Source organism: Streptomyces sp. NPDC048442 (genome assembly GCF_040651475.1).
Lineage (GTDB): Bacteria > Actinomycetota > Actinomycetes > Streptomycetales > Streptomycetaceae > Streptomyces.
In genome coordinates this window covers 57,250-153,137 of sequence record NZ_JBEZKB010000026.1, presented here as the reverse complement: position 1 = coordinate 153,137, position 95,888 = coordinate 57,250, and the positions used below count along the sequence as shown (strand labels likewise).

The following is a 95,888-nucleotide window of genomic DNA, read 5'->3' as shown; positions in this document are numbered from 1 at the left end:
CGCCACCATGCACAACCTCGCCCTCACCGGATGAAACCGCAGGCCAGAACCACCCACCCGCCTGCCCGCACCCACCCTTGTGCAACAACTTTTAGGGCACGTAGCGTGCGGTGCCGGTCACGCCGCTCATGGCCATCATGCTTCCGGGCCGCCCACCATCTATGGTCCCCGCTCTGGAGCTGGTGGAGTGTGTGGTGCTGGTCGGTGCGTTGCCGTTCGCATCGGTGGTGTGGGACGGGCGTGCTGGCCCTGCGGGGCGATGATCCATGGGGTGCGGCGGGTTGGGGGCCGGCCCGCCCGACTCCCGCTAGCGGACCGGAGTGCGCATCGCCTTGCGGAACTTCGCGGTGAGCGCCGCGGTTTCCTCCAGGGTGTGTGCGTTGCCGTCCGCCACCCGGTCGTTCTTGCCGGTGACGGCACTGCCGACGGTGCTGCTGTCGGCCCACTGGCAGCGCGGCATCCGGTAGGTGCGGGGTGCGCCCATCTCCTCGGGGAGCCCGGGGTTCCGGGGAATGTGCATGATGACGAACCGGCACTTCATGACGGCGTCCTCGATCCCTTCGGGCGTCATCTCGCGCACGGGTGTCAGCTCGATACGGAAGGGGCCCTTGAAGTTCTTGGCGCTCTCCTTTTCGGTGTTGCGCTGTACGGCCTCGTGCTGTGCCATCAGCGCGTCGAGGGTGGCTCGAGGGTCCTTCACCTCACCCCAGGAACCGCTGACGGTCACCGTCTCGCTGTCCTTCTCCGGGGTTTCCGAGTCGGGGTCGGACGCCGTGGAGTAGGTGGACTGCGGTCCGCTCACCGCGTCCTCCACACCTGCCGCGATCAGCTTCTCGGTTTCCTCCCGGTCCGGTGGGGTGAACTTCTCACCGGTCGCCCGCTTGAACCCGTCCACCTGCGCCGGATGCACCAGTTGGTACCTCTCGTCACCCAGCAACAGCCACGCACCGCAGCCCGCCGCCAGGACGGCGGCCCCCACGACCGCCGCCACCCACACCGGCCGCCGCCCCTTCTTCGGCGCACGCCGACGACCGGATGCACCGGATATCTGGTCCTGTGGTGGCCCGTACGGACCGGGATGCTGGTCGTGCGGCCCGTACGTGTCCGGCTGCTGGTGACTCATGGACGAAAACCCCCACCTGCGTCTGCGTGCAAGTTGCACACATGATCTACGCGCGTTTCACGTGAAGCACACATCGTCGCAAACGCGGGAGACTCGCAGGTCAGCGGGTCAGCGGGTCAGCGGGTCAGCAGGTCAGCAGGACACGTAAGAGGCTCTCGTTCCAGCGCCGGCCGACGCCTGGTGACCCTCCACTCCACCGACGGGGCGAAGCCCTCGTGAACCACTTCTTCGACCCTCTCGCCATGCGCATGTCGGCTCTCGCCGATACCTACCTGAGCCGGAGGCGCCTCGGCTCCCCCTGGTCCGTTCCCGCGAGCGACCGAGGAAGCAGTTCTGCGCGGACGTCCGAGGGCTGCTCGCCCGAGTCACGGGTAGACCGCACGAGGCCGGCGGCCCCCGCGTCGAGGCGCTGTACGTCAAACCCCCAAGGTTGCCGTCCCCTTCACTCCCCTCGGTCACTTCCCGGGCGGCGGGCTGTTCGCTACGGTGAGTTGGCCACGTACAAACTCCACGTACGACACTCCCGGGACCGTCATCCGGGCGGGAGTACCGTTCGCTGCCGATCCGTGCGGGTTGTGGACCGATGGGCACATGAGGCTCAAGGGGGCTTGCGGTGAGCAGGTTCGACGGGATCAGAAGGCGCGGCCTGTCCGTCGCGACGGTCTGCGGACTGGTGGCCGGCTTTGTGCTGGGCGTGCCGGGCGCCGCGTCGGCGACCGACCCGGACGACGCCCCGCCCGGATACGCGGGGCCGTTCGCGACGTGCAAAGGCGTCGCGCTCCCCCGTATGCCTCTGTCGGACAGGGTGGGGTACATCCAGGTCTGGCAGGACTTCGCGGGCAGCGGCACCTACTGCGCGAAGACGTACGACAACCGTGCCGGTGCGCACGCCATGGAAATCCGCGTCCGCCGTTACGTCTGGCAGACCTCCTGGTACGACAGGGGCTCCTATGCGACGTACGCCGGAGGCGTCTACGTCTCAGGCTCCAACATCTACTGCGCCGAGATCACCGGGTGGGTGGAGGTCAACGGAACCAGGTATGCCGGGGGCGGCCGGGTCGGCTGCGACGGCTAGGGGCGGCGGAGCTCCGGCCGCACGAGCGTCGTGAGCCCGCGACCCTGTCCTGCTCAGTGACACCCTGTCCTGCTCGGTGACACCTTGCCAAGCCGGAATCAGCTGAGGGGAGCGCGTTGATGAAGAAAGTTGCCGCTGTGGGCGCGGCCGTCGTACTGGGGTGGGGACTCAATACCGCGCCGGCACACGCGGCTTCGGCCTACTACCACCTGCAGAACAACGCCACGCTCAACTGCCTGGACTATCGGGCCGACTACGGGCCCCTGCCCTACGCGACAAGGTGCAACGAAGGCGGGTACCAGACCTGGCTGATGAACGACGCCATCGGCCAGCTCTCGGCAATGCGGCAGAACGCGGGCAGCAGGCTGTGTCTGGTCGCCCGCGGCGGTCAGGCAGCGATGAAGCCCTGTTCGTCCAGCGACCCGGCAGCCCTGTGGAATGTGAACTTCACCGGCACTGGATTCCAGCTGATCAACAACGTGACCAAGACTTGCCTCGGCGAGCAGCCCCCGGACACCAACGGCATCCGCCACGTCAACCTCACCAGGTGCACCGGCGGCCCCTCCCAGCAGTGGACGCTCTACCGCTGACCGTTCGAGGCCCCTCGTGAGTGGTGAAGGCGGGCAGAACGTCCTGGAAGGTCAGTTCGGCGACGTCTGGCGGCACGGTGATCGTCATGCCGTGCGCTGGCCATGCGTACCGAGGTCCACACCCTGGTACAGCAAGCTCACCAGTTGCTGTCCGCCCGGACGGAACTCGATCTGGCGACTCTGGAGCGGGTGTTCACCGTCCGATGGCACGACGCCCTCACCACCGCCTGCGGCGCCGCCCTGATCGCCGCAGTGCATCGCCGCGCCCCCGGGGTGCAACTGCGTCTCACGGCCGAGCCCGGTGACGACACCCCCGAGCTGCGCCGCGGCGAGGTCGACCTGGCCTCCAGCGCCGGCCCGCCGGCCCTGCCTGACATCCGCCACCGCCTCATCGGCCGTGACCGGCTCGTACTCGCCGTCCGCCCAGGCCATCGGCTGACCGAACGCCACGTCTCCCACCACGGCCATCGCGCTGCAACTCACCCGCGACACCGACCTCGTGGTCACCCTGCCCGAGTTGGTCACACTGCCGCTGCCGCTCGAACTGCCCAAAGTGCCCCTCCACCTGCTCTGGCACCAACGCCACGACAACGACCCCGCGCACAGCTGGCTGCGCGAAACAGCCACCCGAACCCTCCAGGCCCTGTTTACCCCCGCCGCTCGCCCCTGACGGTGCAGTACCTCATCCGGGTGAACACGTGCTCAGCACAGGTCCGTTCCGGTCGTCGCGCTGTCGCGAACGGCACCGACAAGCAACGGCAGCGTCGCCACGCCCAGGCCGGCGAATGCCGTGGTCGCGCGCGCCGCGGTCATCATGTGCTGTCACACGGTGAAGCCCCGGGCAAGGGGACGGACAAGTCCACTCGTGCCCGGGGCCGGCGCCAACGAATGCCCCCGTGGGCCCCCGTGGCAGGCGACGACTGTTCACACGCGCCGATACGGGCCGATACGAGCTGATACGCGCCGATACGGCTGGAGGCGCCGTGTGGGCACCGATCCGTCGGGGGCGGCGGTCGGGGTTCACAGAAACCAGCGCCACCACGTCGCGTGCCCAGTCTCCGGTCAGTCGTCGATCGTGTCGGTGACCTTGCCGAGGTCCACGAACTTGAAGTTCGTGGAGGGGCGGTCACCGTCGCCGGGCGCGTCGTGGCCGTCCTGCACGACGAGGAGTCCGTGCGGGTAGCGGCGGCCCAGCGGCTCGTTCAGCGCGGCGGCGCCGTCGCACTCCTCGGAACCGTCGAGCGTCGCGGAGGCCGCGGCGACACGGAAGCCGCCCTCGTACTCGTTGGCGTCGGAGATCTCGCGGTCGTAGGCGGCGAACGTGTTGTCGCCCTGGCTGGAGGCGAGCAGCAGGCCGTCCCCGTCCTTCTCCTTCACCAGGGTCAGGCCCTCGACGTCCGCGGTGAGCTTCGTGCCGCCGAAGCCGGGGTCGGCGCCTGCGGCGCATTCCTCGGTCGCCTCGTCGTAGGTGCCGGGGACGCCGTATTCGCGGACCTTGTCGATCAGCTTCGGGGTCCCGGTCAGGTCGGCTTTCAGGCGCCAGATGCCGACGTCCTCCTGGCCCGCGTACAGCATGCCGTTGGCCGGGTCGACCACCATGCCCTCCACCTGCGGGAGTTCACCCGGCTCGCCGCACGGCGACCACGAGGTCCCGTTCGGCAGACGGAAGCTCTTCGGCAGGTCGAGGGTGCGGACCAAGCGGTAGCCCACGGAGCCGTCCGCGCGGGCGGTCAGCTCCAGCAGGGCGAGGCGGGTGCGCTCGCGCTGGCTGACGAGCGCGAAGGAACGGCCCGTCGCCGGGTCGGTCCAGGTGGCCAGACCGTAGGCGGTGCGCTGTTCGTTGATCTCGCCCTGCGACGCGGAGAACACCGCGGGCGCCGTACGGTCGGTCACGTCGGCCAGCGGGCCGCCGGCACGGTCACGGTCGATGCGGTAGATACGCAGCCGGTCGTTTCCCCTGTCCGTGGTGACGGCCAGGTCCCCCAGGCGCTTGCTGTGCACGAGGTCCACGTTGTTGAAACGGCCGGGTGCGTCGTCCGCGCCGGGCCCCGCAGGCGCCGGGATCGACTGCACCTCGCGGGCGTCCAGGTCGTACACGCGCAACCCGCCCTGCTTCGCCGTCGCGACGACGAGACTGCGGTCCGGGTCGGCGGCGTTGCGCCAGATCGCCGGGTCATCGGCGTCCGCGTCGCCGCCCGCCTCATCATCGTGCAGGGCGACGGTCTCGGCGCGCGCGGTGACGGCCGGCAGAGACCCGGCGGCCAACGCGGGCCCCGTCACCGTCACAGCGAGGGCGGCGACAGCGGTGGCGAGGACCACCAGGGACTTGCGAGGGGTGACCACGTAAGAGCTCCATGATGTCGGGAACATGACGAAAGCATCGTGTGATCTTGGCGTAAGGAGAAGGGGGGTGCTACGTGGAGCGGGATCGTACGGGAGGTGAACTCCCAGCGCGGTCGCGAGAGCGGATGTCGGGGCTCCGGTGGCCTGCTGCCGCCCCGGGAGTGGGGGGTGGCACGCCACGACGGGTGAGCCGGTCCAGACTGACGGGAGCCGGGCCGAGCGCACCTTCACCCGACTCCCGGGCCGCCTACGGGACAACTCAGGCTTCAGGCTGACGGCTTGGGCGAGCCGGGCGGTAGGTTGCCCGCCATGACTGGAGACTCGGGACACACTGGACCCGCTGGACCCATGGGGCCCGCTGGACCCGCTGGACCCATGGGACCCGCCGGCCGGATCGGTCCCACCGGTGACGGCCCCTTCGCCTGGCCGCCCGCCCCGATCAGGACCGAACGGCTCGTGCTCCGCGAGTCCGAGGCCCGGGACCGTGCCGCCTTCGTCGAGCTGAACTCCTCTCCCCTGGTGGGCACTTACCTCGGCGGCCCTCAACCGCGTTCCGAGCTCGAACGCACTGTGCCCGAGGTACCCGGGCGCCGCCCCGGCTTCTTCGTGGTGGAGCTCGACGGAGCGATGATCGGCACGATCCAGCTCGACGCGCGCGATCCGGAGCGTCCCGGGTACCGCCGCCCGGAGGCGGGGGAGCGAGAGCTCGGCTATCTGTTCCTGCCACAGGCGTGGGGCCACGGGTACGCGGTCGAAGCCTGCACAGCGGCACTCGGCTGGTTCGCCGAAGTGCTGCCGGGCGAGCCGGTGGTGCTCTGCACCCAGACCGCCAACGACCGCTCGATGCGCCTCGCGGCGAAACTGGGGTTCACCGAGGTGGAGCGGTACGAGGAGTGGGGTGCCGAGCAGTGGTTCGGCGTACGGTCCGCGTGCCCGGCGGGCACGCGTCCTGCCCGGCCATGACCGATTCGGCGACCGATGCCGTACGAGAGCCGGACGGCGGGCCCGTACTGCCCGTGTCGTGGCGCCGGCCGGTCCGTGACAGTGGCCCGCCCGCGCCCCCGCCCCCTCCTTGCGCGGAAGGCGGGGGCGGGGGCGGGGCGGGGCAAGGGTCGGCTGAGGGCGGGTCAGGCCGGAGTGATCGGTTCCTGGAGTTCCGTCACCCAGTCGTCCTGGTCGGGCGGGCATTCCAGGTTGATCTCCCGGGGGTAGCCGGTCGAGCGGTAGCCGTTGGTGTCGATCCACCGGCCCAGGGTCTGGACCGTCGGCAGGATCGTCTCCATCGAGCCGCGGTGCACGATCGTCGCCGCCGAATCGACCGGCGGCAGGTCGAGAATGCGCAGCGTGCCGTCGTCCCGTACCGGAGCGGCGACTTCCACCCCGGCGTGAACGAGGATTCCGCCCCCGGGGGCGTCCTCGTAGTGGGCAACGCCTGGACCGCTCGGCACGATGCCCGCCCTTTCGAGGCGCTTGAACAGTTCGGCGTACAGGGGCTGGATGGTCGGGCCGATGCTGTTGAAGTCCGGTGCCACTCCGGTGAGTTCGGCGATCCGGATGCTCGGCAGGCTCTTCTTGACGACGTCGTGGGTGGGCATATGACCCTCGCTCTCGATCGATTGGAGTCTCGCCTCGACCTGGACCAGCCGGACCGCGGCCGCGGTCATCGCTGTTTCCAGTTCGGCCCGGCGCAGTCGCAGCATGGCGCGCAGTTCGTCGGTGCCGACCTTCTCGTCCAGGATCTGCTGGACCTGCGAGAGGGTGAAGCCGAGGTCCTTGAGTGCGATGACGCGGTTGAGGCGGGCCAGCTGGGCGGCGGTGTAGTGGCGGTAGCCGGTGGCGGGGTCGACCCGGGCGGGGCGCAGCAGTCCGGTGGCGTCGTAGTGACGCAGCATGCGGACCGATACGCGGCCGAGGCGGGCGAAGTCTCCGATGGTGAACATGATGGCTCCGAGTTGAGGGCCTCACACGGTGTCAGGGTCAAGCCCCGATTTCACCACCGGCCCCGCGGAACCTCTCCTCGCCCCTGCCCCTGGCTGCCGTAAATTGTTCCGATGACCGAATCCCTGCCGCCCGGCGGCGCTGTGCTCGACGCGGACGAAGTGGATGCCCGGTGGGCGGACGCCTGGCGACCGGAACAGGTCGCGGCGCGGCTGGACGGAGTCGGCACGCCCTGGTGCGTCGCGGCAGGATGGGCGCTCGATCTGTTCCGCGGGAAGCAGTCGCGGCCGCACGGCGATCTGGAGATCGCGGTGCCCGAGGCGGGATTCCCGGAGATCCGGGACCGCTTTCCCGAGTACGTGTGGGACGCGGTGGGTTCGGGACGGGTCTGGGCGGGAGCGGGAGCCGGAGCGGGAGCCGGAGCCGGAGCGGGAGCCGGAGCGGGAGCCGAGGTGCTGGCGGCCACGCACCAGACCTGGCTCCGGGACCGGACCAGCGGCCGGTTCCTGCTCGACGCCTTCCGCGAGCCGCACGACGGCGGGACATGGATCTGCCGAAGGGACCCGGCTCTTCGGCTTCCGTACGACGCGATCATCGAGCGGACGGCGGACGGAATCCCCTACCTGGTACCGGAGTTGGTGCTGCTGTTCAAAGCGAAGGCGGTACGGCCCAAGGACCGGACGGACTTCGAGGAGACGCTGCCGCTACTGGGCCGGGCGCGGCGGGACCTCCTCGGAGAGTGGCTGGAACTTGTGCACCCGGGGCATCCGTGGCTGGCGGAACTGGTGGGGTGAACGGCGCGGGCCGCGCGGAGACCTCGCGTACCCCTCACCGCCGGGTTGCCACAGCAACCCGGCGGTGAAGGTCTCCCACGATCACCCCGAGGTGCAGCCCCTAGCTCAGGGTCTTCAGCGCCGCCGCGTCGTACGGCTTCAGCTCCTCGAACCGGTTGCCCAGCACCTTCGCCGCCCACTGCGGGTCCTGAAGCAGGGCGCGGCCGATGGCGACCATGTCGAACTCGTCGCGCTCCATGCGGTCGAGGAGGTTGTCGATGCTGCCGATCTCGGCGCCCTTGCCCGCGAACGCGTGGATGAAGTCGCCGTCGAGGCCGACCGAGCCGACGGTGATGGTGGGCCTGCCGGTGAGCTTCTTGGTCCAGCCCGCCAGGTTGAGGTCCGAGTCCTCGAACTCCGGGAGCCAGTAGCGGCGGGTGGAGGCGTGGAAGGCGTCGACGCCGGCCGCAGCGAGCGGGTTCAGGATCGCTTCCAACTCCTCCGGGGTCTGCGCGAGCCTGGCGTCGTAGGCCTCCTGCTTCCACTGCGAGTAGCGGAAGATCACCGGGAAGTCGGGCGAGACGGTCTCGCGGACCGCGGCCACTATCTCGGCCGCGAACTTCGTACGGGTCACCGGGTCGCCGCCGTACGCGTCCGAGCGGCGGTTCGTGGTCGCCCACAGGAACTGGTCGAGGAGGTAGCCGTGCGCGCCGTGCAGTTCGACGCCGTCGAAGCCGATGCGTTCGGCGGCCGCCGCGGCCTCGGCGAAGGCGCCGATGACGTCGTCCAGGTCGCTCCGGGTCATCGCCTTGCCGGCGTTCTCGGTGCCGTCGACGCGGATGCCGGAGGGGCCGACGGCGGGGGCGTCGGGGTAGGGCGCTTCGCCCTGCTTGCGCACCATGCCGATGTGCCACAGCTGCGGCACGATCGTGCCGCCCGCCGCGTGTACGTCCTCGGCGACCTTCGCCCACCCCGCCAGCTCTTCCTCACCGTGGAACTGCGGCACGCGGTCGCTCTGTCCGGCCGACTCGTGACCGACGTAGGTCCCCTCGGTGATGATCAGGCCGACGCCCGCGGCGGCGCGACGGGCGTAGTACGACCGCACGTCCTCGCCCGGAACGCCGCCCGGGGAGAACATGCGCGTCATCGGCGCCATCGCGATGCGGTTCGGGACGGTCAGGCCGTTCAGCGTGACGGGCCGGGCAAGGATCTCGGCCGCGCGGGAAGCGGAGGACGTGGCGGTGGCGAGGGTCATGGGGGTGCTCCTTGTCGGTGGTGGAGGGGAGTCTTGTCGGTGGTGGAGGGGAGTCTTGTCGGTAGTGGAAGAAGGAGGCGTGGCTACTGCGCCACGGGGTGTGCCCGCGGCACGTCGAGGCCGTCGAGCCTGTCGAGGTCGAGGCTGGCGGAGCTAGCAGGGCTGGCGGGGCCGTCGAGGTCGGGGCTGTCCGTGCTGCGGCTCTCGACGACCCGCGGGCCGTGCTGTCCGCGCAGGCCGAGCAGGCTGATCACGGCGACCAGCGCGAAGGCGAGGGACCCGATGCCGAAGGTGAGGGTGAACGCCGATTCGGTGGGCAGCGCCGGCACGCCCGCGGGCAGGTGCTCGATGGTCTGGGAGGCCAGGATGGTGGTGATGACGGCGCTGCCGATCGCGCTGCCGGTGGAGCGGGAGATCGAGTTGATGCCGTTGGCGATGCCGCTCTGGTGGTGCGGGACGCTCGCCATGATGACGGCGGGCATGGCGGCGTAGCCGAAGCTGACGGCCGCGCCGACGATGATGCCGGCGCCGATCACCGAGGAGGTGTGGGCGTGGTCGGCGGCAAGCCAGCCGAAGCCGACGGCTCCGAAGACCGCGGCCATGCCGAGTACGAACCGGGGGCCGCGGTGCCGGACCAGCTGGCCGCCGACCGGTGAGGCGAGCAGGGAGACGATGGCGCCGGGCAGCAGGAACTGGACGGACGCGAGCAGGATGGAGGCGTCGAAGCCGTAGCCGGTGAGCGCCTTGGGCATCTGGACGAAGTAGGAGACGCCGAGGAAATTCGCGAACATGCCGAAGCCGACGAGGATGCCGGCCAGGTTGGCCATGAGGACCGGGCGGTGGACGAACATCTTCATGTCGACGAGCGGCTCGCGCACCTTGCGCTCGACCAGTACCCAGAGGACGGCCATGACGGCCGCGCCGGCGAAGCTGCCCAGCGTACGGCCGGAGGTCCAGCCCCATCCGTGGCCCTGGGAGATCGGCAGCAGGAGCAGCAGCAGGGCGATGCCGAGGGTCAGCGCGCCCAGGAAGTCGGTGCGGCCACCGGTCTTCTGCCGGGTCGCCGGGACCAGGAAGACGACGGCGAGCAGGGCGAGGACCGCGAAGCCGGTCGCCATCCAGAAGGCGTTGCGGTAGTCGGCGCCTTCGCCGGAGGTCAGCAGTCCGGTGGCGACGAGCGCGATCCCGCTGCCGAACGCGAGCGTGCCGCTGACCAGTGCCATCGCGCCGGGCAGCTTCTGCGGCCTGACCTCTTCCCGCAGGACGGAGAGGGCCAGCGGGAAGATCGCGGTCGCGGCGCCCTGGAGCACCCGGCCCAGGATCAGCAGCGGCAGCGAGCTCGCGAGGGCGGCGATGACGGAGCCCGCGACCATGACGCCGAGGACGGCCACGAGAGTGGGCTTCTTGCCGTGCTGGTCGCCGAAGCGGCCGAGCAGCGGGGTGAAGACGGCGGCGGACAGCAGCGTGGCCGTGGTCACCCAGCTGACGTTGGCGGTCGTGGTGCCGAGGTCCCCCTGGATCAGGCCCAGGATCGGGACGGGCAGGGTCTGCATCATCGACACGACCATGGCAGCGAGGCTCAGGGCGAAGACGATGACCGTCTCGTTCCTGTGCCCGGGGGCGGAGGCGGGTGCGGCGTGGCTCATGGCGGTCGGAACCTTCTCAGTGCTTCAGAACGTAGATGTTTGAGGACGTCAAGTACTTCGACAGACGGTAGACGTCGATAGTTGAGTACGTCAAGTTATTGCTTGAGGACCTCAAGCATCTGCGAGTACACTCCAGGGCATGAGCGCCACCGCCCCGCACTCCCCCACCAAGCTCCAGATCCTGGAGCTGCTCGCCGACATCGGCACCGCTCAGTGGCGCGATTTCGCGGCCGCCGCCGCCCGCCACGGGCTCACCTCCACCCAGGCCAAGGTCCTCGCCCAGCTCGACGGCCCGCTGCCGATGCGCCGCCTCGCCACGCTGCTGGTGTGTGACGCGTCGAACGTCACGGGGATCGTGGACCGCCTGGAGGCCCGCGAGCTGGTCCGCCGCGAAGCCGACCCCGCGGACCGCCGCGTCAAGAACGTCGTCGCCACCGACGCGGGCCGCGAGACCGTCCGGCGCGTACGCGAGGAGATGCAGGAGACCCACGGCGCCCTCGACTCACTCGACGAAGCCGAGCGCGCAACGCTCTACGCCCTGCTGGAACGGCTGGTTGGCGAGATGTGACGCCTGGCAGGCTCGTCGCGGTGAACCCTGTGTTCGCCGCCACCGCGACCGCGACCGCGACATCGGTCGTGGCGAGCCCCTCTTGCGATCAAGTCGGGCCCGGGAGCGGCCTTTTCCGGCCGCTTCCGGGGTCGGCCGCGGTGTTTCCCGGCCGGCCGGGGCGGCAGTCGCGCAGAGTGGTCCGTATGACGACACCCGCAGAGCTGCTCCGCTCCTTCGCCCGTACCCGGGCCTCGCTCGACGGCGAGGAGGTCACGTACTGGTGGTCAGGAAACGTGTACTCCTGGGCTCCCGACGAGCCCTACCAGCGCCTCTTCGGCTTCGAGGGGCTCAACGTCTCCCGCCTCGTACAAGATGCGGAGAACGGGCCGGATGCCTGTCAACTGCTCACCCGGGAGGCCGCGTTCTACCTGGACCCCGTCTCCCGCGAGATCCTGGAGACCTGGCAGGAGCTGCCGGTGGTGCACGTCTGGAACGACCCGGCGAACCAGAAGTGGCGCCCCTTCCCGGTCCCGACGACCGATCTCGGCGGACAGGTCTGCTTCAGCCTGGAGATCCCGCTCGCCTACCCCTCGCCGCTGCCGGTGGCCGAGTACCCCGTCCACTCGGCCGGCGACACGTACAAGGCCCTGGAACTCTTCCAGTTCTTCGCCGACCGCGCCGATCTGGACGGTCCGGCGCCCAGCGTCCCGGCCACCATGTCGTGGACCCGGATGTCGCCGTGGCTTCCGTGGATGGCCCGCGGCCGGCGACCCGGCGGGCTCACCTACCACTGCCGGGGCCGCAAGCTCGGCTCGTACGCCGAGGCCCCCGAACGCACTCGCGCCTACATCGCCGACCACCACCCGGAGTTCGCCCACGCCCCGGAGAAGTGGAGCGAGCCGAACGAGACCAGCTGGACCTACTTCCGCAAGCTCCACCCGCCGAAGTAGCAGGAGGAGCCACCCCGTTGAGCCGCCCCGTTGCGCCACTGCGCTACAGCGATCCCTGGCGCAGGGGGCGGCCGGCCTGGTGCAGGCTTCTGAGTGCCTGGCCGTAGGAGGCGACGAGCGACGTCTGGAGGTAGGCCACGTCCAGGGCCTCGCAGTAATGACGGACGAGGAGTTGGGCCTTGCGCAGATTCGGCGACGGCATGCTGGGGAACAAGTGGTGCTCGATCTGGTAGTTCAGTCCGCCCAGCACCACGTCCATGAACCAGTTTCCGCTCACGTTGCGCGAGGTGAGGACCTGACGGCGCAAGAAGTCGGGCCGGTCGGTGCCGGTGAGCGTCGGCATGCCCTTGTGGTTCGGGGCGAAGATGGCACCCAGGTAGACCCCGAACAGGCACTGGTGCACGACGAGGAACACGACCGCCTTCCCCGGTGAGAGCACGAGGAACAGCGCGGCGAGGTAGAGGGCGAAGTGCGCGATCAGCAGCGTGCCCTCGATCCTGCGCTGCTTCAGGGAGCGGTCCGCCAGCGCCCGCACCCCGGAGACGTGCAGGTTGAAGCCCTCCAGGGTCAGCAGGGGGAAGAACAGATACGCCTGCACCCTCCCGAGCATCCGGGGCAGGCGGCCGGTGGCCGTCCTCGCCTGCGCCTGGCTCCAGACGAGGATGTCGGGGGCCACATCGGGGTCCAGCTCCTCGTGGTTGGGGTTCGCGTGGTGGCGGGAGTGCTTGTCCTGCCACCAGCCGTACCCCATGCCGATCCCCAGGTTGGCGGTGAGCCGCCCCATCAGCGCGCTCGCACGGCGGCGCCTGAACACCTGGCGGTGGCCCACGTCGTGCGCGACGAGCGCGACCTGCCCGAAGACCACCGCGAGGAACGCTCCGACGGCGAGCGTCCACCAGCTGTCGCCGACGGCCACGAAGGCGAACCAGCCGACGGCGAACGCCATGGCCACCAGAGCCATCCGTACGCAGTAGTAGAAGGGGCGGCGCCGCATCAGCCCGGCGTCCTTGATCTGCTCCGAGAGACGCGCGAAGTCACTGCGCCGCGTGGCGGGTTGGGCCGTCGGGTCGGTGCTGGGATCCGTGAGGGGATCAGTAGTGTCAATGGTGCTGGTGGGCATAAAGCCTCGTTTTCCGGCACCGGCCCGGTCCACGTACTCGCCGCAACTGCACGCGTACGCCGAATCGAGCCGGAGCGGTAGGGGATGGAGCCTGTCACGCCGCCTTGGCTGCAGCCAAGGGCTGAGGCATCCTGCGTCAAGGGTACAGGCGGCCGGGTAAACACCGCGTTCCCCGGATCAGGCCCCCGCATTCCGGCCCGGGGCGTCTCGCCGGTGGTACGCGCCGGGCGTGTAGCCGTACGCACGCCGGAAGACGTCGATGAACGCGCTTGCCGACGCCCACCCGCAGCGATGTGCGACGGCGGTGACCGGTGTGTCGTCGGCCAGCATCCGCAGGGCGTGGAAGAGCCGGAGCTGGGTGCGCCACTGCGGGAACGTCATGCCCAGTTCGCTGCGGAAGAGCCGGCTGAGGGTGCGCTCGCCGGTGTGGGTGCGGGCACCGAGACCGGCGAGGGTGCCGGGATTCGCCGGGTCGGCGTGCAGGAGGTCGCAGACGGCGACGAGGCGGGGATCGGTGGGGGTGGGGAGGTGGACGGGGCGCTGGGGCGAAGCGCGGAGCTGGTCGAGGAGTACGGCGCGCAGCCGGAGGATCTCGGGGGTGGGTTCCCGGCCATGCCGGGGCGTGCGCGTGTACTCCAGGATCAGTTCGCGCAGCAGGGGGCTGACGGTCAGGACGGTGGGGGCGGTCAGCCCAAGGGGGTTCTCGTCGACGGGCAGGCCGAGGGTGTGCATGTCGAGGTGGCCGTGGGCGCGGTGGGAGTGGACCGTTCCGGCCGGTACCCACAGGGCTCGGGTGCCGGGTGCGAACCACGTACCGGCGTCGGTGGTGACGGCCAGGAATCCGGAGCCCGCGTAGACGATCTGATGGTCGTCGTGCCGGTGCGGATCGACGCGCTCGCCCGAGGCGAGGGGGCGGGTGTGGGTGGGGGCCACGGGCATGTGGTCGGCCTGCTCCACTCGGCACTTCTCGTCTTCTCGCCGTGCTCCCCATCTTCTCGTCGGCACTTCTCGCCTTCTCGTCGGCACTTCTCGCCTTCTCGCCGCTGGCGGGTTTCCGGTATCAGATGGCATTTTATCGGAAGCGCGACAGCGGGGGCGTGGCAGAGGATCGAAAAGTGTCCACGAAATCTGCTGACAGGCCGTCAACTCCCTTGTCCCGCAAGCATTCCCGTACGCCCCTCACCCTCCTCGCCCTCTCTCACGCCTGCGTCGACGTCTATCAGGGCGCGGTCGCCGCACTCGTGCCGTTCTTCATCGCCGAGCACGCGTACAGCTACGCCGCCGCCTCCGGCATCGTTCTCGCCGCTTCGCTGCTGTCGTCCGTCGCGCAGCCGCTGTTCGGTGCGCTGACCGACAGGTGGGCGTTGCCGTGGCTGCTTCCGGTGAGCACCCTGGCCGGCGGTGCGGGCGTCGCGCTCAGCGGGGTCGGCGGCATCGGCGGTTCGTACCCGCTGACCCTCGTCGTGATCGCGCTCTCCGGGGTGGGGGTGGCGGCGTACCACCCGGAGTCCGCGCGGATCGCCCGGCTCGCGAGCCGGGGCAGTCACACCGCGATGGGCTGGTTCTCGCTCGGCGGCAACCTCGGTTTCGCGACCGCCCCGCTGCTGGTGTCCGCCGTCGTCGCCACGGGCGGACTGCGCGCCTCGCCGTTGCTGGTGGTGCCGGCGCTGGCGGGGGCCGCGCTGTGCCTGGCTGCCGTGCGCTCGCTGCGTACCGCTGCGGCCGCGGACGGCACAGCCGCCGCGTACCGCCCCGTCGGCGAGGACGACTGGCCCGCGTTCCTGAGGATGTCCGCGGCCGTGATCTGCCGGTCGGTGGTCTTCGTCGGGCTGAGCAGCTTCATCGCGCTGTACGCCCGCGAACATGTCGGCGGCGGTGAACTCGCGGGCACCGCGGCCCTGTTCACCCTGTACCTGGGCGGCGCGTTCGGCACTGTCGCCGGGGGCAGGCTGGCCACCCGGTACGGGCGGGTGAAGGTCGTGCGGTGGTCGTACGCGCTGACGGTGCCCGCGGTCGCCGGCACGGTCCTGGTGCCGGGCCCGCTGCTGTACGTCTTCGTGGCGCTGACCTCGGCCGGGCTGTACGTGCCTTTCTCGCTGCACGTCACGCTCGGCCAGGACTACCTGCCTCGCCGTGTCGGCACGGCGAGCGGGGTGACGCTGGGCCTGACGGTGAGCGTGGGCGGGCTCGCGAGCCCGCTGATCGGGGCGGTGGCCGACGCGGTGTCGCTGCAGGCCGCGCTGGCACCGCTGATCGTGCTGCCGGGGGTGGGGTGGCTGCTGATGCGGAAGCTGTACGAGCCGAGGGGGTAGACCGGCGCTTGAGGGGGACGTGGCCCGGCCCGAGCGCTCGGTCCTGGCCGGGCCATGCCCCCTCCGGGTCAGTGGGACGCGGTGTCGAACATGCCGGGCTCGTACGAGCCGCCCGGCTTGTGCACGATCACGTTCATCCGGGTGGCCGCGTTGATCAGGGAGACCACCATGACCAGCGCGCCGACCTGGTCGTCGTCGTAGTGCTTGCGCACCTGCGCCCAGGTCTCGTCGGACACCCCGTGGTCGCCGAGCCGGGTACCCTCCTCGGCCAGTGCGAGGGCGGCCCGTTCGGCATCGGTGAACACGGTGCTGTGCCGCCACGCGGCGACCAGGCCCAGCCGGACCGGGGTCTCACCGGCGGCCGCGGCCTCCTTCACATGGGCATCCACGCAGAATCCGCAGTTGTTGAGCTGCCCGACCCTCAACTGCACCAGTTCCCTGAGGGGCTTGGGAAGGGCCGACTCCTCCAGGACCAGCGCGGCGGCGTAGAAGCGCTTGGCGACCTTCGCGGCGGTCGGGCTGTCGAACAGATCGAAACGGGGTTCCATGATGTCGTCGTCCTCACGTGTGGAGCAGCGCGCTGTTGCGCTGAACGAACACAAGATGCCGAAGAACCGGTTTCTGTGACGGCACGTCAATGTGACCTGAGCCACCCGCGGTTGGTGTCACAGAACGGCTGCGAGCGGCGTCTCGTGTACGACGCAGCCGCAAGCGAACGAGCAGGAGCCGGCCATGGACGACCGAACGGGCAACACCCCCGAGCCACTCACCGACAGCGTCACCCACACCTTCGTCACGCACCGGAACCTGCTGTTCACCGTCGCCTACGAGATGCTCGGCTCGGCCGCCGACGCCGAGGACGTACTCCAGGAGACCTGGCTGCGGTGGGTGGGCGTCGACCTCGACACGGTGCGGGACCGGCGCGCGTACCTGGTGCGCATCACCACCCGCCAGGCGCTGACCCAGCTGCGTACGCTCGGCCGCCGCAAGGAGTCCTACCTGGGCCCCTGGCTGCCCGAACCGCTGCTGACCGCACCGGACGTGGCCGACGACGTCGAACTGGCCGACAGCGTCTCGATGGCGATGCTGCTGGTCCTTGAGACCCTCGCACCGACCGAGCGGGCGGTGTTCGTACTGCGCGAGGTCTTCGACCTGGGTTACGAGGAGATCGCCGAAGCGGTCGACAAGAGCCCGGCCGCGGTCCGTCAGATCGCCCACCGGGCCCGTGCCCACGTCGCCGCGCGACGACCGCGCGAAGCCGTCTCGGCGACCGAGACCCGCCGCACGGTCGACGCCTTCCAACGGGCCGTCGAAACAGGAGACTTGCAGCGCCTGCTCGACATCCTCGCACCGGACGTCGTCCTGCTGACCGACGGCGGTGGAGTCGTACGGGCCGCGCTGGAGCCCATCGTCGGGGCCGACCAGGTGGCCCGCGTGCTGGGCAGGGTCGCCGCGATCCCGCTGGAGCCGACACATGTCAACGGCGACCCGGCGCTGATCGTCCGGCGGGACGGCGAGGTCGACACCGTCATCGCGATGCGCGTCGACAACGGCCTCATCACCGGCCTCTACGCCGTGCGCAATCCCGAGAAGCTGACGCGCGTGGACCGGGCGACGGCAGTGAGCCGCTGACCGCGACCCGACCGTCGGTCCGGGGCTCTAGCTGGGCGCTTCCGCGCCCTTGCGGGCGTAGAACCACCACGTCACCACGGTGCAGCTCGCGTAGAAGCCGACGAAGCCCCACATCGCGCTCGTCACCGCGACCGACGCGAAGAGGGCCGGGATGAAGAAGAAGCCGTACGCCGCGATGCCCGCCGTGAAGCCGGTGACCGCGCCGGACTCCATCTCGGCCTGCTTCAGGGCCTGGTCGTAGGCGGGGGTGCCCTCGGAGAGGCCCTTGAGGTGGGTGGTGCGGAAGATGACCGGGATCTGGCGGAAGGTCGAGCCGTTGCCGATGCCGGAGAACAGGAAGGCGAAGAGGAAGCAGATGAAGAAACCCCAGAAGGAGCCCTGGCTCCCGCCCTCCCCGCCGCCGCCGGAGGGAAGGAAGTTGATGACGCCGACCAGTGCGGCGCCCATGCCGACGAAGGACAGGATGGTGACGCGGGCGCCGCCGAGCTTGTCCGCAATCCAGCCGCCGGCCCAGCGGGCGAGTGCGCCGATGGCCGGGCCCATCCAGGCGTACGTGGCGGCCGAGTAGGCCGCGTCGATGGGCGTGAAGGTGGTCTTGATGAGCAGCGGCAGGGCGGCGGCGAAACCGATGAAGGAGCCGAAGGTGCCGACGTACAGCCAGGTCATCACCCAGTTGTGCTTGCGCTTGAAGATGACCTTCTGGCGGGAGAAGGGGGTGGAGGCGACCTTGAGGTTGTTCTGCCCGAACCAGGCGACGGCGGCCAGGACCACCAGGACCGGAACCCACAGGAACGCGGCGTTCTGGAGGTGGACCGGGGTGCCGTCCGCCTTGTGCTGGGCGCTGCCGAGGGCGATCGTCGACCAGGTGATCACGATCGGGGTGAGCAGCTGGACGGCGGAGACGCCGAGGTTGCCGAGGCCGCCGTTGATGCCGGTGGCGTTGCCCTTCTCGCTCTTGGGGAAGAAGAAGCCGATGTTGGCGAGCGAGGAGGAGAAGTTCGCGCCGCCGATGCCGCAGAGCGCGGCGATGGAGATCAGGACCGCGTACGGGGTGGTCGGGTCCTGGATGGCGATGCCGAGCCAGATCAGCGGGATCACCAGGACCACGGTGGAGAGCGCCGTGAAGGTGCGCTGGCCGACCATCGGGCCGAGGAAGGTGTACAGGATGCGGGCGGTGCCGCCGGTGATGCCGGGGATGGCGGTGAGCCAGAACAACTGGCTCTGGCTGAGCCCGAATCCGACGTCGGTGAGGTTGGTCGCGGTGATCGACCAGACCTGCCAGACCACGAACGCGACGAGGAGCGCGGGGACCGCGATCCACAGGTTGCGGCGGGCCACCTTGCGCCCCGTGGAGCGCCAGAAGGCGGGATCCTCGGGACGCCAGTCGGTGATGGTACGGCCGGGGCGGTACTGGGCGGGATCGGTGGCCTGCGCCGTGTCGTCGTCAGTCCGGGGGGCCTGTGCGAGGGAACTCATGACTGCTTCCTGTGCGTCGGGGGCGTCACCACCGCCCGGTACCGTGCCGGGCAATTCCGACGCTAGACCTGTGCGGAGGGTGTGATAGTCAGCGAAAGTCCCAGGTGGGAGGGCCGGTTGACCCTTCTCCTCCGGGACGTTCGACGGCGGCGCGGGCGAGGCACGCTCGCCGTCGTGGGCCACCTCCGTCGGCTCCGGGACGTGCCCGTGGCCCCGGCCTACTGCTCGGCGGCCGAACCGACGGCTCCGGACGCGGTACGGCGGCTGCGCGCAGGGCCACCACAGGATCGCGATCGCCGGTCGCCGGTCGCCGGTCATCCCTGCATCGACGAGGCGTGGGTCAGCGAAGAGGTACTGGAGCAACCTCGCTAGCCACCTCACCGAGATTCATCACTGTGAGTGATGACACGAACACACTTTGCTGCTTTTCTTGTTCGTATGAACACGCAGCGCAAGCTCCTTGTCCGTGCGGCCCTCGTCGCCGCCCTCGCCCCCGTCGCTCCTCTCGCCGCCGCGCCGGCCAGTGCCACGCCCGCTTCGACCGTCGCCGCCACCCCCTCCTCCACCGCCGTCCGGGGTGAGACCCGTGCACCCGCCATCGAGGTCAACCACTTCTTCAAGAGCTACCGCAAGTCCGTCCTCGGCACGGGATCCCGTACCCCCGAAGAGGTCCGCAGGGCGCACCTCACCGCCGAGCTGGACGCCCGCCTCACCGAGTGGGCCGCGCAGAACCACGCCGACCCCGTGATGCGCGCGCAGAACGTCCCCAAGGACTGGAAGGTGCGCAACCACTCCATGACGGCCACCACCGCCACGGTGATCGTGACCGAGATCTGGGGCGGCAGCCCGGACACGGAGGTCTGGTACACGGTCCGCCGCTCCGACCTGAAGATCACCGACCTGACGGATCCGCCGATGGGAGGGTAATCGCCGGCCACGGCGCGGCTGTCCGCTCACACACCGGGCACATCACTCCCTAACCTTCCCTGTTCTTCGTTCTGATGGAGACGCGATAGGGTTCCTTTCCGTACCTGGAACAGGAAGAGACGGGGGACCGCGCCGTGGCGCAGCAGTTCTACTCGGTGGATCAGGTGGCGGGCCTGCTCGATCTGCACGTCAAGACCGTCCGGGCGTACGTCCGCGAGGGCCGGCTCAGGGCGACCCGGATCGGCAAGCAGTACCGGATCGCACGCGAGGACCTGGAGGCGTTCACCGGAGGATCCGTCACTCCGGCCGCCCCCGCTCCCGTACTCCGCACGCGGCATGTCGAGGTGTCCAGCATCGTGCAGATCGACGTGATCGGCCCCGACGAGGTGTCCCGGCTGAGCAATGCGCTCATGGCCACCGTCGGCAGCCGGCACGGCAGTCGGGGCGAGGGGCCGTACGAGGACCGGGTGCGGGTGGAGACCGTCTACGACGAGGAACGGGCCTCCCTCAAGGTCATCGCGCTGGGCAGCCCGGCCGTCACCGCAGACCTGCTGAAGATCGTCGAAGCGCTCACCTCGGAGGCAGCCGAAACGGTCGGAGCGGCCCGAGCGACCGAAGCGACCGGAGCGACCAGAGCGACCGGAGTGACCCAAGAGCCGGAAGGGGCCCCGCCCCGTGGCTGACGGAGGACAGTCCCGAGCCTCGGACGCCACCCAGATGGTCCCACTGCCGTCCGGCACCGTGCTGTTGTCCGACCGGCGTACGCAGCGCACCTGGCCGGTCGAGGTGGCCTCGTACCGGCTCGCCGCGTACTCCGTCACCCAGGCCGAGTACGTACGGATCACCGGGGAGCGGCCCAGCAGTGCCCCGCCGCGGGACCGGCTGCCCGTGGAGGGGGTTTCGTGGTGGGACGCGGTCCGTTTCTGCAATGCGCTGTCCTCGTTCGAGGGACTGCCGGCCGCGTACCGGATCGGGGCCGAGAGCGTCGAGTGGGACAGGTCCGCCGACGGGTACCGGCTGCCGACCGAGGCCGAGTGGGAGTACGCCTGCCGTGCCGGTACGGACGGCCCCCGGTACGGGCCGCTCGACGAGATCGCCTGGCACCGCGGCAACTCGGACGAGCTCCCGCACGAGGTCGGCGGCCTGCGGCCCAACTCCTGGGGCCTGCACGACATGCTCGGCAACGTGTGGGAGTGGTGCTGGGACGTGTACGACGCCGAGGTCTACGGCACGTACCGGGTACTGCGCGGCGGCGGCTGGTTCGACGAGCGATGGAGCTGCCGGGCCTCGGTGCGGCGCCGCAGCCACCCCACGCTGCTCCTCGACGATGTGGGGTTCCGCGTCGCACGCGGTGCCCCGTAGGTGCAGGGTGGAAGCGTGAACGACATCAGCAGCCGCGCCGACATCGACGCCCTCCTGCGCAGGTTCTACGCGACGGCCTTCGAGGACCGGCTGATCGGCCCGTACTTCACGGAGATCGCCGGCGTCGAGCTGGAGGCTCACCTGCCGCACATCGGCGACTTCTGGGAGAGCGCCCTGCTGCGCACCGCCCCGTACCGCCGCAACGCCCTCGCCCCGCACCAACGCCTGCACCGGGCAAGGCCGTTGACCGCCGAGCACTTCGGGCGCTGGCTCCAGCTGTGGCGGGCCGCCGTCGACGGGATGTACGCGGGCCCGGTCGCCGACCACGCCAAGGCGCAGGGCGAACGCGTGGCCCGGGTGATGCCGAAACGGCTGGACGACGCCGGGACCACGGCACCGGACGACACGGACGAGACCTTTGGCACCGGCTTCGTACCGCTGTCGGCCGTCGAGCTGCGCTCGCGGCCCGAACCGGGGCAGCCCGAACCGGGGCGGCCCGCGATCTAGGGTCTGCCCGTCCCACACCCGCCCGACGACCGTAGATCACATTCGAAAACCCTTTCCCACCAGGGCATTTCAAAGCTACGCTCAGCCGTCGTGACCACCGTAAAAGAGCACTTCAGCGTCTACCACTTCTCCCAGGCCAACCCCGAGGGTCCGGGCAGCGACAACGTACCGGCCCTCCTGCGGCGGGTCGCCGACAGCATCGACGATCTCGGAGCGGTAGAGGTCCAGGACGTGGTCGTGTTCTCGGAGTTCGCCGACGACGGCGAGCTCCAGTTCTCCGCGACGGTTTACTACCACCTCTCCGACGACCAGGAGGACTGAGCGCTCCCCCGGAGGGGTCCCCGTCGGCAGCTCGGTTCGGCGATCCGGCCGGGGGCTGCGGTGGCTTCCTCAGCGTCCGATCGTGAACCGGGTCCGGTGGTGCTTGGGGTGTTCCGCCTCGTCGAGCACGGCGATCGCGAAGTCCTCCATGGATACACCGGAGTTGCCGTCCGCGTCGACGAGCAGTTCGTCGGTGCCCAGGCGGTACGTTCCGGTGCGCACGCCGGGTTCGAAGACGGCGGGCGGGCTCAGGTAGGCCCAGTCGACGGCGGGGCCTGCGGCGCGGCACACGGCGAGCTGGTCGTTGCAGGCGAGGGCGATGGGGAGCAGGGCGGGCGGGAAGTCCGGTCCTTCGGCGAGGATGAGGTCGCTGCCGGGAAGGCGGAGGCTGCCTGCACCGCCGAGCAGGAGGAGTCGTACGCCGGCACGGGAGAGGCCCGCGAGCAGGGCTCTGGCCGCGTCCGCAAGCTGCGCCTCCTGGCCCGGCGCCGGGCGGGTCGCGCTGATCAACAGGTCCTGCCCTGCGCTGAGTTCGGCCACGCTGTCGGGGTCGAGGGCGTTGCCGGTACGGTGCCGGGCGGCAGGGTGCAGAGCGCCGAAGCGGGCCGGGTCGCGGGTGACGGCGGTGACGTCGTGGCCCCGGTCGAGGGCCTCGGTGACGATACGGCTTCCGGCGGCGCCGGTGGCTCCCAGAACGGTGATGCGCATGAGAGCTCGTCACTCCTGTGCAGTTGAGGTGGGTTGGCGTCAGCGCGCGGAGGAGTTGGCGCGCGGAGGCTTCAGCGTGCAGAGGCGGCAACGCGTACCTGCTGCGGCTCGGGCGTGAGGGGGTCGGCGCTCTTGCGGCGCGGGCGCAGTTGCGCGAGTGCGACTGCCGCCAGGGCGAGCAGTGCGCCCAGCAGTTGGAGCGCGGTGAGCTGCTGGCCGAGGACGATCCAGCCGAGGAGGGTGGCGACCAGCGGGCTGAGCAGGCCGAGGAAGGTGACCTCGGTCGGCGAGAGCGCCTTGATGCCGCGGAACCACAGGGCGTACGAGAGGGCCGCGCCGATCAGCGTCAGATAGCCGAACCCGATGAGGTTCTCACCGGTGAGGGAGGACGGCGGCGGTCCCTCCACGAACAGCGCGACGGGCACCAACAGCAGTCCGCCCGCGACGAGTTGCCACCCCGTGGTGGCGAGCAGCGGCGCCGGGGAGGTCCAGCGCTTACTGAGCACGACGCCGGTCGCCATGACGACCGCACCGCCGAGCGCGGCGGCCACACCGACCGCATCCAGCCGGGCATCGGCACGCAGTACGAGCAGGGCGACTCCGGTGATGCCGATCACCGCCGCGAGCAGCGTACGCAGCGCGAGTCGCTGACCGAGCAGCGCGGCGGACAGCCCGGCCACCAGCAGGGGCTGTACGGAACCGACGGTGGCGGCGACCCCGCCCGGGAGGCGGTAGGCGGCGACGAAGAGGAGCGCGAGGAAGATGCCTATGTTGAGCGCGCCGAGAACGAGGGACTTCCACCACCAACTCCCCTTCGGCAGACGCCTGGTGAGGAGCAGGAGGAGCAGCCCCGCCGGAAGCGCGCGCAGTACGGCGGCGAGCAACGGGCGGTCGGGAGGCAGGAGTTCGGTGGTGACGAGGTAGGTGGAGCCCCAGACGGCAGGGGCGGAGGCAGTGAGCAGCACTAGGCCGGTTCGATTTCTTAGCACTAAGACAACATATCTCACCGCTAAGAGATCAGCTAGGGTGAATTCCATGACGGATGCAGCAGCGGGCAGGGAAGCCGACGCGAGTACGGGCGCGGACGCAGGCACGGATCACGTGGACCTCGTACTGGAACAGTGGCACGAACAGCGCCCCGACCTGGACGTTTCACCGATGGCGGTGATCGGGCGGCTGAAGCGGCTGACCCTGCTGATCGAGCCGGTGATGAAGCACACCTTCGCCTCGCACGGCCTGGATCCGGCGTCCTTCGACGTCCTGGCGACCCTGCGCCGCAACGGTCCGGACCGCCACCTCACCCCCGCCGAGCTGATGCGGTCGGCGATGGTCACCTCCGGCGCGGTCACCCAGCGCCTGGACCGCCTCCAGGAGCGCGGTCTGGTCACCCGCAGGCCGAGCCCCACCGACGGCCGGGTGGTCCAAGTCGCCCTGACGGAGAAGGGGTTGGCGCTGATCGAAGGGGCGCTGCCGGACCATCTGGCCACCGAGGCGGGGCTGCTGTCGGCGCTGCCCCCCGCCGAGCTGGCCCATCTGGCGGAGTCGCTGAAGGCGCTGCTGCTGGGCCTGGGGGACGGCTGCTGACCGGCCTCGCGCCACCCCGCCCACGCCACCCCACCCACGCCGCCCCCAGCGGTGCGGGCGACGCGGGCGGGTGAAGCTCAGGCCATGCGCGGGTCGGGCCTGAGTACGGCGAACGGGGCGCCGACCGGGTCGGCGAGCAGGGCCATCCGGCCGACTTCCGGGATGTCTGTCGCGGGGAAGACGACGGAGCCGCCGTTCTCCTGCACCTTGGCGACCAGTACATCGGTGTCGGGGACGGAGAAGTAGGCGGTCCAGTGCGTCTTCTCGTCCTCCGGCGCCGGTGCGATCCCGCCGAAGGAGGCGTCCTGCTGGTCGCCCTCGGCGGTGGAGAGCACGGTGTACGGCATGCCGGGCATGTCCATCTGCTGCCCCCGCCAGCCGAACAGGCCGCGGTAGAAGGACAGCGCTGCCGAGGGGTCGGGGGTGTGCAGCTCGGCCCAGAGCAGCGTGTGGTCCTCCGACGTCGCCTCCAGGCCGGCGAAAGCCGCAGGCTGCCAGACGGCGAACTCGGCACCGGCCGGGTCCGTGAGACACGCCATCCGGCCCGCGTCCATGACGTCGAACGCCTCGGCCCGGACGGTCCCGCCCGCCTGCTCCACGGCCTTGGCGGTGGCGTCCGCGTCCGGTGTCTTGAAGTACACGGTCCAGGCCGGGCTCGCCCCCTCCTCGGTGAGAGGCCCCACGGCGGCAACCGTACGGCCGTCCTTCCGGAAGAAGCCGTACCCGCCCGCCTCGGGGCCGGCCGACTGGAAGTCCCAGCCGAAGACGGCGCCGTAGAACGAGGCCGAGGCCTCGACGTCGGGGCTGCCGAGGTCGAGCCAGTTGGGTGCGCCGGTGACGAAGTCGGTGGTGAGCATCGCGATGCCCTGCCTTTCTCCGCTGCGGATGGCTGCGGAATGACTGCTGAATGACTTGAGCGACTACCGAATGGCTACGGATGACTACTGAACGTCCCTTGCGAATCGTATAGGCGATGCCAGTGACATTCAGGTCGAATCAAACCCGGGGGCGACCCGGGCGGGCGGGCACGAGGGGTGACATGGGTCATGGGCGGCCGGTCTCACAGTTCCGCGAGCTGTGCCGTCTACCGGTTGGATGCGGCGCGCGTTCCACGCCGTAACCGGCCCGAAGCAGCCGAAGCAGCCGAAGCCCCGAAAGAGGAGAAGCCGTGGAAACCCTGACCGTACGACGCGTCATCGCAGCGCCCATCGCCGAGGTGTTCGACTGGTGCGCCACGACCACCAACTACACCCGCTCCCCGTGGGTCCTGCGGGCACGACTGGCACGGCCCGGCGCGGGTGCACCGTACGGAGTGGGCGCCGTACGCCTGCACACCTGGACGATCGGCTGGTTCCGCGAACGGATCACCGACTACCACGCGCCGTACGCCTTCGACTACACGGTGGAACGCAGCTTCCCGCCGGCCCGGCACGAGCTCGGCCGGATGACCTTCGCCGAGGTCGACGGGGGCACCGAGGTCGTCTGGACGACCACTTTCCAAGTCGGCCTGCCCTTCTTCGGTGCGGCCCTCACCCGCGCGGTCGGCAGGCCCGTCGTCGGCCACGCCTTCGGCAAGATCCTCGAAGCTGCCGACACGGCGCTCACCGGCGGCGGCCGCCCGGTGTCCCACTAGCCGAGCGCGGGACGCGATCCCTCAGGCCGGGTGCGTGAGTGCGCCAGGCCGCCACGAAGATCTCCACGGTCAGACTGCGGCGCACCTCGTCGGCGTGGTCGCCGGCCCGGCCGTTCACCGCTTCGCCCAGGGCCCGCGTGGTGTCCTGGCAGTAACCCAGGCTGTGCGCCTGCAGCGCGGAGCTGGCTGCGAAGGTCGCCGCGGGAGACCTGTCCGGAGCCGGTACTGGTGCCGGATCCGGTGCCGGAACCGGAGCCGAGGCGCTGGCCGTCGGCTTCACCCATGCCTTGCATGTCGTGCTGTACGGAACGGCCGCCGTGTGTGCGGTCGGCGCGGTGGCCATCGCCGTCGCACTGGCCCCGCCGCGCCGGAACGCCCCCGGGTCGTCACCCGCTCCCGACGACTCCCGGCTGCCCGTAAAGGTGGCCTGACCGGGCCTGACCGGGCCTGACGGTGCGCGATGGCCGCCCGGCCCGGCCCCGGATCGCCGTACGCGTGCATTCGTAATTCGAACAGACGTACGCTTCTCATATGTCTTCCCACTCCGCCTCCTTCCCCGAGGACCTCCTCGACCTCCAGCAGCAGCTCCACCAGGCCCAGGCCGACTTCCACGCTCTCGCCACCGCTCCCCCCTGGGGTGCCGAGTCCGCGCCCGTATTCACCGAGGAGGCGGTGGATCAGGTCGAGGAGCTGTGGGAGCGGATACGCGAGCTGACCATGGCGGTCAATGAGCATCCGTACTGGACGGCGGCGGGCGACGGGCGGGTGAACCACGCCCGGCGGGGGCTGCGGGTCGTGGGTGGCGAAGGTGACGGCGGCCGGGGGGCGGGGGCCGCGTAGTGCGGTCCGCCCGTCCCGCTCGCGTCACCCCAGCTGCTTCTTCCGGTGGTCGCCCCTGTCCGGCTCCGGGTCCGCCCCGGAGCCCGTACCTGGACCACAGGGCGCGCTGTACGAGGAGTGTCAGGGTGCCCGCGATGAGCATTCCGGCGAGGTTCACGCCGAGTTGGATCAGGGAGGCGCTCACCTCGTTCCAGTGGCCGAGCGGGACGGCCACCGCGAGGTTTCCGGCGGCGGGCACGGTGGTGACGGAGATGAAGACGCCGACCAGGGTGGAGGACTTGCCCGCGGTCATCGACAGGATGCCCGCGATGCCGGCCAGCAGCGCCACGATGAAGGACCACCGGTCGGGGTGGATGATGAAGTCGGTCAGCGGCCGGTCGTCGAGCATGGCCGGTTCGATCCAGCCCAGCAGCCGGCCCGCCGTCGCACACGCCATGGTGATCAGCACGGCGGCGGTGAAGCCGGCGACGAGGGTACGGGCGGCGGTGCCGACCAGGGCCGCCCGGCGGCTCATCACCCCGAAACAGATCGCCGCCACCGGCCCGAACTCCGGCCCCAGCACCATCGCGCCGACTATCAGGATGGGCTGATCGAGCAGCGCACCGATCGCCGCGATCTGCGTGGCCAGCGCGAGGAAGGCGAGGAACGCCCAGGTCAGGCGGGTCTCCGAGGACGTACGGGCAACCAGCTCGTCCCACACCACGGCGTCGTCCGGGTCACCCGGAGCGTCCTCTTCCGCCTTCTCGGCGGCCGAGGAGATCGACAGGTCGAGCTGCTCGACGGTGATGCCGCCGGTCTCCTTCAGACCGAGGTCGCGCAGCGCGCCGAGGACACCGTTGGCCGCTTCTCTGGCCACGTCGAACTCGACGAGGTCACCCGCGGGGGCGTGCGCGGCGCCGGGCAACTTGAGGACGTTGACGACGGCCGGACTGTCGATCGCGATCCGCAGCACCTCGTCCGTACGGTCGGCAGGGCTGATCACTCTTACATGCAGCATGACGGGCATTGTGCCTGGCGTTGGCCGAAAGGTTGCACGGGCATGAGACAGGTTGCACGGGCATGAGCGATACGGCGATCTTCGGGACCCGTGTGATCCTCCCGCGTGATTCGCTCATACTGTCCGGATGGATACCGCCGCCGCGTACGAGGCCCGACGCTGGCTCGCCGAGGACGGCATCACGCAGGTCGGGCCCGACGAGTGGACCGACGGCGAGACTCCTGAGGGGCGGCTCGATTCCGGTCAACTCGCCTACGAGCAGGCCGGGTTGGTGTTCACCGACGAACGGCTGGACGTGGCGGGGCAGGTCCGTCTCGCGTTCGGGCTGCTCGATGTGCTCGACCAGTACTGGGTGACGGTCGAGATCCGGTTCGCCCACCGGGGCCCGGCCGGCCCCCTGCCCGCCGAGGTCCTCTGGGACTGCTACCGGCAGCGGCTGGAGGCGCCCCGGGTGTCCGAGGCCGTCACGTACTCCCTGTGGGTCGACTGGTTCGAGGACGGGAAGACGTCGGCGGACGCGTTCGAGGAGGTAATCGGCCGCGACGCCGAGCGGTTGGCCGTGGGCGCCCCCGAGGCGCTGCTCCGCCGGGCCGGGCGCGTACTGGAGTGCTCGGGTCCGGTCCCCTGGGAGACGAAACTTCCGGTCCTCCGGGCGGCGGCACGGGTCCCAGCCCTCCAACTCCCCCTCTTCAAGGTCCTGTTGACCGGCTACCACGACGTCTACGGGAAACTGCGGCCCGACACCGCGCTCGCCCTCCTCGACGAACTGGACCTCCCGCCCGGCACCGAGCACGTCGCGGAACTGCGCGCCGTCCTGGCCGCCGGGCACACCAACCACCACCGGAATCCGGGGGCGTGGGAGGAGGCGGTGCGGGCGCAGGCCCGGCCGTAGCCGAATCCAGTTGTCACGCCGAGCGTCCGCTGACAAGCTCCCGATCATGACTACCCTCTCCCCTTCCTCCACCCCCTCACCTGCGCCCTTCACCTTCTCCGCCCCCGACGGGACCCGGCTCGCCTACCGCATCACCGGCGCCGGGGCCGGTACGGACGCCGTCGACGAAGCCCCCGTCGTCTGTCTCCCCGGCGGCCCCATGCAGGACCCCCGCTACCTGGGCGACCTCGGCGGGCTGGACCGGCACCGTCGGCTGCTCTTCCCCGACCTGCGCGGAACCGGGCGTTCCGAGATTCCGGCGGACCCCTCCTCGTACCGCTGCGACCGTCTCGTGGACGACATCGAGGCGCTGCGCGTGCACCTCGGGCTCGACCGGATCGACCTCCTCGCGCACTGCGCGGGCGCGAATCTCGCGGCGCTGTACCTCGCCCGGTACCCGGAGCGCGTCGGCAGGCTCGCGCTGATCACCCCCAGCACCGCAGCCGTGGGCATCCCGATCACGTCCGCGACGCGGCTCGCGAACGCGCAACTTCGTCAGGACGAGCCGTGGTTCCCGGAGGCGTTCGCCGCGCTGGAGTCCCTCAACTCGGGTACGGGTGCGCCGAAGCCCGGTGACATTGAGGCGATCGCTCCGTTCTTCTGGGGACGCTGGGACGCGGCGGCCCAGGAGCAGCACGCGGCGGCGAGTACACCGGCCAACCCGGACGCCGCGCGGCTCTACGGCTCCGAGGGCGCGTACGACCCGGAGGCCACACGTGCGGCGCTGGCGAAGCGCGAGGCGCCCGTGTTCCTGCTGGCCGGGGAGGTCGACCTGAACAGCCCGCCGCAGTCGACGGCCGACTTCGCGGCCCTGTTCCCCGACGCCACCCTCGTCGTGCTGCCGGGGGCGGGGCACTCGCCGTGGGTCGACGACCCGGAGGCGTTCGTGACGGCGACGGCGGGTTTCCTGGGCTGAGCCCGCCACGCCTCACCCGGTGCCGGAGGCGGTGTCGGCGGCGGTGCCGGCTGCGGCCGGTTGCCAGTCGGGGCCCTGGTTCCAGGAGAGGGTGTCGAAGGAGTCGGGGACCTTGCCGCAGGGGGAGTAGACGTCGACGGACAGGGCGCGGTTGCGGGAGTTCCACATGACGCTGATTCCGTCGCCGCGCGCGTCCGTGTCGCCGTCGGAGGCGAACTCGTCGAAGACGAAGCCGAGTTCGACGAAGCCGCCCCCCTGGCCGCCACCGCCCCCGTCGCCGCCCCCGTCGCCGCCCCTGTTGTACCTGAGGTGCCAGCCCTCGGCCACCAGGTGGCTCCGCAGCCGCTCGACCGCCGTGCGCGCCTCGGCGTCGGAGATGTCCGGCACGCTCCAGTCGAGGCCGAAGGTCACGACGCCCGGCTGCGGACGGTCGATGTGGGCGAAGGCCTGAAGGCCGTGGTAGTAGCAGACGCCGGTGTCCCTGCGCTCCTGCTCCACCGTGGCAGCCGTTGACGCGGGGAGGCCGAAATGGTCGTACACGTCCTGGGAGCGCTGATCCAGCCGCCGGGAGACGGCATCGGGGTCGACGGGCGGGTAGGGCGCCCCGTACCAGAGACTCCGTGCCCCGATCACCCCCGCGACGAGCACCGCCGCACCCAGCCCGAGTGCCGCGGTCCGCGCCCACAGCCGCCGCGTGGACCGTGCGGGCTTCACCGCACGCTCCCGTTCGTTTCCGGCCTCGTGGCATCGCGCAACCGATTGATGATCATGCACCGAACACTAGACACGGGCGGGCCGGCCCGCATGAGTCGTCGTACTCAGAACCGTTCGTGAACGCTGTTCAAGACTTGCACCAGTGGGAGCGCTCCCACCGTGCAGGCATCCGCATCGCGGGGTCAAGGAGGGTGAAGAGTCGAAGATATTCGACAGGGAAAGTCGGTGACGCATCTGTTACTTGACGCCGGTTGGCGCTACGGTCTGCCCCACCAGTGGGAGCGGTCCCCTTCGCTAGGTGCCCCGTCAGGAGCACCTCAGTTGTCAGGAGTCGCTCATGAACCACCCCGTGCATCCCCGTACTTCAGCACCCTCGGTGCTCCACGCGTCCCGGAGACCGGTTCCGTCGCGGCCTTCGTCCGCCTCCTCCCGTAGCCGAACGGGTCTGGCAACGGCCTGCGCACTGCTCATGGCGGCCGGCGTCACGGCCGTGGCGACCGGTTCCGCAGCAGGGGCCGCGGCACCCGGCTGCACCGTCGACTACAAGATCCAGGGACAGTGGAACGGCGGCTTCGGCGCCGATGTGACTGTCACCAACACCGGTGACCCGGTGGCCAGTTGGACCCTTGAGTGGGTCTACGCCGGAGACCAGAAGGTCACCCAGGGCTGGAACGCGACCCTCAGCCAGACCGGTGCCGCCGTCACCGCGAAGAACGTCTCGTACAACGGGAATCTCGGCACCGGCGGTTCCGCGTCCTTCGGCTTCAACGCCAACAACAGCGGCGCGAACTCGGTGCCCGCGACGTTCAAGCTCAACGGCGTGACCTGCAACGGCGGTACGGATCCGGGCCCCGGGCCCACGGATCCGCCCGGCAAGCGGGTGGACAACCCGTACGCGGGCGCGAAGACCTACGTGAACCCGGAGTGGTCCGCGAAGGCGGCGGCCGAGCCGGGCGGTGCGGCAGTCGCCAAGCAGCCGACCGCCGTCTGGCTGGACCGTATCGCCGCCGTCAACGGCAGCGGCACCACCATGGGCCTGAGAGCCCACCTGGACGAGGCCCTGAAGCAGAAGGGGACGGGCGAACTCACCGTCCAGCTGGTGGTCTACAACCTGCCGGGCCGCGACTGTTCCGCGCTCGCCTCCAACGGGGAGCTCGGCCCGACCGAGATCGGCCGGTACAGGAGCGAGTACATCGACCCGCTCGCCGCGATCCTCGCCGACCCCAAGTACGCGGGCCTGCGGATCGTCACGATGGTGGAGATCGACTCGCTGCCCAACCTCGTCACCAACGCCACTCCCCGCCCCACCGCCACCCCCGCCTGCGACGTGATGAAGGCGAACGGCAACTACCAGAAGGGCGTCGGGTACGCGCTCAACAAGCTGGGCGACATCCCCAACGTCTACAACTACGTCGACGCCGGCCACCACGGCTGGCTCGGCTGGGACGACAACTTCACGGCCTCCGCCGAGATGTTCAAGGAGGCCGCCACCACCGAGGGCGCGACCCTCGCCGACGTGCACGGCTTCATCGTGAACACCGCCAACTTCAGCGCCCTCAAGGAGGACCATTTCGCCATCGGCGACAGCGTCAACGGAACCTCCGTACGCCAGTCCAAGTGGGTGGACTGGAACCGGTACACCGACGAGCTGAGCTACGCGCAGGCCATGCGCGCCAAGCTGGTCACACTCGGCTTCGACCCCGGCCTCGGCATGCTGATCGACACCTCCCGCAACGGCTGGGGCGGTACGGCCAGACCGGCCGGCCCCGGACCGCGGACGAGTGTCGACACGTACGTCGACGGCGGGCGCTACGACCGCCGCATCCACCTCGGCAACTGGTGCAACCAGTCCGGGGCGGGCCTCGGCGAACGCCCGACGACCGCGCCCGCAGCCGGAATCGACGCGTACGTGTGGGCCAAGCCGCCGGGAGAGTCCGACGGCGCGAGCAAGGAGATCCCGAACCCCGACGGCAAGGGCTTCGACCGGATGTGCGATCCGACGTACACCGGCAATCCCCGCAACGGGAACAGCCTGTCCGGCGCGCTGCCGAACGCACCGCTGTCCGGTACGTGGTTCTCCGCCCAGTTCCAGGAACTGCTGAAGAACGCCCACCCGGCGCTCTGACCGTGCCCTGACCACGTACTCCGGCGTGGTCGTGCTCAGGCGTGGTCGTACACCGTCACGGCCACGCCTCGTGCGCTCAGGGACTGGGTGATGAGCGGCTCGATACGTTCCCATTTGCCGCCCGCGAGCCCGCAGCCGATGCGTGGCATGTGGACCGATGCCTGGTGGGCGAGGGCATGTGCGGCGACGGCCTCCAGGCCGCGTTCGACCGCGTCGTAACGGATGGGCGGGCCGGCGCTGCCGGTGCGGATGCCGTGCTGGGCGACCATGTTGGCGATCCAGATGTCGGGCTTGACCTGTACCAACTGCACCGCTCCCAGGCCGAAGTCGTTGCCGGCGCGCTCGCGGTGCCAGCGGCGGTACTCCTTCTCCGGTCCTGGCCAGCGGCGCGAGACCGCCACGACGAAGCCCTTGCCCCAGCCGCCGAGGTCGTTGCAGATGTGCGCGATGATCTTCGGCCCCTTGGCCTGGGGGCTGGTGGCATCACCCGCGATGATCTTCAATGGCTCCATTGAGGCATGATGGCCCGGCTGTTGGGCCGCGGTCCAGCGCGTTGATCGCACGTTGTTCACCTCCGTCTGAACTCCGTCTGAACGCAATCCGGTTTCCCGGTCCTTCAGTCCCTCGGTCCCTCGGCCCGCTCTCCCCGGCTGGAAGCGCCGTGGGTGAGGGCCGGCCCCGGGCGCGGAGCCGCTCCCGGCGCAGGGTCGTGGCCTGCGAAGGAGCCGGGCCGGTCGGGTTATCGCTTGAGCGCCCTGTACCGCCGGAGCAGGGCGGTGATCCGGTCCGGCTCCGCCCGGCCGTTGAGCTCCGTGAGGAGGTCGTCGGGGCAGAGTTCATAGTGGTCGCCCCACCAGCGGCGGCCCGAGTTGTCCCATATCCGGTACCCCCCGGGCACGCCCCTGGCCACGTATCTCCGTCTGCTCATGCCGTACAGGGTAGGAGTCAGGCCGCCAGGTGCGCCTGCGACATGTCCCGGACGGGGTCCCCGACAGGCTCCCCGGCAGGGTCCCGGGCGGGGTTCGATGTCGATGCCGCGTCCGCGGCGTGCGTGCAGCACGTCTCGGCCAGAATTGCGTCCGCCGCGGCGAGGGCCGCTTCGATTCCGGACGTCGACGTGGTCACACACAGCGTGTACGTGACGTCGTCCAGGGCGCGCTGCGCCTCGGGCGTCGGGTTCTGGGCGTGGGCGAACCGGGTCTCCGCGTAGCGCGTGAGGAGCGTGCGCAGCACCTTGGGATCGGGCACCAGCATTTAGGGGTTCCCCTTCGTCTCGTCTTGTTGAGTTTTGTGTTCTCGTGTCTCTTGCGTCGCGTACATCGCGTACGTCGTATGTGCCGCGTGCGTCATGTGGTGACACGCCTCCACCTGGTACGCGTGCTCTTGGTGCGACTTCCCACACATCACGGGCGGCACACGGGCGATTTTGCGCCAGAGTGTGCCGCCCGAGATACGGACAGTGAGCAGAGAGTACGCGCAGAACCGTCAGGACGCGATGGGGCCCACCGTCAGTTCGTTCAGGGCTACGTTGCCCCACTGGGTGTTCGCAGCCTTGACGACGAGGCGGGGTGGGGAAGTCGTGACGGGAGCCAGGAGGGTGAGCGTGCGGCGTTCGGCGTTCGGCATTCGGCGTTCGGCGGGCACGGTGGCGGGGAGCGTGACGCCGAGGATGTCGCGGCCGCCGTTGCCGGGATGGCGAGACCGGCGCGGATGGCTGCGGATCCGGTCAGCGGCTGGTAACCGCCCAGGTCTGTAGGGGAGTTGGCCTTGCCGGGGTCGGTGAGCTTCGGGGCACCGGTGACGGCCGCCGGGCCCGGCGGGACCGGGCCGCCCGCGTAGAGGTGGGAACTGGACGGCGCGGGCCCGCTGCGCGCATTCCTCCAGGTGGTCCTCCCGACGGCGGGGATCGGGAAGTAGACCCCGGTCAATGGCTCAGGGCTGGTTCTCCGGCCTGCTGCGAGGTGGCCTCCGCTGCGTCCGCTGTCTCCGATGCTGCCGGGCGGCGCAGCAGGACCGCGCCCACCACCGCCGCGAGCAGCATGATCGCCGCCGCGACAGTGAGGCACAGCCGGATGCCGTCGAGGAACGCGAGGCCGAAGGCGTCCAGCGTCCGGGAGGTGTCCGCACCGAGGTCGACGGCATGGACGGCGCCGAAGCCCGCGCTGTCGACCGCGTCGGTCACCCGGTGCTGTGCCTCCGCGCCGAGGTGCGCGTCGGCCAGATGTCCTGGCAGGGCGCTGCCGACCCTGGTGGTGAGCAGCGCGCCCATCAGGGCGGGGCCCAGTGCCGCACCGAGCTGGCGGAACGCGTTGCTGCCCGCCGCCGCCATGCCTGCGAGGTGGTGCGGCACCGCGTTGATCGCCGTGGCGGTCATCGGGGCGAAGACCGCGCCGAAGCCGATGCCCAGGAGGATCAACCGCCACGCCAGCGCCGCGAACGACGTGTTCGCGTCGACGGAGGTGAGCGAGAGCAGCGCGCCGGTGGCAAGCAGCAGGCCCGCGGTGATCAGCACCCGCGCCGGTACGCGGTGCATGAGCCGGCCGAACACCGGTCCTGCGGCCATCGCGGGGAAGGTGAGCATCAGCATCCGATAGCCCGCGTCCAGTGTGCCGAGCCGCTGGACCTGGCCCAGGTACAGGCTGAGGACGAAGACGAAGCCGATCAGCCCCAGGAAGCTGATCATGGCGACCAGGGCGGTGGCACTGAACGCGGGGCTGCGGAACAGCTTCGGGTCCAGCATCGGGCTGCCGCTGCGCAGTTCGGTGACGACGAAGGCCACGAGCGAGGCGGCCGACAGCGCCAGCGCGACCAGTACGCGCGTCTCGCCGAAGGACGCGCCACCGCCCTCGATCACCGCGTACACGAGCGAAGTGACGGCGACGGCGGCCGTGATCTGGCCGGGCCAGTCGAGCCGGCGGGTTCCGGAGGCGCGGGAGTCGGTCAGGTACCGGGCGGCCGCGGCCATGGCGAGCAGCGAGACCGGGACGGGGGCCAGGAAGATCCAGCGCCAGGAGGCGTGTTCCAGGATCGCACCGGCGAGCAGGGGGCCGACGGCCAGCGCGCCCATGAGGGAGGTGGTCCAGAGGCTGACGTACTTGGCGCGCTCGCGCGGGTCCGGCACCGCGTGGCTGATCAGGCCGAGTGTGGCGGGCAGCAGGGCCGCCGCGCCGATTCCCGCGAATGCCTGCCCCGCCCAGAGGACTTCGACACTGCCGGCGCTCAGCGCGATCGCCGCGCCCGCCGCGCAGAAGGCAAGTCCGGTCTGGAACACCTTGCGGCGGCCGTACACGTCGCCGACGACTCCGGCGGTGAGGATGAGTGCGGCCATCGGCAGGACGAAGGCGTCGGTCACCCAGGAGAGGTCGGCCGTCGACGCGTCGAGACCGCGCTGGATCGCCGGCAGGCTCACCGAGACCGTGGTCACCGGCAGGTAGGCGACGAACACGCCCACGCAGGCCATGACGAGAGTGGCGGTGCGGCTGTCGCGCCCGCCTCTCGTCGTGGTCGTGGCATTCACTGAAGTACTCCTTGCGGAACGGGGGACGGGAAGCTTCCGAGCTCCGGCTCAGGCTCCGAGCTCCGGCTCCGAGCTCCGAGCTCGTATCGAGCCTGCGTCCACCCCTATGCAGAAGTCCAACATCTAGATCTTCTGTGAAATATAATCAGCGGTTATGGAACTGCGTCAGCTGGAATACTTCGTCACTGTCGCCGACCTGGCGAGCTTCACGAAGGCGTCCGAGGCCCTGCATGTGAGCCAGCCCGGCGTGAGCTCCCAAGTACGCAAGCTGGAAAGGGAGTTGGGCCAGGACCTGCTCGACCGTTCCAGTCGTACGGTACGGCTGACCGCGGCCGGCGCCACCGTCCTGCCGTACGCGCGGGCCGCGCTCGCCACGGTCTCCTCGATCCGTGAGGCGGTCGACGAGCTCAGTGGTCTGGTACGCGGGCGGGTCACCGTCGGCACCATCACTTCCCTGGACAGGAGCATCGGCCTCCCGGCCCTGCTCGCCTCCTTCCACGAGGCGTACCCGGGTGTGGAGATCGGCCTGACCGAGGACGGTTCGGACCGCCTCCTGGAAGCCCTGGACTCGGGCCGCATCGATCTCGCGATCATCGGCCGCACCGGCGCCCCGCCGCCCGGCATCACCCTCCACGACATCGTCAACGAGCCGCTGGTAGCCGCCGTCGGCCACCAGGACCCGCTGGCCGGCCGGGCACACATCAACCTCGACGAGCTCGCCGACCGCGCCCTGATCTGGCTGACCAGGGGCACGGGGCTGCGCACTGCCGTCGAGGCGGCGTGCGAAGCGGCGGGCTTCCGGCCGCGCATCGCGTTCGAGGCCGCCGACCCGCACGTACTGGCCCAACTCGCGGGGCGTGGGCTCGGGGTGGCCGTCCTCCCGGTCTCCGTGGCCCGCGCCAACGAGGCGGAAGTCCACCGCATCGACATCGTCCGGCCGCGCATCCACTGCCGCCTCGCGCTCGCCTGGCGCACCAACGGCCCGACCAGCCCGGCCGGAGCCGCCCTCACCGCCCATGCCCGCGCACTACTGCCGGAGGCACTCTGAGCGGCGGGGCGGCTGGGGCAGGGGCGGCTGGGGGCAGGGGCGGCTGCGGGACAGGGGCGGCTGCGGCCGACCGGAGCTTCAGTTCAGGCGCTGCAGGAATCCGTCGCCCACGCCATTGGTGTCACCGGTGACCAGGTCGGGTGCCGACGAGTAGAAGCCGAGCAGGCGCCCGTTGTCGGCGAACGCACTGGGTGCCGAGTAGCCCTCGGTCTGCGGTCCTCCCGTGAGCGTGCGGGTGACGAGCTGGGTCCGGTCGGTCTTCAGATCCCGCACCTGGACGTTCTCCACGGTCGGCCCGTCGCCCGACGCGGTCTCGGTCATGTAGGCCAGTCGCCGGCCGTCGGGGCTGACCAGGCCGCCGCCCAGCCCGCCCTTGCCCTCGTGGTTCATCCACCGGGTCTTCCCCGTGCGGCTGTCGAACAGGTAGAGCTCCCAGGTGTACGTGGGTGTCCCGGGGACCGTGCTCTCGTCGAAGGAGGAGTACGCGACGAGGCCGCCGTCCGCGGAGAGCGACACGCCTACCGGCGACCCGTTGGTGGGCTTGCCCTCGGGGGTGGCGTTCACCAGTTTCTGCTCGCCGGTGCGCAGGTCGGTGAGCCACAGCTCGTGGCGCCCGCCGCGAGGGTGCCGCTGCACATAGGCCAGGTGGCTGCCGTCGGCGCTCACCTTGATGTTGGAGACGTACCAGTCCGACGGGATGTGGTCGCTGATCCGCTTGACGGCGTGGGTGCGGCGGTCGACGACGTACGCGAGGTTCTGGCTGTTCGCAGCTCCCTCCATGCGCTTCGACGAGCCGTCGAAGGCGACGTACCGGCCGTCGGCGGACATGTCGAAGGTGTCGAACACTTCGGCGGACCCGCCGTCGGGCGCGACACTGACCCGCTCCGTACGGCCCGTGCGACGGTCGTGAACGTAGATGTCCTTCGCGTACTGGGGCTGCTCGGGCCACTTGACCAGGTTCGTCGCCGAGGACATGAAGGCGACGTACCGGCCGTCGGCGCTGATCTTCGCGTAGTGGCTCGAACCGTTCGCCTGCGTCCCGTCCGACGCCACGTTGACCCGCTCGACGGTTCCCTGGCGCAGGTCCCGGACGAAGACGTCGTGCTGCCCGTTGGTGTCGCCCGGCACCACACCGGTTTCCCCTGAAGTGAACAGGGCATAGCGCCCGTCGGCACTCAGCCCGTTGACGCCCGCCCCGTCCTGGAGCTGCTTGCCGGTCGACGACAGTGTGATCCGCTCGGTCTTCGGCGTCGGCGCCGGCACCGCCCCCGCGGACGTCACCGACACCGCGACCATCGCCCCCGCGAGCACGGCTACGGACACCCCACGCACCCCACGCATGCCTCTGAACACGTTTCCCCCATTGGTGCTTCTCCCCCGGCCATGCGCCGGGGTCTCACTGTGAGACAAACGCACCACGCTCCACGGCGTCAATCCCCCTGATTAGTCACAACCATGACGCGTCTTCATGCGTCCGTGAGGAGGCCCTGGGCCTTACCTCCGGGGTAATCGCCTCACCCCGGCCGCGCTGAAAGGATCGTGATTGCCTGCTGCGCAGAATCGGCGAAGGCGACCCCGCACACCTCGCCGAGCTCGTCACCCGGCACCACGTGTACGAGGACAGCCTGGCCGTCGCCCAGGCGTTCGGGACGGAACGCATCTGAGCCGATGTCCCGCACCGACCGATGGAGCAGACCGATGGAGCCGACCGGGAGAGCCGACCGGTGGAGTCAGGCTCGTACGGTGCGCAGGAAGTTCAGCAGGGCCGAGTTGAAGCGGGCCGGTTCGCCGACCACGATCAGGACCGGGGCCTGGACGGCCGGGAGGGTCTCGCGGTAGTCGGGGCGTTCCGCGCGGCCGCGCAGTGCGGCGGCCGCACCTCGGGGGTCGGTGGTACGCATCATCGTCAACACCTCTTCGGCCAGCACCGCCACCTCGGCAGGCGGCGGAGTGGCCGCCGAGGGCGAGGACATCACCGTCCTCGAACTCCCCTTCCCGGAGGCCCTGCACCGGATCCGCACCGGCGAGATCGCGGACGCGAAGACCATCATGCTGCTGCAGTGGGCGGCCTTGGAGGGCCCGTTCGCCCGCTAGGGCCGGACGGCCGGGTTCGGGGCTTCAGGGGCCCGTCGTGCCGTCGATGACTTCCCTGAGGAGGTCCGCGTGGCCGTTGTGGCGGGCGTACTCCTCGATCATGTGGATCAGGATCCAGCGGAGGGACACGGTGTCGCCCCCGGCGAGCTCGCCGTCCTCCCGCGAGAAGGTGCCGGAGTCGTCGAGGGCGGCGTCGGCGACCAGCGAACGGCTGAGGGCGGTGGCCGCCCGCCACTGGGACAGCGCCGCGGCCAGGCTGCCGGACGCACCGTCCGCCTCGCCGTCGCCGTCCGCATCGCCGTCACCGTCACCGTCCGCCTCGCCGTCACCGTCACCGCCCGCATCCCCGTCGCCGTCGCCGTCCGCATCGCCGTCGCCCTTCGCTTCGGAGGAGCTTTCGAGGGCGAAGCCGCCGTCCTGCGCCTTCACCTCCTCCACCGATACGTCCATGCCCCCGAACACCCCGTGGAACCAGGTGCGTTCGACCCTCGTCACATGCCGTACCAGTCCCAGCATCGTCATAGCCGACGGCGGCACCGACGCAAGCCGCGCCTGCGCCTCGTCCAGGCCCTCGCACTTCAGGGCGAGCGTGTCCCGGTGGAAGTCCAACCAGGCGCCCAGCGTGGTGCGTTCGTCGGCGTGCAGGGGCGGAACGGTGCGTCCGTCAGGTGTCGTGGCCATGCGCGACACCCTTGCACACCCGGCCGGGCAGCAGGAGCGCCGGGAGCAGGGCGAGCGCGGCGAGGGCGGCAAGCACCAGCAGAGTGGGGGCCGAAGGGGCCGGGGCCGACGAGGCCTGGGCGGCGGGGGCCCATGCCTCGGAGAGCCTCGGCGGCATCATTCCGGCGGCGACGGCGATGCCGAAGGTCGGGCCGATGCTCATGGCGGTCTGTTTCAGGCCGCCGACGACCCCGGCGTACCCGGGTGGGGCATCGCCGACGACGGTTCCGGTGGCGGTGACCATCACGGTGGCGAATCCCGCCCCCAGCGCCGCGAAGGCCGCCCCTGCCGCCGCCCACGCCCCGATCGGGTCGAGCCGGGCCAGGGCCGCCAGCGCGACGGCGACGAGGGCGACGCCGACGACCGCCGTGCGGCGCGGCCCGTACCGGCGCAGCGCCCCGCCCGCCACGGGTGCGCCGAGCACCATGAACACGGTCAGCGGCATGACGTGCAGCCCGCTGGCGAGCGGATCCAGGCCCCGTACGTCCTGGAGGTAGAACGTGGTCGCGAACAGCGCCCCGAACAGCGCGCCGCCCGTCACCAGCAGCATCACCAGCGACGCGGTCACCGGCACCGCACGGGCCACCGCCGACGGCACAATCGGGTGCGCGGCCCGGCGTTCGTGCAGGGCGAACCCGGCCGCGACCGCGACCGTGGCCGCGAGCCCGAGCCAGGTGGACAGCGCCGCCCAGCCGTGTTCCGGCACCCCGGACAGGGTGTGCACCAAGGCCGCGAGCGCGGTCGCGAGCAGCGCCGCACCGGCGAGGTCGAGCCGCTGCGACCCGGCGGTCGGCGCGGCCGGGACCCGTACCGAGAAGGTGAGTGCCGCGAGGGCGAGCGCCACCGGAACGTTGATCCAGAAGACGGCCTGCCAGCCGAAGTGCGCGACCAGGACACCGCCGAGGAGCGGCCCCGCCGCGGCGGCCGCCCCGATCGCGCTGGTACGGAGGGCAACCGGGCCGCCGAGCCGGTCCGCCGGGTACACCAGCCGCAGCAGGGCGAGGGTCGCGGGCTGCAGCAGCGCGCCGAACACCCCTTGCAGGGCGCGCAGTCCGATCACCCAGTGGACGTCCGGCGCGAGCGCGATGCCCGCGGAGGCGGCGGCGAAGCCGAGTACGCCGACGAGGATCAGCCGCGTGTGCCCGTACCGGTCGCCGAGGCGTCCCGAGACGACGAGCAGGGCGGCGACGGCCAGCAGGTAGGCGGTGCTGGTCCACTGGACCTGCGCGGTGCTCGCGCCGAAGTCGCGCTGCAGGGCGGGCTGGGCGACGAGCAGCACGGTGCCGTCGAGCGCGACGACCATGGCGCCGACCACGCTGATGAGGAGGCCGAGGCGGCGCGTCCTGCGGCTGCCGGACGGGGCCGAGGTGGGGGCCATGATCGTGGTCATGCGGTGCCCGCCGGTCCGAGGTGGGCGTCCAGGGATGCCGCAACGAGCTCGTCGCACCGCGTCAAGGTGGCGTCGTCGAGGGCAAGTTGCAGGCTTCCCCAGGTCCAGAGCTGAGCGATTCCGTGCAGGTTGGCCCAGAGGGCGGCAGCCGTCACCGCCGGATCCGGCCGGCCCTCTTCGTGCGTGCGGCACTCGGTGACGAGGTCCACGACGGTCGCCATCAGCGGCAGTGTGGACTCCCGCAGCCGCGGCTGCTGCTCCGCCGCCCCGTCCGCCCCGTCCGCCACGGCCCCACGCACTCCGTGCACCTCGCTGTCCAGCAGATCGTGCCGGAACATCAGCTCGAACATGCCGCGGTGCTCCAGCGCGTACCCGACGTACGCCCGCCCCAGCGCGCCCAGTTGGGCACGCGGCGAAGCCGCCGAGGCCACCGCCCCGTCGAACCGCGCCCCGAGCTCCTCGAAGCCCCGCTGGGCGATCGCCGAGAGCAGCGCGTGGTGGGTGGGGAAGTACCGGCGCGGCGCCCCGTGCGACACCCCGGCACGGCGGGCGATCTCCCGCAGGCCGAGCGAGGCGGTACCGCCCCTCGCCACGAGTTCGGCGCCGGCGTCGATCAAGCGCTCCCGGAGGGCGGGGGTTTGTGGCGTAGACATGGACAGTGTCTACCAGCCAGGAGTAGACACTGTCTACTCACCTGGTACCCGTTCAAGGAACGGCGCGAGGAGTTCGGGCACGGCCTCCTCCACAAGGGCGAGTCCCTGGGAAACGCCCACGTCGCGGATCTTGTACGAGCCCGTGCCCGCCGCGGTGGTGGCCGCCAGCGTGAGGAGCCCCGCCCTGCGCTGGGAAGGCGAGCGGGAGAGGGTCCAGCCGATGATGCCGCCCCGCTGGAGCGCGACCGTACGGCGGACGAACGTACCGGAGCGGCTGATCAGGTACGGGCCCTCGACGGCATGCCCGAGGCTGCGCCGGGCGTCGTACGCGTGGGCGAGGGCGACCGGCAGCAGTACGAGGCCGGTGATCCACCCCGCATGGACGAGCACCGGCGACAGCCAGAGGCCGGGAACGGCCAGCAGCAGCACCGTCAGCACCACGAGGGCGAGGGCGCGGTGGATCCGGCGGGACAGGGCGGCCCGTGGGTGCGGGACGAGGCCGGAGGTGAGCGGCGGCGCCGGGTCGGGCAGGACTTCGAGGGCGACCCGGTGCGCCTCCGCGAGGGGGACGGGCGGGGTGAGGCGGCTGCGGCTGCGGTTCTCGTCCGCGTTGCCGAGGCCGCTCGCCACCGCGTTGAGGCGTGCGCCGCCCGCGAGGCGCAGCAGCATCGGCTCGGCGAGTTCGATGCCGCGCAGCCGGCTCTCCTCAAGGCTGACGGAACGGGTGATCAGCAGCCCGCGCCGGACCCGGAGCGGGCCCCCTTCCTCGCGTTCCAGCCGGTAGCCGCCCCAGCCCTCGATGAAGGTGGCGGTCGATCCGACGACACCGATCGCGACGACGGTCAGCGCGGCGAGCAGGATGGCGAACCAGAGGGGAAGGGAGCCGAAGCGGGCTTCGACGTACGCGAACAGGTCTTTCACCGGGCCGAGTTGGAGGGGGTCGACCTTCATCTCGTGGAGGGTCCGGTAGGCGGTGCCGACGGCGGCGAACACTCCACCGATGCCCCACACGGTGAGGGGTGCGTAGCGCAGCCAGGCCCAGTCGAGCGCGGCGAGGGGACCGTCGGGGCTCTCTGTGCGGTGCGGTCCGTGCGCCGACCGGCGGCGCCGTTCGACGAGTTCGGTGCGTATGTACGCGGCCTCCGCCGTACTCAGGCCGTCGAGGGAGAGCCCGCCTGCCCCCGTCGCGCCACCGCTCCCGCTGCCCCCGGCGCCGGTGCCGATCACCAGGGAGGTGAGGCCGAAGAGGCGGTGCAACGGGTTCGCGGTCAGGTCGATGCTGCGGATGCGGTCGACGTGCAGCGAACGGCGGCTGCGCAGGAGCAGACCGGTGCGGACCTCCAGCCGGTCGTCGCCGGTGAGGCGGTAGCGGGTGGTGAGCAGCCGCAGCACGCTGAGGGTGGCGACGACCAGGCAGGTGAGGAGGAACGAGGCGAGCGCAATGAGGACTTGGAGGCTCGGGCGGCCTCCGGTGAGGAACACGGTCACCCCGAAGGTGGCCGCCGGTGCGGCCAGTACACCCAGATTGACCAGTAGCAGACGGGGGTTGAGCCGATGCCACTCGGCTGCCGGGCCTTCTTCGTCGGCCCCCGGGGCCACCACCCGTGCCGTACGCGCTGTTCGTCCTGTACGTGTCGCGGTCATGCCGCATCTCCCGGCACGGCCTGGGCGCTGCGGGTCAGGTGCTCCACCAGGTCGGCCGCGACCCGGTGGTCCAGCCCCTTGATCTTCACCGCGCCGGAGGCGGAGGCGCTGGTCACGCTGACCCCGGAGAGCCGGAACAGCTGCTGGAGCGGTCCCCTTACGGTGTCCACGGTCTGGATCCGGGACAGCGGAACCACCCGCCACCGCTGCCAGAGCCAGCCGGACGCCGCAAAGACGGCGGCGTCCGTCGTCTCCCAACGGTGCACCCGATAGCGCCAGTTGGGCATGACGATCAGGTAGGCGAGGGCGGGGAGGAGCGTGCCGAGGAAGACCCAGCCGAGGACGAACCGCGCGGGCGGGATGAGGAGATGGAGCAGGCCGAGTACCAGCGGGAGCGGCAGCGCGAAGACCGCTGCCTGGAGCGTCCACCAGCCGACCGCCCGGCTCTCGACGCGGTGCCGCGGCGCTCGCAGCCTCCACTCGCCCTGCCCCGTATGCTCGACCCGCCCGTACCCGCTCACCACTTCTGCCTGCTCTCCGTCACTCGAACCGCCCTCAGCCTTCTCCCACCAACGTAGGTACGGGGCCGCGTGCGTGGTTCCACCGTCCGGTGGGACGGGCTGTCCACCGACCGGTGGACGGATGGTAGGAGTGAACCGTGCACACTCACGCTCCGGCAGACCCGCCACGACCAGGCCGAATAGCCGTTCGCGCTGCCCGCATCCCGCGCCCCGAGGCGCCCGGAACGGCTCTTCCCGAGGAGCCGGAAACCGGTCACCCCGAGGAGCCGGAAACCGGTCGCCCCGAGGAGACCGGCACCGGCTGGCTCACCCTCTGGGACGGCCTCTTCGCCGTCTCCTACCTCGTCACCGCGAGCCTGCTCCTCCTCACGTCCGACGGCGGGCCGGCCGCGCACCGCTTCGCAGCCCTCGGGGCGCTGACGGCGATCGTCCCCTGGTACGCGCTCCTCGGCCGACCCTTGATGGCCCACCGGGCCGGACGGGCCCACCGGACCGAGCGGACGCCAGGGTGGTGCCCCGTCGCCTTCCCTTTCGGCCTCTCCCTCCTCTTCAGCGCCGCCGGCCTCTTCGACCTGACGAGTTCCTTCGCCCTGTTCGCGGTGGTCCCCATGCTGATGATGAGCCTGCCGCTGGGCCCGGCGATCGTGCTCAGCACGCTCGCCAATCTGTGGCCGTGCGCCGTGGTCCTGCTGCACGGGGGCGCGTTCGACCCGGACGTACTGGCGATGCTGCCGATCTCCCTGCTCGGCCTCACCCTGTCGGTTCTGCTCACCCTTTGGATCACCCGGGTCATCCAACAGAGCGCCGAACGGGCCGAGTTGATCGACGAACTGCGGCGCAGCCGGGAGCAGGTCTCCCGGCTCTCCCACGAGGCCGGGGTCGCCGCCGAGCGCGAACGGCTGGCCAGGGAGATCCACGACACCGTGGCGCAGGGCCTGACGAGCGTCATCAGCCTCCTCCAGGCTGCCGACGCACAGGTCACGGAACACCCCGAACTGGCCCGCGAGCACCTCGGCCTGGCCGGCCGGGTGGCCCGCGAGAGCCTGTCCGAGGCCCGCCACTTCGTCACCGCTCTCACACCCCCGCCCCTGCAGGAGAGTTCACTGCTCCAGGCAGTACGCCGCCAGGCTCAACTCCTCGGTGCCGAGACCGGGTTGGACGTACGGTGCACCTCCGAAGGAGTGGCCCTGCCGCTTCCCACCGCTGCGAGTGTGGTGCTGCTGCGCACCGCTCAGGAGGCGCTCGCGAACGTACGCAAGCATGCGCGGACGGCCCAGCGGGTGGGCGTGCTCGTGTCGTACGCCGAGGACTCCGTCCGCATCACCGTCCACGACGACGGCCGGGGCTTCCCCGCCGGCCACGCGCAGGACGGCTACGGCCTGCCCGGAATGCGGGCCCGCGCCGAACAGGTCGGCGGCACGGCGACGGTCGACAGCAGCCCCGGCCGGGGCACCACCATCGAGGTCACGGTCCCGCGGGAACCAGCAACCGTACGGAACACGGAGGCCACCCGTGGGTGAAAACACAACGATCACGGTCCTGCTCGCCGATGATCACCCCGTCGTACGGGAAGGTCTGTCCGCCATCCTCGAATCGGCCGACGGCATCCGCGTCGTCGGCCAGGCCGGTTCCGGCGAGGAGGCGGTACTGCTGGCCGCCCGCCTCGTACCGGACGTGGTCCTGCTCGATCTGCGGATGGGCGGCATGGACGGGGTCGCCGCGACCGGCCTGATCCTGCGGGAGTCGCCCCGTACCAAGGTCGTCATCGTCACCACGTACGAGGACGACGCGGACATCCTGCGCGCGGTGGAGGCGGGAGCGGCGGGCTACCTCCTCAAGGGAACCTCCCGGAGCGACCTGGTGCAGGCGGTCGTTGCGGCAGCCCGCGGCGAAACGGTCCTGACCCCCTCCCTCGCCCCGAAGCTCTTCCGCGCACGGACAGTCCAAGCGCCTCTCCTCTCGGACCGCGAGCGCGAGGTGCTGCGCCTGGTCGGCGAGGGCCTGACCAATGCGGACATCGGGCGGCGGCTGTTCATCGGGGAGGCAACGGTGAAGACGCACCTGCTGCGCACCTTCAAGAAACTGTCGGTCTCGGACCGCACGGCGGCGGTCCTGCGGGCGATGGAGCAGGGCCTGGTGTGAAGGCCACAGCACCCGGCAGCCCACAGCACCCCGGCAGCCCTTGACCGGCCTTCTCGCGCGTGCTTAGTCTGCCGCCACCATCCCAATATCCGAAATAGTGAACGCAGTTCGATATTTCGGACACATGTTGTGCAGTGGACAGGAAGAGGAGAGGCCACGGTGTCAGCAACACCCGCAGTGCCCGCGTCGGACCCCGTATCGAGCCCTGTGTGGAGCATTGACCCCCGGACCGGCGAACAGCGTGAGCAGGTCGGGGTGGAGGCCACTGCCGAGGTCGTCGACGCGGCTGTCCGTGCCGCGCACGCCGCGCGCGGTGTGCTCGCGGACCGGGCGGTGCGCGCCGCGTTCCTCCGCTCGGCGGCCGCGCAGCTGGAGGAGGGCCGGGACGAGTTCGTCGCGACCGCCGATGCCGAGACCGCTCTCGGTGCGGTCCGGCTGAACGGTGAACTCACCCGTACCTGCTACCAGTTGAGGTCCTTCGCCGACACCGTCGACGAGGGCTCCTTCCTCGACGTCATCATCAGCCACCCGGACGCCGCCGCCACCCCGCCCGTCCCGGACCTGCGCCGCTACAAGATCCCTCTCGGTGTCGTCGCCGTCTACTCCGCCTCCAACTTCCCCTTCGCCTTCTCGGTGGCGGGCGGCGACACCGCGAGCGCGCTCGCCGCGGGCTGCCCCGTCGTGGTCAAGGCCCACCCCGACCACCCGGCCACCTCGGAACTGACCGCCGCCGCCGTGCGCAGGGCCGCCGCCGAGCACGGACTCCCGGCGGGCGTCGTCGGTCTCGTCCACGGCTTCGACGCCGGCGTCGCGCTGGTCGTGCATCCGCTGGTCGCCGCCGCCGGTTTCACGGGTTCGGTACGGGGCGGGCGCGCGCTCTTCGACGCGGCGGCCGCCCGTCCGACCCCCATCCCCTTCCACGGCGAACTCGGCTCCCTCAACCCCGTGTGGGTGACGCAGGCCGCCGCCGCGGAGCGTGCCGAGGAGATCGGCGCCGGGCTCGCCGGTTCGATGACGATGGGTGTGGGCCAGTTCTGTGTGAAGCCGGGACTCGTCCTCGCTCCCACGGGTGCGGCGGGCGACCAGCTCGTCAAGTCGCTCGGCGGTTCCCTCGCGGACGTCGGCGCGGGCGTCATGCTCGACCACCGGATGCGTGACAACTTCGTCGCCGGCGTCGCCGAGCGCGCGAGCCTCCCGCAGGTGGAAGCCCCGGTGCTGCCCGGCCCCGGCCCGGACGCCCACACGGTCGGCCCCGGCTTCCTCACCGTGCCCGCCGCCGAGCTCGCCCGGGAGGACGGCCCGCACGCACTCCTCCTGGAGGAGTGCTTCGGCCCGGTCACCGTCGTTGCCCGGTACGGGGAGGTTGCCGAGGCGGAAGCCCTCCTCGCCCGCCTCCCCGGCAACCTCACCGCCACCCTCCACGTCTCCGCCGCCGAAGCGTCGGGCGCGGACGGCGGCAGTGATCTGCTTGCCCGCCTCACCCCCCTGGCCGGCCGTATCCTGGTCAACGCCTGGCCCACCGGCGTCGCGGTCGCGCCCGCCCAGCACCACGGCGGCCCCTACCCGGCCACCACCTCCACCTCCACCTCGGTCGGCTCCACCGCCGCCGAGCGCTGGCTGCGCCCGGTCTCGTACCAGAGCACCCCCGAAGCCCTCCTCCCGCCCGAACTCCGCGAGGACAACCCGCTGGGCCTCCCGCGCACGGTCGACGGCCGCCGGGAAGGCTAGATTCCGGCCGCCGGGGCCCGGCCGTACCGCCGGGCCCCGGCACCTCGCGGGCATCAATTCCCTTTTCTGTCACAGGTGTTGACGGCCACAACTCGAACATGGATCCTCTGCGAGCGAAATCCCGTACGTCGTCCGAGATATCGAACGCAGATCAGGAGCCGCCCGTGTCCACCCGCATGTCCCCCCTCAAGTCCCCCCGCAGGCGAAGGTCCGCACTCGCGCTCGGCCTGGTGCTGGCCGGCACTCTCGCCGTTGCCCCGCCCTCCGGGGCCGCGCCCACGCCCCCGCCGGCCGCCCCCGCCGACTACACCCTCTCGCTCGACCGCTCCCGCCCGGGACCCGAGATCGACGACTCGATGTACGGCGTGTTCTACGAGGACATCAACCGGGCCGCCGACGGCGGGCTGTACGCGGAGCTGGTGCAGAACCGGTCCTTCGAGTACGACCCGGCCGACAACCGCGCCTACACCCCGATGACCTCCTGGGCCCCGGCCGCCACCGGCAGTGCGACCGGCACCGCTCAGGTCGTGGACGACGCGGGGCGGCTGGACGAGAAGAACCGCCGCTACCTGCGGCTGAACCTCACCGGCGGGGGAAGCGGCGCAGGCGCCGGGTACGGGGTGGCCAACTCCGGCTACAGCAAGGGGATTTCCGTCAGGAAGGGGGCGAGTTACGAGTTCTCCGTGTGGGCCCGCACCGACCAGCCGGGCGGCACCCCGCTCTCCGTCGGCCTGCGCGACGCCTCGGGGGCCGTCCTCGCCGAGGCGCGGTCCGTGACCGTACGGGGCGACCGCTGGGCCAAGTACACGGCGCGGTTCACCGCACGCGCCGACAGCACCACGGGGCGGCTGTCCGTCACCGCGGGCGGCACCGGCACGGTCGGGCTCGACATGGTGTCGCTGTTCCCCCGGGACACGTACAAGAACCGGCCGAACGGCCTGCGCAAGGACCTCGCGGAGAAGATCGCCGCCCTGAAGCCGGGCTTCGTGCGCTTCCCCGGCGGCTGCCTGGTCAACACCGGAAGCCACCGGGCGTACGAGGCACCGGACTTCGAGCGGCGCCGCTCCTACCAGTGGAAGGAGACCGTCGGACCCGTCGAGCAGCGGCCGACGAACGCCAACTTCTGGGGATACAACCAGAGTTACGGGCTGGGCTACTTCGAGTACTTCCAGTTCGCCGAGGACATCGGGGCGAGCGCCCTCCCCGTGGTGCCCGCACTGGTCACCGGCTGCGGCGAGAACAAGGTGACCGACGATCCCGCACTGCTGGCGCGGCACATCCAGGACACCCTGGACCTGGTCGAGTTCGCGAACGGGCCGGTGTCGTCGAAGTGGGGCGGACTGCGGGCCCGGATGGGGCACCCGAAGCCCTTCGGCCTGAAGCGGCTCGAAGTCGGCAACGAGGAGAACCTGCCCGAGGACTTCTTCACCCGCTTCACCGCCTTCCGCAAGGCGATCGAGGCCAAGTACCCCGGTATCGAGGTCATCAGCAACTCCGGCCCCGACGACAGCGGTTCGGTCTTCGACCGGGCCTGGAAGCTGAACCGGGACGCGGGCGTCGCGACGGTCGACGAGCACTACTACAACAGCCCGCAGTGGTTCCTGGAGAACAACGACCGCTACGACTCCTACGACCGCAAGGGCCCGAAGGTCTTCCTCGGCGAGTACGCGTCGCAGGGCAACAAGTTCTCCAACTCCCTTGCCGAGGCCGCCTACATGACCGGTCTTGAGCGCAATGCCGACGTCGTGAAGCTGGCGAGTTACGCGCCGCTGCTCGCGCACACGGATGCCGCGCAGTGGCGGCCGGACATGATCTGGTTCGACAACGAGCGCTCCTGGGGCTCCACCAGCTACGAGACGCAGAAGCTGTTCATGACCAACACCGGGGACCGCGTCGTGCCGAGCCGGGCGAGCGGCACCCCCGCCACGTCCGGGCCTATCACCGGTGCGGTCGGGCTCTCCACGTGGGCGACCAGCGCCTCGTACGACGACGTGAGCGTGACCGGCGCGGACGGGAGCACCCTGCTGAGCGACGACTTCTCCGGCGGCGACGGAAAGTGGAAGAAGGCTTCGGGGAAGGGGAGTTGGGCCGTGGAGAACGGTGCGTACGTGCAGTCGGACGCGGCCGCCGAGGACACCCTCGTCACGGCGGGCGACGCCGGGTGGCAGAACTACGACCTCCGGGTGAAGGCCACCAAGAAGGCCGGCCAGGAGGGCTTCCTCGTCGCCTTCGGCGTGCGCGACACCGGGAACCACTACTGGTGGAACCTGGGCGGCTGGGGCAACACCCGGTCGGCCGTGGAGAAGACCACCGACGGTGCGAAGCAGACGATGGCCGAGCAGCCGACCACGATCGAGACCGGACGTACGTACGACGTGAAGGTGCAGGTCAGGGGGCGGGAAGTGGTGCTCTTCCTGGACGGCAAGGAGTGGGGGCGCTTCACCGACGACAAGGCCGCCGAGCCGTTCCGGCAGGTGGTGACGCGGGACGCCGCGACCGGTGAGCTGATCGTCAAGGTCGTCAACGCGCAGGCGGCGCCGGCACGTACGGCCGTCGACCTCGGCAGGGCCCCCGGATCCCGGACCGCCAAGGTGACCACGCTCCAGGGCGCGCCGGACGCGGAAAACACCGCCGACGCGCAGCCGATACGGCCGCAGCAGTCGACGCTGCAGGGGGTCGGCGCCCGGTTCACGTACACCTTCCCGGCGCACTCGGTGACCTTCCTGCGCATCAAGGAATGAGGTAACAGGCCGAATGGGGCGGGCCCCGCCGGAACTTCCGGTGGGGCCCGCCCTGTTGTACAGCCGGTTGTGAACCGGTGACGCTACTGGTAGCTGATGTCCGACGCCTGGTAGCGGCAGTGGGTGCCGTCCGGGCCCGTGCCCGTCTGCACGGGCTCCTTGCCGGTGTTGTTTCCGGTGAAGCGCACACACGGCTCGATCTTCTTCTTCGTGTCGCCGTGGATGCGGACGTTGCGCAGCGAAACGGAGTCGCCGTAGTTGGTGTTGATGCCGACCAGTGACTTGCCGGGGGCACTCACGTCGACGTCGTTGACCAGGATGGTGCGCTTGTACTGGGTCTTGCAGTTGCCGCAGGAGCGGACCAGCTTGCCGAAGTCGGCCACCTGGAACTTCGAGACCACCAGCTTGCCCGCGCCGTTGAACTGCAGGACCTTGTCGGACGCCTTGCGGGCGCCGCCGCCGTACACCTTGTAGACGGCGGTGGCGGACTTGCCCTTGAAGCTGGCGGCGTCCTCGCCGACGTCCTCCCACCAGACGTTCTGGAGGGTGCAGCTGCCCAGGCAGTGCACGCCGTCGGCGGCCGGGGTGCCGATGACCACGTTCTTGAGCACGGCGCCGTCCGCGAGCTCGAAGACCGGGGCCTGACCCTCGCCCTGGCCGCCGTCACCGAGGTCACCGCTGCCGAAGTGGCGCTTCAGCTTCCCGTCGTAGGTGCCGGTGACCTTGATGGTCGCGGACACGGGCTTGCTGCCGGTGGGGGTGGGCCAGGCGGGCGGGGCGGCCTTGGCGGCGGGTGAGGTGACCGCGACCGTACGGGGGGCCTTGGCCGCGTCGGCGGAGGGGAGCAGTCCGGTGGTGACGAGCGCGCCTGCGGTCAGGGCGCCGACACCGGAGAGGGCGAGAACGGCACGGCGGCGGGCGGTGCGCCTGCGGTGCGGGTGGGGAGGGGTCATGCGTGAACTTCCGTTCCTCGGAGGGCGTTCACCTCCTGGTCGCCGCCGCCGAGGAAAGGGTTGCCGCCGGGCTTCAGGCTGCCGGGGTCCGGGCTGCCTGCTGGAAGTCGCCCCGGACGGATTCCTTCCGCCCGTCGGCCGTCGTCGTGGTCACCGTGTACCGGTCCCTGCGCGCGTCCCTGGCGCCCTGTGCGTGGTTGTACTGCCCGGCGGCCCGGAACTCTCCCGCCGGTACGGTGCGGCCCTGCTTCAGCGTCCACCGGTAGACCAGCACGCCCTTCTCCGTCCGTATCCCGGTGGTGAAGTCTTCGGCCGGCAGGGAGATCCAGGCCCCCGTGTTCGCGACGCCCTGGGTCCTGGCGATACGGAGCTCGACGGTGAGCGCGGTGAGGGGGGCACCGGACCTGAAGGTGACGTTGCTCTGCGCCCAGTAGACGTTGCTGTGGGGGTCGACCGAGCCGTCGCCCCAGAGGGGGGCAACCGGCGGCGCGGCAGTGCTGCGCCCATTCGGGTCCTCGTGCCGCAGGCCGGCCACCCCGTACCCTCCGGCGACCAGGATCGCCGCCACCGCCGCGGTGGCTCCGGCGATGCGGAGCCACGAGGTGCGGCGGGCCGGGGAGCGTACGACCGGCGCGGGTGCGCTGCTCCGCATGCCCTGTGCCACCCGCGCGTGAATGCGGGCGCGGTCCGGCCGGTGGGCAGCCGCGGCCCTGCGCAGCTCGGCCCGCAGCAGTTCCTCGTGCACCCGGCCCTCGTGCACCCGGTCCTCGTGCGGTCGGCTCTTGTCCATGGCGGCTACTTCTTCCCTCCGGCGAGTTCCGCCACGGCCCGTGCGCCGAGCAGCTGTTCCAGTTGGGCCATCCCCTTGGAAGTCTGGCTCTTCACCGTACCCACGGATACCCCGAGGGCGAGCGCGGTGTCCCGCTCGGAGTAGTCGAAGGCGTGCCGCAGCACCACGCAGGCGCGCTTGCGGAACGGCAGACGGCGCAGTGCCTCCTGGACGTCGACGACGACCGGTACGTCGGGCGAAGCGACGTGCTCGGGGTGCCGTGCCCAGAAGAGCGCCACCCTGCGCCGTTCCCTTACGGCACTGCGGATGCGGCCGCGGACCAGGTTCGCGAGGATGCCGCGCGCGTACGCGGCCGGATGGTCGGCGGCGCGTACCCGGTCCCAGCGGTGCCAGACGGCGAGCAGCGCGTCGGCCGCCAGGTCGTCGGCGGCGTCCGCCTCGCCGGTCAGCAGATGGGCCAGGCGGGCGAGTTCGGCGTGGTGTTGCTCGAAGAAGTCGTGGAACTCCGAGGCGGCCTGCCCCTTCACCCCTCGAAGGCCGGGGTCGGCAGTCCCTGCCCCGCGTCCCTCACCACGAGCAGGGAGCCCTCGTACGGGTGCGGGTCTTCCTGGCTGGTGCGGGCCGTGGTGATGTAGAGGTCGCGCAGGTCGGGGCCGCCGAAGGTGCAGGCCGTGGGGCACGGGACGGGGAGGTGGATCGTACGGTCGAGGCGGCCGTCCGGGGTGTAGCGGCGGATCTGGCCGCCGTCCCAGAGTGCCACCCAGAGGCAGCCTTCGGCGTCGACGGTGAGGCCGTCGGGGAAGCCCGCACCGGGTTCGATTTCGACGAACGGGCGCCTGCCGGAGGGGAGTTGACCGGCCAGGTCGCAGACGTCGATGCGGCGGGTGGGGCTGTCGATGTAGTACGCGCGGTCGCCGTCCGGGCTCCAGCCGATGCCGTTGCTGACGGACACGGAGCCGAAGAGCACGGTGGGTTCGGCGGCGGAGGGGTCGATCCGGACGAGGTGGCCGCCGCCGGGCGCCTCGTCGTAGCGCATGGTGCCCGCCCAGAGCGATCCGTCGGGGGCCACCGCCGCGTCGTTGCCGCGCCGGCCGGGCACCGGGTCGTGGTGCAGCCAGCGGAAGGTGCCGTCGGGGTCGTACGTACCCACTCCGTCACGGAGGTTGACGACCAGGCCGCCGCCGCGGCGCGGTTTCGCGGCGCCGACGTGCTGTTCGGTGGCCATGACGGTGCGGCGGCCGGTTCCTGGTGCGTACGTGTGGACGCGGGAGCCGAGGATGTCCACCCAGATCAGGCGGCCGGCCGCCGGGTCCCAGGTGGGGCCCTCGCCGAGCGCGGCCCGCTCCCGTACGGCTATGTGCGCTCTCATACGGGCCGCCCGCTTCCCCGGTGTCCCAGCCGCAGCGACAGGTCCGCGGCGCCCTTGGCCGCCAGCTCGGCGAGTTCCGTTTCCCGCTGCTCGGTCCAGCGGATCATCGGGACCGACACCGACAGTGCGGCGACGACCCGGCCGGTGTGGTCGCGCACGGGGGCGGCGACGCAGCTGACGTCGGGGTTGGACTCGCGGTGCTCGACGGCGAGGCCGCGTGCCCGGATGTCGGCAAGGGCCTGGTGCAGGGCCTCGGGGTCGGTGATGCTGTGCGGGGTCATGCCGGCGAGTTCACGGCCGTCGATACGGGCGCGGAGTTCGCCCTCCGGCAGGGAGGCGAGCAGCATCTTGCCCACGGAGGTGCAGTGCGCGGGGAGTTTGCGGCCGGCGGCGGAGACCATGCGGACGGCGTGCGTGGAGTCGACCTTGGCGATGTAGATGACGTCGGCGTCTTCGAGTACGGCGACGTGGACGGTCTCGTCGCAGGTCTCGGCGACCTCGCGGGCGACGCGCTGGCCCTCGGCGGCGAGGTCGAGCTGCTCGGCGTACCGGCTGCCCAGCTGGTAGTTGCGGACGCCCAGCCGGTAGCGTCCGGGCTGTCCTTCCACGGTCACCAGGTAGTTGCGGGCGGCGAGCGTGGTGACGAGTTCGTGCACGGTGGTGCGGGGCAGCCCGAGCTTGCGGGTGATGTCGGGGGCGGACAGCGTGCCGTCGCCCTCCAGGAACAGCTCGAGTATGTCCAGTGCCCTGGTCACTGCGGGAACGTGGCGTCCCATGGCCCTCCACCTCCGAGGTAAGCGTTCGATATTCCGGCCATCGGCCGGTATCGCGAACGAAGGTTATCCGTTGGCCCATTCGGCAGGCAATGCCTGTGAATCGAACCGGTCCGCGCGACAACCATTGACACCCCGCAGACCCGCTGGCTACGGTCACGCCAACATTTCGAACGTGTGACGAAATATCGAACGAGCACCAAGAGTACCCAGCATCTCAAGAGGAGCAACTGCCGTGCGCATCACGGGCATTACCACCCATGTCGTCGGGACCCCCTGGCGGAACCTCACGTACGTCCTCGTACACACCGACGAGGGCCTGACCGGCGTCGGCGAGACCCGCATGCTGGGCCACACCGACGCGCTGACCGGCTACCTCGGCGAGGCCGCGGCCAACCACATCGTCGGCTCCGACCCCTTCCACATCGAGGACCTCGTCCGGCGGATGAAGTACGGCGACTACGGGCGGGCCGGCGAGATCGTCATGTCCGGCATCGCGGTCGTCGAGATGGCCTGCTGGGACATCAAGGGCAAGGCGCTCGGCGTCCCGGTCTGGCAGCTGCTCGGCGGAAAGGTCACCGACCGCGTCAAGGCGTACGCCAACGGCTGGTACACCACCGAGCGCACCCCGGAGGCCTACCACAAGGCCGCGCGCAAGGTCATGGAGCGCGGTTACCGGGCCCTGAAGATCGACCCGTTCGGGACCGGGCAGTTCGAGCTCGACGCCGAGCAGAGCCGGTACGCGGTGTCGCTGATCGAGGCGGTACGGGACGCGATCGGCCCGGACGCCGAACTGATGCTGGAGATGCACGGCCGGTTCAACCCCTCCACGGCGGTGCGCCTCGCCAAGGACCTGGCCCCCTTCAAGCCGGCCTGGCTGGAGGAGCCGGTGCCGCCGGAGAACCTGAAAGCGCTGGAGAAGGTCGCGGGCAAGGTGGACATGCCGATCGCGACGGGCGAACGGATCCACGACCGCATCGAGTTCCGCGAGCTCTTCGAGTCGCAGGCCGCCGACATCATCCAGCCGGACCTCGGGCACATCGGCGGCATCCTGGAGACCCGCAAGCTCGCCGCGACCGCCGAGACGCACTACATGCTGGTCGCCCCGCACAACGTCGGCGGCTCGGTCCTCACTGCGGCCTCCCTCCAACTCGCGGCCTGCACGCCGAACTTCAAGATCCTGGAACACTTCAACGACTTCGCGGACGCCGACATCAAGAAGGTCGTCAAGGGCGCCCCGCAGGTCGACCCGGAGACAGGCTGCTTCGAAATCTCGCACGCGCCGGGTCTCGGCGTGGAGCTGGACGTGGACGCGGCGGCCGAATTCCCGCAGCAGCAGGCCCGGTTCGACCTGTGGGCCGAAGGCTGGGAGAAGAGGCAGCCGAAGTGAGCCGCGCAGCGAGTCGCACGGCGGGCCCCCGGGTGAGCCGCGCGCTCGTCATCGACGCACCGCGTCACCACCGGCTGACCCAGGTCGAGTTGACCGACCCGGGTCCCGGCGAGGCCCTGGTCAAGGTCGCCGCCGCCGGGGTCTGCATGAGCGACCGCGAGGTGTACGACGGCCAACGCGATCCGGGCTTCGTCCGCTACCCCCTGGTGCCGGGCCACGAGTGGTCCGGCACCGTCGAGGCGGTCGGTCCTGGCGTGGACTCCGCGCTGATCGGCCGCAAGACCGTCGCCGAGGGGTTCAGGTCGTGCGGCACGTGCACGCGCTGCCGGTGCGGGGAGAGCAGTCTCTGTACGGGTGGCTACGCGGAGACCGGCTTCACCGAGCCGGGCGCCTTCGCGGACCATGTCACCGTCCCCGTACGGCTGTTGCACCTCCTGGACGATGACGCGGACCTGCGCGCCGCCGCCCTCCTGGAGCCCGCGGCCGTGATCGCCGCTGCGGTACGGGCCGGACGGCCGAGCCCCGGCGAGCGGATCGCGGTGGTGGGGGCGGGCACCCTCGGGCTGCTCGCCGTACAGCTCCTTGCCGCCTCCTCGCCGAACGGGCTGACGGTGATCGACCCCCGGACGGCGCGCGGCGAGCAGGCGCGCGCGTTCGGTGCGGTCAGGATGCTGACGCCGGACGAGGCGGAGGCGGCGCACGGGCACTTCGACCTGGTGGTGGAGACGGCGGGCGCACCGACCACCGCCGCCGCGTCGTGTCTGCTGGCCCGGCGGGGCGGCCGGGTGGTGCTCACCGGGATGTTCACGCCGGGCGCGATCGGCATCGATCCGGTGCACCTCTCGCTCAGCCAGCTGGAGATCCGCAGCGTCTTCGGGGCGCCGTCCGCCGCCTGGTCGGACGCGGTGCGGGCCTTCGGCCTCGGGCTGCTCGACCCGGCACCGCTGATCACGCACGAGTTCCCGCTGGAGCGGTTCGCCGAGGCGATCGCGCTGGTGGGCGGGGGCGACCCGAAGACGGGGAAGGTACTGCTGCGGCCGTAGGCCCCTCGAAGGGCCCCCAGGCTTCTCACACGGGCCTCAGGCCTCGCGAACGCATCAAGTACTGGCCTTTCCGTCTCGCCATATCCGCACAACGTCCGAGATATCGAACAACTGGAAATCGGGAGCACCATGTCCCCTACAACCGACACCCCCCGTCGCCCCGGCGCCGAAGCCCTCGCCCGCATCGGCTACTCCTCCCCCGCCCTCGACCCCTCCGACACCTCCCCGCACACCTTCCCCGACGGCGGCACCTGGCGCACCGAGATCCCGTCGGTCGAGGGCCCCGAGGCTCTCGCCGTCGTACTGAAGGAGAGCGCGCGGTTCGACGTGCCCGTGCACCGGATCAGCCAGGGCTCCGGCGTCTGGATGCTCACCGACGCCGAGATCACCGAGATGGTCGAGGCGTGCGCGGCGCGCGACATCGAGCTGTGCCTGTTCACCGGGCCGCGCGGCACCTGGGACATCGGCGGCTCGACCCGTACCGACTCCGGCGGCGGCGGGCTGCGCGCCCGGGGCCACGACGCGCTCGCCGGCTGCATCGAAGACGCCCTGCGGGCAACGGAGTTGGGGGTGCGCTGCCTGCTCGTCGCCGACGAGGGCGTGCTGTGGACCCTGCACCAGATGCGCGTCGCCGGGGTGCTCCCCGCCGACGTCACCTTCAAGCTGTCCGCGCTCACGGGCCCGGTCAATCCGGCCTCGTACGCCGTGTACGAACAGCTCGGTGCGGACTCCCTCAACGTCCCCTCCGACCTGACCCTCGACCACCTCACCGAGATCCGCCGGGTCGGCCGCGCCCCGATGGACATGTACGTGGAGGCGCCGGACGACCTCGGCGGCTACATCCGGATGTACGAGGTGGCCGAACTGATCCGGCGCGGCGCCCCCCTGTACCTGAAGTTCGGGCTCAGCCGCTCCCCCGGGATCTACCCCTACGGTGCTCAATTGCGCGACACCGCGCTTGCCTCGGCCCGTGAGCGGGTACGGCGTGGGCGGCTGGTGCTTGATCTGCTGGCCCGGCACGGAGCCGACGGCGGCATGTCGCCGCTGGGTTCGCGACTGCCGGGCACACTGCGGCGGTTCACCGCACCGGCAGGCGCGCCCACCGGCGCGCCCCTCGCCACACCCGCCGACGCAGTCGACGTACCGGAAGGGAACTGACCCCATGCGCAACACCCGCATCCTGAGCAGCGCCGCCCTGGCAGCCCTGCTCGTCGTCTCGCTCACCGCCTGCGGCCAGGAGGCCAGGGGCGGCAGCCGCTACAAGGCCGACACCGGCAAGGGCGGCACGATCGGGCTCGCCATGCCGACCAAGTCGTCCGAGCGCTGGATCGCCGACGGCCAGAACATGGCGAAGCAGTTCGAGAAGGCCGGCTACCAGACCGACCTCCAGTACGGCGACAACAAGGCCGAGAACCAGATCGCCCAGATCGAGAACATGATCACCAAGGGGCGCAAGCTCCTGGTGGTCGCCGCGATCGACGGCTCGGCGCTCACCGAGGTCCTCCAGCGCGCGCACGACGCGGGCATCCCGGTGATCAGTTACGACCGTCTCATCCTGGGCACTCCGAACGTCGACTACTACGCGTCCTTCGACAACGAGCGTGTCGGCGAGCTGATGGCCACGTACATCGTCGGGAAGCTGAAGCTGGGCACCCCCTCGAAGGACGCGGGCGAGAAGAAGCACAACATCGAACTCTTCGCCGGCTCCCCCAACGACAACAACACCAAGTACTTCTGGAACGGGGCCCTGAAGGTCCTCCAGCCGTATCTGACGAGCGGTCAACTCGTGGTCCGCAGCGGCCAGACGAAGATGAGCCAGGCCACCACCCTGGACTGGGACGGCGGCACCGCCCAGAAGCGGATGGATGACCTAATCAGCAAGAACTACGGCGATCAGCGGGTGGACGCGGTCCTCTCCCCGTACGACGGCATCTCGATCGGCATCATCTCGGCGCTGAAGAGCGCGGGTTACGGTTCGAAGAGCCAGCCACTGCCGGTCGTCACGGGGCAGGACGCGGAGCTGGCCTCGGTGAAGTCCATCATCGGCGGCGAGCAGACGCAGACCGTCTACAAGGACACCCGCAAGCTGGCCGCGCAGGCGGTGGCCATGAGCGACGCCGTACTGAACGGCAAGAAGCCGCAGGTCAACAACACGACCGACTACAACAACGGCAAGAAGACCGTGCCTTCGTATCTGCTGAAGCCGGTGAACATCGACAAGTCGAACACCGAACTCCTCGTCGACGAGGGGTACTTCACCGCAGGACAGCTCAAGTGACGGCCGCTCGGGACACCGTGCTGGAAATGCGCGGCATCACCAAGACCTTCCCCGGCGTCAAAGCGCTCTCCGACGTCAATCTGACCGTCCGTGCCGCCGAGATCCACGCGATCTGCGGTGAGAACGGCGCCGGGAAGTCGACGCTGATGAAGGTGCTGAGCGGGGTTCACCCGCACGGCTCGTACGACGGCGAGATCCTCTTCGAGGGCGAGCCGGTGGCCTTCAAGGACATCCGGGCCAGCGAGCGGCACGGCATCGTGATCATCCACCAGGAACTGGCGCTCGTCCCCTATCTCTCCATCGCCGAGAACATCTTCCTCGGCAATGAACAGACCGGCGGCAGGCGGGGGTTCGTCGACTGGAACGACACCCTGCACCGGGCGAGCACCCTCCTCAAGCGGGTCGGGCTGCGCGAGAAGCCGCAGACCCCGGTCGCCGACATCGGCGTGGGTAAGCAACAGCTCGTGGAGATCGCGAAGGCCCTCGCCAAGGAGGTGAAGCTCCTTATCCTCGACGAGCCGACGGCGGCCCTCAACGACGACGACAGCGCGAAGCTCCTCGATCTGATCCTGGAACTGCGCGAGCAGGGCATCGCCTGCATCATCATCTCGCACAAGCTCGGCGAGATCCGGACCATCGCGGACACCATCACGGTGCTCCGCGACGGCCGCACCATAGAGTCACTGACCGTCCGTCACACCCCCGATTCAGAGCCCGAGTTGTCCGAGGAGCAGATCATCCGCTCCATGGTCGGCCGTGACCTGGACCACCGCTTCCCGGAGCGCAGTCCGTACGAGGGCGAGGACGCGGGCACGACCGCGCTCGCCGTCTCGGGCTGGACCGTCCGCCATCCGGTGGACCACCAGCGCAAGGTGGTCGACAACGTTTCCCTCACCGTCCGGCGGGGCGAGATCGTCGGCATCGCGGGCCTGATGGGCGCCGGCCGCACGGAGCTCGCGATGTCCGTCTTCGGGCGCAGTTACGGCCAGTACGTCGCCGGCAGTGTCGAGGTCGGCGGCCGGGAGGCGAACGTCGCCACCGTTCCGGCGGCGATCGCGGCGGGCCTGGCGTACGTCACCGAGGACCGCAAGCAGTACGGCCTCAACCTCATCGACAACATCAACCGCAACATCTCCCTCGCCTCCCTGACCGGGATGCGGCGGCGCGGCGTGGTCGACGAGCACCACGAACGCCAGGTCGCCGAGCGCTACCGCACGTCCATGAACATCAAGACCCCCACGGTCTTCGAGCAGGTCGGACGGCTCTCCGGCGGCAACCAGCAGAAGGTCGTCCTGAGCCGGTGGATCCACGCCGACCCCGATGTGCTGATCCTCGACGAGCCGACGCGCGGGATCGACGTCGGCGCGAAGTTCGAGATCTACACGGTGATCGACAAGCTCGCCGCCGCGGGCAAGGCGGTCCTCTTCATCTCCTCCGAGCTGCCCGAACTCCTCGGCATGTGCGACCGGATCTACACGATGGCCGAAGGCAGGCTGACCGGTGAGGTCGACCGCGCGGACGCCACCCAGGAATCGCTGATGCGCCACATGACGGCGACCCGCTCATGACGGCGCTCATGACGGCGTCCGTGACGACGCCCACGACGACAGCAGCCGCGCGCAAGCCGACGACGACCATCACCCGAAGCTGAGGCCCCCATGACCACCTCCACCACACTCCACAAGGACTCGCCCGCCGAGCCGCCACCCGCACGCCCGGCGGCCGTCACCGCGCTCCTCAACAGCATGCGCGCGAACATGCGCCAGTACGGCATGCTCGTCGCCCTGCTCTTCATCGTCGTCCTCTTCCAGATCTGGACCGACGGCACGCTGCTGCTCCCCAACAACGTCTCCAACCTGATCCAGCAGAACGGCTACATCCTCATCCTGGCCATCGGCATGATGATCGTCATCATCGCCGGCCACATCGACCTCTCGGTCGGTTCACTGGTCGCCTTCGTCGGTGCGATGTCCGCCGTGATGATGGTCAAACACGACATGCCCTGGGTCCTCGCCCTGGTCCTGTCGCTCCTCATCGGCGCGGTCGCGGGCGCCTGGCAGGGCTTCTTCATCGCGTACGTGGGCATCCCGTCCTTCATCGTGACCCTGGCCGGAATGCTGCTCTTCCGCGGTCTGACGCAGATCGTCCTCGAAGGCCAGTCCCTCGCCCCCTTCCCCGAGGGCTTCCAGAACATCGCCAAGGGCTTCATCCCCGAGATGGGCCCGTACACCCAGTACCACAACCCGACCCTGCTGCTCGGTCTGCTCGCCCTGGTCGTACTGATCCTCCGCGAAGTCCGTGACCGCAAGCGCCAGTTGGCGTACGAACTCGAAGTCGTGCCGACCGGTCTCTGGGTCACCAAGCTGGTGGCGATCGCCGCAGCCGTCATCGCGTTCACCCTCACCCTCGCCAGCTTCCACGGCGTCCCCGTCGTGATGCTGATCATGTGCGCGCTGCTGATCGGTCTGGGTTACGTGATGCGCAACGCGGTCGTCGGCCGTCATGTGTACGCGCTCGGCGGCAACAAGGCGGCGGCGAAGCTGTCCGGCGTCAAGGACAAGCGCGTCATCTTCCTGGTCTTCGTGAACATGGGCGTCCTGGCCGCCCTCGCGGGCTGTGTCTACGCGGCCCGCCTCAACGCGGGCACCCCGCAGGCCGGTCTCAACTTCGAACTCGAGGCGATCGCCGCCTCGTTCATCGGCGGCGCGTCGATGAGCGGCGGCGTCGGCACGGTCATGGGCGCCGTCATCGGCGGCCTCGTCCTCGGCGTCCTCAACAACGGCATGTCCCTGGTCGGCATCGGGACCGACTACCAGCAGGTCATCAAGGGTCTGGTCCTGCTGGCCGCGGTCGGCTTCGACATCTGGAACAAGCGCAAGGCCGGCCGCTGATCCCCCGTCATCCCCTTTCTCAGGAGCGGAACATGGACACAAGCAGACGAACCGTACTCAGCGCCGCCGCAGCGGCGGGCCTCATGGCGGCCACCGCCTCCGGCGGCACGGCACAAGCCTCACCGAGCGCGGCCGCATCCGGAGCTTCCGGGGGCCGCAAGCCCACCCGCGAGCACTTCGGCAACCTCCCCGACGGCACCCGGATCGACCGCTGGACCCTGGAGAACGGCGGCACCCGCCTGAAGGTCCTCTCCTACGGCGGCATCGTCCAGTCCCTCGAACTCCCCGACCGTAACGGCGACTTCACCAATGTCTCCCTCGGCTTCGACCACCTCGACGGCTACCTCACCGCCACCACCTTCTTCGGCGCGCTGATCGGCCGCTACGGAAACCGCATCGCCAAGGGCCGCTTCACCCTGGACGGCAAGTCCCACCAGCTCTCCGTCAACGACGGCCCCAACAGCCTGCACGGCGGCGCACAGGGCTTCGACAAACGAGTCTGGGACGTCGAACCCTTCGCCCACTCCTCCGAAGTCGGCCTGCACCTCCACCGGGTCAGCCCCGACGGCGAGATGGGCTACCCGGGCACCCTGCGCGTCAAGGTCACGTACACCCTCACCCGGAGCGGCGACTGGCGCATCGACTACACGGCCACCACCGACAAGGCCACGGTCGTCAATCTCACCAACCACACCTACTACAACCTCGCCGGTGAGGGTACGGGCGACATCCTGGGCCACGAACTGCGCCTCGCCGCAGGCAGGTTCACCCCCACCGACGCCACCCTCATCCCCACCGGCGAGCTGGCCAAGGTCGCAGGCACCCCCTTCGACTTCCGCCGCACCAAGACCATCGGCGAGGACGTCCGGGCCGCCCACCCCCAGCTCGTCACAGCCCAGGGCTTCGACCACAACTGGGCCCTGGACAAGGGCAGCACCGCCCGGCCGGAGCACTTCGCGACCCTCCGCGACCCGTCGTCCGGCCGCACGATGCGAATATCCACCACCGAACCGGGCGTGCAGTTCTACTCGGGCAACTTCCTGGACGGCACGCTGACCGGCCCCTCGGGCCGCACGTACCGCCAGAGCGACGGGCTCTGCCTGGAGACCCAGCACTTCCCGGACTCCCCGAACCAGCCGGGGTTCCCGACGACGGTGCTGCGTCCGGGCAGCACGTACCGGTCGTCGACGGTGCACAGCTTCTCGGCACGCTGAAGCACGGCCGGCAACGCAGCCGGCAACCCGGTCCGCAACACAGCCGGCAATCCGGTCGGCAGCCCATGAGGCCCCCTCGCCCGCGCATGCGGACGAGGGGGCCTCATGCTGCCGCGCGCCCCGCCTCGTCCGGCAGGCCCGTGGCCCACAGGGCGGACTCGGCCCAGGCGCCGACGATCGCGACGTCCGGGTCCTGGTGGCGCAGGGCCGCGAAGCGTTCGGCCAGGAGCTGGAGCCGTACTGTCAGCGGGATCTGGGCCAGAACCGGGGGAAGGGTGGCGGCGCCGGGTCCGGCGGCGAGGGTGGTGACCGGAATCGATTCCCTGCCCGCGGCCTCGCCGAGGGCGGCGGTCAGGCCGTCCACGTCGGCGGAGGGTTCGAGGACGAGAAGGCCGTCGGCCGCCGTGAGGGGAACGGCCGCACCGTGCAGGAAGCGGTCGGACTCAAAGCCCTCGGCGAGAATCCGGGCCGCCTCGCGGATCTTCAGGGCACCCTCGCGGGCGGTGACGCCCCAGGGACCGCAGCCGATCAGGGCGAGACTGCGGGCGGGCACCGGAACCGCTTCGAGCCCCGGCGCCGCGCACACGGCCCGTACCGCTTCGGCGGTCTGCCGCAGCTGCTCCGGCGAGCCTTCGGGGCCGCCCAGGTGGTGGGCCAGCCGGGCGAGCACGCCCAGCGCCGAGGTGTAGCTGACGGTGTACGTCTCGGACTCCTCGCCGGTCACGGTCTCCACCGCCTCCGGCCAGCCCTTGCCCCGGCCTGTGAGGGACACCACTGGAACTCCCAGGGCGAGGGCGGCGGCCCTGGCACGTACGGCGTAGGCGGTCTCGGCGGTGTGCGTGATGACGAGGAGGACGTCGCCCTCGCGGGGTGCGGCGGCCCAGCGGGCGGCGTGCGCGCCGGAGTACCAGCGGGCGTCGAGGCCGGCCTGTTCGAGGAGGAGTACGCCGAGTTCGGCGGCGTGCTGGCTGGTTCCCGTACCGACGACGATGACGCGGCGGGCGGCGCGGAGGCGTTCGGCGGCGGCCGACACGTCCTGGCCTGCGACGTGGTCGAGGGCGTCGGCCTGGGCGTGGATCATGCGCAGCAGGGCGGTCATGGCGGGCTCCTTCGGTACGGGTGGCGGTGAGGCATCAACCGTCCGCTGATTCTCCGAAGTTGCGGATTCCAGTGTCAAGGCTTTGGGTATCTACGGATTTCGTTGCCCCGATGGGCAGTTGCAGCCGAACGCCCCCGTGAAATGATTCACGGGCGGTTTCAGCGGGCGCTGAGGGTGGAGCGGCGTACGACCAGTTCCGGGCGGAGTACCACGCGGCGGTGTTCGTGGTCGGTACCGGCGGTGTCGGAGAGTTCGTCGAGGAGCAACTCGGCGGCCATGGTGCCCAGTTGGACGGCGGGCTGGCGTACCGACGTCAGTGGTACGGCGGCTGCCGCCGCGAACTCGATGTCGTCGTAGCCGACGATCGCCAGCTCTTCCGGGATGCCTACGCCCGCCGCGTACATCGCCTGGAGCAGGCCGAGGGCGAGCAGGTCGTTGGCGCAGAAGACGGCGGTAGGACGGTCCGCGAGCCCGAGCAGGCGGGCGCCCGCGTCGCGGCCGGCCGCGACGTCGAGCCGGTCGGTGGGGATTTCACGCAGCGCCCCGGGCGGCAGTCCGGCCGCCGCGAGTGCGGCATGGGCGCCCTCGCGGCGGTCCTGGACCTGGCGGAGCCTGGCGGGTCCGCCGACGAACGCGATGTCACGGTGACCGGTGGCGAGCAGGTGGCGTACGGCGAGGGTGCCGCCGGTGACGTCGTCCACCGAGACCGAGCACTCCGCCGTGCCCTCGGCGACGCGGTCAACGAGGACGAAGGGGATGGAGTGCCTCCGGAACGCGTCGATGTTGCGGCCGGTCGCGTCGGCGGGGGTGAGGAGGACGCCGCGTACGCGCTGTTCGGCGAAGAGGGAGAGGTAGGTGGCTTCCTCGGCGGGGTCCTGGCCGCTGTTGCAGAGCATGACGCCGAGACCGGCCTCGCGGGCGGTGCGTTCGGCACCGCGTGCGACGTCGACGAAGAAGGGGTTCCCCATGTCGAGGACGAGAAGAGAAATCATGCGGCTGCTGCCGGCCCGGAGCTGACGGGCGGATTCACTGCGTACGTAACCGAGCCGGTCGATCGCGGCCTGGACGCGGCCGCGGGTGGCTTCGGCGACGGAGGAGGGGCGGTTGATGACGTTGGACACCGTGCCGACGGAGACTCCGGCGACGCGGGCCACGTCCTTGATGCCTACCGTATGTGCCATCGGGTCCGAACTCCTGGGGCGGTGTGGTGCCGGCGACCGCGCCCGGCCACCCCGGCAAGGAGTGGCGGGTGCACGGTCACCGGAATCGTACTGGTGGGGGCGGGAAAGCAGTACGCCGCGGGCGGCTTGGCGTGCGGGGCTGCAGGGGGCGGGCGGCTTGGCGTGCGGGGCTGCACGGGGCGGGCGGCTTGGCGTGCGGGACTGCACGGGGCGGGCGGCTTGGCGTGCGGGACTGCACGGGGCGGGCAGCTTGCCGTACTCGGCGGCACGGGGCGGGCGGCTTTGCGTACTCGGCGGCACGCGGCTTGGCGGTTCCGGCCGCAGGCGGCGGACGGCTCGGTGCACTCGGCCACGCGCGACGGACGAGTGGGCGGTGCCAGCCACGCGCGGCGGACGAGTGGGCGGTGCCAGCCACGCGCGGCGAACGGTTTGCCGTACCCGGCCGCACACGACGGGCGGTTTGCCGCACGCGACGGACGGTTTGCCGTACTCGGAGGCACGCAGCGGACGGCGGGCGGTACCAGCCGCACGCGGCGGGCGGTTTGGCGTAGCCGGCCGCGCGCGGCGGACGAGTTGTCGCACTCGGCCGTACCCGCCGGACGGCGCGCCGCACTCGGCCGTACCCGCCGGACGAGTTGCCGCACCCGGCCGTACCCGCCGGACGGGTCGCCGCGCTCACCCGTACCCGTCGAACGGGTCGCCGCGCTCACTCGTACCCGCCGGACGGCATCCCGTGCCCGCCGGACGGCATCCCGCATCCGGCTCACGGCATCCGGTCGCCGACCAGTGCCAGGTTCTCGATCGCGGCGAGGCCGTAGAGGGCGGTGTCGTTGGTGTAGACCCAGTTCGCCTCGCTGCCCGGGACGAGGGTGACGGGTCCGGTGACCTTCTCCGTCTTCCAGGGGGCGGACTCCTTGTAGCCGTCGCTGTTGTAGAACTTCTCCCACGCCCGCTCCGCCAGCTTCGCGTCGCCGCTCTGCACGGCGGCGTACGCGTCGAGCCGTGAGTGGCCCTGGAAGAGGAGGAGCGAGCCGAAGTCCTTTCCGTAGCGGGCGCGTTGCTCGGCTTTGGTCGCGTTGAAGAAGCGGCAGTAGTCGAGGTACGCCTCCTTGAATTCGGGCATGTCGACGAGGTCGATGAGCTCGGCGCACAGCTCGTTCAGGCCGAAGACCGCCGAGAGGTGGGAGACCCCCACCTTGGCCTCCTTCTCGACGGCGAAGCGTCCGGTGTCGAGGTCGTAGAGACCCGTCCCCTGGACGAAGCCGTTGGGCTGGGCGGCGATCGTCTCCATCGTGGACAGGACGCGCGCCTTCGCCTTTGCCGCCTTGGGCCCGCCGCGCTCCCACTCGGTGAGCCAGGCGGACACCAGCCCGCTCCAGTCCGTGCCGAAGCCGATGGACAGGGCGTGCCGGTCCGGGGTGTACAGCTCGGTGCGGATCTTGCGGATGGGGTCGAGGGCGAGGAAGGTCTCGTCGGAGTCGACGTTGGCGTGCATGAGGTCGCCGGTGCGTTCGTCGGCGGTGAGGAAGTAGTAGATGCGGCGGTACGTGGTGTTGGCGATGCGCTGCTGCTTGGCGCTGTCGGCGTAGTGCTGGATGCCGTGCCGGGTACCGAGGCCCGCCCATTTCCCCAGGTGGTAGACGTCGACCTCGCCGGTGTGGCGGGTCATGGCCTCGGCGAAGCGGAAGATGTCGGCGCGGCCGGAACGGAGATAGGCGTACCAGAGCCAGAGGTCGGGGGAGAGTTCGGAGTTGTCCCAGGCGTAGCCGCCGACGTCGTACCGCCACTGGTGACGGACCGGGTCGTAGCTGTGCATGACGTCCCCGTAGTCCCAGAACCCGTACCACCGGCGCATGTCGACCTGGTCGCGGTAGTACGTGAAGAGGAAGTCGAGGTGGTCCTCGATCTTCGCCTTGGCGGGGGTGGACCGGTCGGGGGCGGCGAAGAGCCCGCCGAAGACCTTGGCGGCGATCAACTGGGCGGGCGGTGCGACGAGTTGGGGCGGATTACGAACCGTCTCGATCTCGCGGGCGTGGGTGGCGGGGGCCGGGGTGGACCCGTGTGCCCAAAAGTGGAGTTCGCTGGTGCGGGCGATGCCGAACGGGGTGCCGAAGCCGCTCTCGTAGTCCTCGTACGTGATGTTGAGGCCTTCGAGCTGCTCGGCGTAGGTGTCCTGGCCGAGGCCGTCGTGGTAGAACCGCAGGTCCATGGGCGGGGCCTCGGGCGACCAGAGCCACAGGGTGACCTCGGCGGCGTCGGTGTGGGCGCCCCGGACGTCGATCCCGGCCGGATGCTTCTCCCAGAAGTCACGCAGCCCGAAGGACAGCCCTCCGGAAGGCCCGCCCACGTACCCGTACCCGGAGGCCCGCCGTCCGCCCCCTGCCGCGATCCAGCCGTGCCCCCTCTTCGTCCGCTTGCGGAGGGTGAAGCCGTCGGCGGAGAGCTGGCTGAGGGTGTAGTCGCCCCACTCGGGGATCAAATGCAGGCGGGAGGTGACGCGCTGGTCCCAGGTGGCGGGGTCGGCGGTCTTCTGCCCCTCGAACTGGGCGTTCTGCACGGCGATCCCGGGATCGCGCCGCAGCCCTGTCACCCCCTTCACGGCTTCGCGCAGCAGCCCCGTACCGTCGCCGCCGAGCCGGACGTGCCGGTCGTACGAGGCGTCACGCATCGGGACGGTGAAACGGACGCCGAGCCCGCGCACGAAGTCACCACTGGCCTTGCCGGGTTCCTGCGTTCCGTCGTACGTGACCGTGTGCACCATGCGGAAGGATTCGCCGCCCGCGTAGAAGTAGAGCCGGACGGAGAAGGGCATCCAACTCCGCCTGCCCCGGCGGTGTTTGCCGTCGATGCGGACGACGGCGCGGACGGGCCCGCTCTGCTCGACCTCGGTCTTGGTGAGGACGCTCTCGAAGCGTTCGGTGGCTGTGCTGGTGGTGCTCTGGTCCCCGTCCTCGATCTCCCCCTGCCGAAGCAGTACGAGACGGCCGTCGCGGGCGATCTCGGTACGGTCGCGGGTCACGGACTTGACGAGGGCGGAGCCGTTGGTGCCGAGGCGGGCGGTGATGACGCCGGTCGATATGTCGATGGTGCCGTGATTCTTGGTGACGGTGATCCGGTGGGTGGGCGCGGCCGGGGTCTCGTTCGGGGCGACCGGGCTGAGGGTGTACGTTTCGCCGGCCGGGGCGGGGGCGACGGCGTGCGCGGACCACTTCAACGAGCCGTCGGGCCACTGGGCGAGCGGCCAGCTCTGGACGGGGACGGGTTTGCCATCGGCGGTGATGAGGGCGAAGGTCTGGATCTTGGGGTGGGCACCTTTGGGCCAAGGAACGCCGAGGGTGGTGCCGGGGGTGGTGCCGGGGGTGGTGGGGTCCAGCCACTGGAGGGTGACGGGGCCGGCCCCGGCTTTGGTGTCGGCACCGGCGGCAGTTGCGGTGCCGGCCGTGCCTGCCGTGCCGGAGCTGAGGAGGGTGGCGGCGCTGGTCGCGGCGGTGGCCTTGAGGAGGGTTCTGCGGGGGAGGTCGGACATGGGGATCCTTTCAGGGGGTGGGTTGAGGGGTGTCGGAGTCCTGCGGTCGTGGGGGGGGCGCGGTCCGCGTGCGGGCCGCCCCCTTGCCCACCCTTCCCCAAGCTCTCGGCTCCGCTCGAGCAGGGGAGACCCCACTGCCCCCGGGGGGCGGCCCCGCTGCCCAAGAGGGCTCGGGGAGGCTTTTAGGGGCGCGGGGGTGAGGGGCAGTCTTTTAGGGGCGCGGGGAACTGCGCGACAAGCCACGACGCACCCGCACGAAGCCCACCGCCCAGCCACGAAGCACCCGCACGAAGCCCCCTGCCCAGCCGAGACGCACCCGCACAATGTCCCCCGCCACGCGGCACCCCGTTCGCCCCTCCCACCTCCCCTCCACCGCCACCGCCCCCGCCAGCACCGCCCCCAGCACCGGTACCGCCAACGCCCCGCCCAGGCGGGCCGATGCCGCCACCACCGCGAAGCCCGTGACCAGCAGCAGCGACCCCGCCGGGTCCCGTACCGTGCGGCGGGCCGCCGCGCGCAGCAAGGCCCACCAGGACGCTCCCGGCGCCCAGCGAACCGCCGCCCGCAGCCCGGCCACCATCGCGGTCAGGAAGGCGAGCGCACCCACCGCCGCCACCACGCCGCCCCCCGGCAGGCCCGCCCGTGCCGCCGACAGGTCGAGCCACAGCAGCCACACCGCGACGACCCCGGCCACGCCGACCGCCCATCCGCCGCGTACCGCAGCGACACTGAAGTCCGCCACGAACTCCCGTATCCCACCCGCCTCTTGGGCCAGGTGCCGCCGCAGGTGGCGGCCTCCTGCCGCCAGGGCGGCGGGGATCGTGACGACCGGCAGGGCGGCCAGCGCCACCCACACGCCGGTCAGCAGGCACTCCGCGAAGACGGCGAACCGGGCGCCGAATCCCGGAAAGAGCGAACGCCGGCCCACTCGCCCGGCCCGTGCCCCGCTCATCCCTTCAGCCCCGATGTCGCCATCCCGTCGATCAGATGCCGCTGGAAGGCGAGGAAGAACGCCAGTACCGGCAGCAGTGCCACCAGCGACATCGCGATCATGCCGCCGTAGTCGGCGACCGCGTCCTGGTCGACGAACATCTTCAGGCCGAGCGAAACGGTGTATTTCTCCGGCTCGTTGAGGTAGAGGAGCGGCCCCATGAAGTCGTTCCACGCATTGATGAAGGTGAAGATCGCACTCGTGATGAGGGCGGGCCGGCACAGCGGCAGCACGATCGACCAGTAGATGCGCAGGTGTCCGCAGCCGTCGAGGCGGGCCGCCTCGTCCAGTTCCTTCGGCAGACCGCGCATGAACTGCACCATGAGGAAGACGAAGAAGGCGTCCACGGCCAGGTACTTGCCGAGCAGCAACGGCACCATGGTGTTGATGAGTTCGAACTTCTGGAAGAGCACGTACTGCGGAATCATCAGCACGTGGAACGGCAGCAGCAGCGTGCCGATCATCAGACCGAAGAGCAGATTGCGGCCCGCGAAGCGGATCCTGGTGAAGGCGTACGCGGCGAGCGAGCAGGAGACGAGGACGCCGACGACCGAACCGACCGCCAGGACGGTGGAGTTGACGAAGAACGTCGACACGGGGATGTCGGCGATCCCCTTCGCCAGACGGGTGTAGTTGTCGACGATCGGGTCGGTCGGGAAGAGCTGGAGGCTGCCGATGATCTCGTCGCCGGGTTTGAGCGAGCCGCCGATCACCCACACCACCGGATAGAGGACGACGGCGAGCACGGCGAGCGCACCGAGGTGCCAGAGGAGGGAGCCGCCACGTTTGCGCGGGGCACGGGCGCCGCCCCGTACTCGTACGGGTGGGGCTGCGGTCGTCGGGACCACCGGGGCCGTCGGGATCGTCGGGGTCGTCTGGGTCATCGGGCGTTCTCCTCGTAGTGCACCCAGCGCTTCTGCGACCAGAACAGCACCGCCGTCACCAGGCCGACCGCGATCAGCAGCATCCAGGCCATGGCGGAGGCGAAGCCCATCCGGCTGTTCTCGAAGCCCTGTTGGTAGAGGTAGCAGGTGTAGACGAGCGTGGCGTCGGCCGGGCCGCAGGGGTTGCCCTGGCCGCCGAGGATGTAGGCGGAGCCGAAGATCTGGAAGGAGTGGATGGTCTCAAGGAGCACGTTGAAGAAGAGGACGGGGGAGATCATCGGCAGGGTGATGTTCCAGAACCGGCGCAACGGTCCCGCGCCGTCGACGGCCGCGGCCTCGTACAGCTCGCGCGGTACTTGTTTGAGGCCGGCGAGGAAGATGACCATGGGGGCGCCGAACTGCCAGACGGTGAGGGCGACCAGGGAATACAGGATCCAGTCGGGGTCGCCGACCCAGCCGCCGACGTTCAGCCCGAAGAGCTGTTGGGTACGGTCGACGACCGCGTCGTCCGAGAACAGGGCCCGCCACACGATCGCGATGGACACGCTCGCACCGATCAGCGAAGGGGCGTAGAACGCCGCCCGGTAGAAGGCCTGCCCGCGCCGGCTCTGCGCGAGAAGCAGCGCGACGCCGAGCGCGGCGGCGAGCTTCAGCGGGGTGCCGATGACGACGTACTTGGCGGTGACCGCGACGGACTGCTGCCAGCGGGGATCGGCGAACATGTCCTGGAAATTCTTCAGGCCGATCCACTGGGGGCTGTCGAAGAGGTTGTAGTCGGTGAAGGCGAAGTAGAGGGAGGCTGCCATGGGACCGGCGGTCAACAGGAGGAATCCGGCGAGCCAGGGCGACATGAAGAGATAACCGGCAAGATTCTCGCGCCGCCGGGTCTCCAGGGCGTGCGTCATGGGGGGCCTTTCGGGCGGGGGAACAGGGGGACGGCGCGGCCCGGGACATGGCCCGCCGCAGGCGCGGGGCGAGGGCGTGCTCCGCTGCCCAGGAAGGCTAGGAGGCTAAGGGGCAGTCATTTAGGGGCGCGGGGAACTGCGCGACCAGCCACAACGCACCCGCACGACGACCCACCGGCCCGCCCGCACCCCCACGACGCCCACCGCCCACGAGGGCTCGGACCCTCACGCACTCCCCAACGCCACCCCCGCCTCCGCAAAAAATTTACTCGCCGCCTCCCCCGGCGAAGCCTTCCCCAGGCTCATCTCCGTGGCCAACCGCATGAAGGTCGACTCGACGACATCCGCCCCCGCCGGATGCGGAGTAATCGGCTCCAGCACACCCGACCCCGCGATCTTCGTCTCGTACGCGGCGATCTGCTTGCTCACCCTGTCCGTCGGCCGGAACGCCTCGAACTGTGCCTTCGTCGCGAGGACTCCCCGGTCGTATCCCATGATCCGGCCGACCTCCGGGTCGTGGACCATGAAGTCGATGAAGGTGGCGACCTCCTTGGGGTGCTTGGTGCGCCGCGTGCCGCTGAGCATGAGCGAGCCGAGGTACTGCCCGGTGCGCTTGCCGTCGACAGTCGGTATCGGCGCGATGGCGTACGCGCTCCTACCCTCCGCCGAGTACCGCACCGCGAAGTTGTCCCAGGTGAACTCCCCGGCCGAAATCCCGGCCGCCGTCGCCGACTTGGGCTTGAGCTGCTCGACGCGCTTGGGTGCCGCGTACAGCCCGGAGCGGGTGCGCTTCATCGCCTCGGTCCACTCGGCGACGAGGTCGCTCTCCTGGAAGCCGAGGCCCTTCTCGGTGAAGAAGGCCTTGCCCTTCTGACGGAGAATCAGGTCGTAGTAGTACATGATCCCGGAGGGGCCCGCGTCGCCCGCCACTCCCGTCCTCGCCTTGATCTTCTCCAGGCCGGCCGCCCAGTCCGCCCAGGTCCAGCCGTGTTCGGGGGTGACGCCCGCCTTCTCGTAGAGCTTCTCGTCGACGATGTAGCCCATCGAGTTGGAGCCGACCGGCAGGCCGAGCAGCTTGCCGTCGATCTCGGCGAACTTCTCAAGGCCGGAGCGGAATCCTTCGGTACGGAGGTTGCCCGCCTTGACCTGGGGGCCGAGGTCAAGGAGCACGTTGCGGGCGGCGTACTTGCGCAGGAAGGTGACGGCGTTCTGGATGACGTCCGGCGGATTGCCGCCCGCCGCCTGAGTGTTGAACTTCTTCCAGAAGTCCTGGTATGGCTGGAAGTCCGTCTTGACCTTGATCTTCGGGTGCTTCTTCTCGAAGAGCGCGATCGACTGGTTGATCTTCTTCGCCCGGTCGTCGGCACCCCACCAGGCGTACCGGATGGTGACCGGCCCGCCACCGCTCCCCGAGCCGCCGGTTCCACCACCGCAGCCGACGGCCGTGCTGCCGAGGCCCAGGGATCCCAGCGTGACACCGGCCGCCTTCAGGATGGTCCGCCGCTCAACTTGCCTGTGCGTGCCCATGGTTGAACCCCTCGCCACATGATTGAATCGTTTTAGGGAAGCGCTTGCCGAGGAAATGTACGAGTGCACTTCTGACCCGTCAACGGTTTACACGTCGTTCGTTTGAAACGATTCGATCGCACCTGGCGCGCCAAACCCTTAGCACACTCTGTTCGAAATCCCGGACACTGGGCCACACTTCGAACGGACTGTACCCAACCCCCTTGCCGAAGTCTCTGCCGGAACAGAGGCTGTTCACCGACCCATGCGACCTAGGAGCCCGATGTCCACGCTGCCCCTCTCGTACGTCGAAGACCCCGGCCCGGGGACCGGCGCGCTCCCTCCGCGCGCCTGGTACGCCACGTCCGACGCCACCCGCCTTTCACTGAACGGGAGTTGGCGCTTTCGGCTGTCAGAGACTGCCGACGCACACGACGATTCCTTCGCCGCACCCGGCCACGACACGACCGGCACGGACACGACCGGATCGGACACGACCGGCACGGACACGACCGGTACGGACACGACCGACTGGGACCGCATCGAGGTGCCCGGCCACTGGGTCCTCCAGGGCGACGGCGCGTTCGGCGCCCCGGCCTACACCAACGTCACGTACCCCTTCCCGGTCGACCCGCCGCACCTACCGACCGCGAACCCGACCGGCGACCACCTGCGCACGTTCGACCTGCCGGACGACTGGCAGCTCAACGACGGCACCGGAGCCCGCACTGAGGCCGTCCTGCGCTTCGAAGGCGTCGAGTCCTGCGCCCGCGTCTGGCTCAACGGCGAGGAGCTGGGCGACTTCAAGGGCAGCCGCCTCCCCCACGAGTTCGCGGTCGGCCGGCTCCTCAAGCCCGCGGGCAACGTCCTGGCGGTACGGGTCCACCAGTGGTCGGCGGGCTCGTACCTGGAGGACCAGGACCAGTGGTGGCTGCCCGGCATCTTCCGCGCGGTCACCCTCCTGCACCGCCCCGCCGGGTGCGCGGGCGACTTCTTCGTCCACGCCTCGTACGACCACACCACCGGGACCGGCACCCTGCGCGTCGACTCGGACGTACCGGGCCGGGTGACCGTCCCCGAGCTGGGGCTCGACCTGGCGACCGGTGAGAGCGCGACCGTGCCCGTCGCACCGTGGACGGCCGAGACACCCCGCCTGTACGACGTCGAGCTGGCGGTCGTGGGCGAGCGCGTGCCGCTGCGCGCGGGGTTCAGGACCGTCGCCCTGGAAGGAGGTCTGATCAGGGTCAACGGCCGCCCGCTGCTCTTCCGCGGCGTCAACCGGCACGAGTTCCATCCGCGTACCGGCCGCACCGTGGACCCGGCGACCATGCGCCGCGACATCGAGCTGATGAAGCAGCACAACATCAATGCCGTCCGCACCTCGCACTACCCTCCGCACCCCGAATTCCTCTCCCTCTGCGACGAGTTGGGCCTCTGGGTGATCGACGAGTGCGACGTCGAGACCCATGGCTTCCAGGAGCAGGCCTGGCGCGACAACCCCACCGACGACGACCGCTGGACGCCCGCCCTCCTTGACCGCGCCGCCCGCATGGTCGAACGCGACAAGAACCACCCCTCGATCATCATCTGGTCGCTCGGCAACGAGGCGGGCACGGGACGCGGCCTGACCGCCATGGCGCAGTGGATCCGCTCCCGCGACTCCTCCCGGCTGCTGCACTACGAGGGCGACCGGAGCTGTCGCGACACCGACATGTACAGCTTGATGTACCCGCCGCACGCCGAGGTCGAGCAGATCGGCCGCGGCCTGGACGGCGGCCCGGCCCGCCGGCGCCAATTCCCCCTCATTCTCTGCGAGTACGCACACGCCATGGGTAACGGCCCCGGCGGGCTCAGCGAGTACCAGCGCCTCTTCGAAGCCCACGACCGGCTCCAGGGCGGTTTCGTCTGGGAGTGGATCGACCACGGCATCGAGCACCCCACGCTCGGGCACGCGTACGGCGGCGACTTCGGCGAGGAACTGCACGACGGCAACTTCGTCTGCGACGGACTCCTCTTCCCGGACCGCACGCCTTCCCCCGGGCTCATCGAGTACAAGAAGGTGATCGAGCCGGTACGCATCGAGGGCTACGGCCCGTCGAACACCGCAGAGGCACCCCACACCGTCCGGATCACCAACCTGTACGACTTCGCCGATCTCTCCCACCTCGCCTTCGAGTGGTCGTACCAGGTGGAGGGTGAGACGGCCGGCACCGGCCCCCTGACGGTTCCGCGGCTGCTGCCGGGCGAGTCGGCGGAGGTCAAGTTGCCGTCCACGCCCACCGCGTCCGGCCCTGAGACGGAAACCCAGTGGACGGTACGGGCCCTCCTCGCCCAGGACACCGCCTGGGCGCCCCGCCAACACCCGGTCGCCTGGGGCCAGTTCGCCGACCGCCCCGCCCGCCCCGCACCGGTCGCCACCGGGAGCCGTCCGCGCCGCGACAGCGGGCTGATCACCCTGGGCCCCGCCTCCTTCGACGCGCTCACCGGCGCACTGCGCACCGTCGGCCCCACCGAGGTCACCGGTCTGTGCCTGGACGTATGGCGGGCCCCGACCGACAACGACAACGGCGCCGCCTGGCAGCCCGACACCCGCTACGGTCAGCTCTGGCGCGAGCTCGGTCTGCACCGGATGCAACACCGCGTGGATGCAGTCGAGTTGACGGAGTCCGCACTGACGGTACGGAGCCGGGTCGCCCCCGCCGGCCGCGACCTGGGCCTGCGTACCGCCTACCGCTGGACCTCCGACGGAACCCGCCTCTCGCTCACCGTGTCGGTCACCCCCGAGGGGAACTGGACGGTGCCCCTCCCCCGACTCGGCATCCGTTTCGCGTTGCCCGCGTCGTACGGATCCGCGCAGTGGTTCGGCGGCGGACCCGGCGAGGCGTACCCGGACACCCGGGCCGCGTCGACGGTGGGAAGGTGGCGGGCATCGGTCGACGAGCTGCAGACTCCGTACGTACGCCCGCAGGAGAACGGCGCACGGGAGGATCTCCGCTGGGCCCAACTCACGGGCGACGGCGTCGGGTTGCGGATGGAGGGCGACCCGCACTTCGCCTTCACCGCCCGCCGCTGGACGACGGAACAGCTGGACGCCGCCGCCCACCTCACCGACCTCCGCCCCTCCCCCGACCACATCTGGGTCAACCTGGACCACCGCCGGCAGGGCATCGGCTCGCAGTCCTGCGGCCCCGGCGTGCTCCCCGCCCACCAACTCCACACCGAACCGGCCGGGTTCACCTTCACCTTCCTTCCCGTGGAGGGCTCGTGAACAGCACACCCCGCTCGGTGCCACCCCTGCCGGTCGTACTCGCCGGGGCCCGTGGCCACGGCCGCCGGCACCTGGAGAACATCCACCGCCTAGAAGCGCTCGGTCTGGTGCGCCTGGCCGGGATCTGCGAGCTGAAGCCACTGGCCGAAACGGAGCTGGAAGGGCTCTGCGATCCCGCCCAACCCCCAGCCCAGTCAGCGGACTTCGGCCAGCTCCTCGACACCACGGGTGCAAGCGTCGCCGTCCTCTGCACGCCGCTCCACACCCATACCGACCTGGCCCTGACCGCTGCCGCGCGCGGGGTCCACGTACTTCTCGAAAAGCCGCCGGCCCCGTCGTACGCGGAGTTCGCGCGGATGGCCGACGGAGTGCGGGCGGCGGGCACGGTCTGCCAGATCGGCTTCCAGTCGCTGGGCTCGCACGCGCTACCCGCCGTACGGAAGCTGGTCGCCGACGGGGCGATCGGCGAGCTGTGGGGCGTCGGCGCGGCGGGAGCCTGGGCACGGGACAGCGCGTACTTCACCCGGGCCCCGTGGTCGGGCCGCCGCAGGCTCGACGGAGTGGACGTGGTGGACGGCGCGCTGACCAATCCGCTCGCCCACGCGGTGGCCACCTCCCTTGCGCTGGCGGGGAGTTCGCTCGCTCAGGACGTCACCGCCATCGAGACGGAACTCTTCCGGGCGCACGACATCGAGTCCGACGACACGTCCTGCGTACGAGTGTCCACGGCACGCGGCGTCCCCGTCACGGTGGCCGCCACGCTCTGCGCCGGGGAGCCCTGCGCACCGTACGTCGTCGTGCACGGCAGCCTCGGCCGGATCACCTTCTGGTACACGGAGGACCGGGTGCGGGTGGAGCGCGACGCGGACCCCTCGGCGGACACCTACGGGGACACCTCGGCGGACGCCGGCGGGGACACCTCGTACGAGATCTCGTACGGCCGGACCGACCTACTCGAAAACCTGGCGGGCCACTTGTCCCACGGCGAGCCGCTGCTCGTGCCGCCGGAGAGCACGGGTGCGTTCATGCGGGTCGTCGAGGCGATCCGGACGGCGCCCGACCCCGTCGCCCTCCCCCCGTCCGTGTGGCGGACCGGCCCCGGCGAGGCGGCTCCGCGCCGGATCGTCGACGGAGTGGAGGCCCTGGTCGCGGCGAGCGCCGACACTCTCTCCCTGTACTCCGAACTGGGCGCCCCGTGGGCCCGGCCTACCGAAGCGGGCACCTCGTGAACTCCTCGCTCATCCTGCGCAGTTCGGGGCACGCACTCGCCCGCTACCTCCACCGGCCGAGCGTCGCGGCGGGGCTCTCGCCGCGCCCGTACCTCCACCCGGTCTGCACGCTCGCCGGTGTCCGGGTGACGGAGGAACTGCCCGAGGACCACCCGCACCACCTGGGGGTGGGCGTCGCCGTGCCCGACGTGGACGGGATCAGCTTCTGGGGTGGCAGCACGTACGTAGCCGGCCAGGGTCCGCGTTACCTCGACAACCACGGGGTGCAGGAGCACCGGGGCTGGCTGCAACGTGAACCGGACGCCTTCACCGAGGACTTGAGCTGGTGTACGGGAAGCGGGCCCGAGGCGCCGGAGCTGCTGCGCGAGCGCCGTAGCGTCGCAGTCATCGAACTCGACGCCCAAGCCTGGGCGTTGGACTTCTCCTTCGCCCTCACGAACACCCACACCACCGGCCGTACGGTTTCGTTCGGCAGCCCGGCGACCAACGGGCGCCCCGGTGCCGGATACGGCGGCTTCTTCTGGCGGGCCCCGAAGGAGGCGAAGCCACCCGAGGCGTTCACGGCGGCGGGCCGCGGCGAGGAGTCCGCACACGGAGCCCGCGCGGACTGGGTGGCGATCACGGGCGGAGACGGTACCGGCGGGGGCGGGCTCGACTCTGGCTCTGGCTCTGGCTCTGGCCGCTGGACGCTCGCCTTCGCCGGGGCCACGGAGGCGACGCGGCACGACCCGTGGTTCGTACGGACGTCGGAGTATCCGGGAGTCGGCTCGTCCCTGGCCTGGTCGGAACGCCTGCAGGTGGCCGCCGGGGAGACGGTGGCACGGCGGGTGGTGACCGTGGTCGCGGACGGACGCCCCGACCGCGACGCGGTGGCCGCGTACGTGGCGAAGGCACTGGCCCTCACCCTTCCCCTTGCCGGGATGTCCAACTCGCCCTGCCCAGAAGCCCCTTGACGTGCCCCACCAACCCACCCTGTACCTCGCGGGAGACTCGACCGCCTCCTACTCCTGACCCCGGTGGAACGCCGCTCACCCGGCGCCCGGTCGTCTACCGGACGCTGCTGGACCCGGCGGCGCTCGCGCGCCGGCGGGTGCCGGACGGCATGAGCACGGTCACTTCGCGAGGCTCGTGCCGGACGAACAGGTCGTGGAGGTGCTGGAGTTCGAGACCGCGGACCCCGCTCTGCGCGGCACGATGACGATGACCACCACGCTCACCGATAGCCCTCGTTCCACCGGCCCCGTCAGGGACTGTTCAGGTACGTGAGGACGGCCAGGACGCGGCGGTTGCCGCTGTCGTCGTCGGTGATGCCGAGTTTGCCGAACAGCGAGGTGGTGTATTTGCTGATGGCGCTGTCGCTGAGGAAGAGGCGTCGGGCGATGGCCTGGTTGGACAGGCCTTCGGCCATGAGGCCGAGCACGGAGTGTTCGCGTTCGGTGAGCCGGTCGGTGAGCTGGCCGAGGCGTCGGTTCGAGGTGCCGCTGGACAGGAGTTTGGCGATGACGGCGGGGTCCATGGCGGTTCCGCCGCCGGCGACGCGTTCCAGGGCGTCGATGAACTGGTCGGCGTCGAACACGCTCTCCTTGAGGAAGTAGCCGGTGCCGCCCGCGCCGTCGGCCAGGAGTTCGCGGGCGTAGAGCTGCTCGACGTACTGGGAGAGGATCAGGACCGGCAGTCCTGGCAGTTCGGTGCGTGCGGCGAGGGCGGCGCGCAGGCCCTCGTCCGACTGGGTCGGTGGCATGCGGACGTCGATGACGGCCACGTCGGGCCGCCAGGTCAGCAGCGCTTCGAGCGTCTCGGGGCCGGTGGCCGCCGTCGCCACCACCTGGTGTCCGTACGCCTCGATGAGGCGGACCATCCCGTCGCGCAGGAGGTAGAGGTCTTCGGCTACAACGATTCGCATGGGACCACTATCCTCGCGCGGGTCGGGCCGCCTGCCGGGCTGGTGATCTCCAGGGTGCCGTCGAAGACCGCGAGACGGCGGCGCAGGCCGTCGAGTCCGCCGCCGGGGCGTATGTCGGCTCCGCCGCGGCCGTCGTCCTCGACGTCGACCACGAGGTCGCCGGGGCCCGTGTGCTCGCGGGCGAGGGAGATCCGCGCCCGGTTCGCGCGGGCGTGCTTGACCGCGTTGGTCAGCAGTTCGGCGATTCCGAAGTAGAGGGCGGACTCGATCGGCGGGTCCAGGTGCGGCGGTACGTCCTGAGCGCTCACCTCCGTTTCCAGCGCGCTGTCCAGGGCCAACGCGCGTACGGCGTCGACGAGTCCCCGGTCGTTGAGTACCGGCGGGTTGATTCCCTGGACGAGTTCGCGGAGCTCGGAGAGGGAGCCGGCGGCAGCCTTCCTGGCCTCCCGCATCAGGGCCCTGGCCCGCTCGGGGTCGGCTTCCATCAGTTTCTCGGCGGTCGCCAGGGAGAGCCCGAGTCCGACCAGCCGGGCCTGCGCCCCGTCGTGCAGGTCCCGTTCGATCCGGCGGATCTCGGCGGCCTGCACGACCGTGGTGTCCGCGCGCTGGGCCGTCAGCTCGTCCACCCGATCCGCCAGCAGCATCGCGGGCGACGGGCGCAGGAAGCGTACGGCCACCGGTTCGGCGATGCGCCAGGCGTACGGGGCACCGGCCACGGCCACAGCCAGGCCGAGCGCTCCGGCCGCCGACAGGACGGGCGAGGGCAGGGCGGGCCAGGGCAGGGCGAGAGCGAGGACCGTGACGGCGGCCCCGGCCGGCGGCACCGCCGCGACCAGGCCTGCGATGAACGGGGCGATCGCCGCGAAGCGCAGGTCACGCCAGTTGGCCGGATCGCGGAGACGGATCCGCCACCGCTGGTCGAGAAGGGCGTCCCGGCGGGTGCGCTCGTAGGAGAAGCCGTTCCACCAGTGGCCGGTGGACAGGCGCACCACCGGTGCGGCCTGCCGGTACCCGGCGGGCACTGCCGTGCCCGTCCACCTCGCCACCAAGTGGCGGAACATCCGGCAGACCGGCCGCGAGAGCAGGAGCGCGCCCCCGCCCGCCAGCAGGGTCACCGGCAGCCACGTCCACGGGTTGCCCACCCCCCACCGGATCGCCAGCACCACGGCGCCGGCCCACACGGCCGGCACCGCCATGCTGACCCCCACCACGGCACACGCCCGCACAAACCCCGTGCACACGCTCGCCGCCCACGAACCCAGCTGTCCCATTGCTCTTCCTCCGCCTGCCGACGCCTGCCGTCCGGTGCTCCCACTGTGCACCGCACGCAGCCCGCCACCACCCTGACCGGCCGGGGAGTGGGTCTACCCCCACCCACCTGTGGGTCCAGACGGATACCGCGCCGGCCGGGTGCTTCGTAGCGTCGGTGAGCATGGAAACCAACCAGCACACCACGAACGGGCCGGCCCTCCTCAACAGCTCCCGCACCCAGAAGGCCTTCGGCACGGCGAAGAACAGCTTCAAGATCTACGGCGCCCTCAGCACCGCCGCCCTCCTGGGGGTCGTCGCGGTGGCGGGCAGCGGTCATACGGTGAACACGTTCATGTGGGTCCGGGCGGCCCTGCTGCCCGTGGTCGCCGTGCTGCTCCACCGGCTGACCGTCTCCGCCTCCCGGGGGTCTCGGCGGGCCTTCGAGCGCGTGAGCGCCCTCACCGTCATCATGCCGCTCGCGATCATCGGCGTCGATCTGATCCCGGGTGTCTGCCCGCCGTGGTACGCGGTGATGCAGGCCGTCTGCATGCTGCCCGTCGTCGGAGCCGCGTTCCTCATCCGTGGCTCCGCGCTGCGCACCGCCTTCCCCAAGACGCGCTGAGCGCGCGCCTCCCCCTCCTCCCCGCTCAACGCCCCCGCTCAGTACGCGACGGGCCAGCCCGCTTCCCAGCCGAGCCTGTTGATGCCCAGCTTCGGTGTCCCGTCGTCGGCCCCGGGTCGATGGCGTTGTGGTCGCTGACGGAGCCGGTCGCGTACACGAGGCCGTGGTCGGTCCAGCTGCCCGCCTGGCCGGTGCGGGAGGTCGCGAGGCCGATGGCGGAGGTGTGGGAGCCGAAGGAGGAGACCGAGTAGTACATCCAGTACTGGCCGCGCCGGTACGAGATGTCCGGCGCCCAGACGTCCGAGGTCGGCGAGTACCGCTCGGCTCCTTGTAGGGGGGCAGAACCTTGTGAAGCAGCGGTGGCAGGGAAACTCAGGCCAGCCGGATGACGTTCCAGGACAGCGGTTCCAGTACGGCGCTCAGTACGCCGTCCGCGAGCGTGGTGCCGGTGGCGGAGTGCGGGGCGACGCGCTCGGGGTCGGCGAGGGTGTTGCGCGCGTCGGGGTCCTCGTCCGCCAGGGCGCTGTGCTCGACGACCTCGCTCAGCTCCAGCCCGTGCAAGGCGACTTCGAGGGGCAGGGGCTCGGTCTGGCTGCGGTTCACCGCGAAGACCGTCACCGTCCCGTCCTCGCCGCGTACCGCCGTCGCGTGGAGCAGCGGCACCTCTCCGTAACTCTTCGTCTCGTACGTGGGCGAGTCGAGCCGTACGTCGAGGACCTGCCCGCGCCCGTGGCGGGCGGCCTGGGCGAACGGGAAGAAGGTGGTCTGGCGCCAGGCGGGGCCGCCGGGCTCGGTCATGATCGGGGCGATGACGTTGACCAGTTGGGCGAGGCAGGCGACGGTCACGCGGTCGGCGTGCCGGAGGAGGGCGATGAGGAGCGAGCCGAAGACGACGGCGTCGGTGACGGTGTAGCTGTCTTCGAGCAGGCGGGGCGCCTCGGGCCAGTCGAGTGGGGCTGCGGCGGACTCCTCGGCGAAGCGGCGCTGGTACCAGACGTTCCACTCGTCGAAGGAGAGGTTGATCTGCTTCGTCGACTTGAGGCGGGCGCCGATGTGGTCGCAGGTCGCGACGACGGCCTCGATGAAGGTCTCCATGTCGACGGCCGAGGCGAGGAAGGAGTCGCGGTCGCCGTCGATCTCCTCGTAGTAGGCGTGCAGGGAGATGTGGTCGACGAGGTCGTACGTCTCGGTGAGCACGGTCGCTTCCCAGGCGGCGAAGGTCTCCATGGCGCGGCTGGAGCTGCCGCAGGCCACGAGCTCGACGGCCGGGTCGATCTGGCGCATGGCGCGGGCGGTCTCGGCGGCGAGCCGTCCGTACTCCTCGGCGGTCTTGTGGCCGGTCTGCCAGGGGCCGTCCATCTCGTTGCCCAGGCACCACAGGCGGATGCCGAAGGGTTCCTTGTCGCCGTGGGCGATGCGGCGGTCGGAGAGCTCGGTGCCGGCGGGGTGGTTGGCGTACTCCTGGAGTTCGAGCGCTTCGGCGACGCCGCGGGTGCCGAGGTTGACGGCCATCATGGGCTCGGCCTGCGGGCCGACCTTGCGGAGGAAGTCCACGTACTCGCTGAGGCCGAAGCGGTTGGTCTCGGTGGAGCGCCAGGCGAGGTCCAGGCGGCGGGGGCGCTGCTCGGCGGGGCCGACGCTGTCCTCCCACTTGTAGCCGGAGACGAAGTTGCCGCCGGGGTAGCGGATGGTGGTGGCGCCGAGTTCGCGGACGAGGTCGAGGACGTCCTCGCGCAGGCCGGATGCGTCGGCGGTGGGGTGGCCCGGTTCGTAGATGCCGGTGTAGACGCAGCGGCCGAGGTGCTCGACGAAGGAGCCGAAGAGGCGGGGGTTGACGGTGCCGACGGTGAAGGCGGGGTCGAGGGTGAAGCGGGCGGAACGGGACATGGGTGTGCCTTTCACATGAGCTGCTTACCGAGGGGGACTTGCCGAGGGTGAGGGCGGATTTGTTGTCCGCGGACAACGACTCGGGGTCCTTTGGTTGTTGTCCGCGGACAACAACTCGGGCTCTGTTACTGCCCGGCGAGACCGGTGTGGGCGATGCCGCGCACGATCTGGCGCTGGAAGAGGGCGAAGACGACCAGGAGCGGGAGCCCCGCAATGACGACGGAGGCCATCATCTGGGCGTACCGCACGCCGTAGCTGGACTGGACGTTGACCAGGCCGACGGGGAGCGTCATGCCGCCGGGGTCGGTGGTCACGAGGAACGGCCAGAGGAAGTTGTTCCAGGTGGAGATGAAGGTGAAGATCGCGACGGCGGCGAGGATCGGCCGGGACAGCGGCATGACGATGGTCCAGAAGACCCGCCACCGTCCCGCGCCGTCGACGAACGCGGCCTCTTCGAGCTCGCGCGGCACCCCGTCGAAGAACTTCACCAGGATGAACACCATGGCGGGCACGGCCACTTGGGGAAGGATCACACCCCAGTACGTGTCGACGAGCCCGAGCGAGACCATCTCCGCGAAGAGCGGGGCGATCAGCACCTGCGGCGGCACCATGATCCCGGCGAGGACCAGGCCGTACAAGATCCGTTTGCCGCGGAAGTCGGTGCGGGCGAATCCGTACGCCGCCATCGCGCACAGCACGACGGTCAGCAGGGTCGTGACGACCGATATGTAGGCGGAGTTGAACATCCACTGGCCGAGGTCGCCGGACTTCCACACCTGGCGGTACGCGTCGAGGGTGAGCGTGGATCCGATCCACTCCAGCGGTGTCTTCGTCGTCTCGCCCTCGGGTTTGAGGGAAGTAGCGAGCGCCCAGGCGATCGGCACCACCCACACCACGACGAGCACGAGGGCGACGACGAGCATGCCGACGCGGCCGGGGGTCCAGCGGGGGCGCCGGCCGGTGGCGGCCTCCCACGCGGCTGCGCTCATCGGGAGTTCTCCTCGCGGTGGCGCCGGGACAGCCGCAGCTGGACCAGCGAGACGATCAGGATCAGGGCGAAGAAGAGGTACGAGACGGCGGAGGCGTAGCCGATCCGGTAGCCGGTGAACCCGGCGTCGTACACGTACTGGAGGATCGGCCGGGTCGACTCGTCGGGGCCGCCGCCGGTCATGATGTAGATCTGGTCGAAGACCTTCAGCGAGGCCAGCACCTGGAGGACGACGACCACTCCGGTGGTACGGCCGAGCATCGGGAGCGTGATGTGCCGCAGCCGCTGCCTGGGTCCCGCGCCGTCCAACTCCGCTGCTTCGTAGAGGTGTGAGGGGATGGCCTGCAGTGCGGCGAGATAGAGCAGGAAGTTGAAGCCGACCGTCCACCAGAGTGTGGTGAGGACGATGGAGAGCATCGCGTACCGCTCGTCCGTCAGCCACCCGATCCCCGGGTGGAGTCCGACGGCGGCCAGCGCCTGGTCGGCGAACCCGAAGTCCGACGGGAAGATCACCCACAGGAACAGCAGACCCACCACCCCCGACGGCAGCAGGAACGGCGCGAACCAGCTCAGCCGCCACAGCCACTGCACGAATCGCAGATGGTGCGCGAGCAGTGCGAGGACCAGCCCGACCACCACCAGCGGCACCGTCGACAGGACGGTGAACCACACCGTGTTCCACAGCGAGGCCCATACGTCGGGGTCGCCGATGGCCTCCACGTAGTTGTCGAGGCCGACGAACTCCGCGCCCGTACCGGCGATGTTCTCGCTCCGCACGCTCATGCCGAGCCCGGAGACCAGCGGCCAGAGGAGGAAGAGTGCGTACGTGAGGAGGAAGGGCGCGACGAAGACGAGGCCGTGCTCGGTCCAGTGGCGGTGGATGCGCGCGGGCGGGGCGGCGGCGGGCGGAGCGGTCAGCGCGACGGGCGCCTCTTCGGTCATCGTCATGCGGACGCACCTCCGAACGGATTGGGGGTGTCGAGCAGGGTCCGCAGCCGGGACTTGGCCTCGGCAAGCGCGTTGCGGGGCGTCCGGGAGCCGGTCAGCACCCCGGAGAAGACGGCCCCCAGCTCGATCCACAGCGGCGATGCCGACCCGGCGAACCACGCGGGTTCGTCGAGTACCACGTCGTCGATCACCGACCGGTACTCCGACTGCGGCGTCAGCAACAGGTAGTCCGGCTCCTTGAGCACGGGCAGATAGGCAGGCACATGACCGCCCTTCGCCCACTCGACGCTGTTCTTGAGCATCCAGGCGACGAAGGCGTGCGCGGCACGGTTGCTCTCGCCGCCGCGGTCCTCCTGGTGCGGAAGTACGAAGGAGTGGCAGTCGGCCTGCACGGTGGCCCGCCCGAAGAGGTTCGGCACCCGTGTCACGGAGAACGGCAGTCCGGTGGCGAGGAAGGAACTGATCTCCCACTCCCCGTTGAGGAAGAACCCGGTCTTCCCGTTGTTGAACACCCCCACCGAACCGGGGTAGTCGACCCGTCGCACGGCGAGCCCCTCGGCGACGAGCAGGTGCAGGTACTCCAGCGCGGTGAGCGCCTTGGCGTCGTCGAGGGCCAGCGTCTTCCCGTCGGCCGACAGCACGGTCCCGCCGGTCTGCGAGTACAGCGTCGAGAACAGCCGCCAGGGTCCGATGACCCCGGCCCCGAGCGTCTCGGTCACGAGAGCGGGCTGCCCGGTGACCTTCTTGACGGCGCGCAGCGCGTCGACGAACTCCTCTGCGCCTTCGATGGGTCGGAGCTTCCCGTTGTCGCCGAGCAGCCCCGCCTTCTTGCACAACTCGGTGTGGTAGAAGAGCACCATCGGGTGGGTGTCGAACGGCACGGCGTACTGCTTCCCGCCGACCGCGCCGCGCTTCCAGATCCCCTCGGGGAAGTCCTCTTCCCGCACCCCGAACTCCCGCAGCAGCCCGAGGTCGAACGGATCCAGCAGCCGCCCCGGCGCGAACCCGGTCAGCCGCGCCAGATGCAGGGCCGCCACCTCGGGCGCCCGCCCGCCGGCCCCTGCCAGCCCCAGCTTCGTGTAGTACGGCGCACCCCACTGGAGGGTCGCGGCCTCCAGACCGATCTTCGGGTGCGCGGCCCGGAAGGCGTCGAGCATCTTCTGCATGTTGATGCCGTCGCCGCCACCGAAGAGGTGCCAGTAGCGGAGCCGGGTCTTTCCTGCGTCCGCGCCCGCACCCAGGGCCTGCGGAGCGGTGCATCCGGCTATCCCGGCGGCTCCGAGGGTGAGCGTGCCGGCGGCGGCGAGGCCGCCGATGCCGGTGAGCAGGCTTCTGCGGGTGGGCCGTCCCATGCCCCACCACCTCTCATGTTCGATATTTCGAATAGCGCTCGTGACTTCGAACGGGACCGTAGGTTCGAACCCGGGGAGCGTCAATGAGTTGCGCAGAGATTCGCTGAAAAGCCGATCACTGTTCGGAATGCCGGACGATTGGAAGATCCGCCTTACTCCGTGCCACGTCAGGCCGTATGCTTCGCGTGCTTCAACTGCACTTTTTTGTTGCCTGTGTTGGGGGGCACAGTGACGTCACCACACTCCGGCGGTCCTGCCGGGCCGGACCACGGGCCGGCCGTGCGTACCTTCGAGAGAGCCGTCGCCGCGTACGCGCAGGGGGACTTCGCTGCGGCTGTCGGCTACTTACGCCTGCTGGATCAGGGCGTTCCCCTGCCCGAGCACCTCGCCGCCGCGCACGCCGGCCTCCACGCGACGCTCGCCGCTCGGGCGAGGAACTGGGACCGCTGCTGCGACTGGTACATCGGCTCGCTCGCCCCGAGAGACCAGCAAGTGGCCGTTCCCGGAGCGGTGTTGTGCGGCACGGACGGCTGTGGCAGCCCGGACGGGTCGCACTGCGGCCAGTGCGGGCGAGGCGCCTGCCCCGCCCACGGCGTACGCAACAGCCAGCGGGTGCACCGTTGTGTCCCCTGTCTGAACGGAGCGCTGACCAACCTCGCCCACGCCGCCGTGCTCGCCGGGCGCACCGAGGAAGCCGTACGCGTGCTGCGTTCCTGGTCGCGCCGCGGTGACCCGTCGGCGGCGAGCGACCTGCTGAGGAGCCTCGCGCCCGAGGACGATGCCGATGACCCCGGCGGCGTCGAAGGGGTCCAGGGCGTCCAAGGCATCGAAGGCACAGGAAACGTACAGCGGACCGCGCCGCAGTTCCTCTCCCGGCAGCACGCGCTCGCCTTCGCGCTCCGCCAGGCACTGGGGCGGGGCGGGCTCTCGGAGTGGGAGCGCATCGGCCGTCTCACCGCCCGGGACGGCACGGGGCCCGTGTCCGAGCTGTACCGCCAGGCCGCCGCACGCGCGGCCCGCCGGCTCACGGCCGACGGGGAACATCTGCTCGCCCGGGATGCCTGGCTCCGCCTGTGGCGGTCCCGGCCGTTCGACCTCGACGTGGCGCACGGCCTCGGGGTGGCCGCCCTCCGGGTACTGGCCTCCGGGGAGTCCCTCACGGCGGGCGTACGTGCGGCAACCATCCGTCAGGCCACGGCCTGCTGGTCGGCCGTACTGCACTCGCCCGCCCACCGGAAGGCCCTGCGGGAGGCCCTGCGGGAGGCCGGCCGGGAGGAGTTCGACGACGGCGTGTGGACGACCGCCGTCGAGTCCCTTCGTACGCACATCACGCAGTTGCTCCAGGACGAGGACCGTGCGGCGGGTCACTCCCCCGCCCGGTCCCTTGAGCTGAAGTGGCGGGTGGAGTGCGAGGCTGCGAGCCGCTGGACCGGGCTCCCGCCGGCAGTTGCTCCCGCCACGCCCGCGCCGGAGTTCTTCTGCGGGCCGCTGTACCTCGACGAGGTCGCGTCGATCAGTGCGGACTGGGCCCGGCGCATGAGGGAGGTACGGGAGAACATCCCGCTCGCCGGCCCGTTCGCCGCACTGGAAACGCCTTCGCTGGCCGAACTCTTCGCCCCCGAGGCGGCGTTGGCGACCCTCCTGAGGGAGGGAAGGTGGCAGGAAGTGATCAGCGCCGTCGAGGAGGCGGGCGAAGGACGGCCCGCCGCCCAGAAGATCCTTTCCGCCGCCCTCGTCCGCCGGGCCCAGGAGTACGCGAAGGGCAAGCGGTGGACCGAGGCCCTCCGGGACTTCGAGCAGGCGCAGGAGACCGGGCAGGACGTCGCACCGTACGCCGACCTCATCTGCCGTGCGGCCGTGGGAGCCGGAGCGACCGTACGGGGGCAGGTCAAGGTGGCGAACACACAAGCGGGACTGCTGGAGCGCGCACTCCAACTGGCTCCCGGGCACGTGGAGTTGATCCGCAACCTGACCGCGGTCTCCCTCCGTCTTGCCGACCAGGCCGAGAAGTCCGGCCGTCGGGAAGAGGCCGAACGGCGCTATCGGCGCGCCGCCGAGCTGTCCCCGAAGGACCGGCAGGCGGCCGACGGGCTCGCCAGGAACCAGCGGAGGTCCGGGCGGCTCCTCGCCGACATCCTGTACGCGGACTCCCTCCGCAAGGCCCGCGAAGGCTCACGCGCCAAGGCGCTCGCCCTCATGAGGGAGGCCGCCACCTGCATGAAGGGGGTCGCGGACGAACGGTTCTCCGGGGAGTACGCGGCGACCGACGTGGCCCGTGGACTGTGGCGCGCCCTGGTCCCGTACGACGCCTCGGACGAGGACAGCGTCCGTGCGTACGCGGAGACGCTGTGGCTGTCGATCTCCTACCAGCCCATCGAGGAGACCTCCGGGGCCGGGGCCACCGGGACCCCCGGGCTCTCCGACGCCCTGGCGCTACTCGCCGGTCACCTGCTGCGGCGGGACGCGTACGAGGAGGTCGTCGCGCTCGGGGAACGCTGCACGGGCGCGGAGGGAAGTCTGAAGAGTTTCCACGCCGTTCTCGCGGACGCCCACGACCGGCGGGCGGAGCACCGCCGGAAAGCGGGAGACAGGACGGGGGCCTACAAGGACGCGCAGACGGCCCGAAGACTGAGGATTTCTGTACAGGAGAAGCTCTTCGACCTCGACTCTCCCGAAGGCTCGTGATGGCGCAGACGAATCGACCCGACGACAACCGGCCGGGCGAGAACCAACCGGACGAGAACCGGTCAGGCGAGAACCGACCGGACGAAAACCGGTCCCCCGCTTTCGGCCCCACGGCGTACGACGTACTCGGTCTGGAAATCGGGGCCGACGCCAAGGCCGTCAGAGCAGCGCGGCTGAAAGGGATGGCCGATCCGAAGAAGCGCAGCAGCGTCTCCCGGGCGGCGAACTCCCTCGCCCGGCCGAGCGGCAGGCTGGGTGCCGCGCTGCTCACCCCGTTGCTGGGATCGCTCTCGGAGGAGGAGCTGAACTGCCGGGTGTCCGACGCGGCTCGCGAACTCCTGGCCGGCCTGCCCCCGCTACTGCCCGAAGCGGACCGCTTCGGCCCGTTCCCCAGGAGCGATACGTGACCACTGAGCAGAGCGCCGAGCAAACCGCCGAGCAGGCCCTTGAGCAGACCGCCGAGCAGACCGCCGAGCAGTCGTCCAAACAGTCGACCGAACAAGAGCGCCGGATCAAGCAGTTGACCTTCCGCGCCCAGGCGCTCGAAAACCGGAAGGCCGCGACGGAGCGCACCCTCCGGAGCCTCCTGGAAGGGCTCCTGACGGTGGACGACATCCTGACCGACGCGGTGCAGCGTGCCGCCGGGAACGGCACGGAACCCACGCGAGTCGTACCCGCCCTCTTCGAGGAACAGATCGGTGCCGCGCACCGGGTGCTGCGCCAGCAGCTGCTCGCCGCGGGTGTCGAGCCGATGGATCTGGTGGGGAGCAAGGCGGTGCCGAGCATCTCCCGAGTGGTGGCCGAGGAGCCCCGGGCGTCCGTGCCGGCCGACACGGTCCTCGAAGAGCGGGTGACCGGCTTCTACGCGGACCGCGAAGTGCTCCGGGAGGCCGTGGTCGTGGTCGCCGTCCCAGGACCGGACCCGGCCCCCGCTCCCTCTGCAGCGCCTCCCACACTCCCCGTGCCCCCGGCCGCCGCACCGGAACGGCGCCAGCCCCGACGCCTCCCCCGGCACAAACGCCGCTCCCGCCGCCGCACCTGACCCCACCTGGCCGAGCCCGCGCCCGTATACCCGTATCCGCCGGATCCCCCCGCCCCCGCAGAACTGGAGTCACGCACCGTGCACCGAACCCTCGGAATCGACCTCGGCACCACGAACTCCGTGGTCGCCTGGATGAAGGACGGCGCCCCGGAGGTGCTCCCCGTCGCGAACGACCGGTTCAGCATGCCGTCCGCGGTCGGGGTCACCGAGGACGGCGGTCTCCTGGTGGGGCAGGAGGCGCTCCGCTGGCTGGACCGGGACTCCGCCCGGGTCGTCACGTCGGTGAAGCGCTTCATGGGCAGGAAGTTCGGCGAGGCAGCGGTCCAGGAGGCGCTCGGGCGCATGGGCGATGCCGCCGCCCACCTCAGCGAGGGCGGGGACGGCGGGATACTCGTCCGGCTCGGCCCGCACCACTACACCCCCGTCCAGATCTCCGCGATCATCCTCCGGCGCCTCAAGACGGACGTCGAGGCCCGCCTGGGCGTCGTCTTCGACCGCGCGGTCATCACGGCGCCCGCGTACTTCGGCGAGCGCCAGCTCGCGGCCACCCGTGCGGCCGGCGAGCTGGCCGGTCTGCATGTCGTACGGGTCCTGGTCGAGCCGACCTCCGCCGCGCTCGCGCACGGTCTGACCCGCCCCCAGGACGCCGCTCCCGCGACCTTCGTCGTCTACGACCTGGGCGGCGGCACCTTCGACGTGTCCGTACTGAACACCGCACCCGGCTATCTGGACGTCATGGCGCTCGGCGGGGACAACCTGCTGGGCGGCACGGACTTCGACGACCTGCTGGCCGACAGCCTCAAGGAGCGCTGGAAGAACAGCACCCGCCAGGACTCCCCGGCGTACGTCCCCGCCCCCACCGACGACATCAGACTGCGCCGGGCGGCCGAACAGGCCAAGATCCGGCTCTCGGCCGCGGCAGCCACGGACGTCACCGTCTCCCCCCTGGGCATGGACGGCGCGACCCTGGAACAGCAGGTGGACCGGGCGTCCTTCGAGAAGCTGATCGCGGACCACATCACAAAGACCGTCGGACACACCGCCGAGTCGCTCTCGCGCATCGACCACCTGCCGGAGGACGTGTCCCAGGTGCTGCTCGTCGGCGGTTCGAGCTCCATCCCCCTGGTGCGGGAGAAGCTCGCGGAACTGTTCGGGGAGGACCGGCTGCGCACCGACATCGACCCCATGTTCTGCGTGGCTCTGGGCGCGGCGGTGCAGTCGGCCCTCCTGGAGGAGCTCACCTGCCCCGGCTGCCACGTCGTCTCGCCGATCGACGCCGACGCCTGCCACGGCTGCGAGGCGCCTCTGGCCGGTGCGGCAACGGTCGACTGCCCCCGCTGCCACGTGCCCGCACCAGCGGGGAGCCCGGCCTGCCCGGTGTGCACGGAGGACCTCTCCGGGCTGGCCCCGCCGCCGCTGAAGGCGACGGTGGTGGAGTGTGCGCACTGCGCCGAGGAGAACCCGGCCGCGGCAATCCTGTGCAGCCTCTGCGAGCAGCCCCTCCCCGGTTTCGCCGGGCTGAAGTGCCCAGGCTGCGGAATGGTGAACTCCGCGGGGCTCAGCGCCTGTTCCCACTGCGACAGGGAGTTCGCCGTATCAACGCCTCTTGAGGTGACGGCACTTCCCTTCGGTATCCAGCAGAAGGACGGAACCCTCCGGGTCCTGGTCGAGGCCGGGGAGTCCTACCCCACCGACTGGCACGTCAAGGAGTTCCAGCTCACCGGCCACAAGGGCGACATACTGGAGATCCTGCTCCGCGAGGGCGACCTCCAGCCCGCCCACCTCAATGACCTCTGCGCGAGTCATACGTACGAGATCGAGGAGGACATCGCGGGAACCCGGTCGCTCGTCATCCGGGCGAGGCTGAACAGCGACCGCATCATCGACCTGGAATTCCGCATCGACAATGCCGACTGGCACGCGGTCAAACTCAACCGGAATCCGCTGACGAGCAAATTCCGCAGCCGCGTGCTCAATGTGCACCGGGATTACGTCACGTACCTCGCCAACTGGCAGCACGACCTCGAACAGGCCGAAGTCCTGCAACTGGAGGAGACGGAACGGAAACTGCGCGCACTGCTCGCCGGAGGCAGCACCAGCGGCACCCTGGACCACCTGCTCGACGACGCGAGGCGCCGGCGTGAACAGCAGGACTCGGTCCGCTGGGCCTCCGCGCTCTCCGCCCTCTACCCGCGCTACGTACCGCACCTCATGTCCGCAGAGGACCTCGCCACCATGCGGAACACCAACGCGGACATCCGCGCGGCGCGGAAGGAGGGAGACCTCCACGTCGCTCACACGATCGCCGAGGAGGTCATCGCCCTCAAGGACCAACTCGGCGACGACCTCTACCGAACCGTCTCCGCCCTCGCCTCCGCCTCCCAGGGCCGCGTCTCCTCGGCCCTGGGCCGCCGCATCCTCCAGGTCGGCAACCTCCTGAAGGAAGCGGCCGATTCGGGAAACACGGCCGCACGGGACGCAGCGATCTCCCGCATGGTCGACCTGCACAAGGAAGCCGCCAGAGAACTCCAGCAACAGGACGCCCCCGAACGCCAGACGATCCGCCCGGAGGGCATCACCACCTGACGTTTGTTCCCTCTCCACAGAAACGTGCTCACGATGCAGGCCCAGGGCAGGAACTCATCAGCGCGCGGCAGGAGGTCCGGGCCAGGTTCCCTCCTGCGCCGCCGCATGGAGGATGTCACCCAGCCTCAGCTATGCCGACTGCTCCCGGCCGACGGGCAGGGAGGGCTGTGACAGCGTCCGCAGGACCGTTTCCAGCAGTTCGATCGCCCTCTTCCCGCTCGCGGGATCGGCGAGCGTCGCCAGCAGTTGCTCGACGTATCCGCGGATCACGGACGCCTCGTCGGGCTCCGCCCGCGCCGCGTCGCCGCGCATCGCCGTCTCGAGGGTGTGGAAAGCCTCCAGCACCGACGCCGCCTTGGCTGCGGGGTCCCCTGTGGCGAACTGGAGGTCCGCGTACTTGTCGATCCACCAGGCGATGCCGAGGCGTCGGTCGAGGAGGGTGACGCGGAGGATTTCCAGCCGCGCGGATTCCACAGCGGCTGCCAGGCGCAGTTGCTCGGCCGCCTGCTCCCGTTGCCGCACCCGTAGGAGGTCCGCCTCCGCGACGCCGAGACGGACACTGCCGGTGATCACCAGTCGCGGGTCGGTCCGGATCTCCGCGGAGAGCACGCTGTTGACCGCCGCCTCGGCGTCTGCGGGCAGGCCGAGCGGGCAGTCGCGTACGACGGCAGCGGCGCGGTCGCGCAGCAGGCTGCGAGCCACGGCGTCGCCGTGCACGAGGGTGGTGCCAGGTGCCTGATCCTGCACCCAGTGGTAGGTGAAGAGGGCGTCGAAGCAGAGTCCCCGGTCCGCACTTTCGAGCCGGGTGGGGAAGGACCTGCCGGGCCTTCCCCACCCGCGGGACTCGCTTCCGTCCGACTTGCGCCGACGGAACACGGTCAACAACTCCTCACGCCGCCATGCCGGTCGGGCCGTCCGGGCCCGGGGAGCGGCCGTGGATGCTCTCCTGAATCTGCCGCACATACCGCACCCTGAGCCGGGCCCGGAGCTCACCTGCGCCGCCGATCACCTTGTTGAGGTCGTCACCGAGGGCGTGCGGCTCCTCAAGGAACACCGCCGAGACGACCTCCTCCACCGCGTCGAGGGGCAGCAGCCCCTCCGAGGCGGCCTCGCACCAGGCGTCGAGCACCTCGGAGGCCCGGGTCCGCAGCTCCGGGCACCGCCACGCGGCCTGCCATCCCTTCTTCAGCAACTGCCTGACAGCGTCGCCGTGTTCACCGTCGAGGGCCAGGAACATCCGGGCCAGGGAGCTCTCGTCCGTGGCCGCGGGTGCGGCGAGGACGGCCAGGAACGCCGCCCGGCTCGCCTCGTCCCGGCCCTGCACGCCCATCCACTCCACGAGGGTCTTCAGGACGCGGGCGCAGAGGTCGGCGTTGCGCAGCAGCTCGCCGAGCGCGCCGACGGCCGCATCGCGCACGCCCGACTCCTGCGCGGAGTCGAGCACGTACTTCAGCCTGGTCAGGGCGATGCTGGTGTACTCCCGCCCGAGCCTGCCCCGGCACACGGCGGCCACCGCGCGCTGCCGCTGGGGCTTGGTGTGCGCCTTCGCCCAGTTGGTGAGTTCGGCGCGCACCGCCGCTCCGAAGCGGGCGTCGACGGCCAGCTGGTCGAGCAGGTCGACCGCCAGCCCCGTGTGCTTCGTCCTCCCGGAGAGCAGCCACTGACTGGTCAGGTTGAGCACCGCGTCCGGCCCCTCGGCCTCGGCGACGGTCGTCAGGACCTCCGCGAGCCGTACGAGACTGCCCTCAGCGATCCCACCGGGGCGGCTGATCCCGGACAGCCACCCGGTGAGTACGGGGACCAGCTGCGGCCTGTTGCGCCACACATGCCGCAGCAGGGCCCGGTCGATGCCGGGCCGGTCGTGGCTGAGAGAGACGGTCCCGTCGGACGCGAAGTGCACGTCGGCGTCCGAACAGCGCTGGGTGTCGTCCGCTCCCGCGAGCGGGCCGCCCTTCCGCGCGGGCCAGTTGACGCAGGAGTCGCCCAGTAGCGCGTCCGCCGCGTCCAGAACCACACGCGCGGGGCAACCGTCGAAGACGGCCGCCGAGATCTGAAGCGCGCGGTACTCGGGCGCTTCGGGGTCCGCACCGCCGAACCAGTCGGTGAGCTTGTGCTCCCACCCCCGGAACCGGTCCCGCGCCTCCGCGTCGTCGACACCCTTCGCCTGCAGGACGATCTCCGCGAGACGCACTCCTTCCGCGGGGGACTCGTCTCCGCGCAGCAGGTCCGCGAAGACACCGCCGGACGCCTGAAGCCACGCGGTACGGGCAGCGCGCTCGGGGTGTGCCGCGATGCGCCGCTCCGCGACGCTCTTGCTGGAGGGGCGCCCGATGGTCATGACGCTGACCATGGAGTTCCGGCTGTCCGCCGCCGGGTTGTTCCACACCCGCGTGGTGGCGATGATCACCAGCCGGGTGCCGGTGGCGGCTGCACGCGTCGCGTACTGGGTCAACTGCTCGTGGAACCTGCTCCCCAGCGGCTCCCGCACCCCGGAGAGGTTGAGGAGGTAGCCGGTGTCGGGCTCGTCGGGGATGCGCGAGACATCGGGCTGCTCCCAGTCGGGGAACAACTCGAAGATCCTCTGACCCTCATCGAGCACGGTGTCCAGGAAGTCCAGTGCGGCCGTCCGCCGCCCCGACTCCTCGTCGCCGAGGAGCGCCAGGACACCGCCGTCCACCGGTGCCGGCGGCGGCACGGCCGACCTCTCTCCGCCGGGCCTCGTGGGCGGTACGAAGAGCTGCTCGGGCAGGAGCTGCCGACGGCTCACCGGGTGGGGCCGCAGGTGCGC

At 70.6% G+C, this 95,888-nt stretch carries 85 protein-coding genes and 5 pseudogenes (1 of these 90 running past the window's edge); 43 read left to right on the top strand and 47 right to left on the bottom strand.

Translation table 11 applies throughout. The features are described from left to right. Positions 1–307 precede the first annotated feature (307 nt). Entirely contained in the window at positions 308–1,123 is an 816-nt protein-coding gene (locus tag AB0D18_RS31615) for a hypothetical protein (RefSeq protein WP_362426239.1), read from the bottom strand. Positions 1,124–1,736: 613 nt separating this feature from the next. Here AB0D18_RS31615 and AB0D18_RS31610 point away from each other — a divergent pair. The 3 genes and pseudogenes from AB0D18_RS31610 to AB0D18_RS31600 all read left to right on the top strand — a co-directional run. Beyond that, positions 1,737–2,198, top strand: coding sequence for a hypothetical protein (locus AB0D18_RS31610; RefSeq protein ID WP_362426236.1), 462 nt, complete (start codon positions 1,737–1,739; stop codon positions 2,196–2,198). Between the two features lie 119 nt (positions 2,199–2,317). Then, complete coding sequence (locus AB0D18_RS31605) at positions 2,318–2,788, top strand: ricin-type beta-trefoil lectin domain protein (RefSeq protein ID WP_362426233.1); 471 nt, start codon at positions 2,318–2,320, stop codon at positions 2,786–2,788. Positions 2,789–2,872: 84 nt separating this feature from the next. Beyond that, positions 2,873–3,458, top strand: a pseudogene (locus AB0D18_RS31600) (LysR substrate-binding domain-containing protein); the annotation flags it as partial. Between the two features lie 392 nt (positions 3,459–3,850). Here AB0D18_RS31600 and AB0D18_RS31595 read toward each other — a convergent pair. Beyond that, positions 3,851–5,158 (bottom strand): phytase, encoded by a 1,308-nt coding sequence (locus tag AB0D18_RS31595; RefSeq protein WP_362426230.1) that lies wholly within the window; start codon positions 5,156–5,158, stop codon positions 3,851–3,853. 348 nt (positions 5,159–5,506) lie between these two features. On the opposite strand from AB0D18_RS31595, the gene AB0D18_RS31590 reads away from it, so the two are divergent. Then, on the top strand, positions 5,507–6,094 hold the full coding sequence (locus AB0D18_RS31590) for a GNAT family N-acetyltransferase (protein WP_362426227.1): 588 nt from the start codon (positions 5,507–5,509) through the stop codon (positions 6,092–6,094). A gap of 164 nt (positions 6,095–6,258) precedes the next feature. On the opposite strand, the gene AB0D18_RS31585 is transcribed toward AB0D18_RS31590, so the two are convergent. Beyond that, positions 6,259–7,071, bottom strand: coding sequence for a MerR family transcriptional regulator (locus AB0D18_RS31585; protein WP_362426224.1), 813 nt, complete (start codon positions 7,069–7,071; stop codon positions 6,259–6,261). 111 nt (positions 7,072–7,182) lie between these two features. Between AB0D18_RS31585 and AB0D18_RS31580 the strand changes: the two genes are divergently transcribed. Continuing rightward, positions 7,183–7,863: a hypothetical protein gene (locus AB0D18_RS31580; RefSeq protein WP_362426221.1), complete on the top strand. Its 681-nt coding sequence runs from the start codon at positions 7,183–7,185 to the stop codon at positions 7,861–7,863. A gap of 100 nt (positions 7,864–7,963) precedes the next feature. Here AB0D18_RS31580 and AB0D18_RS31575 read toward each other — a convergent pair whose 3' ends face one another. Together AB0D18_RS31575 and AB0D18_RS31570 are read right to left on the bottom strand one after the other, a co-directional pair. After that, positions 7,964–9,097, bottom strand: coding sequence for an NADH:flavin oxidoreductase (locus AB0D18_RS31575; protein WP_362426219.1), 1,134 nt, complete (start codon positions 9,095–9,097; stop codon positions 7,964–7,966). 83 nt (positions 9,098–9,180) lie between these two features. Then, positions 9,181–10,743 carry an MFS transporter gene (locus tag AB0D18_RS31570; protein WP_362426216.1) on the bottom strand — a complete coding sequence of 521 codons (1,563 nt, stop codon included), beginning with the start codon at positions 10,741–10,743 and terminating at the stop codon, positions 9,181–9,183. A 139-nt stretch (positions 10,744–10,882) separates the two neighbouring features. Between AB0D18_RS31570 and AB0D18_RS31565 the strand changes: the two genes are divergently transcribed. Continuing rightward, complete coding sequence (locus AB0D18_RS31565; protein ID WP_362426213.1) at positions 10,883–11,311, top strand: MarR family transcriptional regulator; 429 nt, start codon at positions 10,883–10,885, stop codon at positions 11,309–11,311. Positions 11,312–11,496: 185 nt separating this feature from the next. Beyond that, entirely contained in the window at positions 11,497–12,243 is a 747-nt protein-coding gene (locus tag AB0D18_RS31560; RefSeq protein WP_362426210.1) for a DUF1838 family protein, read from the top strand. 43 nt (positions 12,244–12,286) lie between these two features. On the opposite strand, the gene AB0D18_RS31555 is transcribed toward AB0D18_RS31560, so the two are convergent. Next, positions 12,287–13,363: an acyl-CoA desaturase gene (locus AB0D18_RS31555; RefSeq protein ID WP_362426207.1), complete on the bottom strand. Its 1,077-nt coding sequence runs from the start codon at positions 13,361–13,363 to the stop codon at positions 12,287–12,289. 177 nt (positions 13,364–13,540) lie between these two features. Then, a complete protein-coding gene (locus AB0D18_RS31550; RefSeq protein ID WP_362426269.1) occupies positions 13,541–14,302 on the bottom strand; it encodes a helix-turn-helix transcriptional regulator in 762 nt (253 codons plus the stop codon). 212 nt (positions 14,303–14,514) lie between these two features. Here AB0D18_RS31550 and AB0D18_RS31545 point away from each other — a divergent pair, with 212 nt between their 5' ends. Beyond that, positions 14,515–15,675 carry an MFS transporter gene (locus tag AB0D18_RS31545; RefSeq protein WP_362426205.1) on the top strand — a complete coding sequence of 387 codons (1,161 nt, stop codon included), beginning with the start codon at positions 14,515–14,517 and terminating at the stop codon, positions 15,673–15,675. 68 nt (positions 15,676–15,743) lie between these two features. On the opposite strand, the gene AB0D18_RS31540 is transcribed toward AB0D18_RS31545, so the two are convergent. Beyond that, a complete protein-coding gene (locus AB0D18_RS31540) occupies positions 15,744–16,223 on the bottom strand; it encodes a carboxymuconolactone decarboxylase family protein (protein WP_362426202.1) in 480 nt (159 codons plus the stop codon). A 184-nt stretch (positions 16,224–16,407) separates the two neighbouring features. Between AB0D18_RS31540 and AB0D18_RS31535 the strand changes: the two genes are divergently transcribed. Next, a complete protein-coding gene (locus AB0D18_RS31535; protein WP_362426199.1) occupies positions 16,408–17,307 on the top strand; it encodes an RNA polymerase sigma-70 factor in 900 nt (299 codons plus the stop codon). A 27-nt stretch (positions 17,308–17,334) separates the two neighbouring features. On the opposite strand, the gene AB0D18_RS31530 is transcribed toward AB0D18_RS31535, so the two are convergent. Continuing rightward, a complete protein-coding gene (locus AB0D18_RS31530; RefSeq protein WP_362426196.1) occupies positions 17,335–18,783 on the bottom strand; it encodes an MFS transporter in 1,449 nt (482 codons plus the stop codon). A 438-nt stretch (positions 18,784–19,221) separates the two neighbouring features. Between AB0D18_RS31530 and AB0D18_RS31525 the strand changes: the two genes are divergently transcribed. The 5 genes from AB0D18_RS31525 to AB0D18_RS31505 all read left to right on the top strand — a co-directional run bounded on the left by AB0D18_RS31525 (position 19,222) and on the right by AB0D18_RS31505 (position 21,900). Beyond that, on the top strand, positions 19,222–19,710 hold the full coding sequence (locus tag AB0D18_RS31525; protein ID WP_362426193.1) for a hypothetical protein: 489 nt from the start codon (positions 19,222–19,224) through the stop codon (positions 19,708–19,710). Between the two features lie 134 nt (positions 19,711–19,844). Continuing rightward, on the top strand, positions 19,845–20,393 hold the full coding sequence (locus tag AB0D18_RS31520) for a helix-turn-helix domain-containing protein (protein ID WP_362426190.1): 549 nt from the start codon (positions 19,845–19,847) through the stop codon (positions 20,391–20,393). Between the two features lie 34 nt (positions 20,394–20,427). Next, positions 20,428–21,072: an SUMF1/EgtB/PvdO family nonheme iron enzyme gene (locus AB0D18_RS31515; RefSeq protein WP_362426266.1), complete on the top strand. Its 645-nt coding sequence runs from the start codon at positions 20,428–20,430 to the stop codon at positions 21,070–21,072. A gap of 15 nt (positions 21,073–21,087) precedes the next feature. Further along, complete coding sequence (locus AB0D18_RS31510; RefSeq protein ID WP_362426187.1) at positions 21,088–21,579, top strand: group III truncated hemoglobin; 492 nt, start codon at positions 21,088–21,090, stop codon at positions 21,577–21,579. A gap of 90 nt (positions 21,580–21,669) precedes the next feature. Beyond that, positions 21,670–21,900, top strand: coding sequence for a hypothetical protein (locus AB0D18_RS31505; RefSeq protein ID WP_362426184.1), 231 nt, complete (start codon positions 21,670–21,672; stop codon positions 21,898–21,900). 69 nt (positions 21,901–21,969) lie between these two features. Here AB0D18_RS31505 and AB0D18_RS31500 read toward each other — a convergent pair whose 3' ends face one another. Next, a complete protein-coding gene (locus AB0D18_RS31500; protein WP_362426181.1) occupies positions 21,970–22,608 on the bottom strand; it encodes an NAD(P)H-binding protein in 639 nt (212 codons plus the stop codon). 71 nt (positions 22,609–22,679) lie between these two features. Next, the gene (locus AB0D18_RS31495) at positions 22,680–23,597 is read right to left on the bottom strand and encodes an EamA family transporter (protein WP_362426177.1); all 918 of its coding nucleotides are present in this window, start codon (positions 23,595–23,597) and stop codon (positions 22,680–22,682) included. A gap of 46 nt (positions 23,598–23,643) precedes the next feature. Between AB0D18_RS31495 and AB0D18_RS31490 the strand changes: the two genes are divergently transcribed. Continuing rightward, positions 23,644–24,192: a MarR family transcriptional regulator gene (locus tag AB0D18_RS31490; RefSeq protein ID WP_362426174.1), complete on the top strand. Its 549-nt coding sequence runs from the start codon at positions 23,644–23,646 to the stop codon at positions 24,190–24,192. Positions 24,193–24,269: 77 nt separating this feature from the next. On the opposite strand, the gene AB0D18_RS31485 is transcribed toward AB0D18_RS31490, so the two are convergent. Then, positions 24,270–25,049: a VOC family protein gene (locus tag AB0D18_RS31485; protein ID WP_362426171.1), complete on the bottom strand. Its 780-nt coding sequence runs from the start codon at positions 25,047–25,049 to the stop codon at positions 24,270–24,272. A 311-nt stretch (positions 25,050–25,360) separates the two neighbouring features. Here AB0D18_RS31485 and AB0D18_RS31480 point away from each other — a divergent pair, with 311 nt between their 5' ends. The 3 genes from AB0D18_RS31480 (at position 25,361) to AB0D18_RS31470 (ending at position 26,665) form a co-directional block, all read left to right on the top strand. After that, positions 25,361–25,825, top strand: coding sequence for an SRPBCC family protein (locus AB0D18_RS31480; protein ID WP_362426168.1), 465 nt, complete (start codon positions 25,361–25,363; stop codon positions 25,823–25,825). A gap of 296 nt (positions 25,826–26,121) precedes the next feature. Then, complete coding sequence (locus tag AB0D18_RS31475) at positions 26,122–26,256, top strand: hypothetical protein (protein WP_362426165.1); 135 nt, start codon at positions 26,122–26,124, stop codon at positions 26,254–26,256. Between the two features lie 100 nt (positions 26,257–26,356). Then, positions 26,357–26,665 (top strand): hypothetical protein, encoded by a 309-nt coding sequence (locus tag AB0D18_RS31470; protein ID WP_362426163.1) that lies wholly within the window; start codon positions 26,357–26,359, stop codon positions 26,663–26,665. Here the strand turns inward: AB0D18_RS31470 and AB0D18_RS31465 are convergent. After that, positions 26,550–27,662, bottom strand: coding sequence for a DUF389 domain-containing protein (locus tag AB0D18_RS31465; RefSeq protein ID WP_362426161.1), 1,113 nt, complete (start codon positions 27,660–27,662; stop codon positions 26,550–26,552). The genes AB0D18_RS31470 and AB0D18_RS31465 overlap by 116 nt on opposite strands. 127 nt (positions 27,663–27,789) lie before the next feature. Here AB0D18_RS31465 and AB0D18_RS31460 point away from each other — a divergent pair, with 127 nt between their 5' ends. Both AB0D18_RS31460 and AB0D18_RS31455 read left to right on the top strand, forming a co-directional pair. Next, positions 27,790–28,554, top strand: a complete 765-nt coding sequence (locus tag AB0D18_RS31460) for a hypothetical protein (RefSeq protein WP_362426158.1) — start codon at positions 27,790–27,792, stop codon at positions 28,552–28,554. A gap of 46 nt (positions 28,555–28,600) precedes the next feature. Next, positions 28,601–29,509: an alpha/beta hydrolase gene (locus AB0D18_RS31455; protein WP_362426155.1), complete on the top strand. Its 909-nt coding sequence runs from the start codon at positions 28,601–28,603 to the stop codon at positions 29,507–29,509. A gap of 12 nt (positions 29,510–29,521) precedes the next feature. Here the strand turns inward: AB0D18_RS31455 and AB0D18_RS31450 are convergent, their stop codons facing one another. Beyond that, positions 29,522–30,223: a hypothetical protein gene (locus tag AB0D18_RS31450; RefSeq protein ID WP_362426152.1), complete on the bottom strand. Its 702-nt coding sequence runs from the start codon at positions 30,221–30,223 to the stop codon at positions 29,522–29,524. A 469-nt stretch (positions 30,224–30,692) separates the two neighbouring features. On the opposite strand from AB0D18_RS31450, the gene AB0D18_RS31445 reads away from it, so the two are divergent. Beyond that, positions 30,693–32,348: a glycoside hydrolase family 6 protein gene (locus AB0D18_RS31445; RefSeq protein WP_362426149.1), complete on the top strand. Its 1,656-nt coding sequence runs from the start codon at positions 30,693–30,695 to the stop codon at positions 32,346–32,348. A 35-nt stretch (positions 32,349–32,383) separates the two neighbouring features. Here AB0D18_RS31445 and AB0D18_RS31440 read toward each other — a convergent pair whose 3' ends face one another. The 5 genes from AB0D18_RS31440 to AB0D18_RS31420 form a co-directional block, all read right to left on the bottom strand. After that, positions 32,384–32,860 (bottom strand): macro domain-containing protein, encoded by a 477-nt coding sequence (locus AB0D18_RS31440; protein WP_362426147.1) that lies wholly within the window; start codon positions 32,858–32,860, stop codon positions 32,384–32,386. A gap of 227 nt (positions 32,861–33,087) precedes the next feature. After that, positions 33,088–33,276 (bottom strand): hypothetical protein, encoded by a 189-nt coding sequence (locus AB0D18_RS31435; protein ID WP_362426144.1) that lies wholly within the window; start codon positions 33,274–33,276, stop codon positions 33,088–33,090. Between the two features lie 17 nt (positions 33,277–33,293). Continuing rightward, a complete protein-coding gene (locus tag AB0D18_RS31430; RefSeq protein ID WP_362426141.1) occupies positions 33,294–33,602 on the bottom strand; it encodes a DUF5133 domain-containing protein in 309 nt (102 codons plus the stop codon). 231 nt (positions 33,603–33,833) lie between these two features. After that, complete coding sequence (locus tag AB0D18_RS31425; protein WP_362426139.1) at positions 33,834–33,992, bottom strand: hypothetical protein; 159 nt, start codon at positions 33,990–33,992, stop codon at positions 33,834–33,836. 280 nt (positions 33,993–34,272) lie between these two features. Continuing rightward, positions 34,273–35,808 carry an MFS transporter gene (locus AB0D18_RS31420; RefSeq protein WP_362426263.1) on the bottom strand — a complete coding sequence of 512 codons (1,536 nt, stop codon included), beginning with the start codon at positions 35,806–35,808 and terminating at the stop codon, positions 34,273–34,275. A 211-nt stretch (positions 35,809–36,019) separates the two neighbouring features. Here AB0D18_RS31420 and AB0D18_RS31415 point away from each other — a divergent pair, with 211 nt between their 5' ends. Beyond that, positions 36,020–36,913, top strand: a complete 894-nt coding sequence (locus AB0D18_RS31415) for a LysR family transcriptional regulator (RefSeq protein ID WP_362426136.1) — start codon at positions 36,020–36,022, stop codon at positions 36,911–36,913. 78 nt (positions 36,914–36,991) lie between these two features. Here AB0D18_RS31415 and AB0D18_RS31410 read toward each other — a convergent pair whose 3' ends face one another. Together AB0D18_RS31410 and AB0D18_RS31405 are read right to left on the bottom strand one after the other, a co-directional pair. Continuing rightward, entirely contained in the window at positions 36,992–38,236 is a 1,245-nt protein-coding gene (locus tag AB0D18_RS31410) for a hypothetical protein (protein WP_362426133.1), read from the bottom strand. Positions 38,237–38,643: 407 nt separating this feature from the next. Further along, a pseudogene (locus AB0D18_RS31405) lies at positions 38,644–38,838 on the bottom strand (alpha/beta hydrolase); the annotation flags it as partial. Between AB0D18_RS31405 and AB0D18_RS31400 the strand changes: the two are divergent. Next, positions 38,837–39,007 (top strand): annotated as a pseudogene (locus tag AB0D18_RS31400) (GDP-mannose pyrophosphatase); the annotation flags it as partial. The pseudogenes AB0D18_RS31405 and AB0D18_RS31400 sit on opposite strands and share 2 nt — an antisense overlap. A gap of 24 nt (positions 39,008–39,031) precedes the next feature. Here the strand turns inward: AB0D18_RS31400 and AB0D18_RS31395 are convergent. From AB0D18_RS31395 to AB0D18_RS31375, 5 genes are all read right to left on the bottom strand, one after another. Next, a complete protein-coding gene (locus AB0D18_RS31395; RefSeq protein ID WP_362426130.1) occupies positions 39,032–39,688 on the bottom strand; it encodes a DinB family protein in 657 nt (218 codons plus the stop codon). Beyond that, complete coding sequence (locus AB0D18_RS31390) at positions 39,672–41,030, bottom strand: MFS transporter (protein ID WP_362426260.1); 1,359 nt, start codon at positions 41,028–41,030, stop codon at positions 39,672–39,674. The genes AB0D18_RS31395 and AB0D18_RS31390 overlap by 17 nt, the downstream gene beginning before the upstream one ends. 83 nt (positions 41,031–41,113) lie before the next feature. Further along, positions 41,114–41,770, bottom strand: a complete 657-nt coding sequence (locus AB0D18_RS31385; protein ID WP_362426128.1) for a TetR/AcrR family transcriptional regulator — start codon at positions 41,768–41,770, stop codon at positions 41,114–41,116. A 33-nt stretch (positions 41,771–41,803) separates the two neighbouring features. Continuing rightward, complete coding sequence (locus AB0D18_RS31380) at positions 41,804–43,414, bottom strand: PH domain-containing protein (RefSeq protein ID WP_362426125.1); 1,611 nt, start codon at positions 43,412–43,414, stop codon at positions 41,804–41,806. After that, positions 43,411–43,935, bottom strand: coding sequence for a PH domain-containing protein (locus AB0D18_RS31375; protein ID WP_362426122.1), 525 nt, complete (start codon positions 43,933–43,935; stop codon positions 43,411–43,413). Before AB0D18_RS31375 ends, AB0D18_RS31380 begins: the two co-directional genes overlap by 4 nt. A gap of 137 nt (positions 43,936–44,072) precedes the next feature. On the opposite strand from AB0D18_RS31375, the gene AB0D18_RS31370 reads away from it, so the two are divergent. The 4 genes from AB0D18_RS31370 (at position 44,073) to AB0D18_RS31355 (ending at position 50,546) form a co-directional block, all read left to right on the top strand. After that, positions 44,073–45,455: a sensor histidine kinase gene (locus AB0D18_RS31370; protein ID WP_362426119.1), complete on the top strand. Its 1,383-nt coding sequence runs from the start codon at positions 44,073–44,075 to the stop codon at positions 45,453–45,455. Further along, complete coding sequence (locus AB0D18_RS31365; protein WP_362426116.1) at positions 45,448–46,077, top strand: response regulator transcription factor; 630 nt, start codon at positions 45,448–45,450, stop codon at positions 46,075–46,077. The genes AB0D18_RS31370 and AB0D18_RS31365 overlap by 8 nt, the downstream gene beginning before the upstream one ends. Positions 46,078–46,236: 159 nt before the next feature. Continuing rightward, positions 46,237–47,805, top strand: a complete 1,569-nt coding sequence (locus tag AB0D18_RS31360; RefSeq protein ID WP_362426113.1) for an aldehyde dehydrogenase (NADP(+)) — start codon at positions 46,237–46,239, stop codon at positions 47,803–47,805. Between the two features lie 176 nt (positions 47,806–47,981). Further along, positions 47,982–50,546, top strand: coding sequence for an alpha-L-arabinofuranosidase C-terminal domain-containing protein (locus AB0D18_RS31355; RefSeq protein ID WP_362426257.1), 2,565 nt, complete (start codon positions 47,982–47,984; stop codon positions 50,544–50,546). Positions 50,547–50,629: 83 nt separating this feature from the next. Here the strand turns inward: AB0D18_RS31355 and AB0D18_RS31350 are convergent, their stop codons facing one another. From AB0D18_RS31350 to AB0D18_RS31330, 5 genes are all read right to left on the bottom strand, one after another. Beyond that, positions 50,630–51,499, bottom strand: a complete 870-nt coding sequence (locus AB0D18_RS31350) for a pectate lyase (RefSeq protein WP_362426110.1) — start codon at positions 51,497–51,499, stop codon at positions 50,630–50,632. A 73-nt stretch (positions 51,500–51,572) separates the two neighbouring features. Continuing rightward, positions 51,573–52,289 carry a hypothetical protein gene (locus AB0D18_RS31345; RefSeq protein ID WP_362426107.1) on the bottom strand — a complete coding sequence of 239 codons (717 nt, stop codon included), beginning with the start codon at positions 52,287–52,289 and terminating at the stop codon, positions 51,573–51,575. 5 nt (positions 52,290–52,294) lie between these two features. Continuing rightward, positions 52,295–52,816 carry a SigE family RNA polymerase sigma factor gene (locus AB0D18_RS31340; protein WP_362426105.1) on the bottom strand — a complete coding sequence of 174 codons (522 nt, stop codon included), beginning with the start codon at positions 52,814–52,816 and terminating at the stop codon, positions 52,295–52,297. Beyond that, on the bottom strand, positions 52,813–53,658 hold the full coding sequence (locus AB0D18_RS31335) for an SMP-30/gluconolactonase/LRE family protein (protein ID WP_362426102.1): 846 nt from the start codon (positions 53,656–53,658) through the stop codon (positions 52,813–52,815). Before AB0D18_RS31335 ends, AB0D18_RS31340 begins: the two co-directional genes overlap by 4 nt. Then, complete coding sequence (locus AB0D18_RS31330; protein ID WP_362426099.1) at positions 53,655–54,434, bottom strand: IclR family transcriptional regulator; 780 nt, start codon at positions 54,432–54,434, stop codon at positions 53,655–53,657. The genes AB0D18_RS31335 and AB0D18_RS31330 overlap by 4 nt, the downstream gene beginning before the upstream one ends. Before the next feature lie 232 nt (positions 54,435–54,666). Between AB0D18_RS31330 and AB0D18_RS31325 the strand changes: the two genes are divergently transcribed. From AB0D18_RS31325 to AB0D18_RS31295, 7 genes are all read left to right on the top strand, one after another. After that, positions 54,667–55,821 carry a mandelate racemase/muconate lactonizing enzyme family protein gene (locus AB0D18_RS31325; protein ID WP_362426096.1) on the top strand — a complete coding sequence of 385 codons (1,155 nt, stop codon included), beginning with the start codon at positions 54,667–54,669 and terminating at the stop codon, positions 55,819–55,821. Then, positions 55,818–56,864 carry an alcohol dehydrogenase catalytic domain-containing protein gene (locus tag AB0D18_RS31320; protein ID WP_362426093.1) on the top strand — a complete coding sequence of 349 codons (1,047 nt, stop codon included), beginning with the start codon at positions 55,818–55,820 and terminating at the stop codon, positions 56,862–56,864. The genes AB0D18_RS31325 and AB0D18_RS31320 overlap by 4 nt, the downstream gene beginning before the upstream one ends. A gap of 129 nt (positions 56,865–56,993) precedes the next feature. Next, positions 56,994–58,022 (top strand): hypothetical protein, encoded by a 1,029-nt coding sequence (locus AB0D18_RS31315; protein ID WP_362426090.1) that lies wholly within the window; start codon positions 56,994–56,996, stop codon positions 58,020–58,022. A gap of 4 nt (positions 58,023–58,026) precedes the next feature. After that, positions 58,027–59,142: a multiple monosaccharide ABC transporter substrate-binding protein gene (gene chvE / locus AB0D18_RS31310; RefSeq protein WP_362426087.1), complete on the top strand. Its 1,116-nt coding sequence runs from the start codon at positions 58,027–58,029 to the stop codon at positions 59,140–59,142. Between the two features lie 26 nt (positions 59,143–59,168). Further along, on the top strand, positions 59,169–60,710 hold the full coding sequence (mmsA, locus tag AB0D18_RS31305) for a multiple monosaccharide ABC transporter ATP-binding protein (RefSeq protein ID WP_362426254.1): 1,542 nt from the start codon (positions 59,169–59,171) through the stop codon (positions 60,708–60,710). A gap of 90 nt (positions 60,711–60,800) precedes the next feature. Next, on the top strand, positions 60,801–62,033 hold the full coding sequence (mmsB, locus tag AB0D18_RS31300; protein WP_362426084.1) for a multiple monosaccharide ABC transporter permease: 1,233 nt from the start codon (positions 60,801–60,803) through the stop codon (positions 62,031–62,033). Between the two features lie 32 nt (positions 62,034–62,065). Continuing rightward, on the top strand, positions 62,066–63,247 hold the full coding sequence (locus tag AB0D18_RS31295; protein WP_362426081.1) for an aldose epimerase family protein: 1,182 nt from the start codon (positions 62,066–62,068) through the stop codon (positions 63,245–63,247). Positions 63,248–63,350: 103 nt separating this feature from the next. On the opposite strand, the gene AB0D18_RS31290 is transcribed toward AB0D18_RS31295, so the two are convergent. The 7 genes and pseudogenes from AB0D18_RS31290 to AB0D18_RS31260 all read right to left on the bottom strand — a co-directional run bounded on the left by AB0D18_RS31290 (position 63,351) and on the right by AB0D18_RS31260 (position 73,360). Then, the gene (locus tag AB0D18_RS31290; RefSeq protein ID WP_362426078.1) at positions 63,351–64,346 is read right to left on the bottom strand and encodes an SIS domain-containing protein; all 996 of its coding nucleotides are present in this window, start codon (positions 64,344–64,346) and stop codon (positions 63,351–63,353) included. Between the two features lie 158 nt (positions 64,347–64,504). Further along, positions 64,505–65,527, bottom strand: a complete 1,023-nt coding sequence (locus AB0D18_RS31285; protein ID WP_362426075.1) for a LacI family DNA-binding transcriptional regulator — start codon at positions 65,525–65,527, stop codon at positions 64,505–64,507. A 763-nt stretch (positions 65,528–66,290) separates the two neighbouring features. After that, positions 66,291–69,053 carry a Tat pathway signal sequence domain protein gene (locus AB0D18_RS31280; RefSeq protein WP_362426072.1) on the bottom strand — a complete coding sequence of 921 codons (2,763 nt, stop codon included), beginning with the start codon at positions 69,051–69,053 and terminating at the stop codon, positions 66,291–66,293. Between the two features lie 349 nt (positions 69,054–69,402). After that, positions 69,403–70,005 (bottom strand): annotated as a pseudogene (locus AB0D18_RS31275) (hypothetical protein); the annotation flags it as partial. Then, positions 70,002–70,928 carry a carbohydrate ABC transporter permease gene (locus AB0D18_RS31270; protein ID WP_362426069.1) on the bottom strand — a complete coding sequence of 309 codons (927 nt, stop codon included), beginning with the start codon at positions 70,926–70,928 and terminating at the stop codon, positions 70,002–70,004. The pseudogene AB0D18_RS31275 and the gene AB0D18_RS31270, both read right to left, overlap by 4 nt. Continuing rightward, the gene (locus tag AB0D18_RS31265; RefSeq protein WP_362426066.1) at positions 70,925–71,833 is read right to left on the bottom strand and encodes a sugar ABC transporter permease; all 909 of its coding nucleotides are present in this window, start codon (positions 71,831–71,833) and stop codon (positions 70,925–70,927) included. The genes AB0D18_RS31270 and AB0D18_RS31265 overlap by 4 nt, the downstream gene beginning before the upstream one ends. 225 nt (positions 71,834–72,058) lie before the next feature. Next, positions 72,059–73,360 carry an extracellular solute-binding protein gene (locus AB0D18_RS31260; RefSeq protein ID WP_362426063.1) on the bottom strand — a complete coding sequence of 434 codons (1,302 nt, stop codon included), beginning with the start codon at positions 73,358–73,360 and terminating at the stop codon, positions 72,059–72,061. Positions 73,361–73,622: 262 nt separating this feature from the next. Between AB0D18_RS31260 and AB0D18_RS31255 the strand changes: the two genes are divergently transcribed. The 4 genes from AB0D18_RS31255 (at position 73,623) to AB0D18_RS31240 (ending at position 79,102) form a co-directional block, all read left to right on the top strand. Continuing rightward, positions 73,623–76,607 carry a glycoside hydrolase family 2 TIM barrel-domain containing protein gene (locus AB0D18_RS31255; RefSeq protein WP_362426060.1) on the top strand — a complete coding sequence of 995 codons (2,985 nt, stop codon included), beginning with the start codon at positions 73,623–73,625 and terminating at the stop codon, positions 76,605–76,607. Continuing rightward, complete coding sequence (locus AB0D18_RS31250) at positions 76,604–77,836, top strand: Gfo/Idh/MocA family oxidoreductase (protein ID WP_362426057.1); 1,233 nt, start codon at positions 76,604–76,606, stop codon at positions 77,834–77,836. Before AB0D18_RS31255 ends, AB0D18_RS31250 begins: the two co-directional genes overlap by 4 nt. Next, a complete protein-coding gene (locus AB0D18_RS31245; protein ID WP_362426054.1) occupies positions 77,833–78,789 on the top strand; it encodes a PmoA family protein in 957 nt (318 codons plus the stop codon). Before AB0D18_RS31250 ends, AB0D18_RS31245 begins: the two co-directional genes overlap by 4 nt. A gap of 175 nt (positions 78,790–78,964) precedes the next feature. Then, positions 78,965–79,102 carry a hypothetical protein gene (locus AB0D18_RS31240; protein WP_362426051.1) on the top strand — a complete coding sequence of 46 codons (138 nt, stop codon included), beginning with the start codon at positions 78,965–78,967 and terminating at the stop codon, positions 79,100–79,102. Here the strand turns inward: AB0D18_RS31240 and AB0D18_RS31235 are convergent. Then, positions 79,080–79,739, bottom strand: coding sequence for a response regulator transcription factor (locus AB0D18_RS31235; RefSeq protein ID WP_362426049.1), 660 nt, complete (start codon positions 79,737–79,739; stop codon positions 79,080–79,082). The two genes, AB0D18_RS31240 and AB0D18_RS31235, sit on opposite strands and share 23 nt — an antisense overlap. Then, positions 79,724–81,010, bottom strand: coding sequence for a histidine kinase (locus AB0D18_RS31230; protein ID WP_362426046.1), 1,287 nt, complete (start codon positions 81,008–81,010; stop codon positions 79,724–79,726). Before AB0D18_RS31230 ends, AB0D18_RS31235 begins: the two co-directional genes overlap by 16 nt. Before the next feature lie 161 nt (positions 81,011–81,171). On the opposite strand from AB0D18_RS31230, the gene AB0D18_RS31225 reads away from it, so the two are divergent. Further along, a complete protein-coding gene (locus AB0D18_RS31225) occupies positions 81,172–81,612 on the top strand; it encodes a hypothetical protein (RefSeq protein ID WP_362426043.1) in 441 nt (146 codons plus the stop codon). 112 nt (positions 81,613–81,724) lie between these two features. On the opposite strand, the pseudogene AB0D18_RS31220 reads toward AB0D18_RS31225, so the two are convergent. The 5 genes and pseudogenes from AB0D18_RS31220 to AB0D18_RS31200 all read right to left on the bottom strand — a co-directional run. Beyond that, positions 81,725–81,916 (bottom strand): annotated as a pseudogene (locus AB0D18_RS31220) (family 43 glycosylhydrolase); the annotation flags it as partial. Positions 81,917–81,984: 68 nt separating this feature from the next. Continuing rightward, complete coding sequence (locus tag AB0D18_RS31215) at positions 81,985–83,499, bottom strand: alpha-N-arabinofuranosidase (RefSeq protein ID WP_362426040.1); 1,515 nt, start codon at positions 83,497–83,499, stop codon at positions 81,985–81,987. Between the two features lie 125 nt (positions 83,500–83,624). Beyond that, entirely contained in the window at positions 83,625–84,488 is an 864-nt protein-coding gene (locus AB0D18_RS31210) for a carbohydrate ABC transporter permease (RefSeq protein WP_362426037.1), read from the bottom strand. Next, positions 84,485–85,429 carry a sugar ABC transporter permease gene (locus AB0D18_RS31205; RefSeq protein ID WP_362426252.1) on the bottom strand — a complete coding sequence of 315 codons (945 nt, stop codon included), beginning with the start codon at positions 85,427–85,429 and terminating at the stop codon, positions 84,485–84,487. Before AB0D18_RS31205 ends, AB0D18_RS31210 begins: the two co-directional genes overlap by 4 nt. 2 nt (positions 85,430–85,431) lie before the next feature. Continuing rightward, positions 85,432–86,787 (bottom strand): extracellular solute-binding protein, encoded by a 1,356-nt coding sequence (locus AB0D18_RS31200; RefSeq protein ID WP_362426034.1) that lies wholly within the window; start codon positions 86,785–86,787, stop codon positions 85,432–85,434. Positions 86,788–87,066: 279 nt separating this feature from the next. Between AB0D18_RS31200 and AB0D18_RS31195 the strand changes: the two genes are divergently transcribed. From AB0D18_RS31195 to AB0D18_RS31180, 4 genes are all read left to right on the top strand, one after another. Next, on the top strand, positions 87,067–89,472 hold the full coding sequence (locus tag AB0D18_RS31195) for a hypothetical protein (RefSeq protein ID WP_362426030.1): 2,406 nt from the start codon (positions 87,067–87,069) through the stop codon (positions 89,470–89,472). Further along, on the top strand, positions 89,472–89,879 hold the full coding sequence (locus AB0D18_RS31190) for a hypothetical protein (RefSeq protein WP_362426027.1): 408 nt from the start codon (positions 89,472–89,474) through the stop codon (positions 89,877–89,879). Before AB0D18_RS31195 ends, AB0D18_RS31190 begins: the two co-directional genes overlap by 1 nt. Further along, positions 89,876–90,514, top strand: a complete 639-nt coding sequence (gene grpE, locus AB0D18_RS31185; protein ID WP_362426024.1) for a nucleotide exchange factor GrpE — start codon at positions 89,876–89,878, stop codon at positions 90,512–90,514. Before AB0D18_RS31190 ends, grpE begins: the two co-directional genes overlap by 4 nt. A gap of 78 nt (positions 90,515–90,592) precedes the next feature. Further along, a complete protein-coding gene (locus tag AB0D18_RS31180) occupies positions 90,593–93,100 on the top strand; it encodes an Hsp70 family protein (RefSeq protein ID WP_362426021.1) in 2,508 nt (835 codons plus the stop codon). Positions 93,101–93,229: 129 nt separating this feature from the next. Here the strand turns inward: AB0D18_RS31180 and AB0D18_RS31175 are convergent, their stop codons facing one another. Both AB0D18_RS31175 and AB0D18_RS31170 read right to left on the bottom strand, forming a co-directional pair. After that, complete coding sequence (locus AB0D18_RS31175) at positions 93,230–93,976, bottom strand: hypothetical protein (RefSeq protein WP_362426018.1); 747 nt, start codon at positions 93,974–93,976, stop codon at positions 93,230–93,232. A 13-nt stretch (positions 93,977–93,989) separates the two neighbouring features. Next, positions 93,990–95,888, bottom strand: partial view of a hypothetical protein gene (locus AB0D18_RS31170; RefSeq protein ID WP_362426015.1) — the 3' portion only. It continues 198 nt past the right edge of the window; 1,899 of the gene's 2,097 nt are visible here — the last part of the coding sequence; its start codon lies beyond the right edge, outside the window — the gene reads right to left on this strand; it ends in the stop codon at positions 93,990–93,992.

Bases quoted from the DNA above. Each gene is read 5' to 3' on its own strand.
- AB0D18_RS31315 (WP_362426090.1), top strand. From the start codon at position 56,994: ATGTCCCCTACAACCGACACCCCCCGTCGCCCCGGCGCCGAAGCCCTC.
- AB0D18_RS31235 (WP_362426049.1), bottom strand. From the start codon at position 79,739: ATGCGAATCGTTGTAGCCGAAGACCTCTACCTCCTGCGCGACGGGATG.
- AB0D18_RS31215 (WP_362426040.1), bottom strand. From the start codon at position 83,499: ATGTCCCGTTCCGCCCGCTTCACCCTCGACCCCGCCTTCACCGTCGGC.
- AB0D18_RS31295 (WP_362426081.1), top strand. From the start codon at position 62,066: ATGGACACAAGCAGACGAACCGTACTCAGCGCCGCCGCAGCGGCGGGC.
- AB0D18_RS31465 (WP_362426161.1), bottom strand. From the start codon at position 27,662: ATGCTGCATGTAAGAGTGATCAGCCCTGCCGACCGTACGGACGAGGTG.
- AB0D18_RS31290 (WP_362426078.1), bottom strand. From the start codon at position 64,346: ATGACCGCCCTGCTGCGCATGATCCACGCCCAGGCCGACGCCCTCGAC.
- AB0D18_RS31190 (WP_362426027.1), top strand. From the start codon at position 89,472: ATGGCGCAGACGAATCGACCCGACGACAACCGGCCGGGCGAGAACCAA.
- AB0D18_RS31225 (WP_362426043.1), top strand. From the start codon at position 81,172: ATGGAAACCAACCAGCACACCACGAACGGGCCGGCCCTCCTCAACAGC.
- AB0D18_RS31210 (WP_362426037.1), bottom strand. From the start codon at position 84,488: ATGAGCGCAGCCGCGTGGGAGGCCGCCACCGGCCGGCGCCCCCGCTGG.
- AB0D18_RS31540 (WP_362426202.1), bottom strand. From the start codon at position 16,223: ATGGAACCCCGTTTCGATCTGTTCGACAGCCCGACCGCCGCGAAGGTC.
- AB0D18_RS31560 (WP_362426210.1), top strand. From the start codon at position 11,497: ATGACGACACCCGCAGAGCTGCTCCGCTCCTTCGCCCGTACCCGGGCC.
- AB0D18_RS31385 (WP_362426128.1), bottom strand. From the start codon at position 41,770: ATGTCTACGCCACAAACCCCCGCCCTCCGGGAGCGCTTGATCGACGCC.
- AB0D18_RS31470 (WP_362426163.1), top strand. From the start codon at position 26,357: ATGTCTTCCCACTCCGCCTCCTTCCCCGAGGACCTCCTCGACCTCCAG.
- AB0D18_RS31390 (WP_362426260.1), bottom strand. From the start codon at position 41,030: ATGGTCGTCGCGCTCGACGGCACCGTGCTGCTCGTCGCCCAGCCCGCC.
- AB0D18_RS31555 (WP_362426207.1), bottom strand. From the start codon at position 13,363: ATGCCCACCAGCACCATTGACACTACTGATCCCCTCACGGATCCCAGC.
- AB0D18_RS31440 (WP_362426147.1), bottom strand. From the start codon at position 32,860: ATGGAGCCATTGAAGATCATCGCGGGTGATGCCACCAGCCCCCAGGCC.
- AB0D18_RS31515 (WP_362426266.1), top strand. From the start codon at position 20,428: ATGGTCCCACTGCCGTCCGGCACCGTGCTGTTGTCCGACCGGCGTACG.
- AB0D18_RS31455 (WP_362426155.1), top strand. From the start codon at position 28,601: ATGACTACCCTCTCCCCTTCCTCCACCCCCTCACCTGCGCCCTTCACC.
- AB0D18_RS31395 (WP_362426130.1), bottom strand. From the start codon at position 39,688: ATGGCCACGACACCTGACGGACGCACCGTTCCGCCCCTGCACGCCGAC.
- chvE (WP_362426087.1), top strand. From the start codon at position 58,027: ATGCGCAACACCCGCATCCTGAGCAGCGCCGCCCTGGCAGCCCTGCTC.
- AB0D18_RS31460 (WP_362426158.1), top strand. From the start codon at position 27,790: ATGGATACCGCCGCCGCGTACGAGGCCCGACGCTGGCTCGCCGAGGAC.
- AB0D18_RS31415 (WP_362426136.1), top strand. From the start codon at position 36,020: ATGGAACTGCGTCAGCTGGAATACTTCGTCACTGTCGCCGACCTGGCG.
- AB0D18_RS31500 (WP_362426181.1), bottom strand. From the start codon at position 22,608: ATGCGCATCACCGTTCTGGGAGCCACCGGCGCCGCCGGAAGCCGTATC.
- AB0D18_RS31490 (WP_362426174.1), top strand. From the start codon at position 23,644: ATGACGGATGCAGCAGCGGGCAGGGAAGCCGACGCGAGTACGGGCGCG.
- AB0D18_RS31230 (WP_362426046.1), bottom strand. From the start codon at position 81,010: ATGGGACAGCTGGGTTCGTGGGCGGCGAGCGTGTGCACGGGGTTTGTG.
- AB0D18_RS31615 (WP_362426239.1), bottom strand. From the start codon at position 1,123: ATGAGTCACCAGCAGCCGGACACGTACGGGCCGCACGACCAGCATCCC.
- AB0D18_RS31570 (WP_362426216.1), bottom strand. From the start codon at position 10,743: ATGAGCCACGCCGCACCCGCCTCCGCCCCCGGGCACAGGAACGAGACG.
- AB0D18_RS31205 (WP_362426252.1), bottom strand. From the start codon at position 85,429: ATGACCGAAGAGGCGCCCGTCGCGCTGACCGCTCCGCCCGCCGCCGCC.
- AB0D18_RS31335 (WP_362426102.1), bottom strand. From the start codon at position 53,658: ATGAGAGCGCACATAGCCGTACGGGAGCGGGCCGCGCTCGGCGAGGGC.
- AB0D18_RS31430 (WP_362426141.1), bottom strand. From the start codon at position 33,602: ATGCTGGTGCCCGATCCCAAGGTGCTGCGCACGCTCCTCACGCGCTAC.
- AB0D18_RS31270 (WP_362426069.1), bottom strand. From the start codon at position 70,928: ATGACCCAGACGACCCCGACGATCCCGACGGCCCCGGTGGTCCCGACG.
- AB0D18_RS31350 (WP_362426110.1), bottom strand. From the start codon at position 51,499: ATGACCCCTCCCCACCCGCACCGCAGGCGCACCGCCCGCCGCCGTGCC.
- AB0D18_RS31265 (WP_362426066.1), bottom strand. From the start codon at position 71,833: ATGACGCACGCCCTGGAGACCCGGCGGCGCGAGAATCTTGCCGGTTAT.
- AB0D18_RS31575 (WP_362426219.1), bottom strand. From the start codon at position 9,097: ATGACCCTCGCCACCGCCACGTCCTCCGCTTCCCGCGCGGCCGAGATC.
- AB0D18_RS31200 (WP_362426034.1), bottom strand. From the start codon at position 86,787: ATGGGACGGCCCACCCGCAGAAGCCTGCTCACCGGCATCGGCGGCCTC.
- AB0D18_RS31535 (WP_362426199.1), top strand. From the start codon at position 16,408: ATGGACGACCGAACGGGCAACACCCCCGAGCCACTCACCGACAGCGTC.
- AB0D18_RS31255 (WP_362426060.1), top strand. From the start codon at position 73,623: ATGTCCACGCTGCCCCTCTCGTACGTCGAAGACCCCGGCCCGGGGACC.
- AB0D18_RS31355 (WP_362426257.1), top strand. From the start codon at position 47,982: ATGTCCCCCCTCAAGTCCCCCCGCAGGCGAAGGTCCGCACTCGCGCTC.
- AB0D18_RS31590 (WP_362426227.1), top strand. From the start codon at position 5,507: ATGGGACCCGCCGGCCGGATCGGTCCCACCGGTGACGGCCCCTTCGCC.
- AB0D18_RS31595 (WP_362426230.1), bottom strand. From the start codon at position 5,158: ATGTTCCCGACATCATGGAGCTCTTACGTGGTCACCCCTCGCAAGTCC.
- AB0D18_RS31260 (WP_362426063.1), bottom strand. From the start codon at position 73,360: ATGGGCACGCACAGGCAAGTTGAGCGGCGGACCATCCTGAAGGCGGCC.
- AB0D18_RS31280 (WP_362426072.1), bottom strand. From the start codon at position 69,053: ATGTCCGACCTCCCCCGCAGAACCCTCCTCAAGGCCACCGCCGCGACC.
- AB0D18_RS31380 (WP_362426125.1), bottom strand. From the start codon at position 43,414: ATGACCGCGACACGTACAGGACGAACAGCGCGTACGGCACGGGTGGTG.
- AB0D18_RS31445 (WP_362426149.1), top strand. From the start codon at position 30,693: ATGGCGGCCGGCGTCACGGCCGTGGCGACCGGTTCCGCAGCAGGGGCC.
- AB0D18_RS31435 (WP_362426144.1), bottom strand. From the start codon at position 33,276: ATGAGCAGACGGAGATACGTGGCCAGGGGCGTGCCCGGGGGGTACCGG.
- AB0D18_RS31550 (WP_362426269.1), bottom strand. From the start codon at position 14,302: ATGCCCGTGGCCCCCACCCACACCCGCCCCCTCGCCTCGGGCGAGCGC.
- AB0D18_RS31585 (WP_362426224.1), bottom strand. From the start codon at position 7,071: ATGTTCACCATCGGAGACTTCGCCCGCCTCGGCCGCGTATCGGTCCGC.
- AB0D18_RS31605 (WP_362426233.1), top strand. From the start codon at position 2,318: ATGAAGAAAGTTGCCGCTGTGGGCGCGGCCGTCGTACTGGGGTGGGGA.
- AB0D18_RS31420 (WP_362426263.1), bottom strand. From the start codon at position 35,808: ATGGCCTGCGTGGGCGTGTTCGTCGCCTACCTGCCGGTGACCACGGTC.
- AB0D18_RS31345 (WP_362426107.1), bottom strand. From the start codon at position 52,289: ATGGACAAGAGCCGACCGCACGAGGACCGGGTGCACGAGGGCCGGGTG.
- mmsA (WP_362426254.1), top strand. From the start codon at position 59,169: ATGCGCGGCATCACCAAGACCTTCCCCGGCGTCAAAGCGCTCTCCGAC.
- AB0D18_RS31525 (WP_362426193.1), top strand. From the start codon at position 19,222: ATGAACACGCAGCGCAAGCTCCTTGTCCGTGCGGCCCTCGTCGCCGCC.
- AB0D18_RS31330 (WP_362426099.1), bottom strand. From the start codon at position 54,434: ATGGGACGCCACGTTCCCGCAGTGACCAGGGCACTGGACATACTCGAG.
- AB0D18_RS31285 (WP_362426075.1), bottom strand. From the start codon at position 65,527: ATGGCACATACGGTAGGCATCAAGGACGTGGCCCGCGTCGCCGGAGTC.
- AB0D18_RS31485 (WP_362426171.1), bottom strand. From the start codon at position 25,049: ATGCTCACCACCGACTTCGTCACCGGCGCACCCAACTGGCTCGACCTC.
- mmsB (WP_362426084.1), top strand. From the start codon at position 60,801: ATGACCACCTCCACCACACTCCACAAGGACTCGCCCGCCGAGCCGCCA.
- AB0D18_RS31565 (WP_362426213.1), top strand. From the start codon at position 10,883: ATGAGCGCCACCGCCCCGCACTCCCCCACCAAGCTCCAGATCCTGGAG.
- AB0D18_RS31580 (WP_362426221.1), top strand. From the start codon at position 7,183: ATGACCGAATCCCTGCCGCCCGGCGGCGCTGTGCTCGACGCGGACGAA.
- AB0D18_RS31530 (WP_362426196.1), bottom strand. From the start codon at position 18,783: ATGAGTTCCCTCGCACAGGCCCCCCGGACTGACGACGACACGGCGCAG.